The organism is Pyxidicoccus sp. MSG2 (assembly GCF_026626705.1).
Lineage (GTDB): Bacteria > Myxococcota > Myxococcia > Myxococcales > Myxococcaceae > Myxococcus.
Window position 1 is genome coordinate 1,257,469 of sequence record NZ_JAPNKC010000001.1, and the last position, 115,343, is coordinate 1,372,811.

95 protein-coding genes and 2 tRNA genes (2 of these 97 only partly in view) are annotated in these 115,343 nt (G+C 70.3%); 41 read left to right on the top strand and 56 right to left on the bottom strand.

Features of this window, described 5'->3' with window-relative positions; genetic code table 11:
* From purN to OV427_RS05200, 3 genes are all read left to right on the top strand, one after another.
* Positions 1-419: the 3' portion of a phosphoribosylglycinamide formyltransferase gene (purN, locus tag OV427_RS05190; RefSeq protein WP_267855001.1), read on the top strand. The gene continues 247 nt to the left of window position 1, outside the view; the window shows 419 of its 666 coding nt (coding positions 248-666); its start codon lies beyond the left edge, outside the window; the stop codon is at positions 417-419.
* The gene (locus OV427_RS05195; protein ID WP_267855002.1) at positions 416-910 is read left to right on the top strand and encodes a DUF523 domain-containing protein; all 495 of its coding nucleotides are present in this window, start codon (positions 416-418) and stop codon (positions 908-910) included. Before purN ends, OV427_RS05195 begins: the two co-directional genes overlap by 4 nt.
* Positions 911-1,141: 231 nt before the next feature.
* Positions 1,142-1,567 (top strand): hypothetical protein, encoded by a 426-nt coding sequence (locus OV427_RS05200; protein WP_267855003.1) that lies wholly within the window; start codon positions 1,142-1,144, stop codon positions 1,565-1,567.
* A gap of 13 nt (positions 1,568-1,580) precedes the next feature.
* On the opposite strand, the gene OV427_RS05205 is transcribed toward OV427_RS05200, so the two are convergent.
* Positions 1,581-2,651, bottom strand: coding sequence for an enoyl-CoA hydratase/isomerase family protein (locus OV427_RS05205; protein ID WP_267855004.1), 1,071 nt, complete (start codon positions 2,649-2,651; stop codon positions 1,581-1,583).
* 83 nt (positions 2,652-2,734) lie between these two features.
* On the opposite strand from OV427_RS05205, the gene OV427_RS05210 reads away from it, so the two are divergent.
* The 7 genes from OV427_RS05210 (at position 2,735) to OV427_RS05240 (ending at position 9,295) form a co-directional block, all read left to right on the top strand.
* Positions 2,735-3,421 carry an HAD family hydrolase gene (locus OV427_RS05210; RefSeq protein ID WP_267855005.1) on the top strand — a complete coding sequence of 229 codons (687 nt, stop codon included), beginning with the start codon at positions 2,735-2,737 and terminating at the stop codon, positions 3,419-3,421.
* A 67-nt stretch (positions 3,422-3,488) separates the two neighbouring features.
* Positions 3,489-4,028, top strand: coding sequence for a hypothetical protein (locus OV427_RS05215; protein ID WP_267855006.1), 540 nt, complete (start codon positions 3,489-3,491; stop codon positions 4,026-4,028).
* Between the two features lie 136 nt (positions 4,029-4,164).
* Positions 4,165-5,694 carry an NAD(P)-binding protein gene (locus OV427_RS05220; RefSeq protein ID WP_267855007.1) on the top strand — a complete coding sequence of 510 codons (1,530 nt, stop codon included), beginning with the start codon at positions 4,165-4,167 and terminating at the stop codon, positions 5,692-5,694.
* A gap of 104 nt (positions 5,695-5,798) precedes the next feature.
* A complete protein-coding gene (gene rpmB, locus OV427_RS05225) occupies positions 5,799-5,990 on the top strand; it encodes a 50S ribosomal protein L28 (RefSeq protein ID WP_163996957.1) in 192 nt (63 codons plus the stop codon).
* A 17-nt stretch (positions 5,991-6,007) separates the two neighbouring features.
* Positions 6,008-6,946: an N-acetylmuramic acid 6-phosphate etherase gene (gene murQ, locus OV427_RS05230; RefSeq protein ID WP_267855008.1), complete on the top strand. Its 939-nt coding sequence runs from the start codon at positions 6,008-6,010 to the stop codon at positions 6,944-6,946.
* Between the two features lie 10 nt (positions 6,947-6,956).
* Positions 6,957-8,138, top strand: a complete 1,182-nt coding sequence (locus OV427_RS05235) for an anhydro-N-acetylmuramic acid kinase (RefSeq protein WP_267855009.1) — start codon at positions 6,957-6,959, stop codon at positions 8,136-8,138.
* Positions 8,135-9,295, top strand: a complete 1,161-nt coding sequence (locus OV427_RS05240) for a GTP-binding protein (protein ID WP_267855010.1) — start codon at positions 8,135-8,137, stop codon at positions 9,293-9,295. The genes OV427_RS05235 and OV427_RS05240 overlap by 4 nt, the downstream gene beginning before the upstream one ends.
* Before the next feature lie 20 nt (positions 9,296-9,315).
* Here the strand turns inward: OV427_RS05240 and OV427_RS05245 are convergent, their stop codons facing one another.
* Positions 9,316-10,401, bottom strand: a complete 1,086-nt coding sequence (locus OV427_RS05245; RefSeq protein ID WP_267855011.1) for a DUF4388 domain-containing protein — start codon at positions 10,399-10,401, stop codon at positions 9,316-9,318.
* Positions 10,402-10,432: 31 nt separating this feature from the next.
* Here OV427_RS05245 and OV427_RS05250 point away from each other — a divergent pair, with 31 nt between their 5' ends.
* The 3 genes from OV427_RS05250 to OV427_RS05260 all read left to right on the top strand — a co-directional run bounded on the left by OV427_RS05250 (position 10,433) and on the right by OV427_RS05260 (position 14,286).
* The gene (locus OV427_RS05250; RefSeq protein ID WP_267855012.1) at positions 10,433-11,368 is read left to right on the top strand and encodes a metalloenzyme; all 936 of its coding nucleotides are present in this window, start codon (positions 10,433-10,435) and stop codon (positions 11,366-11,368) included.
* Between the two features lie 5 nt (positions 11,369-11,373).
* Positions 11,374-12,297, top strand: a complete 924-nt coding sequence (locus OV427_RS05255) for a hypothetical protein (RefSeq protein ID WP_267855013.1) — start codon at positions 11,374-11,376, stop codon at positions 12,295-12,297.
* A gap of 129 nt (positions 12,298-12,426) precedes the next feature.
* The gene (locus tag OV427_RS05260) at positions 12,427-14,286 is read left to right on the top strand and encodes an ATP-binding protein (RefSeq protein WP_267855014.1); all 1,860 of its coding nucleotides are present in this window, start codon (positions 12,427-12,429) and stop codon (positions 14,284-14,286) included.
* A 7-nt stretch (positions 14,287-14,293) separates the two neighbouring features.
* Here OV427_RS05260 and OV427_RS05265 read toward each other — a convergent pair whose 3' ends face one another.
* The 4 genes from OV427_RS05265 to OV427_RS05280 form a co-directional block, all read right to left on the bottom strand.
* Positions 14,294-15,205 (bottom strand): OmpA family protein, encoded by a 912-nt coding sequence (locus OV427_RS05265; protein WP_267855015.1) that lies wholly within the window; start codon positions 15,203-15,205, stop codon positions 14,294-14,296.
* A 171-nt stretch (positions 15,206-15,376) separates the two neighbouring features.
* The gene (locus OV427_RS05270; protein ID WP_267863364.1) at positions 15,377-17,056 is read right to left on the bottom strand and encodes a TldD/PmbA family protein; all 1,680 of its coding nucleotides are present in this window, start codon (positions 17,054-17,056) and stop codon (positions 15,377-15,379) included.
* A gap of 181 nt (positions 17,057-17,237) precedes the next feature.
* Positions 17,238-18,557: a nucleotide sugar dehydrogenase gene (locus OV427_RS05275; RefSeq protein ID WP_324290052.1), complete on the bottom strand. Its 1,320-nt coding sequence runs from the start codon at positions 18,555-18,557 to the stop codon at positions 17,238-17,240.
* A 68-nt stretch (positions 18,558-18,625) separates the two neighbouring features.
* Positions 18,626-20,701 carry an alginate lyase family protein gene (locus OV427_RS05280; RefSeq protein ID WP_267855016.1) on the bottom strand — a complete coding sequence of 692 codons (2,076 nt, stop codon included), beginning with the start codon at positions 20,699-20,701 and terminating at the stop codon, positions 18,626-18,628.
* 276 nt (positions 20,702-20,977) lie between these two features.
* Here OV427_RS05280 and OV427_RS05285 point away from each other — a divergent pair, with 276 nt between their 5' ends.
* Positions 20,978-21,937 carry a sensor histidine kinase gene (locus OV427_RS05285; protein ID WP_267855017.1) on the top strand — a complete coding sequence of 320 codons (960 nt, stop codon included), beginning with the start codon at positions 20,978-20,980 and terminating at the stop codon, positions 21,935-21,937.
* Positions 21,938-21,943: 6 nt separating this feature from the next.
* On the opposite strand, the gene OV427_RS05290 is transcribed toward OV427_RS05285, so the two are convergent.
* Genes OV427_RS05290 through OV427_RS05315 form a run of 6 tightly spaced genes read right to left on the bottom strand, consistent with a single transcriptional unit; the run spans position 21,944 to position 29,038 of the window.
* Positions 21,944-24,484, bottom strand: a complete 2,541-nt coding sequence (locus tag OV427_RS05290) for a hybrid sensor histidine kinase/response regulator (RefSeq protein WP_267855018.1) — start codon at positions 24,482-24,484, stop codon at positions 21,944-21,946.
* 9 nt (positions 24,485-24,493) lie between these two features.
* Positions 24,494-25,078 carry a chemotaxis protein CheW gene (locus tag OV427_RS05295; RefSeq protein ID WP_267855019.1) on the bottom strand — a complete coding sequence of 195 codons (585 nt, stop codon included), beginning with the start codon at positions 25,076-25,078 and terminating at the stop codon, positions 24,494-24,496.
* Between the two features lie 4 nt (positions 25,079-25,082).
* On the bottom strand, positions 25,083-25,460 hold the full coding sequence (locus OV427_RS05300; protein WP_163996947.1) for a response regulator: 378 nt from the start codon (positions 25,458-25,460) through the stop codon (positions 25,083-25,085).
* Positions 25,461-25,489: 29 nt separating this feature from the next.
* The gene (locus OV427_RS05305) at positions 25,490-27,103 is read right to left on the bottom strand and encodes a methyl-accepting chemotaxis protein (protein WP_267855020.1); all 1,614 of its coding nucleotides are present in this window, start codon (positions 27,101-27,103) and stop codon (positions 25,490-25,492) included.
* A gap of 34 nt (positions 27,104-27,137) precedes the next feature.
* Entirely contained in the window at positions 27,138-28,481 is a 1,344-nt protein-coding gene (locus OV427_RS05310; RefSeq protein ID WP_267855021.1) for a CheR family methyltransferase, read from the bottom strand.
* Positions 28,478-29,038, bottom strand: coding sequence for a chemotaxis protein CheW (locus tag OV427_RS05315; RefSeq protein ID WP_267855022.1), 561 nt, complete (start codon positions 29,036-29,038; stop codon positions 28,478-28,480). The genes OV427_RS05310 and OV427_RS05315 overlap by 4 nt, the downstream gene beginning before the upstream one ends.
* A gap of 248 nt (positions 29,039-29,286) precedes the next feature.
* Here OV427_RS05315 and OV427_RS05320 point away from each other — a divergent pair, with 248 nt between their 5' ends.
* Complete coding sequence (locus OV427_RS05320; RefSeq protein WP_267855023.1) at positions 29,287-31,335, top strand: TonB family protein; 2,049 nt, start codon at positions 29,287-29,289, stop codon at positions 31,333-31,335.
* A 54-nt stretch (positions 31,336-31,389) separates the two neighbouring features.
* Here the strand turns inward: OV427_RS05320 and OV427_RS05325 are convergent, their stop codons facing one another.
* From OV427_RS05325 to OV427_RS05340, 4 genes are read right to left on the bottom strand one after another with little or no spacing between them, the layout of a single operon-like run.
* Positions 31,390-32,106, bottom strand: a complete 717-nt coding sequence (locus OV427_RS05325) for an HAD family hydrolase (RefSeq protein WP_267855024.1) — start codon at positions 32,104-32,106, stop codon at positions 31,390-31,392.
* Positions 32,107-32,117: 11 nt separating this feature from the next.
* Positions 32,118-33,071: a myxosortase-dependent metalloprotease, MXAN_2677/MXAN_2678 family gene (locus OV427_RS05330; protein ID WP_267855025.1), complete on the bottom strand. Its 954-nt coding sequence runs from the start codon at positions 33,069-33,071 to the stop codon at positions 32,118-32,120.
* On the bottom strand, positions 33,068-33,955 hold the full coding sequence (locus OV427_RS05335; protein ID WP_267855026.1) for a myxosortase-dependent metalloprotease, MXAN_2677/MXAN_2678 family: 888 nt from the start codon (positions 33,953-33,955) through the stop codon (positions 33,068-33,070). The genes OV427_RS05330 and OV427_RS05335 overlap by 4 nt, the downstream gene beginning before the upstream one ends.
* The gene (locus OV427_RS05340) at positions 33,952-34,524 is read right to left on the bottom strand and encodes a hypothetical protein (protein ID WP_267855027.1); all 573 of its coding nucleotides are present in this window, start codon (positions 34,522-34,524) and stop codon (positions 33,952-33,954) included. Before OV427_RS05340 ends, OV427_RS05335 begins: the two co-directional genes overlap by 4 nt.
* Positions 34,525-34,635: 111 nt before the next feature.
* Here OV427_RS05340 and gltX point away from each other — a divergent pair, with 111 nt between their 5' ends.
* From gltX to OV427_RS05360, 4 genes are all read left to right on the top strand, one after another.
* Positions 34,636-36,075 (top strand): glutamate--tRNA ligase, encoded by a 1,440-nt coding sequence (gene gltX, locus OV427_RS05345; protein ID WP_267855028.1) that lies wholly within the window; start codon positions 34,636-34,638, stop codon positions 36,073-36,075.
* Positions 36,076-36,131: 56 nt separating this feature from the next.
* Entirely contained in the window at positions 36,132-36,542 is a 411-nt protein-coding gene (locus OV427_RS05350) for a hypothetical protein (protein ID WP_267855029.1), read from the top strand.
* Positions 36,543-36,627: 85 nt separating this feature from the next.
* Positions 36,628-36,698 (top strand) — tRNA-Gln (locus OV427_RS05355).
* Between the two features lie 110 nt (positions 36,699-36,808).
* Positions 36,809-36,880 (top strand) — tRNA-Glu (locus tag OV427_RS05360).
* A 124-nt stretch (positions 36,881-37,004) separates the two neighbouring features.
* Here OV427_RS05360 and OV427_RS05365 read toward each other — a convergent pair.
* The gene (locus OV427_RS05365; RefSeq protein ID WP_267855030.1) at positions 37,005-37,976 is read right to left on the bottom strand and encodes a response regulator; all 972 of its coding nucleotides are present in this window, start codon (positions 37,974-37,976) and stop codon (positions 37,005-37,007) included.
* Between the two features lie 69 nt (positions 37,977-38,045).
* Here OV427_RS05365 and OV427_RS05370 point away from each other — a divergent pair, with 69 nt between their 5' ends.
* Positions 38,046-38,633, top strand: coding sequence for a hypothetical protein (locus OV427_RS05370; RefSeq protein WP_267863366.1), 588 nt, complete (start codon positions 38,046-38,048; stop codon positions 38,631-38,633).
* Here OV427_RS05370 and OV427_RS05375 read toward each other — a convergent pair.
* Positions 38,605-39,762, bottom strand: a complete 1,158-nt coding sequence (locus tag OV427_RS05375; RefSeq protein WP_267855031.1) for a sensor histidine kinase — start codon at positions 39,760-39,762, stop codon at positions 38,605-38,607. The genes OV427_RS05370 and OV427_RS05375 overlap by 29 nt on opposite strands.
* A gap of 262 nt (positions 39,763-40,024) precedes the next feature.
* Entirely contained in the window at positions 40,025-40,321 is a 297-nt protein-coding gene (locus tag OV427_RS05380; protein ID WP_267855032.1) for a DUF2795 domain-containing protein, read from the bottom strand.
* 186 nt (positions 40,322-40,507) lie between these two features.
* Here OV427_RS05380 and OV427_RS05385 point away from each other — a divergent pair, with 186 nt between their 5' ends.
* Entirely contained in the window at positions 40,508-40,753 is a 246-nt protein-coding gene (locus tag OV427_RS05385; RefSeq protein WP_267855033.1) for a hypothetical protein, read from the top strand.
* A 66-nt stretch (positions 40,754-40,819) separates the two neighbouring features.
* On the opposite strand, the gene OV427_RS05390 is transcribed toward OV427_RS05385, so the two are convergent.
* The 7 genes from OV427_RS05390 to OV427_RS05420 form a co-directional block, all read right to left on the bottom strand.
* A complete protein-coding gene (locus OV427_RS05390; protein ID WP_267855034.1) occupies positions 40,820-42,442 on the bottom strand; it encodes a pyruvate dehydrogenase complex dihydrolipoamide acetyltransferase in 1,623 nt (540 codons plus the stop codon).
* Positions 42,443-42,448: 6 nt separating this feature from the next.
* Complete coding sequence (locus OV427_RS05395) at positions 42,449-43,441, bottom strand: pyruvate dehydrogenase complex E1 component subunit beta (protein WP_267863367.1); 993 nt, start codon at positions 43,439-43,441, stop codon at positions 42,449-42,451.
* Positions 43,442-43,488: 47 nt separating this feature from the next.
* A complete protein-coding gene (pdhA, locus tag OV427_RS05400; RefSeq protein WP_267863368.1) occupies positions 43,489-44,613 on the bottom strand; it encodes a pyruvate dehydrogenase (acetyl-transferring) E1 component subunit alpha in 1,125 nt (374 codons plus the stop codon).
* Between the two features lie 134 nt (positions 44,614-44,747).
* Positions 44,748-45,509 carry a hypothetical protein gene (locus OV427_RS05405; RefSeq protein WP_267855035.1) on the bottom strand — a complete coding sequence of 254 codons (762 nt, stop codon included), beginning with the start codon at positions 45,507-45,509 and terminating at the stop codon, positions 44,748-44,750.
* Between the two features lie 40 nt (positions 45,510-45,549).
* Positions 45,550-47,118, bottom strand: coding sequence for a hypothetical protein (locus OV427_RS05410; protein WP_267855036.1), 1,569 nt, complete (start codon positions 47,116-47,118; stop codon positions 45,550-45,552).
* A gap of 74 nt (positions 47,119-47,192) precedes the next feature.
* On the bottom strand, positions 47,193-48,665 hold the full coding sequence (locus OV427_RS05415) for an MFS transporter (RefSeq protein ID WP_267855037.1): 1,473 nt from the start codon (positions 48,663-48,665) through the stop codon (positions 47,193-47,195).
* A gap of 99 nt (positions 48,666-48,764) precedes the next feature.
* Entirely contained in the window at positions 48,765-49,484 is a 720-nt protein-coding gene (locus OV427_RS05420; protein ID WP_267855038.1) for an NUDIX hydrolase, read from the bottom strand.
* 144 nt (positions 49,485-49,628) lie between these two features.
* On the opposite strand from OV427_RS05420, the gene OV427_RS05425 reads away from it, so the two are divergent.
* The 3 genes from OV427_RS05425 (at position 49,629) to OV427_RS05435 (ending at position 55,745) form a co-directional block, all read left to right on the top strand.
* Positions 49,629-52,133, top strand: coding sequence for a bifunctional metallophosphatase/5'-nucleotidase (locus OV427_RS05425; protein ID WP_267855039.1), 2,505 nt, complete (start codon positions 49,629-49,631; stop codon positions 52,131-52,133).
* Positions 52,133-54,127 (top strand): hypothetical protein, encoded by a 1,995-nt coding sequence (locus OV427_RS05430; RefSeq protein ID WP_267855040.1) that lies wholly within the window; start codon positions 52,133-52,135, stop codon positions 54,125-54,127. The genes OV427_RS05425 and OV427_RS05430 overlap by 1 nt, the downstream gene beginning before the upstream one ends.
* An 82-nt stretch (positions 54,128-54,209) precedes the next feature.
* Positions 54,210-55,745: a hypothetical protein gene (locus OV427_RS05435; RefSeq protein WP_267855041.1), complete on the top strand. Its 1,536-nt coding sequence runs from the start codon at positions 54,210-54,212 to the stop codon at positions 55,743-55,745.
* 289 nt (positions 55,746-56,034) lie between these two features.
* Here the strand turns inward: OV427_RS05435 and OV427_RS05440 are convergent, their stop codons facing one another.
* From OV427_RS05440 to OV427_RS05480, 9 genes are all read right to left on the bottom strand, one after another.
* Positions 56,035-56,397, bottom strand: a complete 363-nt coding sequence (locus OV427_RS05440; protein ID WP_267855042.1) for a hypothetical protein — start codon at positions 56,395-56,397, stop codon at positions 56,035-56,037.
* Positions 56,394-63,473, bottom strand: a complete 7,080-nt coding sequence (locus tag OV427_RS05445; RefSeq protein WP_267855043.1) for an RHS repeat-associated core domain-containing protein — start codon at positions 63,471-63,473, stop codon at positions 56,394-56,396. The genes OV427_RS05440 and OV427_RS05445 overlap by 4 nt, the downstream gene beginning before the upstream one ends.
* A 132-nt stretch (positions 63,474-63,605) precedes the next feature.
* Entirely contained in the window at positions 63,606-64,436 is an 831-nt protein-coding gene (locus tag OV427_RS05450) for a hypothetical protein (protein ID WP_267855044.1), read from the bottom strand.
* 975 nt (positions 64,437-65,411) lie between these two features.
* Positions 65,412-67,250 (bottom strand): GspE/PulE family protein, encoded by a 1,839-nt coding sequence (locus tag OV427_RS05455; RefSeq protein WP_267855045.1) that lies wholly within the window; start codon positions 67,248-67,250, stop codon positions 65,412-65,414.
* A 72-nt stretch (positions 67,251-67,322) separates the two neighbouring features.
* Positions 67,323-68,054: a uroporphyrinogen-III synthase gene (locus OV427_RS05460; RefSeq protein ID WP_267863369.1), complete on the bottom strand. Its 732-nt coding sequence runs from the start codon at positions 68,052-68,054 to the stop codon at positions 67,323-67,325.
* A 42-nt stretch (positions 68,055-68,096) separates the two neighbouring features.
* Entirely contained in the window at positions 68,097-69,038 is a 942-nt protein-coding gene (hemC, locus tag OV427_RS05465) for a hydroxymethylbilane synthase (RefSeq protein ID WP_267855046.1), read from the bottom strand.
* Positions 69,035-70,360: a glutamyl-tRNA reductase gene (gene hemA, locus OV427_RS05470; RefSeq protein ID WP_267855047.1), complete on the bottom strand. Its 1,326-nt coding sequence runs from the start codon at positions 70,358-70,360 to the stop codon at positions 69,035-69,037. The genes hemC and hemA overlap by 4 nt, the downstream gene beginning before the upstream one ends.
* Before the next feature lie 2 nt (positions 70,361-70,362).
* Complete coding sequence (locus OV427_RS05475) at positions 70,363-71,184, bottom strand: cytochrome C assembly family protein (protein ID WP_267855048.1); 822 nt, start codon at positions 71,182-71,184, stop codon at positions 70,363-70,365.
* 69 nt (positions 71,185-71,253) lie between these two features.
* Positions 71,254-71,712 carry a hypothetical protein gene (locus OV427_RS05480; protein ID WP_324289930.1) on the bottom strand — a complete coding sequence of 153 codons (459 nt, stop codon included), beginning with the start codon at positions 71,710-71,712 and terminating at the stop codon, positions 71,254-71,256.
* Positions 71,713-71,815: 103 nt separating this feature from the next.
* On the opposite strand from OV427_RS05480, the gene trxA reads away from it, so the two are divergent.
* Positions 71,816-72,145 carry a thioredoxin gene (trxA, locus tag OV427_RS05485; RefSeq protein WP_267855050.1) on the top strand — a complete coding sequence of 110 codons (330 nt, stop codon included), beginning with the start codon at positions 71,816-71,818 and terminating at the stop codon, positions 72,143-72,145.
* Between the two features lie 57 nt (positions 72,146-72,202).
* On the opposite strand, the gene OV427_RS05490 is transcribed toward trxA, so the two are convergent.
* Positions 72,203-72,907 (bottom strand): polyphosphate kinase 2 family protein, encoded by a 705-nt coding sequence (locus OV427_RS05490; RefSeq protein WP_267855051.1) that lies wholly within the window; start codon positions 72,905-72,907, stop codon positions 72,203-72,205.
* Between the two features lie 177 nt (positions 72,908-73,084).
* On the opposite strand from OV427_RS05490, the gene OV427_RS05495 reads away from it, so the two are divergent.
* A complete protein-coding gene (locus OV427_RS05495; RefSeq protein ID WP_267855052.1) occupies positions 73,085-73,420 on the top strand; it encodes a hypothetical protein in 336 nt (111 codons plus the stop codon).
* 155 nt (positions 73,421-73,575) lie between these two features.
* On the opposite strand, the gene OV427_RS05500 is transcribed toward OV427_RS05495, so the two are convergent.
* The 5 genes from OV427_RS05500 to mreC form a co-directional block, all read right to left on the bottom strand.
* Entirely contained in the window at positions 73,576-74,205 is a 630-nt protein-coding gene (locus OV427_RS05500; protein ID WP_267855053.1) for a PilZ domain-containing protein, read from the bottom strand.
* 99 nt (positions 74,206-74,304) lie between these two features.
* Positions 74,305-75,432: a rod shape-determining protein RodA gene (gene rodA / locus OV427_RS05505; protein ID WP_267863370.1), complete on the bottom strand. Its 1,128-nt coding sequence runs from the start codon at positions 75,430-75,432 to the stop codon at positions 74,305-74,307.
* Positions 75,433-75,439: 7 nt separating this feature from the next.
* The gene (gene mrdA / locus OV427_RS05510) at positions 75,440-77,476 is read right to left on the bottom strand and encodes a penicillin-binding protein 2 (protein ID WP_267855054.1); all 2,037 of its coding nucleotides are present in this window, start codon (positions 77,474-77,476) and stop codon (positions 75,440-75,442) included.
* Positions 77,473-77,967, bottom strand: coding sequence for a hypothetical protein (locus tag OV427_RS05515; protein ID WP_267855055.1), 495 nt, complete (start codon positions 77,965-77,967; stop codon positions 77,473-77,475). The genes mrdA and OV427_RS05515 overlap by 4 nt, the downstream gene beginning before the upstream one ends.
* Complete coding sequence (mreC, locus tag OV427_RS05520; protein ID WP_267855056.1) at positions 77,964-78,824, bottom strand: rod shape-determining protein MreC; 861 nt, start codon at positions 78,822-78,824, stop codon at positions 77,964-77,966. Before mreC ends, OV427_RS05515 begins: the two co-directional genes overlap by 4 nt.
* Before the next feature lie 221 nt (positions 78,825-79,045).
* Here mreC and OV427_RS05525 point away from each other — a divergent pair, with 221 nt between their 5' ends.
* Positions 79,046-80,614 (top strand): peptidylprolyl isomerase, encoded by a 1,569-nt coding sequence (locus OV427_RS05525; RefSeq protein WP_267855057.1) that lies wholly within the window; start codon positions 79,046-79,048, stop codon positions 80,612-80,614.
* Positions 80,615-80,690: 76 nt separating this feature from the next.
* Here OV427_RS05525 and OV427_RS05530 read toward each other — a convergent pair whose 3' ends face one another.
* The gene (locus OV427_RS05530; RefSeq protein ID WP_267855058.1) at positions 80,691-81,779 is read right to left on the bottom strand and encodes a sensor domain-containing diguanylate cyclase; all 1,089 of its coding nucleotides are present in this window, start codon (positions 81,777-81,779) and stop codon (positions 80,691-80,693) included.
* 53 nt (positions 81,780-81,832) lie between these two features.
* Between OV427_RS05530 and OV427_RS05535 the strand changes: the two genes are divergently transcribed.
* Together OV427_RS05535 and OV427_RS05540 are read left to right on the top strand one after the other, a co-directional pair.
* Positions 81,833-82,432 (top strand): Maf family protein, encoded by a 600-nt coding sequence (locus tag OV427_RS05535; protein WP_267855059.1) that lies wholly within the window; start codon positions 81,833-81,835, stop codon positions 82,430-82,432.
* Complete coding sequence (locus OV427_RS05540) at positions 82,429-83,100, top strand: YggS family pyridoxal phosphate-dependent enzyme (protein ID WP_267855060.1); 672 nt, start codon at positions 82,429-82,431, stop codon at positions 83,098-83,100. The genes OV427_RS05535 and OV427_RS05540 overlap by 4 nt, the downstream gene beginning before the upstream one ends.
* Positions 83,101-83,119: 19 nt before the next feature.
* Here the strand turns inward: OV427_RS05540 and OV427_RS05545 are convergent, their stop codons facing one another.
* Positions 83,120-83,332, bottom strand: a complete 213-nt coding sequence (locus OV427_RS05545; protein ID WP_267855061.1) for a hypothetical protein — start codon at positions 83,330-83,332, stop codon at positions 83,120-83,122.
* A 316-nt stretch (positions 83,333-83,648) separates the two neighbouring features.
* Between OV427_RS05545 and OV427_RS05550 the strand changes: the two genes are divergently transcribed.
* The 7 genes from OV427_RS05550 to OV427_RS05580 all read left to right on the top strand — a co-directional run bounded on the left by OV427_RS05550 (position 83,649) and on the right by OV427_RS05580 (position 91,523).
* Positions 83,649-84,455 (top strand): DUF3108 domain-containing protein, encoded by an 807-nt coding sequence (locus tag OV427_RS05550; RefSeq protein ID WP_267855062.1) that lies wholly within the window; start codon positions 83,649-83,651, stop codon positions 84,453-84,455.
* 28 nt (positions 84,456-84,483) lie between these two features.
* On the top strand, positions 84,484-86,202 hold the full coding sequence (locus OV427_RS05555; RefSeq protein WP_267855063.1) for a DUF4091 domain-containing protein: 1,719 nt from the start codon (positions 84,484-84,486) through the stop codon (positions 86,200-86,202).
* A gap of 19 nt (positions 86,203-86,221) precedes the next feature.
* A complete protein-coding gene (locus OV427_RS05560) occupies positions 86,222-87,124 on the top strand; it encodes a DUF3108 domain-containing protein (protein ID WP_267855064.1) in 903 nt (300 codons plus the stop codon).
* Between the two features lie 134 nt (positions 87,125-87,258).
* The gene (locus tag OV427_RS05565) at positions 87,259-88,593 is read left to right on the top strand and encodes a hypothetical protein (protein WP_267855065.1); all 1,335 of its coding nucleotides are present in this window, start codon (positions 87,259-87,261) and stop codon (positions 88,591-88,593) included.
* Positions 88,594-88,616: 23 nt separating this feature from the next.
* Positions 88,617-89,714 carry an imelysin family protein gene (locus OV427_RS05570; protein WP_267855066.1) on the top strand — a complete coding sequence of 366 codons (1,098 nt, stop codon included), beginning with the start codon at positions 88,617-88,619 and terminating at the stop codon, positions 89,712-89,714.
* A gap of 37 nt (positions 89,715-89,751) precedes the next feature.
* Positions 89,752-91,089, top strand: coding sequence for a di-heme oxidoredictase family protein (locus tag OV427_RS05575; protein WP_267855067.1), 1,338 nt, complete (start codon positions 89,752-89,754; stop codon positions 91,087-91,089).
* Positions 91,090-91,151: 62 nt separating this feature from the next.
* A complete protein-coding gene (locus OV427_RS05580) occupies positions 91,152-91,523 on the top strand; it encodes a hypothetical protein (RefSeq protein ID WP_267855068.1) in 372 nt (123 codons plus the stop codon).
* A gap of 35 nt (positions 91,524-91,558) precedes the next feature.
* Here the strand turns inward: OV427_RS05580 and OV427_RS05585 are convergent, their stop codons facing one another.
* From OV427_RS05585 to cysS, 6 genes are all read right to left on the bottom strand, one after another.
* Positions 91,559-93,421, bottom strand: a complete 1,863-nt coding sequence (locus OV427_RS05585; protein WP_267855069.1) for a hypothetical protein — start codon at positions 93,419-93,421, stop codon at positions 91,559-91,561.
* Positions 93,422-93,488: 67 nt separating this feature from the next.
* A complete protein-coding gene (locus OV427_RS05590; RefSeq protein ID WP_163996900.1) occupies positions 93,489-94,007 on the bottom strand; it encodes a DUF507 family protein in 519 nt (172 codons plus the stop codon).
* A 138-nt stretch (positions 94,008-94,145) separates the two neighbouring features.
* The gene (uvrC, locus tag OV427_RS05595; protein WP_267855070.1) at positions 94,146-96,086 is read right to left on the bottom strand and encodes an excinuclease ABC subunit UvrC; all 1,941 of its coding nucleotides are present in this window, start codon (positions 96,084-96,086) and stop codon (positions 94,146-94,148) included.
* Positions 96,087-96,107: 21 nt separating this feature from the next.
* Complete coding sequence (gene uvrB / locus OV427_RS05600; RefSeq protein ID WP_267855071.1) at positions 96,108-98,231, bottom strand: excinuclease ABC subunit UvrB; 2,124 nt, start codon at positions 98,229-98,231, stop codon at positions 96,108-96,110.
* A 79-nt stretch (positions 98,232-98,310) separates the two neighbouring features.
* On the bottom strand, positions 98,311-99,987 hold the full coding sequence (locus tag OV427_RS05605; protein ID WP_267855072.1) for a M28 family metallopeptidase: 1,677 nt from the start codon (positions 99,985-99,987) through the stop codon (positions 98,311-98,313).
* A gap of 48 nt (positions 99,988-100,035) precedes the next feature.
* Positions 100,036-101,505, bottom strand: coding sequence for a cysteine--tRNA ligase (cysS, locus tag OV427_RS05610; RefSeq protein WP_267855073.1), 1,470 nt, complete (start codon positions 101,503-101,505; stop codon positions 100,036-100,038).
* A gap of 197 nt (positions 101,506-101,702) precedes the next feature.
* Between cysS and OV427_RS05615 the strand changes: the two genes are divergently transcribed.
* Positions 101,703-103,349, top strand: a complete 1,647-nt coding sequence (locus OV427_RS05615) for an FHA domain-containing protein (protein ID WP_267855074.1) — start codon at positions 101,703-101,705, stop codon at positions 103,347-103,349.
* On the opposite strand, the gene OV427_RS05620 is transcribed toward OV427_RS05615, so the two are convergent.
* Together OV427_RS05620 and OV427_RS05625 are read right to left on the bottom strand one after the other, a co-directional pair.
* On the bottom strand, positions 103,327-103,974 hold the full coding sequence (locus tag OV427_RS05620) for a hypothetical protein (RefSeq protein WP_267855075.1): 648 nt from the start codon (positions 103,972-103,974) through the stop codon (positions 103,327-103,329). The genes OV427_RS05615 and OV427_RS05620 overlap by 23 nt on opposite strands.
* A 91-nt stretch (positions 103,975-104,065) precedes the next feature.
* Positions 104,066-104,560, bottom strand: a complete 495-nt coding sequence (locus OV427_RS05625; protein WP_013939202.1) for a CarD family transcriptional regulator — start codon at positions 104,558-104,560, stop codon at positions 104,066-104,068.
* A 185-nt stretch (positions 104,561-104,745) separates the two neighbouring features.
* On the opposite strand from OV427_RS05625, the gene OV427_RS05630 reads away from it, so the two are divergent.
* Positions 104,746-107,280 carry a DNA internalization-related competence protein ComEC/Rec2 gene (locus tag OV427_RS05630; protein WP_267855076.1) on the top strand — a complete coding sequence of 845 codons (2,535 nt, stop codon included), beginning with the start codon at positions 104,746-104,748 and terminating at the stop codon, positions 107,278-107,280.
* Positions 107,213-107,467 (top strand): hypothetical protein, encoded by a 255-nt coding sequence (locus OV427_RS05635; protein WP_267855077.1) that lies wholly within the window; start codon positions 107,213-107,215, stop codon positions 107,465-107,467. Before OV427_RS05630 ends, OV427_RS05635 begins: the two co-directional genes overlap by 68 nt.
* A 15-nt stretch (positions 107,468-107,482) precedes the next feature.
* Here the strand turns inward: OV427_RS05635 and OV427_RS05640 are convergent, their stop codons facing one another.
* Positions 107,483-108,682: a carbohydrate-binding family 9-like protein gene (locus OV427_RS05640; protein ID WP_267855078.1), complete on the bottom strand. Its 1,200-nt coding sequence runs from the start codon at positions 108,680-108,682 to the stop codon at positions 107,483-107,485.
* Between the two features lie 154 nt (positions 108,683-108,836).
* Here OV427_RS05640 and OV427_RS05645 point away from each other — a divergent pair, with 154 nt between their 5' ends.
* Positions 108,837-109,607 carry a YqjF family protein gene (locus OV427_RS05645; RefSeq protein ID WP_267855079.1) on the top strand — a complete coding sequence of 257 codons (771 nt, stop codon included), beginning with the start codon at positions 108,837-108,839 and terminating at the stop codon, positions 109,605-109,607.
* A gap of 140 nt (positions 109,608-109,747) precedes the next feature.
* The gene (locus OV427_RS05650; RefSeq protein WP_267863371.1) at positions 109,748-110,644 is read left to right on the top strand and encodes an FHA domain-containing protein; all 897 of its coding nucleotides are present in this window, start codon (positions 109,748-109,750) and stop codon (positions 110,642-110,644) included.
* A 63-nt stretch (positions 110,645-110,707) separates the two neighbouring features.
* On the opposite strand, the gene OV427_RS05655 is transcribed toward OV427_RS05650, so the two are convergent.
* The 4 genes from OV427_RS05655 to OV427_RS05670 all read right to left on the bottom strand — a co-directional run.
* Positions 110,708-111,133: a PH domain-containing protein gene (locus tag OV427_RS05655; protein ID WP_267855080.1), complete on the bottom strand. Its 426-nt coding sequence runs from the start codon at positions 111,131-111,133 to the stop codon at positions 110,708-110,710.
* 63 nt (positions 111,134-111,196) lie between these two features.
* Positions 111,197-112,591 carry a tetratricopeptide repeat protein gene (locus OV427_RS05660; protein ID WP_267855081.1) on the bottom strand — a complete coding sequence of 465 codons (1,395 nt, stop codon included), beginning with the start codon at positions 112,589-112,591 and terminating at the stop codon, positions 111,197-111,199.
* Positions 112,592-112,720: 129 nt separating this feature from the next.
* Positions 112,721-114,031, bottom strand: a complete 1,311-nt coding sequence (locus OV427_RS05665) for an adenylosuccinate synthase (protein ID WP_267855082.1) — start codon at positions 114,029-114,031, stop codon at positions 112,721-112,723.
* 12 nt (positions 114,032-114,043) lie between these two features.
* On the bottom strand, positions 114,044-115,343 hold the 3' portion of the coding sequence (locus tag OV427_RS05670; protein ID WP_267855083.1) for a UvrD-helicase domain-containing protein. It continues 2,366 nt past the right edge of the window; only the last 1,300 of its 3,666 coding nucleotides appear in the window; the start codon falls outside the window, past its right edge — the gene reads right to left on this strand; it ends in the stop codon at positions 114,044-114,046.

A 115,343-nucleotide genomic window follows, 5' to 3' on the forward strand; every position in this document is an offset into this window, starting at 1 on the left:
CGGGCGTGGAGTGGGTGTGCCTGGCGGGGTTCATGCGCCTCTTGAGCGCGGACTTCCTGGGGCACTACGCGGGGCGGGTGCTGAACATCCACCCTTCCCTGCTCCCGTCCTTCCCCGGGCTGCATGCGCAGCGGCAGGCGCTGGAGCGCGGGGTGAAGGTCGCCGGCTGCACCGTGCACTTCGTGGACGCGGGCACGGACACGGGCCCCATCATCGCGCAGGCCGCGGTGCCGGTGCTTCCGGACGATGACGAGAAGAGCCTGAGCGCGCGCATCCTCACCGAGGAGCACCGGCTCTACCCGCTGGCCGTGCGGCTGGCGGTGACGGGCAAGGTGGCGCTGGACGGGGCGCGCACCCGCGTGGACGCCCAGGTCACGGTGGGTGAGTCGTCCCTGCGCAGCCCGGGAGCGTCACGGTGACAACGGAAGCGGTGTCGCGTGAGGAACGCGTCGCCGCGCTGCGCGAGGCCCGCGTGGTGCTGGTGAGCGCGTGCCTGATTGGCGAGGCGTGCCGCTTCGACGGCCGCTCCAAGCGCTCCGAGCGGGTGCTGGAGGCCCTGGAGGGCAAGGAAGTCGTCCCTGTGTGTCCGGAGGTGGGCGGAGGGATGCCGATACCACGTGCCCCCGTGGAATTGAGCGGCGGCACGGGCGTGGACGTCTGGGCGGGCCGGGCGCGGGCGCTGGAGCGCGAGGCCGGCGTGGACCGGACGGACGCCTTCCTGCGCGGCGCGCGGCTGGCGCTGGAGGCGGCACGGAAGTTCGGCGCGACGGTGGCCCTGCTGAAGGAGAAGAGCCCTTCGTGCGGAACCCAACGCGTGTACGAGGCCGGAGTGCTGCGGCCCGGTGAAGGCATCACCGCCGCGCTGCTGCGCGCTGAAGGAATGACCGTCCTCAGCGACGAGGACCTCTGATTCCCCACAACCCGCGCGGGCGGGTGTCGCGTTGACTCGCGGACGGCGACCCCGGCCTCGAGTCTATTGATAGACATCCTCCGGACGGCGGCGCTGCCAGGGACCGCTCGTTCTCACAATCCGAGACATTCCCAGACATCGTTCAACGGGGGCTTCTTGCTTCGCCCTTGAATCACAGACAGGCTTCAACACTACAGCCCGGCTCAATGAGGCTGCCGTGGGGAGTCGCGAATGATTGATTTCAGATACGACCTGGTGAACGACATCGTCATCGCGAATGTTCAATGGACGCTGTGTACCCGGGAGGACGTGCTCGCCTGGCACCAGGAGTGGAGACACGGGCTCAAGCAATACACACTGGAGCGAAAACCAGACGTCATCATCGTGCTCGATGACTTTCATGTCCGGGACGAAGCCCTGTCCCTCTGGGGTGAGTACCGGGCCGACCTCACCAATAAATACATGGGTATCAACTACCGCGTCCGGGGGGATACCGCCGTGCGCGTCACCATCATCACCAGCGGCGTGCGCTTCAATGCCTCGACGGCCGAGGCCAACAGCGTGGAAGAGGCCGTCGAGTGCATCAAGGCCATCCGCCGCCGCGCCCAACTCTCACAGCGACGCGTCATGGCCTCCCTGGGCCTGGGCCTGGGGTGAGGGCCCCACGGCGCTACGCGCGGGGCGTCCAGTCGTCCCCGGCCAGCGGAGCGAAGCACGCCTCCACGTCCACGTCGGACACCTCGGACAGGGTGGCCGGCTGCCAGCGCGGCTTGTTGTCCTTGTCCACCAGCACCGCGCGGATGCCCTCACGGAAGTCCGCGCGGGCCGTCATCGACTGGCTCAGCCGGTACTCCACCCTCACCATCTCGTCGTAGTCGCGCGTGCGGCCCATGCGCAGTTGGTGCAGCGTCACCTTGAGGCTCATGGGGCACATGCGCATCAGCGTGGCCCAGGTCTCCTGGGCCCACGGCGTGCCCTCCATCTCGAGCGCCTGCAGGATGTCGTCCACCCGCTCGGCCGCGAAGCACCGGTCGATGCCGGCGTGCTGCACCGCCAGCGCGGACGTCCCGGGGTCCGCGTGGAAGCCCGCGAGCACGCGCTCCACCACCGCGCTCGCGGGGCCGCTTCCCCACTCCGCGCCGACCAGCGCCTCCAGCACCGCGTCCAGCCGCGCGGACTCCACGTGGTGCGTCGCATAGCCGAGCCACAGGGCATCCGCCGCGCTGACCCGCGCGCCCGTGAGCCCCAGGTACGTGCCCGACTCGCCGGGGAAGCGCGGGAGGAACCAGCCTCCGCCCACGTCGGGGAACAGGCCAATCGCCGTCTCGGGCATGGCCAGCACCAGCTTCTCGGTGACGACGCGGTACGCGCCGTGGATGGACAGCCCCAGCCCGCCGCCCATGCAGATGCCATCCACCAGCGCGATGAACGGCTTGCCGAAGTGGTGGATGCGGTGGTTCAGCGCGTACTCGGCGCGGAAGAACTCCCGCGAGAGACGCTCCCCGCCCGTCGCGGTGCCCACCGAGGCGGCGACCGCGCGCACGTCGCCTCCCGCGCAGAAGGCCCGCCCTCCCGCGCCCCGGATGACCACCGCCTTCACCGCCGGGTCCGCCGCCCAGACATCGAGCCGGGGGTGCAGCGCACGACACATCCCCAGGTCCAGCGCGTTCAGGGCCTTCGGACGGTTCAGCGTCACCACGCCCACCGCCCCCCGCATCTCCAGGAGCACGTCATCACTCATGCTCGGAGGGGATATCAGGCAGACGCCCGCCGTGCGCGGATTCCGTGGCCCACCGCGCGGTCGGAAGCGCTATGGGGGACAGCATGACTTCCTCCATGGCTCCCCTGCGCGCGGTCGTCTTCGACATGGACGGCACGCTCGTCGACAACATGGTGTTCCACAACCAGGCCTGGGTGGCGCTCGCCCGGAAGCTCGGGCTGTCGCTGACGGCCGACGACTTCCAGACGCACTTCGCGGGCAAGAAGAACGAGGAGATCCTCCCCGCGCTGCTGGGCCGGCCCCTGGACTCCGAGGAACTGCACCGGCTCGCCGAGGAGAAGGAGAATCACTACCGCACCCTCTACCGGCCCCACCTGCGGCTGCACCGTGGCGCGGAGGCGTTCATCGCCCGCCTGCGCGAGGCCCGTATCGCCACCGCCATCGCCACCGCCGCGCCGCAGGGGAATCGCGAATTGGTGCTCGACGGGCTCGGCATCCGCCCCCTGTTCAACCGCGTGGTGGGCGCCGAGGAGGTGACGCGTGGCAAGCCTTCGCCCGACATCTTCCTCGCCGCCGCGAAGGCGCTGGGGGTGGAGCCCTCGGCGTGCCTCGCGTTCGAGGACGCGGTGCTCGGCGTCATGTCCGCGAGGGACGCGGGCATGACGGTGGTGGGTATCACCACCGCGGCCCCCGCCGACCAATTGCGCGAGGCCGGTGCCGGGTGGACCGTCCCGGACTTCATGATGCTGCCGCCCGAGGTGGAGGCGCGCCTCTTCGGCGTCCGCGGTTGAGACCGCGTAGGCTCACGGGCTCGGCAAGGCGCCCTCTCACGGACACCTCACGACAAGGCCCACCCGCATGAGCATCCTCCGACGGCTGCTGACCTCCCCGCCGAAGCCCATCCTGCTGGCCCTGACGGTGGCGGCGGGCCTCGGCGGCCTCCTCATCGGCGGGCAGATGTCGGTCCGGGGCGGTGACATCCTCGCCCTCGAGCTCGTCTGGACGCCCGAGCGGGCCCGGGCGCTGCTCGACTCCTGGGGCCCGGTGAAGAGCTCGGCCGCGTGGGACTCGGTGGTCCTCGACTTCGCGTTCATCCCGGCCTACGCGGCGCTGCTGATGGGGCTGGTGCTGCTCGTCGCGCGTGGGAGCAGCGCCCGGCTCCAGCGGCTGGGACTGGGGCTCGCGCTCTTGCCCTGGGTGGCGGGGCTGTTCGACGTCGTGGAGAACCTCTGCCTCCTGCGCATCCTCGACGTCCCCATCAGCCGGCTTCCCAGTGCGTCCCTGACCGTCACGGCGGGGGTGTGCGCCACGCTCAAGTTCGCCCTCCTCATCGCGTGCACGCTCTACGTGCTCTGGGGCGGGGCCGCCTGGGCCGTGGGGCGCATCCGGGGGAGATAGTCGCCGGCCCCTCGGGGGGCGCCCCGTGCGCCCTGGTAGGTACCGGGCACACGCGCCCGGGGTCCGACCGCACCGGTGCGGCTCCATGCGCCAAAAGGGCGCCAGCGGCGAGCGCGTTGTGTAGTGTTGCGCGCCCATGGCGACGTCCTCAGCCAAACTCAAGCTTCCTTCGGGCCCGTCCCGGCACGTGTATGACGTCATCGTGCTCGGCAGTCAGCTGGGCGGTGCGCTCGCGGCCGCGCTTCTCGCGAAGCGCAACCACCGCGTCCTGCTGGTGGAGCACGACGGCATGGGCCCCGGCTACGAGCACGAAGGCTACGTGCTCCCCTACGCCCCGTTCGTCGCGCCCCCGCTGAAGACGATGCCCGTGGTGGAGGAGGCCCTCACCGAGCTGGGCCTCACCGCCACCGTGCAGCGCTCCCTGCGGCCCCACGCCCCGGAGCTGCAGCTGCTCCTCCCGAAGAACCGCATGGACCTGCACGCCGACGCCGCCCGCCGCAAGGCGGAGGCCACGCGCGAGCTGGGCGAAGAGGGAGAGGCGCTCCTGGGCGCCCTGGCCGGCGCCGCCGCCCAGCACGAGTCCACCGACGCCTTCTTCAAGGAAGTGCCCGCCCTGCCCCCGGACGGCTTCTTCGAGAAGTGGGGCCTGAACAAGCTCATCAAGGCCCACCCCGGCCTGGACGCCCCGCCCCGTCTGGCCGGGGACTCCCCCGCGCAGAAGCTGGTGCGAGGGCTGCTGCCCTTCGTCAGCCACCTGGAGACCCCCGAGTCACCGCTGGCCCGCTCGCGCACCCTCTCCCAGGTGCTGTCGTCCCCCTCCACCTTCAACGGCGGCCGCGAGGGCATGCGCGAGCTGCTCACCCGGCGCGTCATGGAGCTGGGCGGCGACGTGCTCGGCCGCGACAGCCCGGCGGGCTTCATCGTCGAGGAGCTCACCTTCGACGGCAGCAAGTTCGCGGGCATGAAGCTGTTGCGCTCGGATACCGTGTACCGGGCCGCGTGCCTCGTGGCGGCCACGGACGCCGGCGCGCTGCGGCGGCTGGTGACGGACAAGAAGCACAACCGCGGCCTGCTGGAGCACCTGGACCAGTCCTCCACGAAGTCCCTCCTCTTCACCGTGAACTGGGTGGTACCGGAGGCGGCCCTGCCGCGCGGCCTGGGCGAGCTGGCCCTGGTGGACACCGGGGACCAGGAGCTGGGCCCGCTGCTGGTGCAGGTGCACCAGGCGCGCACCGCCCCGGGCCCCGGCGGCAAGGAGGGCAAGGAGGTGGAGGGGCTGCGCGTGGTGTGCGTGGGCGCCTTCGTCCCCGCCTCGTACCGCGACCTCGGCGAGGAGCACCTCCAGGGTGTCGCCAACCGCATCGACGAGCACCTGGACGCGCTGATGCCCTTCACCGCGCAGCACCGCCTGCTGCGCTCGGCGCCCTACCTGGATGCCGGAGGAGTGCGCGGCAGCCGGCTCATGCCCCATCCGCTCTACAGCTTCGAGTCGGAAGCCTTCCTGGGTGTCACGGGTTTGAGCCAGCGCACGCCGGCGAAGAACATCCTCCTCGCCGGGCGTGAGGTGCTCCCCGGCCTCGGACTGGAGGGCGAACTGCTCGCCGGAATCCGGTCGGCGCGGATGGTTCAGGACATGTTGAAGAAGAAGGATCCGCTCAAGGGCTGATCCTCCGGCGGTATGGGCTGGATTTCCTGCGCGGCTTCTGGCAGGTTCCGCCGCTCTTTTAATGGCAGGCGTCCGACGCCCCAGTTTTCAAGGAGTTAGAAGTCATGGCGTGGAAGTGTGACATCTGTGGGAAGCGTCCGCTGGTGGGTAACAACGTCAGCCACGCGAACAACAAGACCAAGAAGCGCACCCTCCCGAACCTCCAGAAGGTTCGCGCGAATGTCGAGGGGACCACCACGCGCGTGCTGGCGTGCACCCGCTGCATCAAGGCGGGCAAGGTGACCAAGGCCGCCTGAGGCCTGGGCGCTCGAGGGTGGGCACGTCACGCGCCTCACCGCCGTTACTGCCCCCCACCGAGCGGCTTCATCCCCGCGCGGACGACCTGGATCTGCTTTCCATCAGGTCGGTCGTCCGCCGGTTGCATGACGAAGACCTGACCGCCGTCCGTGCGGTTCGTGCCGCGCTTCCTGCCATCTCGGAAGCGGCGCGGGCCGTCGCGGATGCGTTGCGGACAGGAGGCCGGCTCCTCTACGTCGGGGCCGGTACCAGCGGGCGGCTCGGCGTGCTGGACGCGAGCGAGTGCCCACCCACCTTCGGAGTCCCTCCGTCCCAGGTCCGCGCCGCCATCGCCGGTGGCCGCCGGGCGCTGACACATGCCGTGGAGGGCGCCGAGGACGACCTCGCCGCCGGAGCCACCGCGGTGCGCGCCTTCCGGGCGGGCCCGAAGGACGTGGTGTGCGGCATCTCCGCCAGTGCCTCCACGCCGTACGTCCTGGGCGCGCTGCGCGAGGCGAAGCAGCGCGGCGCCCATACGGTGCTGGTGTGCTGCAACCCTCCCGGCCCCAGGGTCAACGCCGTGGACACGGTGGTGCTGGCGCGCACGGGGCCGGAGTTGGTGGCGGGCTCCACCCGGCTGAAGGCCGGCACCGCGACGAAGCTCATCCTCAACGCGGTGACGACGGCGGCCTTCGTCTCCCTGGGCAAGGTGTACCGGGGGCGCATGGTGGACGTGCGCCCGGCCAACGCAAAGCTGCGCACGCGCGCGGCGCGCATGGTGGCGGAGTTGACGGACCTGCCCGCGGCCCGGGCCTCGAAGCTGCTGCGAGCCGCCGGTGGCGAGGTGAAGCTGGCGCTGGCCATGCACTTCACGGGACTGGACGCCGGGGCGGCCCGGAAGCGGCTCCAAACGGAGGGCCTGCGTGCCCTGTCGCCGGGCGGGCGGAGGGGCTCGAAGCCCCGGAAGCCCCGGTGAGGAGCGGGGCGTGGCCCCCGGGGCTTACACTCCCGGTATGCGCCTGCACCCACCCCTCTCCGACGCGCGCCAGCCCCGCCTCTGCGTGGGCCTGCTGTCCGGCACCAGCGTGGACGCCGTGGAGGCGGCCCTGTGCGAGGTGACGGGGACGGGTGAGGACGTGCGGCTGAAGCTCCTGGCCCATGTGTCCGTGCCCTTCCCTCGCGAGTTGGTGACGCGGGTGCTGGGGCCGCAGGACGCGGGCTCGCTGAGCCGGCTCAACTTCGAACTGGCCGAGCACTTCGCGGACGCCGCCCGGCAGGTCATGGCGCGCGCCGGGGTGTCACCAGAGCAGGTGGCCGCCATCGGCTCGCACGGCCAGACGATGGCGCACGTGCCGCCGGGCGCGGACGGGACGCCCTCCACCCTGCAGATTGGCGAGCCCGCCGTCATCGCCGAGCGCACCGGCGTGCCCGTCATCAGCGACTTCCGCACGCGGGACGTGGCCGCCGGAGGCCATGGCGCGCCGCTGGTGCCCTACCTCGACTGGGCCGTCTTCCGCGGCCGCGGCGCCCCGCGCGCCCTCCTCAACCTCGGCGGCATCGGCAATGTCAGCGTCGTCGGCGCGCGGCTCGAGGACACCGTCGCCTTCGATACCGGCCCCGGCAACATGGTGCTGGACGGGCTGGCCCGGCATGTCACACAGGGGCGGCTGACCTGCGACCTGGACGGCACCCTGTCACGGCGGGGCCACGTGATTCCGGAGGTGCTCGCGGAACTGCTGGCGCACCCCTTCCTGGCCCTGCCCCCGCCCCGGAGCGCCGGTCGCGAGAGCTTCGGCGCGGTGCTGGTGGACCGGCTCTGGGCGCGGCACGCGCAGCGGCCCTACGACTTGATGGCCACGGCGCTGGAGCTCACCGTGGAGAGCATCGCCCGGGCCTGCGAGACGTGGCTCCTCCCGCGCTTCCCGGGGATGGAGGGGATGTATGCCTCGGGGGGAGGAACGCGGAATCCGGCGCTGATGGAGCGGCTTCGCGCCCGGCTGGCTCCCCTGCCCGTCCACATGCTGGAAGCTCTCGGTTTCCCGGAAGGGGCGAAGGAGGCAGCCCTCTTCGCCCTCCTGGCGGCCGAGCACCTGGTGGGGACGGCGGCGAATGTTCCGTCCGCAACTGGCGCGAGGCGTCGAGTCGTTCTAGGTAAGCTGACACCGTGAGCAGCGTGAACCTGATGGCCCGCGAGGTGGCCGCGAAGATTGTCTTCTACGGGCCTGGCCTGTCGGGGAAGACGACCACCTTGCGGAAGATCTACGAGACGGTCCGCCCCGCGCACCGTGGCGAGATGATGTCCATCGCCACGGAGGGAGACCGGACCCTCTTCTTCGACTTCCTCCCCGTGAAGGTGGAGCGCGTGGGCGACTGCTCCGTGCGGCTCGCGCTCTACACCGTGCCGGGCCAGGTCTTCTACAACGCCACCCGCAAGCTGGTGCTCCAGGGCGCCGACGGCGTGGTGTTCGTGGCGGACTCGCAGCCGGAGGCGATGGACGCCAACCGCGAGTCCCTCGCCAACCTGGAGGAGAACCTCTTCGAGCACGGCATCCGCCTGGACCGCTTCCCGCTGGTGATGCAGTGGAACAAGCGGGATTTGGAAGGCGTGCTGCCGGTGGAAGAGCTCCGCAAGGAGCTCAACCCGCGCGGCGTGCCCGAGTTCGAGACCGCCGCCGCCAACGGGCGCGGGGTGCTGGACACGCTGAAGGCGATTACGCGGCTGGTCATCAAGGACCTGCGCTCCAAGCGCATCGTTCCGCCGCCGCGCCCCGCGGCTCCGGCCGGAGGGCCGCAGCCCGCGGGCCTGGAGGCGCAGCTCACCCAGCACCTTCAAAACCGGCAGCAGCCGCAGCACCCCGGGCAGCCGCAGCACCCGTCCATGGCCTTCGGCGGAGGCCCCGCGCCCGCCCTGGCCCCGACGCCGGTGCCGCGCGTGGCGCCCGTGGCCGTGGCGGCGCCGCGAATCGAACCGGCCTCCGTCGTCGCGCCCCAGACGGGCCCGAAGCTCCTGGGCGCGGCGAGCGCACTGGCCTCGGGGGACATGTTCGACCATGCCCGCGCCGCCGAGGCCGCGTTCATGTCGGGCGACTACACGACGTGCGTCACCGCGTGCACGGACGCCATCCGTCGCGCGCTGGCCTACGCCGGTGAGGGCCCGCTGGCGCAGCAGGCGTTCCTGCTCCGCGTGGACGGGGCGGACCTGCTCCGGTTCCAGGGGATGGCCACGCAGCAGCACATCCGCGTGGATGATGCCGCCTTCGCCCTCTACGTGCTGATGCAGGTGTTCGTCCGGCTCAACGCCGTGGGGCTGCCGAACGCGGAGTAGCGCGCCTCCGCGCTGAAGTCTCAGCGCGGATACGTGAGCCGCAGCAGCCCCATCCGCAAGAGCTTCGCCAGCGTCTTGAGCGTCTCCAATTCGCGCGCGGGGCTCGCCAGTACGAGCGTGGACACGTCCCACGTCCCGCTCACGAGCCCGACAATCTGCCGCTCCTCCGGCTTGAGCATGGAGAAGCCCTGCGGGTCATGCATCAGCACCGGCACCACCAGCGGCGGCATGTCCGTATAGAGCGCCGCCACGTGCTCGCGCTGCACCAGCCGGGCGAACTCGCGCACGCGCCGGTCCGCGGGGTCGCTGGCCAGCAGGGACGCGCAGACGATGCCCGCCGCGTCGAACTGGCCCTCGCGCATCAGCACCGCGCCCTTCTCCAGCATCTCCGCCACCGGGTCCGCCTCCACCTGCGGCGCCCCGTCCACCTCCACCAGCTTCGCCCGCAGCAACTCGTACACCCGCCGCGTCGCCGACGAGCGCGACACGCCCATCGACAGACGCAGCCGCCCCAGGTTCTGCGGTGACGAGCACAGCCCCAGGATGAGCCGGTGCATCAGCGGCTGGCTCGCGCTCGGCGGCGCCAGCGCCTTCACGCTCAACGCATCAATCGGCAGCGCCTTGTCCACGTCCGGCTGCTCATCCACCCAGCGCAGCGACTCGAAGAGCAGCTCGCGGATGCTCATGTCCGACGGCACCCAGTCCTCGCCCGAGCGGTCCGCGTCCTCCGTCCAGTGGAACGTGCCCCGCGCGGCGATGGTCAGGTCCGTCATCGCCGCGAACAATTCCTCGCGGCCCAGGTCCCGAATCCACCGCGCCTGCAGGCCATGCGAGTCGAACGCCGCATCCACGTCCGGGTTGCGCGCCAGTTCGTCGAAGGCCGCCAGCACCTTCGTCCCCGACGCCAGCTTCCCCAGTGTGAGGAGCCTCGCCACCCTCCCCCGAAGTCCCTCGGAGGCCGTGGCACTGACCTGCCCGGAGAGCACGAAGAGCTTCCGCTCGCCGGCCTCCCAGGAGAGCTGGAGCGTTCCCGTCTTGCGGGAGCCGTCCAACCATTGAAGGAACTCGGGAAGCGGATAGCTGAAGAGGTCGCCGTGGAGGGCCATGCTGTCAGGTTCGAGGATACAGTCGACTTCAGTGCGCGTCGCGGTCCTGTTCATCGATGGCGTGGGCATCGGCCGGAAGGACCCGGCCATCAACCCGCTTGCCCACCGGGACCACCTGCTTTCCTGCTTCCAGGACGCCCCGGGCCCCTCGCTCCCCGAGGGCGGCCGTTACATCCCCGTGGACACCACCTTCGGCGTGGCCGGCCGGCCGCAGTCGGCCTCCAATCAGACGGCCATCCTCACCGGAGACCCCGCCCCCGCCCTGCTCGGCAGCCACGTCCTCGGCTACCCCAACGCCCCCCTGCGTGGGCTGATGGCGGACCGCTCCATCGTGAAGCGCCTGGGGGCCGCCGGCCGCACCGCCACCTTCGCCAACGCCTACCCCGCCCCGTACCTGGACGCGATGGGCGTGCCCCGCCGCGAGAGCACCTCGCCGCCCGAGTTCACCATCGCCCCCGAGGCCCGGCGCAAGGTGAAGCCCTCCGCCGCCAAGCTGGCCTTCACCGCCGGCGGCGTACTCCTGCGGACACTGGACGACGCGCGCGCCGGGGACGGCCTCACCCCCGACATCACCGGCGCCGCCGCCCGCGCCCACGGCCTGTCCGTGCCCGAGCGCACGCCCGAGGAGGCCGCCCACGTCTTCTGGCACGTCGCCTCCGGCGCGGACTTCACCTACTTCGAACACTATCTGGCGGATGAGGCCGGACATGCCCAGGACCTGACAGCCGCCCTGTCCGCGCTGGACACCTTCGACGCCTTCGCCCGGGCCGTGGTGGCCACCCGCCCGGCGGACGCTCGCGTGCTCGTCTGTAGTGACCACGGCAATGTGGAGGACCTCTCCACGCGAGGCCACACCCTCCACCTCGTGCCCGTGCTCTACTTCGGGCCTCCCGCGCCGGAGGTGGAGGCCTTCTCCACCGTGGCCGACGTGGGGCGCGCGGTGCTGCGCTGGCTCGGGGCGGAGTGAGACACGTGAAGCGGGGAAGGACGCAGCGCGGGTGGAGTCCCGGCCGGGTGGCGGCGCTGCTCGTCGCCGGCTGGCTCACGGGCTGCGCCAGCACCCGCAGCACCAGCGTGCCCGCCGAGGCCCCCTCCACCCAGGCTGACGGCAACGTGGCCATGAAGACGCCCACCGCCGGCGCCCGCATCGAAGTCGAGTACCGCGAGAAGGACACCACCGCCGCCAGCCAGGTGCGGCTCGCCGTGGAGCGCGCCCTCCCGAAGCTGGCCCGCTGGGGCACCTTCGACGACTCCGTCACCATCGTCGTCCACCCCAACCACGCCGCCCTCGAGCGCGCCGCCAACCGCTCCGGCTACGACTTCCTCCGCGCCTGGGCCCGCTACGAGCAGATAGAGCTCCAGAGCCCCAGCACCTGGACGCTGCTCGGCGCCAGCCAGTCCCAGGTGGACGAGCTGCTGCTGCACGAGCTCACCCACAGCCTCATGTACCAGGTGGCCTCCGACCGGATGGGTTGGACGCGCAAGGGCATCCCCCTCTGGTTCCGCGAGGGCATGGCCTCGTACACCGCCGAGCAGGGCTACCGCGTCCCCAGCCTGGATGATTTGGAGCGCTACTGGCGCACCCACCCCACCGCGGACCCGCTGTCCCAGGCGGACACGCTGTACCAGGGCGAGAGCGACATCGTGTACGCCGCCGCCCACCACGCCTTCACCTTCCTGGTGCGCCGCTACGGCGAGCCCACCGTGCGCGGCGTCCTCCACGCCATGAGCCGCGGCCCCGACTTCTCCACCGCCTTCGCCGAGGCCGTGGGCCTGAAGCCCGAACTCTTCCTCCAGGATTTCCGGAACTACGTCCGCTGGCGCGGCTTCAAGGGCGGCCGGAAGCTCGCCCCCCAGCGCCCGGCCCCCTCCGCCCCGCCTCCCACCGCCCCCTGAGTTTTCGGCCGCTTGCACTTTTTAAAAGTGCACACTGGATGCACCTAACAAGTTAATGACATTATTCTCGCCGCGTTGGAATCCGGGTGACACTTGGGGAAGTGCCGCCCGGACCCGAGGGGTGAGTTCATGGTCGAGCAGCCAGGCGCACGGCAGGACGCGTCCAGCGAGGTCTCTGAATCGCGGACACTGCTGGAGCGCCTCCAGCAGTCGGAGGCGGTTCTGGAGCGCCTGTGCGCGCCGGACGCCTCCGGCGTGGGTGAGGAGGCCCACCTCGCCCTGCGGCGGGAGGTGGACGCGCTCCGGCAGATGCGCGGCGAGCTGGGGCTGCTGCTGGAGCGCAGCGCGCTGATCGCCGACACCACCCACCGGCTGCTCAACCTTCCGCCCGAGGAGATGGAGTCGGGCATCCGCGCCGCGCTCGAGTTGCTCGGCCAGCACGTGCGCGCACAGCGCTGCTACGTGGGCCTGCTGTCCGAGGACGCGGCCCAGGTGACGGACGCGTACGAGTGGTGCGCGCCGGGCACGGAGCCCTTTGGCCTGGAGGGCTTCCGCGGCGGCTCCACCGCCGACCTCTCGTGGACGATGCAACAGTTCCAGGCGGGCCGGACGGTGACTGTCTCGGACCCGTCCATGCTCCCGCCCGAGGCCGCCGCCGACCGTGGCGCCTTCGCCGCGAGGCGCGTGCGCGCCTACGTCAACGCGCCCCTGTCGCTCGGGGGCCGGCTCGTCGGGTGGATGGGCTTCGACTCGGTGGGCGCGCCCCGCAACTGGACGCCGGAGGAGCTGCACCTGCTGGGGCTGACGGGCAGCGCGCTGGTGACGGCGCTGGAGCGCAAGCGGCGCGACGCGCTGCTGCTCCAGGAGAAGGAGGGGGAGCAGCGTGCCCGCTCGCTGGGCATCATCGCCGCGGGGCTCGCGCACGAAATCAACAACCCGCTCGCGTACACGACGGGCAACCTGGAGTTCCTGAAGCAGCAGCTGCCCTCTCCCCAGACGCCGGACGGCGTGGACGAGTGCCACCAGGTGCTGGACGAGGCGCTGGAGGGCGCGCGGCGCATCCGGCGCATCGTCGCGGACCTCGGGGCCTTCTCGCGCGGGGACACCGGCGAGGAAGAGGCGGTGGACCTCAAGGCCGTCGTCGAGAGCACCCTGCGCATGGCCGCCAACCAGCTCCGCCACCGCGCGCAGGTGGTGCGCGAGTACGACGCGGAGCTTCCCCGCGTGCGCGGCACCACGACGAAGCTGGGCCAGGTGGTGCTCAACCTCGTGCTCAACGCGGCGCAGGCCATCCCCGAGGGGCGCTACTCGGAGAACCGGCTCACCGTTTCGCTGCGCAGCTCGGTGGCGGGGGTGGTGCTCGCCATCACCGACACGGGCCGCGGCATTGCCCCGGAGGTGCTTCCCCGCATCTTCGACCCCTTCTTCACCACGCGCCGCATGGGTGGGGGCATGGGCCTGGGCCTGGCCATCTGCCGGGACATCGTCAACGCGCTGGGCGGCGGGATGATGGTGAGCAGCGAGCCCGGCCAGGGCACCACCGTGGAGGTGCGCCTGCCGCGCCTCGAGCTCGCCCCGACGAAGGACGCTGTCGAGGAGCGGGTGCCGCCGTCCAGCGGCCGGCGCGTGCTGGCGGTGGACGACGAGCCGCGTGTGCTGGACCTGCTGCGCCGGATGCTGCGCGGGCACGAGCTGGTCACCGCCGCCAATGGCCGCGAGGCCCTGGAGTGGCTGCGCACCGACCGCGCCTTCGACCTCATCCTCTGCGACTTGATGATGCCGGAGCTGACCGGCATCGACGTGTACAAGGCCGTCCGTGAGTCCTGGCCGGGCCTGCACGAGCGCATCGCCTTCATCACCGGCGGCGTCTTCACTCCCGACACGCAGCGCTTCGTCGAGCAGGTGGGAAACCCGCTGCTCACCAAGCCCTTCCAGCCCGCGCACGTCCACGGCCTGCTCGCCGCCTCTGGCGCGCGCTTCCAGAACTGAAGCCGCCTCAGGGGCCCGACGGCTCCGCGACCAGCTCCACGCGGCGGCTCTTCGCGAAGCACTCGGGCGAGTGCTCCGTGCACGGCGGCCGTGCATCTCCCTGCGACTCCAGCACCAGCCGCGCGCCCTCCACGCCAAGAGACAAGAGGTACGCGGCCACGGACTGCGCGCGGCCCTGGCCCAGCGACGCGTTGACGGACTCGAGCCCGCTCGCGTCGGCGTGCCCTTGCAGGCGCACGCGCAGCGCCGGCTGCTGGAGCAGGCACGCCGCCGAGCGCCGCAGCACGGCCTCCGCCTCGGGGCTGAGCCGCGAGTCGAAGTGACGGAAGAAGACGGGCTCGAGCGCGCACGAGGCGGACACCTCCGCGCGAGCCAGGGACTCGGGCACGCGGCGCCGGGCCTCGGCGAGCACCTCGTCCACCGCGCGCAGGGCGGCGGCCTCCGCGAGCGGCAGGTTCTCCACCGGCCCGTATTCGATTCCCACCACGGCCTCTCGCGGCAGGCCCGCGAGCACGAAGGCCGGGCGCTGCTGCCACTGCACCGTGACGCCCTCGCGCGCGAAGGAGGTGGAGGTGATTCGCACCACCTCGCCGGGGCGCGCGTCCAGCGTGACGCGGCCGCGCATCACGAAGCGGTAGCCGTCTACGTAGGAGAAGACCGGCGAGCGCCCCTCATACACCGCTCGCACGTCCAGCTCGTGCATGCCGGGCGCGAGCGGCGACCGCCCACCTTCCGCCTGCGCTGCCAGGGGCTGGCCATCCAGCACGTACTCCACCGAGCGCAGCTCGAAGCCCCCTTCCGTCCCCAACCGGTCCTCATGGCCCAGCTCCAGCGAGGCCGGCACGGAGGACGCGGGCTGGGCGACCGCGGCAGTGGCCACGGTGAGCACGAGCAGCGCGAGGAAGCGGACGGAGCGCATCGCCTTCATGAGACGCAAGTCACGGGGGCACAAGCAAGTGCCCCCGAGCGCAGGTACGGCCACACCACCCGCCAGGGCGGAGGACGCCCCCAAGCGCAGGTGCGGGCACACCGTGAGCCCGCTGGAGGACGACCCCTCCACCGGAGCCACGGCCACGCCCGCGCACGGAAACTACGGTGAGACCTTCTGCACCGCCGGCTCCTTCAGGGCCGCGGGGCTGGCGAGGATGGGCGGACGGTCCTTGCCCTCCATGGCCCGCTGCAGCTCCATCTCCTGGAGGAGAATCGCGGGCGCCACGGTGGACACCGGCACGTTGCCGCTCTCCGCGCCGCAGAAGCCGTTGAAGATGCCCTGCTTCTGCCCGGACGCGAGGATGCGGTTCACCGCCGACAGCGGCGTGCCGACGATTTCCACGCCGCGCACCAGCGACTCCTGGCCCGTCTTCACGTCCACCCGGTACACCATGCGCGGCACGCCCTTGAAGGCCTGGTAGCCGTAGTTGGACGTATTGGTGTTGCCCCCGGTGATGTCGCGGATGATGAGGCCATAGGGCTTGCCCTGCCGCTTCGCCTCGTTGATGAGCAGCTTCTTCAGCTCCGCGTCGCTCACCGCCTTCGTGCTGTCCACGATGAGGTTCGCCATGCGCGCCACGGGCTTCAGCGTGCCCTGGCTGCGCCCGTGCCCGTTGGACTGGAGGAACCCTTCCGCGGGCCGGCGTCCCAGCAGGTAATTGCGCAGCACGCCCTTCTCCACCAGCGTCACGCGCTGCCCCTTCACGCCTTCTTCGTCGAACTGGTAGTAGCCGTTGAGCGGCTCCCCGTTGAGCACCTTCAGCGACGGGTCGTCGTGGATGGAGAGGAACGTGGGCAGCACCGCCTTGCCCACCTGGCCCTTGAACGTCTTGCCCTCGTTGTCCCCGTCCTGCCTGTCGCCCTCCAGCCGGTGCCCCACCGCCTCGTGGAAGAGCACGCCGGAGGCCTCGGGCGCGAGGATGGCCGGGCCCGTGTACGGGTCGATGGCCGGCGCCGCGCGCAGCGCGAGCAGCTCCTCGATGACCTTCGCCGCCGCCTCGCGCACCTTCGCGTCGTCCGGCAGCCCCACCTCCGTGGGCGAGTAGAAGTCGCGCGAGTCGTCCAAGAGCTGCCCGTCCGGCGCCCGCGTCACCGCGGAGACGTGCAGGCCGTACAGCACCTCCTCGGAGATGATGCGGCTGCCCTCGGTGGACACGAACAGCCGCGTCACCTTGTCCGCGGTGACGCGCACCTCCGAGTCGAACAACTCCGGGTGGGCGTTGAACAGGCCGGACACCTCGCGCGACAGCTTCACCCAGCGCTCCCGGTTGAACGGGGCGGGCACGGCTGGCTGCACGAGGGTGCTCGGCTTCTCCTTCGTGAAGGACGGAGGCCGCTTCGGGTCCTCCACCGAGTAGACGTCCTCGCCCTTCTTCTTCAGGTACTGGAAGAGCGCCGACTTGTACTTCTCGTCGGTGATGAGCCACAGCGCGGTGCGCAGCGCCAGCGGCGAGTCATCCAGCGGCCCTTCCTTGCGCGAGATGTAGCTGGTGCCCTTGGTGGAGAAGCTGAACTCGAAGCCCTCCGGCACGGAGCTGTCGAAGTCGTAGCTGCCCACCCGCACGTCGACATACAGCTTCCGCTCACGGTAGCTGTCGTCCATGAAGATGGCGCCATAGCGCGCCGCGACAGCGGTCTGCTCGTAGTCCTTGAGCTGATAGCTCATGAAGTACGGCGGCTCATGGCTCTGCATCTTCAATTGCTGCTGGTTGCGCGCCAGCTCGCTCGCCATGGCGTCGAGCAGCGTCACGCGGGCATCCGGCGCGGGCGCCGCCGCCATCAGCACCGCCGAGGCCACCAGCAGGGGGAGTACGGGACGAAGGAAGGTTCGCACCTCCCCACTCTATCCAACCCCTGACACAACACGAGCAGGTCCTCGCCTCCAGACGCCCCTCCCGACGTCCGGCAGGCGAGGACCCTTGCCCGGAGGGTCGGTATCCGGGCAACTCCTCGTCAGAAGCTCAGGCCTTCGTCACCTTCTCGCGGCCCTTGCTGACGTTCTTCGTCGCGTTGCGGGTGTCGATGACGATGTTCGCGTTCGCCACCACCGCGCTGTAGTCGATGTTCGAGTGGTCCGTGAGGATGAGGACCGCGTCGTACTCGCCGAGCTTCTCGGTGTTCAGCGGCACCGACTTCATCTCCATGTTGAAGCCATGGCCCTTGTGGAGCTCGGGGACGTACGGGTCGTGGTACTCGAGCTCCGCGCCCTTCTCCTTGAGCAGGGTCATGATGCGCAGAGACGGACTCTCGCGCATGTCGTCGATGTCCTTCTTGTACGCCGCGCCGATGCAGAGGACCCTGGCGCCGTTGAGCGTCTTCTTGTTGTTGTTGAGCGCCTCCATGGTGCGCTGCACCACGTAGTAGGGCATCTGCCAGTTCACCTCGCCGGCCAGCTCGATGAACTTGGTGTGGAACTCGAACTCGCGCGCCTTCCACGTCAGGTAGAACGGGTCGATGGGGATGCAGTGCCCACCGAGGCCGGGGCCCGGGAAGAAGGGCATGAAGCCGAAGGGCTTGGTGCTGGCGGCCTGGATGACCTCCCACACGTCCACGTTCATGCGGTCGCAGAGCATCTTCATCTCGTTGACCATGGCGATGTTGACGCAGCGGAAGATGTTCTCCAGCAGCTTGGACAGCTCCGCCACGCGGGTGGAGGAGACCGGCACCACTTCCTTCAGCGCGCTGCCGTAGAGGGCGCAGGCCACCTCGGCGCACTCGGGAGAGTAGCCGCCGACGATCTTCGGAATCGTCTTGGTGTTGAAGTTCTTGTTGCCCGGATCTTCACGCTCGGGGCTGAAGGCCAGGTAGAAGTCCACGCCCGCCTTGAGGCCGTTCTTCTCGAGCAGGGGCTTGAGCACTTCCTCGGTCGTCCCAGGGTAGGTGGTGGACTCGAGGATGAAGAGCTGGCCGCGGCGCACGTACGGAGCCAGGGCCTCACCCGTCTGGATGATGTAGCTCATGTCCGGCTCGCGCGAGGCCGTGAGCGGCGTCGGGACGCAGATGATGACGCAGTCCATGTCCTTCGACTTCGCGAAGTCCGACGTCGCCTTCAGCTTGCCCGACTTGCTCAGCTCCGCCAGCGGCGCGCTGGGGATGTGCTTGATGTAGCTCTCGCCCTTTTCAATCTTGTCGATCTTCCGCTTGTCGATGTCGAGCCCCATCACCGGGAAGCCCGCCTCGGCGAAAGCCATGCCCAGCGGAAGACCGACGTAACCCAGACCCACGACCCCGACCTTCGCGTCCCGCGCCTTGATGCGATCCAGCAGCGGGCTGCCAACCATCACCCTCATCGTCCTCACCTCTCCTGATGCGACGTGCCGTCAATGACGGTCACGCCCCGACCCAACACTCACCTGAAGACAACCACCCATCTCAGCCACACCGGAGGAGTCACCTGCCCCCGGAACTCCACCGCCAGCGCCGACACCACCCGGCCATACCCTGGCGAATACCGCGACGGCGCCAGCTTCAGCGCCAGACCCTTCTCCACCACCACCCACGCGTGGGGAGCCCCTTGTGGGCCCAGCTCCACCGCGAGCGACTCGAACTCGACCGGCCCTTCCGCCACCCGGCACGCGCGGGCCAGCACTTGCACATCCGGCGCCACCATCCGCGCCTGCTCGTCCGGCAGGTGGAACCGGCCGACCACGTCGTGCCGGCCCATGCCAATGAACCTGTCGCGCCCCGACAACGCGCGCTCGAACCTGTCGAGCCGGAACGTGCGCTCGATGCCCACCGGCGCCGGCAGCATGCGGTAGCCGTCGTGGCGGACCAGCAGCCTGTCCACGGTGCCCCCGGGAAGGAAGGCCACCACGCGAGCCCGCGCCTCTTCCGGCAGCGCGAACAGCCGCGCCGGGTCGACGGTGGACTGCTCCGCGCCATCCACCTGCACCGTGTTGTGCGCCGAAGTGCCGCGGAACCAGTTCCGCGTGGCCGGGTCTCGCGTGTACGTGCCCGTGCCCGGATCCACGATGACGGGACGCCCGTCGAGGTGGAGCTCGAAAGAAAGTTTGTCGTTGTGGCTGTGGCCCCCGACTCCGCCCTGCCCCTGCTTGCCCGCGCAGACAGTGATAACGGCACCCGCGCCGCGCAAGATGTGAAAACCACCTTCCGGAAAACTCACCGACACCGGCGCGGGCGCGACGGGAAGCGCGCGGAAGCGCTCCACGCCCGCACGGCCCAGCAGCCACGCCGCCTCGTCCGGAAGCTCGCCACCGCCCAGGCCGGCGTCGCCGAAGAGCGCCGCGCCCAGTCCCACCAGGTAGCCGTGCGCGTTGTCCTCGCGCTCACACAGCGGGAAGACGCGGCCGGAGTCGTTGTCACCAATCTGCGGCGCCAGCCCCTGCTCCGAGCACCACGCGCGCATGGCGTGGAACATGCGGCGCAGCCGTGACTCGTACGCCGGCCCCAGCGGCACGCCCGCGCCTCGCGCCGCGAGGTACGCCAGGGCGAACAGCTCCACCGAGAGCCGGTGATAGGGAATGGAGCCCTCGAAGGACGTGCCCTCGAGGTGCACCTGCGCCACCATCTGCTCGCGCAGGCCCCCCACCGCGAGCGCCACCTGCTGCGGCGCGCCCGGCAGCTCCGGGAAGAGCAGCCCCACCACCAGCAGTCCCACGTAGTTCGAGACCAGGTGGTTGTTGGGCACCGCGCCCTTGTCCTCGAGGTGGGCCTCCACCCACGCGGTGTGCTCGGCGAGCGCGCCCAGCACCGGCACCAGGAACTCCGGCCGGCGCACCTGGGGCGCGTCGGAGAACATGGCCAGCGCCTGCGCGAGGTTCGCCGCGCGCAGGGCAATCTCCATGGCGCACGTCCAGTGGACGCCCATGCCCACGGGGTTGGCCTGCAGGAAGTCCAGCGTCTGCGCCACGAAGGCGGTGGCGAAGCGCGAGCGCTCCTCGCGCGTCGTCGAAATCCAATACCCCTGCGCCAGCGCCACCGCGCTGTCGAGCCGGCCCATCACCCACGGGTACTTCGGGTCCTTCCCCGTCGAGTGCAGCGGCATCCGCTCCACCGGCTCCACCGGATAGCGGTGGCCGCTGATGGGGTCCAGGGACCAGTCCACCGGACGGCCCTCACCAAAAGACAAACGCGTGCCGAAGAGGTCCCACTCCTGACGGAGCGCGGCGTGCGCGTGGGCCCGGGCGCGCTCGGTGGCACCAGGCAGCGCGGCGAGCGCCTCGAGCACCGAGGCCCGATGAGAGATTTCGCACCAGATGCGCGAGGAGCGCTGGCCCAGGGCCAGGTCCGCCAGCTCGTCGGCGCCCGTCGCGCCGAAGGCCTGGAGGAGCTGGACCTCGTCGGCGCGCTCTCGCCGGCGATACAGCGCCTGCCTGGCCACGCCTTGAACCCGCCGCACCGCGCTCCGCGCAAGCCCTGCCGGGGCCAGTCGTGCGATCGCCGCGTAGTAGTCGAGAGTCCCCATCCGTCCCTTCCGCCGCCCGTCGCGATGCCTGTTAGCAAACGCCCGGCCAGTGGGTACTTCCGAGGAGTTGAAGGGGTTTGCGCGATCACCCTGCCCCCAAGGGCAGTAAAAATTCGGGAGGAACAGGGTGCAGCGTGGGTAAAGGATTTCCGATCCACGCCCTTCCGCTTCTCAAGGTGGGCAGTGTTGCGTCCCGGCCGCACCATGCCCATACCTTGGCGCGTGCTGGCGGGTGCTTGGAGTGGGCGGCGCGTCGGGGACAACCCCGACGCAAGGGTGGAGAGGGTGCTCGCGGCGGTGGCCGAGCGGGCGCTGCGGTGTGGCACGCGCGCGGGGCTGGAGGCCCTGGTGCGCGAGGCACTGCGGCTGACCGGCGCGTCCGGGGCGGCTCTCTATGATGGGCGCACGTGTGTCGCGAGGGCCGGCCGTGCCGCCCCCGCGAGGGCGTGTGCCACGACGGCGCGGCGGCAGGCGCTGGTGGTGTGGCCCGAGCCTCTCGGTGCCACGGACCAGGAGGTGATTGCCCGGCTCGCGCGCTTCGGGGGCTCATTGATGGCCGCGTACGCGCGGGAGGTGGACGCGGGAGCGCGGCAGGCGCGGCTGCTGGAAGCCAAGCAGCGGCTGGAACGCGCGGTGTCCCAGGCGGAGCGGCGGCGCTCCCGGGCGTCGCACGATTTGCGCACGCCGCTGATGGTGATGAAGGGCTACGTGGAGATGATGGTGAAGGGCACCGCGGGCCCGCTGACGCCAGCCATGCAGCGCTACCTGGACCGGATGCAGCGCGTGGCGAACGACCAGGGCGCCCTCATCGAGCGGCGACTGGCGAAGGGGGTGGACGAGGGCGTGGACGACCTTCGTCCGCTCCTGCGCTCCGCCTTCCTCTCGTCGGCGCGCGGAGGCCGTGCGGCGGACGTGACGATGACGCTGCCGGACCGGCCCGTGGCGCTGAAGGGCCCGAGGACCTCGGTGGACCTGCTGGTGCGCACGCTGGCGCGGGCCGTGGCGGCGTCCGGCGCGGCGGTGACGGTACGCGTGGAGCCCGCGGAAGACCCGGACATGTGGCGGCTGCGCGTGGACGCGCGCGGAGGCAGGGCGCTGCCGGAGAAGACGGCGGCCGTGCTGCGGCACCTCGCACAGCGGCTGCGCGGTGGGCTGTCACTGCCCACCGTGGACGAAGACGGGCTCGTGGTGCACCTGCCCGCGGACGACACCGTGCCCGCGGCGCACGGTGGGTGAGCCACGTCAGGAGGCGGGCAGGAGCTGCCGCACCAACTCCAGCAGCTTCCCGCGTTCCACCTCGCGCTTGACGAGGTAGCCGTCCGCGCCCGCCTCCAGGCCCGCGGCCCGGTCCTCCGGGCTGTCGAGCGAGGTGACGAGGATGACGGGCGTGCGGTGCAGCGTCGGGTGCGCCTTGATGCGCCGGGCCAGCCCCACGCCGTCCAGCCGGGGCATCTGCCAGTCACTCACCACGAGCTGGCAGGGCGAGCGCTCCAGCACGCCCCACGCCTCCTCGCCATCCGCCGCCGTCACCACCGGATAGCCGGCGATTTCGAGCAGCGACTTCATGGCGAAGCGCGTGGTGAGCGCGTCGTCGCACACCAGGATGCGAGGCCGCGTGGCCTGCGTCCCCGGCGAGGAGCGCGTCTCCGGCCGGGCCGCCCGCACCAGCTCCGTCGCGTTGAGCACCGGCACCACGCGGCCGTCGTCCAGCACCGCCGCGCCCGCCAGGTGCCGCACGCCCTGCACGTGCCGCCCGAGCGAGCGGACGACGATTTCCTGCTGCCCCACCACCTCGTCGATGGCGAACAGCACCTTGTCGTCGCCCACGGACAGGAGCGCCGCCGTCTGCAGCTTCCCCGTGTCCAGCGCCATGGGCAGCCGCGGCAGGCCGATGGACTCCGCCAGCGGCAGGAAGGTGAGCTGCTCGCCATCCACGCGCGCCACCACGCGGCCCGCCACCGTGCCCACGTCCTGGGGCGACAGGCGCAGCACGCGCTTCACGCTGTCGGAGGGAATCGCGGACACCGTCGTGCCCGTGCGCACCAGCAGCCCCAGCGCCGCGGCCAGCGTCAGCGGCAGGTCCACCGTGAAGCGCGTCCCCTTCCCCGCCGTGAAGTCCACGTCCACCGAGCCCTGCAGCCGCTGTGCGGTGGCCTGCACCACGTCCAGCCCCACGCCTCGCCCGGAGGTGGCCGTCACCTGCTCGCGCGTGGAGAAGCCGGGCTGGAACACCAACCGCGCCGCCTGCGCATCCGTCAGCTTCTCAGCGGCCTCCGCGGTGAGCAGCCCCCGGCGCACCGCCGTGGACCGCACCCGCTCCGGAGACAGGCCCGCGCCGTCGTCCTCCACCACCACCGCGATGCGCGTGCCCCGGGGCTCCACCCGCACCCACAGCCGCCCCGTCTCCGACTTGCCCGCCGCGCGGCGATCCGCCGTGGACTCGAGCCCGTGGTCGATGGCGTTGCGCACCAGGTGCAGCAGCGGGTCCTTCAGCGCGTCGAGGATGCGCCGGTCCAACCGCACGTCCCCGCCCACCAGGTCCAGCGACACGTCCTTGTTCAGCCGCGCGGATACCTCGCGCACCGTGCGCCGCAGCGGCTCCAGCACCGTCGACGCCGGCACCATGCGCAAGTCCCGTAGGTCATCGCGCGCCACCTGCACCACCAGCGAGAGCTGCTCGCCGTCGCGGTGCGACTCCTTCGTCAGCTCCAGCAGGCGCTTCTGCAGCCCCCGCATCAGCGTCACGCCCGAGCGCAGCGGCTCCAGCGCCGGCCCGCCGCCCGCCATGGTGAGCTGCGACGACGCGCGCTCCAGGTGCAGCAGCACCTCGTGCATGCCGTCCATCAGCACGCGGTGCGCCTCGCCGCGCCGGGTCTGCTGCGCCCGGCCCGCCATCAGCAGCTCCACCTGCAGCGCGAGCGACTCCAGCGTCTTCACCGACACGCGCACCGTGCGGTCCGCCGCGCCGCCCACCGCCTGCGAGGCCCCGGCCGCCGCCTGCACGCCCGAGCCCTCCGCCGACGCGGGCGTCGGCACCGAGCGCAGCGCCTCCACGGCGCGCTCCACCGCGCCCGCGCCGCCCGAGGCCTCCAGCGCGGCCCGCAGGTCCACCAGCGTGCCCGCCACGTCGGACGCGGCCATGCCCGCGGCGTCGCCGCCGGGCTCCATGCGCGTGAAGGCCAGCGCCGCGGCCTCCGCCAGCGAGGCCACCTTCTCCGCCCCGGACTCCTCGGCCGTGCCCCTCAGCGCGCGCGCCCGCTCCACCGCCGTGCGCACCACCGCCGCGCGGTCCGGCACGTCCGGCGAGCACAGCGCGCCCAGCGCCGCCTCCAGCGACTCCAGCGCGTCCAGCCCCTTCGCCACGCCGCTCGCGCCACCCGCGGGCGCCGTCACCGCGCCCTCGCGTCCCAGTGCCGACAGCACCGCGCCCAGCCCGTCCACCACGGGCGCCTGGCCCGCGTCGCCGCGGCCCATGGCGGTCTCAATCGCGGACAGGCCGCGCAGCATGGACTCCACCGCGTCGCGCGGCAGCCGCTCCTCCGGCTTGAAGGTGGAGAGCCCGTCCTCGATGGCGTGCACCACCTGTTCGATGTCGTCCAACCCCAGGCTGGCCGCCGAGCCCTTGAGGCTGTGCACCAGGCGCTTGAGGGACGGCAGCAGGTCCGCCTCACGCTCCTGCGCGGGGCCCTCCAGGCCCAGCACCTTCGACCCGATGGCCTGGATCTGCTCGCGCGTCTCCGCGGAGAACACCGGCCAGATGCTGCGCAAGAGCTGTGCGTCCATGGCGCGCCTCTATTCCCCCTCTGGCAGCGCGCCCGAGGGCCCCCCGAGCTGCTCCAGGTCCAGCACCGTCAACCTGTCTTGCGTGAGGAACAGGAAGGGCCCCGGCGGCGGCTGCGACAGCTCCGTCCTCGGCAGCTCCTTGCGCCCCTCCACGCCTTCCGCGGCCAGCCCGAAGCACTCTTCGCCCAGTTCCACCACCACCACCTTGCCCAGGTCCGACATGCCGCCGCCCTCCAACCCCAGCAACTGGCGCAGGTCCAGCACCGGCACCACGCGCGAGCGGCTCACCAGCGCGCCCAGCACGTGCCCCGGCGCCCCCGGCAGGGCCGCGATTCCGCGCGCCTCCAGCACGTGGTCCACGTGCTCGATGCGTACCGCGTAGCGCTCGCCGCCCACCTGGAAGGCCAGCACCGAGAGCACCTCCTGGCGCTCCTCGTGGCGCGACTCGGCCAGCGCCCGGGCGCGCGCGCCGAGCACCTCGCGCCGCCGCTCCGGACTCACCTTCTGCGTGCCCTCGAGCAGGGCGTTCGCCTCGTCGAGCTGCCGCCGCAGCGCGGAATAGTCGATCTCCACCTTCGCGTCGTCGCCGGGCATGGGCCTAGTACCGGGTGGCGGGCAGCTTCAGGATGTCGCGCACCTTCGAGCGCAGGTCATCCACGGAGACCGGCTTGTTGAGGAACGCGCTCGCACCCACCAGCTTGCCCTTCTGCCGGCTCGCGTCGTCCTTCAGCGAGGTGAGCATCATGAAGGGCGTGCCGTGGAGGTTCGGGTCCGCCCGCACCGCCGCACAGAGGGCGAAGCCGTCCATCTCCGGCATCTGCACGTCGGAGATGATGAGGTCCGGCTTCAAGTCACGCGCCCGCGTGAGCCCCAGCGCGCCGTTGGGAGCGTCGAAGAACTCCAGGCCCCACCCCATCAGGTACACCTGGAGCAGGTTGGTGATGGTCTTCGTGTCCTCGACGATGAGCACCTTCATGGCTCGCCGTCCTGCCGCCACCGTATTGGTCATAACTGGTACCTACCCACCAGGTCCGAGAACCGCCTGGAAAGATTCGTCAGGTTGCCGGCCACCTGCTCGATGCGCCGGGTCTGCTCCACCGCGTCTCCCATGGCCGAGGTCAGCTCGCCCATGGCCGCGGAGATCTGCTCCACGCCGATGGTCTGCTGGCGCGTGTTGCCGGCAATCTGCCGCGCCGCGCCCGAGGACTCCCGGATGACCTCCGACAGGCCGAGGATGGTGTTGCCCGCGCCTCGCGCCAGTTCCATGGCCGCCTGCGCACGCCGGCTGCCCTCCTCGGTGGCGCTGACGGCCGCGCGAGTGCCCTTCTGCACCTCGTTGAGCAGGCCGCGCACCTGGTCCGCGGCGATGCGCGACTGCTCCGCCAGCGTGCGCATCTCCGTGGCCACCACCGCGAAGCCGCGGCCGTGCTCGCCCGCCTTGGCCGCCTCGATGGAGGCGTTGAGCGCCAGCAGGTTCGACTGCTCGGCCACGTCCTTCACCGTGCTGATGATGTCGCCAATCTGCAGCGTGCGCTCGCTCAGGTCCGTGATTGCCAGGGCAATGGCCTTCACCTGGTCGCCCAGCTTCTCCATGCCGGACACGCTCTCCGCGACGACCTTCTGGCCCTCCGCGCTGAGCGACTCCGACTTCTGCGTCTGGGAGATGACCGAGTCCGCATACGCGGTGGCCTGCTTGGACGTCTGGGCAATCTCCGCCACCGTGGTGCTGGTCTCGTTGATGGCGGAGGCCTGCTGGTGCGCCATGGCCGACTGCTGGGTGGAGGTGGCCAGCACGCCCGTGGCCTCGCGCTCCATCTCCGACGCGGCGCCGCGCAAATCCTGGAGCAGGTGCGCGAGCGCGTCCGCCATGACCGCGAAGCTGCGCGCCACGTCGCCAATCTCGTCCCGGCCCCGGGTGTCGACCTCCTGGCGCAGGTTGCCCGCGGCGATGCCGGCGGCCGCGTGCGCCAGCCGGTCCAGCGGCACGATGAGCAGCCCCGACATCAGCCAGGCCCCCAGGAGGCAGCCCGCGAGGATGAGCACACCGAGCAGCAGCGTGAAGCGCGTGGTGTCGCGCAACGCGTCGGCCAGCGCCTCCTCGTGGAGCGCCACCTGCACCGTGCCCACCCGCTGGGGCGCGGCGCCCGCCGTGGCGGATGGCGCGAGGATGGGTGTCGTGGACTCCACCACGTTCTGTCCGTTGACGCTCAGTCGGCGGTCCACCGGCTCGTCGCCCTCGGGCGCCGCCGTGTCCTCGCCCGCGAAGCGCTCGGCGGCGACCTCGGCCACCAGCTCTCCCCGCGCGTCGCGCACCAGCACGTAGGCCACGTCCGGCACGTGGCGCAGCACACCGTGCGCCGAGGCCTGGAGCTTCCCCGGGTCGGAGCTCGTCACCAGCATGGGCGTGAGCGTCTTCGCCAGCTCCGCGCTCACCATGTGGGAGCGGCGGGACAGGTCATCGCGCTGCGCGGCGCCCATCTGCAGCCAGAACGCCAGGATGAGGATGCCGGCCACCAGCAGCCCCGTCACCCCGGTGACGGCAAGGATTTTGACCCTCAGGCTGAGCCGTCCCACCGCGCCCTGTCCCGGCAGTGTCAGCTTCGTCCCTTTGACGTCCACGTTGCCTCCCACCTACACGCGGGCGCGAGCCACTTCAGCGCGCGCCCTGCCATCCGGTCTGCGTCCTCGGCACCAGGGCCTGCCGCAGGCCTCCGGCGGTCATCGTCTCCACCCCGCGCAGCGGCTGCTCGTCGTCCAGCCCGTCCAGCGCGCGCAGGGCGTTCTGCCTCGCCCGCTCGGCGTCCTCGCGCCGATCCATCCGCCCGTACAGTGCCACCAGCGTCGCGTGCCCGAGCGCCAGTTGCGGCTCCAGGTACAGCGCCTTGCGCACCGCCTCCACCGCCCCGTTCAGGTCTCCCCGCCCCTCCGCCACCATCGCCAGCAGCAGGTACGCCTCGGGCACCAGCCCCTTCGCCGCCTCGCGCGCCAGCGCCTCGGCCTCCTCGAAGCGGCCGGCGCGAGCGGCGTCCAGCGCGCGCGCCAGCGGATCCGGCGAGGCAGGCTCTTCCACGCGCGCGACGGGCGGCGCGGGCGCGGGCTCCGGCACGGGCAGCACGGAGATGATCCGCCGCGGCGGCGCGGACACGGGACGCGGGCGCTCCAGCCGGGCGACGGCCGCGGCGGCGGGGCGCGTCACCCCCGGCATCGGCACGCGCAGCGCCACGCTGCCCTCGGCGTCCACCGTCTCCAGGCCCAGGCCGTTGGTGAGGGGCACCTCGGCGGGCGACACGAAGAGCATCCCGCCCGGGGCGAGCGCCTCGATGAAGCGCACCAGCACGTCGCGCACCAGCTCCGGCGGGAAGTAGATGAGGACGTTGCGGCAGAAGATGGCGGCGAGCCCCTGCACGGGCGGCACGTCCACCGCGAGGTTGTGGCGCCGGAAGTCCACGGTGCGCCGCACCAGCGGCACCACGGAGAGCTGGTCGCCCCGAGCCACGAGGAAGCGCTTCTCCAATTCCGGCTCGATGCGGCGCAAGGACCACGTCCCGTAGGCGCCCTCGCGCGCTCGCTGCAGCGCCCGGCCGGACACGTCGGTGGCCAGCACGCGGAAGCGCCCCTCCGGCATGCCCGACGCCAGGAGCGCCATGGCGATGCTGTAGGGTTCCTCGCCGCTCGCGCAGCCCGCGCTCCACACGTGGAAGAAGGGGCCGGCATGAGCCTGCGCCAGCCGCGCCAGGGCGCGCAGTTGCTCCGGGTGACGGAAGAAGTACGTCTCGCCGATGACGGCGTGCTCGATGAAGCTCTCCACCGCCGCGGACTCGCGCAGCAGGAGGTTTCGCAGGAAGGCGTCCGGCTCCAACCCGCTCGCCTCGGAGGCCCGCGTCAGCGCCGTCTCCAGCGAGCGGCGCAGGCTGCGCGCCAGCGTCAGGCCACAGGCCGCCCGGAGCACCTCCTCGACGCGGACGAGCGTCGCATCGTCGAGCACCGCCTCGCTCACGAGCCCTCCGACCCCACCAGCACCGCCGAGGTGCGCAGCAACGGGCGCACCCCTTCCGGAGTGCGGCACAGCCCCGCCATCAGCCCCGTCGCATCCCAGGGCAGGGCTTCCGTCCCGTCGAGCGTCCCGTCCACCAGCACGGGCGACTCCACCAGGTCGCGCACCCGGTCCACCAGCACCGCCACCGTGCGCGCGCCCTTGCAGATGACCAGGTGCGCGTCCAGATCCGGCACGCGGCGCACGCCCATCAGCGCCGCCAGGTCCACCACCACCGCCGGGCTGCCCCGGTAGACGAACGTCCCCGCGATGTGCGGCGGCGCGCCCGGCAGCGGCTCCATCTCCACGAGCCGCACCACCTCCTGCACCGAGTCCGCGGCCAGCAGCGCGCTGGTGCTCGCCGCGTCGATGGTGAGGTACATGCCCGGCAGGCGCAGCTCGCCCGCGAGCGACACGAGTTCACGGCGCAGCCGGGCCTGCTCGGCCTCCAGCTCGCTCAGCCGCTCCTGGACCGAGAGCCGGCGCACCTGGGCGTTGGAATGGTTGGGGGTGTCGGACATCTGCGCTTCCGGCATGCTTCAGCCCTGAAGCGCCGGACGCATCACGCTAGTCCGGAGGGCAAAGAAGCGTCAAAGGGGGCCGCGCCCTCCATCCGCCCACACCCCCCTCCAGGGTTGGGCCGCCGCGGCAAGCAACCAGACGTGCTGAAGCAGACATCCCAGGGGTGCGTCTCGTCGGGAATTTGTGGTTTGATGCGGACTCGCCACACTCCTGGAGAATCCATGTTGCTTGCTGTCAGGGGCTACGAATGATCAAGGGCGACGCGTCGAACCCCGAGGCACCAGCTGGCACGGGCGCTGATCCGCTCATCGGACGGACCCTCAACGGACGCTTCAGCATCCTGGAGCCACTTGGCGTCGGAGGCATGGGCAAGGTGTACCGCGCCCTGCAGTCCCAGCTGGAGCGCGTGGTGGCGCTCAAGGTGCTCAACCCCAGCTTCCAGAGCAGCAAGGACCCGGGGTTCCAGAAGCGCTTCCTGCGCGAGGCCTCGCTCACCTCCAAGCTGCGCCACCCCAACACCGTCACCGTCATCGACTACGGGCAGACGGACGACGGCATCTACTACATCGCCATGGAGTACCTGGACGGCCGCACGCTGGCCCAGGTGCTCGGCCAGGCGGGGCCGCTGACATGGCAGCGCGCCATCTCCGTGGCGCAGCAGATCTGCCGCTCGCTGCGCGAGGCGCACAGCCTGGGCATCGTCCACCGTGACCTGAAGCCCGCCAACATCATGCTCCTGAACGAGTCGGATCAGGACCTGGTGAAGGTGCTGGACTTCGGCCTCGTGAAGTCGGTGGCCGCGCCGCAGGAGGGGCAGATCTCCCCGGAGATCACCCAGAACGGCACCTTCCTCGGCTCGCCGCAGTACATGGCGCCCGAGCAGGCGCGCAACGTCACCGACGCGCGCAGCGACGTGTACTCGCTGGGCATCGTCCTCTTCCAGATGCTGATGGGCCGCCCGCCGTTCATCGCGAGAGACCACATCGAGCTCATCTTCGCCCATTACAAGGAGGCCCCGCCCACCTTCCAGCAGGTGCGGCCGGACCTCAACGTGCCGCCGGAAATCGAGGCGGTGGTGCGCCGCTGCCTGGAGAAGGACCCGGCGAGGCGCTACCAGACGATGGACGAGGTGCTGGAGGGGCTGCGCGACGCCAGCATGGCCGCGGGCGGCAACAGCGGCATCTTCAAGCGCCCGGGTGGCGCGACGACGACGGGCCCCTACCCGTCTCCCGCGCTGTTCGCCAGCGCGGGCAACACGCAGGAGTCCTCCGGCGACACGCTGGCGGTGGACATCAGCGTGGAGGTGCCCCGCGAGGTGAAGCGTGCCCGGCAGCGCACGCTGCTGACCGGAGGCCTGGTCGGCATCGTGGTGGCGGGCCTCATCGCCGGTGGCGCGGTGCTCTTCATGATGAAGGGCAAGGCCGACGAGCCGAAGCCGGAGCCGGTGGCCCAGGCGCCCGCCGCCCCGGCCGCGCCCGTCGCCGCCGCCGCGCAGGAGCCGGCCGCGACGCCCGGCAACGGCAAGGTGCGCTTCAAGCTGATGAGCCAGCCGAGCGGCGCGCGCGTCTTCTACCGGGGCAAGGAGCGGGGCACCACGCCCTTCACCCTGGAGATTCCCCCGGGCCAGGACGGCTCCGTCACGGTGGAGCTCACCTTCGCGCTGGAGGGCTACCAGATGGAGACCGTCGTCGCGGGCGGCTCCGGCGAGGTGGTCCTCTCGCAGAAGCTGCAGAAGCGCCGTGGTGGTGGCCGCGGAGGCAACGTCGAGGTGGCCTCGGCCGCCTCCTCCGCCACGGACGAGGTGGAGGCCGCCGAGCCGGTGGCCACGCCCGGCGGCATGTCCGCCCCGGTGATGCTGGCCCCCTCGGCTCCGCCCCCTCCCGAGCCCCCGCCCGCCGCCGCGGTGGGCGCCACCGCGGCGGCCACGCCGGCCAAGGCGGTGTCCGGCGGGCTGGCGGTGCCGGTGCTGCCCACGGCGGCCCTGGCCTCCGCGCGCGGCGACGTGCTGCCCTACAACGACGACATGGCCCGCCCGGAGATGATCGACCAGACGAAGGACATCATCTACACGCGCGAGGCGATGGCCGCGAAGTCCCAGGGCGCGATGATCGTCCGCTGCACCATCACCCAGAAGGGCCGCGTGCAGAACTGCCGCATCCTCAAGGCAGTGAAGTACATGGAAACGGCGGTGGTGGAGGCCATCCAGTCGCGCACCTACAAGCCCATTCTCTACCAGGGCCACCCGGTGAACGTGGACTACACCTTCAGCATGCAGTTGGTGGCGCCCAGGCGCTGAAAGCGGTTCCCGCCGCCGGGCCTTCGACGCCCGGCGGCTTCTCCCCCGCTGACGTCAGGGCCCCGTGGAGGGGACCACCGGCGGCGCGGGCGGTGCGGCGGGGGTGCCGCCCGGGGGTACGCCCCAGCTCACCACTGGCCAGCCACGCCTTCGGGCCTCGCGCTTGAGCCGGTGGTCCGGGTGCACGGCCACCGGCCGCCCCACCACCTCCATCACCGGCAGGTCCGAGTACGAGTCCGTGTAGAAGGTGCACGTGGACAGCGCCACGCCGGCCTCGCGCGCGTAGGCCTCGGCGACGGTGCGCTTGCCCTCGCCGAAGCAGATGACGCCCAGCGGGCGGCCGGTGTGCCGCCCCTCGCCGTCCACCTCGAAGCGGTTGCACAGCACCGCGTCCAGCCCCAGCTCCCGCGCCACCAGTTCCGACAGGTAGCCCGAGGACGACGTGAGCAGCACCCGCCGGTCTCCCGCCTGGCGGTGCTCCTCCAGCGCCATCAGGCCGCCGGGCCGGTAGAGGGGGCGCACCTGCTCCTCGTAGAAGACGGCGGTGCGCTCGCGGATGGGCTCCGCCAGCGAGCCCGCGAGCTGGGCGATGGCGCGCGCCACCGCGTCCTGCATGGAAACGAAGCCCAGGTGGTAGCGCGCTATCCACAGACTGGCGCGCAGCGCCTGGAGCCGGGTGATGTGCCCCAACTCCAGCTCGCGGCGCACCCACAGCGACCCGGAGTTGGCCGCGATGAGCGTCTTGTCCAGGTCGAAGAAGGCGACGGCCACGCGGTGGACCTCTAACCCTGCCCGCGCGGGGCCGCGGCACCGTCCCGCGCCACCCTGCGCCGCGCCAGCACCAGGGCGGCGAGCACCGCGCCCAGCGCCAGCGGGCCGGGCGCCGCCGCACAGCCGGTGCCGCGGCCGTCGGCCTGCAGCGTGAGGCCCGCGCCCGGACGGACGAAGCACTGGTTGGGTGGCAGGCCGCGCGGGTAGATGGAGCAGAAGCCGGCGCCGGAGCCGGGGTCGATGACGCGCTTGCCCGTCTCCCCCGGCGGCGCGGTGGCCTCCATGGTGGAGCCCGTGGTGAAGACGTGGTCCAGCCCCACCACGTGGCCAATCTCGTGCGTCATCGTGTTCTGCAGGTCTATCGCCACGCAGTCCGTCGCGGGCTCGAAGTCGCACACCGGGGCGTCCACCGTGGTGAAGAGGAAGCCCACGCGGCCGCCGGGCCGCGAGCCGTTCAGCTCGATGTCCGCGTCCAGCACGCGCCCGTCACGGAAGCTGAAGGTGGAGGTGGTGAGGCCGATGGTGCCCTCGCCGTGCTCCCAGCACTTGTAGACGTTGCCGCACGTCTCCTCGGCCCAGCACGGGTCCTCCGAGGGGACCACGTCCGGGCACGCCGTCTCCCGGAAGGTGACGATGTTGTAGTTGTTATACGGTTGCTCCTGGTCGTAGCCCACCTTCACCGGCAGGCTCCAGTCCTCGCCTCGGCGGAAGCTGTACTCGCTGCACGTCTTCGACAGCGTGCGCCAGGACTCGAAGGAGGCTTCGATGGCGGCCACCTCGGTGTCGCCCGGCGTGCGCGCGCTGCCGGCCGCGTCCAGGTGGTAGACGTAGTCGCGCCCCGGCCACAGCAGGCACAGCGGCCGCCCCGGCACCACGGTGCGCCGGAAGGGCACGTCCTCGTCCTGCGCCAGCGCGGGAGCGGCCCCGAGCAGCGTGGCCGCGAGCACCAGGAGCGCCCTGCTCACCGGGACACCTCTTCGCGGCGGCGGCGCACCAGCCACAGCGCCCACGCGGCCAGCGCGGGCAGTAGAGCGCCCGGGCCGGTGGCGGCACAGCCGGTGCTCGCCTTGGGCCCCAGTTCCCGCTCGACGGCGGGGTGCAGGCACGCCTGGCTCGCCCGGCCCTTGGGGTACGCCGCGCAGACGAAGTCGTGCGAGCCGGTGTCGATGGTGCGCTTGGACACCTCGCCCGGAGGAGCGCTCGGGTTCATGGTGGAGCCCGTCGCGCGCGTGTGGTCCAGCCCGATGAAGTGGCCAATCTCGTGTGTGGCCGTGTTCTGCACGTCCGTGGCCACGCAGTTGGTCGTCACCGGCGGGAAGCAGGGGCTTCCGTCCGCGGTGGTGAACGCGAAGCGCGCCGCGTTGAAGGAGATGTCCGAGTCGTAGATGATGCCCGAACGCTCGTCGTACGTGGTGAGGGTGATGGCGATGGTGTTGTCGTCATCCTCCCAGCAGTCGAACTTGTTGGCGCAGGTGTCGTCGGCCCAGCACGCGTCCGTCGAGGACACCACCGCGTTGCAGTCCCTGTCGCGGAAGAGCACCAGGTTGCGGTTCTCCCCCTCCCGCTTGTAGCCGACCTCGCGGTCCGCGACGCGGGGGCCCTCTTCCAGGACCAGGTTGCCGCACTGGGAGAAGATGTCCTGCCAGCTCTGGAAGGAGCGGCGCATCGCATCGAACTCCGACTCACCTGGCGTGGCCGGATTGCCGTAGGTGCTCTGCTGCCAGGTGACGCGTGTGGCCGTCCAGAAGAGGCACTGGGTGTTCGTGTCGCCCGCGTCCACGCGGCTGCGCACGTACGGGTCCGTCTGGCCCAGCGCCAGGGCCAGCATCAGGGGAGCGAGCGAAATCACGGCGTCTGTCCCTTCGGCGCGGACTCCAGCGCGGCGCGGACGGCGGCCTTGAGCGCCTCCAGCGTCAGCGGCTGGAGCGCGCTCGCGGTGGGCTTGCGGGTGACGGGGTCCAGCAGCAGGGCCTCCGAGGGCTCCGGCACCGCGAGGGCCGTCTTCCCGTCGGCGTCTCGCTTCACCTGGTACTTGCCCTGGGCCATCGAGGACACGCGGAAGGCGCGCGCGCCGCGCTTCTCCAGGAACACCACCACCTCCTCGCCCGCGGCGAAGGAGGCCAGGCCGTGCACCACCTGCCCCACGTCGTCCACGCGGCCACCGGGCTGGGTGACGAGCACCGTGCCGCCCGGCTGCCCCTTGAGGGACTCCGTCACCTGGATTTCCACGTCGGTGACGATGCGCATCTTGTCCCCACTCCAGCGGCTCTCCACCCGCCGGACGACGCCATGGACGACGGCGTCCGCGCCGCGCGCGAGCTCGGACAGCCCCACCTTGAGCTGGGTGGTGGCGGTCGCCGGAACGGCGCCCAGGAAGGCCGCCAGCAGCAACGTGCGAAATACCTGACGAATCGACATACGTGTTCTCCCTGGCGCACGAGCTTACCCCAGCGGCCCCGGGCCGTATGGCTTCTGGAACGGCCGTGCGCGTTGACCCCCCAACCTCCACCTGCTAATCCGCGCGCCCGTATGCCCTCCGCCCCTCGCGTCCGCTTCGCTCCCTCGCCTACCGGCTACCTCCACATCGGCGGTGCCCGCACGGCGCTGATGAACTACCTCCAGGCCCGGCGCCAGGGCGGCACCTTCATCCTGCGCGTCGAGGACACGGACCAGGGCCGCTCCACGCCTGAGTCGGTGCAGGCCATCTTCGACGGCCTCAACTGGCTGGGCCTGGAGTGGGACGAGGGCCCGGGCAAGGAGGGCCCCTACGCGCCCTACTTCCAGATGCAGCGGCTGGACACCTACCGCGAGCACGCGGACAAGCTCATCGCCGACGGCAAGGCGTATCGCTGCTACTGCACCCGCGAGGAGCTGGACGTGCAGCGCCAGGCCGCGGAGAAGACGGGCGGCGCCTTCAAGTACCCGGGCACCTGCCGCGAGCTGAAGGCCCCGCCGGCGGGCAAGCGCGCGGAGGACGCGGTCCTCCGCTTCAAGATGCCGTCGGGCGAGGGCAGCGTCTCCTTCGACGACAAGGCGCTGGGCGTCATCACCAAGCCGTACTCGGACCTGGACGACTGGGTCATGATGCGCGCGGACGGCATCCCCCTCTACAACTACGGCTGCGTCATCGACGACCACCTGATGGACATCACCCTGGTGGCGCGCGGGCAGGAGCACGTCAACTCCACCTTCCCGCAGCTGATGCTCTACAAGGCGCTGGGCTGGCAGCCGCCGGACTTCGCCCACCTGCCGCTCATCCTCGGGCCGGACCGCGAGAAGCTGTCCAAGCGCAAGCATCCGGAAGCGGACGTGATGCTGCACAAGCGCAACGGCATCCTCCCGGAGGCGCTGCTCAACTTCGTCATCCGCCTGGGCTGGAGCCACGGCAACGACGAGGTCATCTCCCGCGAGCAGATGCTCCAGTGGTTCGACTTCTCCGACGTGGGCACCACCTCCGGCGTGTGGAACCCGGAGAAGCTGCTGTGGCTCAACCAGCAGTGGATGAAGCTGCTCCCGGAGTCCGTCATCGCCGAGCGGCTCCTGCCCTTCCTCGAGGCCAAGGGCGTCCATGTGAAGGGCGACGCGCGCCTGGAGCCGCTGGTGCGCGCCCTGCGCGAGCGCTCCAACACGCTCGAGGAGATGGCCACCACGGCGGCCAACGTCTACTTCCGCTCCGGCGTCACCCTGGACGAGAAGGCCGCGGCCAAGCACCTCGCCGGTGACTCGCTCAACCTGCTGCGCAAGGCGCGCGAGGCGCTCGCCGCCCTGCCCGAGTGGAAGGTGGAGGTGCTGGACGGCGTGGTGAAGACGGTGAGCGAGGCCGCGAGCGTGGGCATGGGGAAGATTGCGCAGCCCATCCGCGTGGCCGTCACCGGCAACACCACCAGCCCCGGCATCGGCGAGACGCTGCTCCTGGTGGGCCGCGACGAGGCCCTGCGGCGCATCGACGCGGCACTCGCTCGCGGCTGAACGTCAGGACCTGGAATCGGTGGACGTCTGCGGAAGCGAAACCTATCCTGGGCACCATGACGCGAGCGCTTGACAGCCTGAAACGCCATTTCTATAAGGCGCGCCCGCTCGGGACGGCGCTGTTCGCCCTCTGGGCAACCGTGGCGGGCGCCGACGTGGTCAGCGGCGCGCAGCTCCCGGACGGCTCGCAGAAGGTCGGCGAGAATCGCTACCGGGCGCCCAGGGATTTCGAGGCGACGGTCGACTACTACAAGTCGGTGTATTCGACCTCGAACTACCCTCGCCGGCAGATCGTCAACCAGCCGGGCGTGAAGGCGGTCCACATCGTCAATCCCTCGGGGAAGAACTTCGCGGGCTTGAACATTTACGAGGCGAACGACGAGGTTCGCATCTACATCGTCCCGACGCAGCAGGCGGCCAGGACGGTGAAGAAGCCGGAGAATCCGAAGCCGGCGAAGAAGAAGTAGCAGCAGGCAGGCAGCAGCAACCACCGCCTCTAAGTTGTTGCAGTCGAGAGGCGGTGTTGGTAGAGAAGCGCCGCAGTTGGGTCCTTGGGGAATCGTCTAACGGCAGGACAGCAGACTCTGACTCTGCTTATCTAGGTTCGAATCCTAGTTCCCCAGCTCGCAGCACCCGGCAGTCCGAAGCAACCAGCAGCACGAAGGAATGGTTGACGAGGGCGGACGGAAAATGTAGGAAGCAGCCGCAGTTAGCACCGGTTGAAACAGTGTCTGGCCCTGTCGTCTAGTGGTTAGGACGGAGCCCTCTCACGGCTCAAACTCGGGTTCGAATCCCGGCAGGGTCACTGAGACGCCCACCTTCTGAAAAGAAGGTGGGCGTTTTGCTTTGCGGGCCATGGCGATCCGGCGCCCCCCGCTTGGGAGCGCCAGCGCCGCCACGTCGTGAGCCCCGCTGCCCTGCCCCGGACTTCAGGCGGGCGGCGTGGGAATGCTCTGACGGAAGGCGGCGAGCGCGGAGGCGAGCCGGTCCTGCGCCCGCTCGACACCCCGGCGCAGGAGCAGCATCCGCACCTTCTCCGGTAGCGCGCTGGCGCCATGGGTGCTGCCGAAGCCCACCAGGTCCATGCGGAGCGTAATCGCCTCCAGCAGGTCTCCCAGGTCGGCCTGGGGGCTGGCCAGCAGCAGCACGTCCGGAGGCCGGCGCTGGAGCCGCTCGGCCAGGGTGCGCCACTGCGGGTCGCCCGTCTCCACCACGACGACGTCCACGCTCTGCAGCTCGGGTGCGTAGGGCGCCAGCTCCAGCGTCTCGAAGCCGTGCTCCCTCAGCACGGCCACCGCCTCGGCGCTGCCCACCACCGCCACCCGGCCGTTGAGGCCCACGCGCACGGACTCCTCGTAGTTGCGCAGCTCCTCCTCCAGCGCCTCGTGGGCGGGCTCGGGCGCGTCCTGCCCGGCGGCCAGCAGCACGGCGGCCTCGCGGGCCACCTCCCGCGACTGCTCGCGCACGCGCACGCCGGAGCTGCCGCGCTCCAGGGCCGCGCGCACCTTGGCGCGCAGCACGCGCAAATCATCGAAGGGCTTGAGGATGTAGTCGCTGGCGCCGGCCGCGAAGGCGGCGATGACGGACTCGGAGCTGGCGTAGGCGGTAATCATCAGCGCCTCCAGCGAGGGTTGCAGGCGCCGCGCCTCGGCGATGAGCTCCACCCCGCCCAGGCCGGGCAGGTTCTTGTCCGTCACCAGCACGTCGAAGCGCTGCTCCGCCAGCAGCGGCAGCGCCTCCTCGGCGCTCTGGGCCAGCGTCACCGCCAGGTCCGGCTCGCGCTCCAGCAGGCGCGCGCAGATGTCCAGGACGACGGGCTCGTCGTCCACCACCAACACCGTCGAGGCGAGTGTTCCCCCCTCGCCACCCTCGCCGTCCCCGGTCTCGAACGGGAGATCCATATGCGCGGAGATTCTCACAGCTCTGTTCCAACTTCGAGGCTCGCCTTCGAGGCCCGCTATGCTGCCTGCGTGGCGAGCTTCGAGGACGCGTTGCTGGACAACCGGGTGCCCGCCCTGCTGGGCGACGTGAGGCTGCGCTATGACGGCGGCCGCCTGGTGGGCGAGTCACTGCCTCCCCCGTGGGACAGGCGCATCCTGCCGGGACTGTGCGTGGGGGTGGCACTGGGGTGCACCGTTGGCGCCGCGGTACTCGTGGGGTTGGAGGGCGGCACGCTGCCGGCCGCGTCGCTGGCGCTGGCCGTCGCCGCCGCGGTGCTGGTGGGCCTGGCGCTGCGGCTGGAGTCGCGGCTGGGCCGGCGGCGCTTCGTGCTGCACTTCCGCTCGGAGTCCTTGCGCGTGGAGCATCTGGCGTGGACGCCCGGGGCCACGCGCGCGGAGCTGGTGCCCTTCGACGCGGTGAAGGCCGTGCACATGGTGGAGCGGCCCGGCCCGCGCTACGCGCTGGTGGTGGAGTACGTGCTGGAGGACGACGAGCAGCCGCGCCGCGCGGTGCTGGTGGAGGGCGTGCGTCCCGCCGAGGGCGAGACGCTGCACCGCGTGTGGCGCATGCTGAGCAACGCCTTCGGGCTCAGGGGTGCTGGGCTCGCCGGAGGGTGATTTCGATTTCCGTCCCCTCGCCCGGCGTGGAGGCCAGGCGCAGGTTGCCTCCGAACTGCGTCACCAGCTCCTTGCAGATGGACAGCCCCAGCCCGGTGCCGATGCCCACCGGCTTGGTGGTGAAGAGCGGCTGGAAGACGCGCTCCTGCAGCTCCAGGGGAATGCCGCAGCCGTTGTCCGCCACGGTGAGCACCACGTCCTCGGCGCGCGCCGCCCACCGCACCTCGATGCGGCCCTGCCGGCCCGTGCCCGTCATGGCCTGCGACGCGTTGACGATGAGGTTGAGCACCACCTGGCACAGCTTCACCGGCCCGAAGGTGACGCGCACCGGCTCGCCGTTGCTCGTCAGCCGCGCCTTGTCCCGCACCTCCGCGCGCGCCAGCTTCACCGCGAAGGACACGACTTCGGCCACGTCCGCCGTCGCCTCGTGGTCCTCGCCTCGCGCCTGCGCGCGCAGGCCCAGCGCCACCTGCCGCAGGTGCTCGGCGCCGTCCGCCAGGTCCTTGATGAGCGCGGGCAGATCCTCCACCGTCTCCGCCACCTGCGCGTTCGGGTCCGCCGGCAGGTGCCGCGACACGTACTGGATGACGCTCGCGAGATCTCTCTGCAGCGACACCACGTTCTGCGAGAGGTAGCCCACCGGGCCCATCAGCTCGTGGGCGATGCCCGCCGTCACCTGCCCCAGCGTGGCGAGGCGCTCGGACTTCAGCATCCGCCCCTCCACCTCGCGGATGCGCAGCTCCAGCCGGGCAATCTTCAGCGCGTCATCCAGCGCCGACTGCAGCTCCGCGCGGTCCCACGGCTTGACGAAGTAGCGCGTCACCTGGCCGCGGTTCACCGCGTCGATGACGGCCTGCATGTCCGCGTACGCCGTGACGAGCATGCGCTTGGCGTCGGGCGCAATCGTGCGCGCACGCTCCAGCAACTCCACGCCCGTCATGCCCGGCATCCGCTGGTCGGAGAGGATGACGCCAATCTCGCCCCGCCGCTGCTCCAGCAGCGCCAGCGCCTCGTTGGGCGAGGAGCTGCGGAAGATGCGGAAGCGCTGCCCGAAGTTCGCGTCGAAGACCCGCAGGTTCAGGGCGTCGTCATCGACGTACAGCACCGCGGGGAGTTCAGACGGGTTCATGACGCTCCTCCTGGCCGGGTGTCCCGAAGGGGGGCCAGGCTGGTAGGGCCTAGGATAGCGCCTCCTCCCGCTTGGGTTCTCCGGGTGCGGCGCGCACCAGGCAGCATACGAGGAGACCCTGACGCGTCACATCCCCCCAGGCCCTCTTCCCCCTCCAGGGGGTTCCCGAGGAAATCCTGCAGTGACAGTGAAGGCGGCGGCAATCGTGGGGATTGCGAGCCTGTCCGCATCACCTGGCGTGCCGCACGGTGGAGAGCGTGGCTCAGCGCGTGGGCGTGACGGGGGGCTGCGAGTCGGAGGCCTCGTCGCCGGACAACGCGCCCTCCAGCGACACCGCCACCGCGTCCGCGGAGGCGAAGTGGCCGCGAGGAAGACCGCCCAGCAGCGAGAGCACCACGGGTGGGGCCTCGTTCTCCCGGGCCACCAGGGACAGTTCCTCGGCGGTGAGAGGGAATACCGCGCCGAGGAGGGCCTCGTGCAGTGCTCGAGCAAGTGGCAGCGGCTGTCCCACGCGCGCCTCCAACTCCGACACACCCTGGGCAAGCCGTTCGCGTGTCATGTCGTCGTTCATTGAAGCGAAGTTAAGCAGCGAACGCGCCCGGCTGCCGGCCTTTTTTCCATGCCTGCCCAGCAGGCGGGGAAGCAAGCCATTCCGCCTGCTCGCGGGTGGTCAGCCCGCCTGGGGCGTCCCACCGTTACCGCCACGGAGCACCTCTGGGTCATTCCAACGAGGGAGGACAGCGAGATGGCGAAGAAGGACAAGTCGGACGAGAACAAGCGCAATGCGGGCGGCGAGAAGGGCTACGCCGAGCACATCGAACACGTGCAGGCCACGCGGCCGGAGCCCTGGCCCGGAATCGAGGGCCGCTCGCGGGGCGAGGAGCATGACCTGCCCACCGGCACCCCGCGCGAGCAGCAGGCGAGCGTGACGGACGCCCAGCGCAAGCTCGAAGAGGAGATGGAGGGCACGAAGGAGCCGACGCGCGAGTAGCGCGCCGGCCCAGCCCCGCCTCCGTGCGCCCTGGCGAGGGAGCACGGGGCGGGTACAGCCCGCGGGCTAGAAGAGCAGCCGCGTGGGGTGCTCCAGGAGGCCGCGCAGCTCGCGCAGGAACTCCGCGCCGATGGCGCCGTCGATGACGCGGTGGTCACACGACAGCGTGGCCGTCATCATCTTGCGCACCGCGAGCTGCCCGTTGATGACCACCGCCTTGTCGGCCACCGCGCCCACCGCGAGGATGGACGCCTGCGGCGGGTTGATGACGGCGACGAACTGGTCGATGCCGTACATGCCCAGGTTGCTGACGGTGATGGAGCCGCCGGTGTACTCGTCCGGCTTGAGGGCGCGCTTGCGGGCGCGCTCGGCCAGCTCCCGCACCTCGGTGGCAATGGCCTGCAGGCCCTTCTGGTCCGCGTCACGGAGGATGGGGGTAATCAGCCCCTCCTCCAGCGCCACGGCGATGCCCACGTCCACGGTGTTGAACTGGACCACCTGGTCGCCCTGGAGCGACACGTTGATCTTCGGGTAGCGGCGCACCGCCATGGCCACGGCCTTCACGATGAGGTCGTTGACGGAGACCTTGAGCTCCATCGCCTTCGCCTCTTCGCGGACCTTCACCGCGGCGTCCATGTCCACCTCGATGGTGAGGTAGAAGTGCGGGACGCCGGGCTTCACCTCCGACATCCGCTGCGCGATGACCTTGCGCATGGACGTGAGGGGCACCACGGTCGGCTCGGGCCGGACTCCCGCCGCCGGACGCACGCCGGGCGCCGGGGCCTTCTTCGCCGCGGCCGCCGGAGCCGCCACGCCCTTCGCCAGCGCCTCCTCGATGTCGCGCTTCACGATGCGACCCGAGGGACCGGAGCCCTGCACCTGGTGGATGTCCAGGCCGCGCTCGCGGGCAATCTTCTTCGCCAGGGGGCTGGCGCGCAGGCGCCGTCCACCGGCGGCCGGCTCCTCGCGGCGCGTCGCCTGGCCCCCGGCCGGAGCCTGGGGCGCGGCGGAGACCGGAGCCGAGGGAGCGGACGGAGCCGCGGCCGGCTTCGGGGCCGGAGCGGACGGGGCCGCCTTGGCGCCCTTGCCGGTGAGGTACGCGATGGGCGCGCCCACGGCGGCCGACTGGTTCTCACCGACGACGATTTCGGCCAGCGTGCCGTCGTCGTAGGCCTCGATTTCGAGGTTGGACTTGTCCGTCTCCAGCTCGGCGATGGCGTCGCCGGAGGAGACCTTGTCGCCCACCTTCTTCATCCACTTGACGATCTTCCCCTCCTTCATCGTCGGGGAAAGGCTCGGCATCACCACGGCAATGCGGTTCGCACCCCCACCACCGCTGGCGGCGGGCGGGGCGGCGGGAGGCGGGGCGGTGGGAGCCTTCGCGGCGGCCGGGGCCTCGGCGGGCTTCACGGCGGGCGCGGCGGCGGCCTTGCCGGCCTCCACCTTCTCGCCCCTGGCGCCGACGAAGGCGATGGGGGCGCCGACGGCGGCCGACTGGTTCTCGCCGACGACAATCTGCAGGAGGTAGCCGTCGTCGAAGGCTTCAATCTCGAGGTTGGACTTGTCCGTCTCCACCTCGGCGACAGCCTCGCCGGAGGAGACCTTGTCGCCCACCTTCTTGAGCCACTTGACGATCTTTCCCTCCTTCATGGTGGGGGAAAGGCTGGGCATCTGGATGGGAGTGGCCATACGCGTTCAGGCTCCCTCGCGGTACAGCACCTTCTTCACCGCGTCGATGATCTTGGTCGCGTCCGGCTGGGTCGCGTTCTCGAGATTCGCCGCGTAGGACATGTTCACGTCGAGACCCGTCACGCGCGCCACCGGCGCGTCCAGGTCGTCGAACGCCTTCGACTGGATGATGTCCACCACCGAGGCGCCCACGCCCGCCAGCGCCCAACCCTCCTCGACGATGACGACACGGTTCGTCTTCCGCACGCTGGCGAGGATGGCTTCCTCGTCCAGCGGCCGGAGCGTGCGCAGGTCCAGCACCTCCGCGGAGATGCCCTCCTTCGCCAGCTGCTCGGCCGCCTCCATGCAGAAGTAATACATGCGGCTCCAGGTGATGATGGTGACGTCCGAGCCCTCGCGCTTGACGTCCGCCTTGCCCAGCGGCACCACGTGCTCGCCCTCGGGCACCTCACCCTTGAGGGCGTACAGGCGCTCGCCCTCGAACATGATGACCGGGTTCTCGTCCCGGATGGCCGCCTTGAGCATGCCCTTGGCGTCGGCCGGGGTGGCCGGGGCAATCACCTTCAGGCCCGGGAAGTGCGCGTAGTTGGCCTCGAGCGCCTGGCTGTGCTGGCTGGACAGCCGGCCGCCGGCGCCACCGGGGCCGCGGAAGACAATCGGGCAGCGCAGCTGGCCGCCGGACATGTGCCGCAGCTTGGCCGCGTTGTTGACAATCTGGTCCATCGCGAGAATCGCGAAGTTCCAGGTCATCATCTCCACCACGGGGCGCAGGCCCACCATGGCGGCGCCCACGCTCATGCCGGTGAAGCCCAGCTCGGAGATGGGCGCGTCGATGATGCGCGCGCTCCCGAACTTGTCCAGCAGGCCCTGCGACACCTTGAAGGCGCCGTTGTAGCGGCCCACCTCCTCGCCAATCAGGAAGACGTTGGCGTCGCGCTCCATCTCCTCGGCGAGCGCCTGGTTCAGCGCCTCGCGGTACATCAACTCGGGCATCGTCAGCTCCGAAGGGAATCGAAAAAGGGTTGGGTGGAGGGGCTCTTGGCGCGCTAGCGGCTCAGGCCCGCCTTCTTGTCAGCCTGCTCGGCCTGCTCGCGGGGCTCGAGGTCCCACGTCACCTTCAACTCCTGGCCGCTCGGGTACTTCGGCCAGTTGGTCACCTTCACGCCCAGCACGCGCTCGCGGGGGCGCACGTCCTGCTCACCCTCGTCCACGATGGTGTCCCGCCACAGCTCGTCCAGGGCCGGCTCCGGGGACTCGTCCGCGAACTTCACCGCCGCGTCCACCTGCGACTTCACTTCCTCTTCGATGGCCTCGAAGTCGGAGTCCACCGCCAGCTTGTTCTTGATGGCGTAGTCACGCAGCTTGGGGATGGGGTCGTTCTTCCGCTCATCCTCCACCTCCTGCTTGGAGCGGTAGGTGGCGGGGTCCGCCACGGAGTGGCCACGGAAGCGGTAGGTGTTGGCCTCCAGCAGCACGGGGCCCTTGCCCGCGCGGCAGTACGCGGCGGCGTCCTTCACCGCCTCGTACATCTTCAGGCAGTCCATGCCGTCCACCGGCTCGCCGCGCATGCCGTAGGCCGCCGCGCGCTTGTAGATTTCAGGCACCGCGGACGTGCGGGCAATGGCCGTGCCCATGCCGTAGCGGTTGTTCTCGCAGATGTAGATGACCGGCAGCTTCCACTTGGACGCCATGTTGAGCGTCTCGTGGAACGCGCCCTGGTTGGCCGCCGCGTCGCCGAAGTAGCAGACCGTGACGCGGTCCTCGTTGCGGTAGCGGCTGGCGAAGGCCATGCCCGCCGCGAGCGGAATCTGCGCGCCGACGATGCCGTAGCCCCCGTAGAAGTGGTGCTCGATGTCGAAGATGTGCATCGAGCCGCCCTTGCCCTTGCTGTAGCCGGTGCCGCGGCCGAACAGCTCCGCCATCACCATGCCCGCGTCCGAGCCACGCGCCAGCGGCTGGCCGTGGTCGCGGTACGCGCTCAGCATGTAGTCGTCCGGACGGATGGCCTCGTTGGGACCCACCGCGACGGCTTCCTGGCCGATGTAGAGGTGGCAGAAGCCGGCGATCTTCCCCAGCGTGTACTGCTGACCCGTCCGCTCCTCGAAGCGACGGATGAGGTACATCTTCCGGTACATCGTCAACAGCTGTTCCTTCGAGTACGGGCTGGCCACCGCGGGTGCCTCCATGCAGGCCGTCCCTGACTCTTGCGGGACGGCGGACGCCGAGCGCCTCATAGCGCGCGGCAGGGGGACTTCAAAGCGCTACAAACCGTTCTGTGCCACGCCTGTCTTTCAGGCGCGGTGCGTCACGAATCGAGTGCGAAGTGCGGGACGGAGACGACGCCCTCCAGCAACTCCACGGGCCGGCCCGAGTGGTCCGTGGCCAGATGGATGACGGTGGCCTCGGGGAACTTGCGCCGGTAGTCATTGGCGTGGGTGGGCTCGTTGTCGAAGGCGGCCACCACGGTGCCCAGCCGGCCCAGCTTCGCGTGGGCCTCCCGCTTGAAGGCGTCGTCGTCCTCCTGGAGCGTGGGCTTCATGAAGAGCTGGACCTGCTGCTCGTCCGGAATGGCCAGCCCATGCTGGCGCATGCAGGAGACGGAGCCCTGGCGCATGCCCTCGTGCCGGCCGGTGACGTAGACGAGCAGCGCGCCCGTCGCCACCACGGCATGGGTGAAGGCGGCCGCGCCTTCAATGGCCACGTCGTCCGCGCAGTAGTCGCTGGTGAAGAAGCGCTCCACCCAGAAGCGGCGGGCCTCCGGGAAGTGGGCCTCCACCTGGGCGGCCTCCAGGCCGCAGGCCTTCATGGCCTCGCGCATGTCCCAGCCCGTCACCCAGTGGTGGGGCGCGCAGGCGGCCAGGGCGGAGAGCGAGCGCGTGGCACCGAACTCGCGGAGGATGCGGGCCTGCCGGGGCCGGTTGTCGAAGAGGGTGGAGTCCAGGTCGAACGCCAGCACCGCCCGGGGACCGAGCGAGCGGGCGCGCGTCAGGATGCCCCGCAGGGTGTCCCGCCAGTCGTCGCGGATGCGTTTCTTGAAGTCGTCGTAGGCCATGAGCGCGGGGGACATTACCCGCGCCAGCGCGATGGCGCCGCCGAAACCGTGCCGCTCAGGCGGCCGACTGCCAGGGCACGGTGCCGGAGGGCGTCCCGGGAGACGAGGGCTCCGGGAAGCGCTGCATGCGCTGGATTCCGTTGCGGTCCAGCACCAGCCGGACGAACTGCGTCGTCTCCTCGCGCCGGTCCGTCTCCTCCTCCTCCACGGTGAAGCGGAACACCACGTCCACCGGGTAGCGCTTGGCGCCGCGGATGTGACCCACGGACAGGTCCGCCAGGTCCACGTACTCCAGCGCCAGCTCCGGCTCGTCCATGTCGCGCAGGAAGCGCTCCACGTTGAGCCGGAGGATGTCGGTGACACCCGTCAGGCCCCGCTCCGTGCGCGGCATCAGGCGCGCGTCCAGGTCGATGTGCTTGCGGTAGCGGATGACCGTCTCGGACAGCTCGCCCTGGGACGCGGTGAGGAAGTCATCGCGGTGGCGCAGCGCGGACACGGCCGGCGGCACCTTCAGGGACGGACCGTAGTCCACCCGCTCCTCACACGTCCCAATCGAGCGCCCGGTGACGGGGTCCACCAGGTCCGCCGTCCGGTCCGCCAGGTGCGTGGCCGCCACGCGGCTGAGCATCTTGCGCAGGCCTTCCTTGATGCGGTCCTTCACCATGTAGCCGACGACGAGGATGAGGAAGAAGTTGAGGCTCGCCTGCGCGAAGCGCGCCTGCGCCCAGAAGGCCACCGCGGTGGCGAACGTCATCGCCACGCCCGCCGCCAGCGCGAAGAGCATCTCCTCGAAGCCCTGCCGCTTCTGCTTCCGCTTCGAGGACAGGAAGAGCACGTTCATGCAGAACTTCTTCAGGAAGCCCAGCCGCTGGATGTACTCCTCGTTGTCCCCGGTGGGGCTCAGCACGCTGCGCAGCCGGTGCTCCTTGCGGTACGCCTCCTCGCGCAGCACCGCCTCCATCAGCCCCTTGCGCAGCCCCACCCACGGCTCCGTGCGCGGCAGCGCCTTCATGTCCGCCACCGAGCGCCGGAAGCCGCCCTCCACGAGGAGGCTGACGTACTCGTCCACCAGCCGCAGCGCCGCCCGCGGGCGCTCCTGCAGCCGCAACTCCCCCGCCGAGCGCAGCCACGCGCGGAAGCGCTCCAGCACCCGCGTGACGCCGGACTGCATGGCGAGGATGTCCGCCTCCAGCACCGCGCAGGCGTCCTGGGGCAGCCCGCCCGTGCCCTCGCAGCGCGACTCCACGCCGATGGCGAAGCGGCGCAGCGCCCCGCGCAGCACGCACGACAGGAGCTTGGCCTGGTAGACGATGTCGCTCTCGGTGCCCATCCCCGTGCGCAGCCAGGCCTCCAGCCGCACCAGCGGCGAGGCGTCCGACGACAGCAGCTCCTCCACCGCCATCACCGGCGTCTTGAAGCGCACGTAGTTGTGGATGTCCGCGTAGAAGTCGGCGCGCGGGTACGTCTCCGCGTCGATGTTCAGGCTGCCGGGCAGGAAGAGGTACGCCTCCACGAGGTAGCGCGTCTCCTCCGTGCCGGTGGGCTGGTACTCGAGCTTTATCTCGAACTGCTTCCGGTCGTGGACCTCGAAGCGGCTTTGCAAGGGTGCGGGTGCCTGGGACACACCCGCACTCTACGTTACCTGTCTGTCACGCGGGAGTGACCCGGGCGTTACACGTCCGTTGAAGCACGAAGGAGTTACCCTCCGGTGCCTGTCCGGGAGGCCGGGGCGGCGTCGGAAGGCGACGGGACGGGCGCCGCGGTGGGCAGCGAGGCCCCCTTCGGCTGGGGCTTCGCGTTCCACACCCGGGTGGCCAGCACCAGGCCCAGGAACGACAGCGGGAGCATGGCCAGCGGCCAGTTGCCCCAGTTGCCCGGAGTCTTCGCCAGGTCGCCCGCGGGGAGGATGGAGCCCAGGAGAATCGACTGGAGGGCGGTGCCCGCGTACACGGCGCCGTCGATGATGCCCACGGCGAGGCCCGCGTTCTTCTTGCCGCCGAAGTCCATGCTGGCCGTGCCGGACAGCATGCCATGCACGCCGATGACGCACAGGGACATGAAGATGACCGTCCACCCCAGGGCCGCGCTGTCCAGGAGGAACAGGGTGGCCACCGCGCCCAGGGACATGCCCGCGTAGAGCACCGCGGAGACGGGGCCGCGGCGCGAGTCGAAGACGCGGTCGCTGATGACGCCGGCGAACATGCCGCCGGTGATGCCGGCCACGCACAGCAGCATGCCCCAGTTGGCCGCCACGAAGCCCTCACCGATGCCGGTGGACTTCGCGAACTTGGGGTACCACTGCATGATGGCGTTGCGCATGAAGCCGCTGCAGAACTCGATGCAGAGGATGACGATGATGGTGCGGTTGCTCATCATCCGCTTGAAGACGGGCCACACGCCCAGCTGAGGGCCGGTTTCCCCGGAGGACGCGTCCGCGGTGTCGAAGTCCGGGTGGCCCGTCTGGCCGGGCGTGTCGCGGATGACGAAGAAGTCCAGCACCAGGAAGGCCGCGAGGATGGCGGCGGGCACGAAGAACACCCAGTACACCGGCGCCGCCTGCACGACGAGCCGGCTCCAGTCGTAGGCGAAGTAGACGCCCAGCGAGATGAGGATGCCGAAGACGCCGCCCAACTGGCCGCGCTCCCTCACGTGGAACCAGGACGCGTTCACCTTGACGATGGAGACCGCGCCGAAGCTCTGGAAGTACATGTTGACGGCGTAGAGGAACGACAGCGTCGCGACGAGGCCGCCGGGCGGCTGCCAGTCCTGCGTCACCACCGCGTACACCACCGCGCCCATGGCGACGTTGGCCACCGCCGAGCCGGCCGCCGACATCAGGATGGTCTTCCGGCCCCCGAGCCGGTCCGTCAGCGGACCGTTGAGGAGGAAGGCGAAGCCGTAGACCAGCGTGCCCCAGAAGAAGATGGTGCCGAAGTCCGCGTTGGTGGTGCGGCTGCCCAGCGCGCTGGTGGCCACGTTGACGTTGTAGCGCCCCATGTAGAGGAACGCGTACGTCATGCCCAGCGGGAACCAGTTGTAGAAGCGGCGGCGCCGGAACGCGTCCGTGTGCCCCAGCTCCACCTTGGGCAGGCGTGCCAGGACGAGGGCGATGGCTCCCAGCAGGATGAGGATGGGCAGCAGCTGGGCCAGCCAGGGGGGCAGCGACGACATGCAGCGACCTCGGCAGTGGGAAACGGGACGGGGCGCACCCTACCCCGGTCCGCGGCCCGGCGGAACCCGGCGCCGCGTTTCGTCCCCCACCCCCGTGCCTCAGGCCTGGCGGGCAAGCAGCCGCGTCAGCGCCACCTCCGTCTTCGCATCCGGGATGTCGCCGCGACGGCACGCCTCCAGCACCTCCGCGAGGGGCCGCCAGTGCAGCTGCGTGCCCTCCTCCAGCGGCGTGCCGTCCCCCTCCGGGTCCACCGGCTCCAGGCCCGTCACGTCCACGGCCGCGGGGAACACCTTCTCCGAGAGGATGCCCGGCGCGAGGAAGAAGGAGCCGCCCAGCAACTGGATGTCCTCGGGCTTCACCGCGTAGCCCGCCTCCTCGCGCACCTCCTCCGCCGCGCGGCGCTTCAGGCCCTCCTCGCCCTTGTCTTCCGGCTCCAGCAGCCCCGCGACGATTTCCTCCACGCGCAGGTACCCCGCCGCCGGGTCCGGCACCGTCATGGCCCCCCGGTTGTCCTTCCGGAAGAAGGCCGCGGGCCGCAGGTTCATCCGCGTCAGCACCTCGATGGAACCGGGGGCACCCGGGGCATCAGAAGCCCCCGGAGCACCCGACGCGCCGCGTCGGAAGACGAGCACCGCGACGGCGTCCAGGCGGGGCCGGTCCACCACGTCCACCCGGTACACGGAAGACGACGAGCCGTCCGCGCGCCGGTTGCGGCAGCGCAGCCGCCGCACTCGCAAGAAGCCCTCGTCACAGCGCGCCGTGGACGAGAAATCCTCGATGATCTCGATGTCAGTCACACTGGAATGACCGGGCTTCATGTCTGCCTGCTCTCCTGGGGAGTAGGACCACGATGGTGATGGAGTAGGAATGTGATGCCTGCGTTGCTTGCCGGACAGAGCTTGATCCCGTACGGTGCGCCGGCTTTACCGTTGTCCTCCCCCTGAAACACGGAATCTCTCTTGATGCGTCGCGTCCTGCTCGGCCTCTCCTGTGCCCTGGCTACGGCTTCGTGTATGCCGGTGGTGGAAGGCCAGGATTACAACCTCGCGGGGCAGGAGGTGCGTCTCACGCTCCTGCATACCTCCGACATCCACTCGCGCCTCATCCCCTATGACTTCGCCCCGCTGAAGACGGACCAGGACCTGGGACTCATCCCGGAGGCCGGTCCCTTCGGTGGCGCGACGCGCATGGCGGCGCTCCTCAAGCGCGAGCGGGAGAAGGGGGACCGGGTCATCCACCTGGACTCGGGTGACTGCTTCCAGGGCGCGCCCATCTTCAACATCAACACCGGCGAGGTGGAGTTCAAGTTCCTCTCGCAGACCCGCCTGGACGCGGCGGTGGTGGGCAACCACGAGTTCGACGCGGGCGCGCTCAACTTCGTCCAGCGCGCGCGGGACAACGCGACCTTCCCGCTGCTGGCCGCCAACTACATGTGGAACGACTGGCGCCAGGTGGGCAGCAACCAGGCGGGGCTCGAGACCGAGCCGTACACCATCCGCAACATCAAGGGCGTGCGGGTGGGTGTCATCGGCATGGCCAACATCTCCTCGCTCAACTCCATCGTCGAGGGTGGCAACAGCCTGCAGGTCACCCCGATGGAGCAGAACGAGGTGGTGCGCGCCTACGTGGAGCTGCTGCGCCCGGTGACGGACCTCATCGTCATCGTCAGCCACCTGGGCCTCACCGAGGACCAGGACGTCATCCAGGGCTACGAGGCCTATTACGAGTACGGCCGCGCGAAGTCCTTCGTCCAGCGCGCCAAGAGCCCGTGGCAGGTGCTGGAGTGGTTCGGCCCCGAGGGTGACGAGAAGTCGGTGGTGCGCGTGCTCATCCCCGGCGTGTCCGGCGTGGACGTGGTGCTGGGCGGCCACCTGCACGTGGTGCTCAACCCGCCGCAGCTGCTCGTGGACCCCAGCGGCCGCAAGGTGGTGCTCGCGCACTCGGGCGCCTTCGCCAAGTACGTGGGCCGGCTGGAGCTGGTGGTGAAGATGCCGGAGGTCGCCGGCGAGGGCGAGGGCGCCGAGGTGCTCAGCCAGGACTACCGCGTCTTCCCGCTGGACGCGCTCTGGTGCAACGACGCCATGCGCCGCTACCGGTATGACTCGAGCATCTTCTGGACGGAGGGTCAGTTCATCCAGAACCCGGACGTGCGCGCCGCGATCAAGGCCTGCCGCGACCAGGAGGACCGGAACACGACGCAGCTGCTCCAGCCCTACATCCTGGGCATGGACTTCAAGCTGCAGCTGACCAACATCTTCTCCTACGCCCCGCGCGACGTGCAGCGCCGCAACAACTCCTCGGGTGGTGACTCGCCGCTGGGCAACGTGGCCGCGGACTCCATGCGCAAGCGCCGCCGCGTCGAGGCGGAGATGGCGCTCACCAACTCGCTGGGCATCCGCGACAACCTCTATGCCGGCGTGGTGACGCAGGAGTCGATGTTCAACGTGTTCCCCTTCGAGAACACCATCAACATCATGTACCTCTCCGGCAAGGAGATGCAGGAGATGTTCAACTTCGTGGCCGAGCGCTCCGCCGAGCGCGGCTGCGTCAGCCAGGCACAGATTTCCGGCGCGCGCTTCACCATGGACTGCGCCCAGGTGCAGCTGAACGACCTGCGCATCCCCTGCACGCGGGCGAACAACGCCACGGACTGCCCCACGGAGAACCGCGCGGGCCATGCCCCCTGGCAGTGCCTCGAGGATGAGTCTTCCGCCGCCGGAGAGGGCCGGTGCTACGCCAACCCGGGCACGGACATCCAGATCAACAGCAATGCGCTGGACCCCAACGGCACGTACAAGATCGCCGTCAACGACTACATCGCCAAGGGCGGCTCGGGCTTCAACGTGCTCAAGCGCAACACCACGCGCATCGAAACGGGCATCTCCCTGCGCGACTCGCTCATCGGCTACATGCAGGGCTTCTGCACCTGCCAGGACATCCTCGACGGCAACGCGACGTCCAAGTCCGGCACCCGCTGCGGCAGCCTCATCAACGGCAAGTGGACGGTGGCTGACCAGGTGGTGGGCTTCTGCCGCGCGGCGAAGGTCTTCAAGGACGAGCTCGCGGTGGAGGTGGGTGCCTGCAAGTGTGGCGATCTCCTCGGCCGGGGGTTCGACCCCACGGGCTGCAATGCGCAGGGCGTCACCACGCCCGAGCAGGCCCAACAGGCATGCATCGCCGGAAAGAAGGTCGGCGAGAAGTGCACCTGTGAGGCCCTCGCCGAGCGCGGCTACAACCCCGAGGGTTGCAATGCACCCGAGATTGACACGCCCGCCAAGGCGCAGGCCGCCTGTGCACCGGCCACCGGCCCCTACTCGGGCCGTTGCAGCTGCCGCGACGTGCTGGCGGGCGGCAACCCCATCTGCGGCACCGTGACGCCGGAGCTGCGCTCCTTCTGTGAGAACCCCACGTCCATGTCCGTCGCGGACGCGGTGGAAGACGGCCGGATCGGCCGGAGGGTGAAGTGATGAAGAGACTCATGCTCCTGTCGGCCTTCGCCCTGGCCGGCTGCTACACCGAGGACGCCGTGCAGCCCCAGGGCGTCGGCACCTTCGACGTGCAGGTCAAGGGCCTCTACGTCGCCAACACCACGCCTCGCGCGGCGCTGACGGTGGTGAACGACTGCGCCACCCGCTACGGCTCGCAGGCGCAGGTGCCCGCGGAGGTCCGTGGCACCGCGGACTGCCGCTACATCATCCCGCGCAGCGCGGTGGACATCGACCTGGACATCACCGCCATCGACGTGAAGGGCCAGCCGCTGGAGTCCTTCAACGGCCCGGTGTCCTTCCGCGTCGTCCCGGGCAACCTCACCGGCGCGTACACCTACCGCTGGTCGAACCTCACCAACGGCAAGGGCACCGGCACCGTGCGCGCCTCGCAGTTGTACGGCGAGCTGCACGTGTGGGTGGAGGACGAGCCGCCCGAGGTGGACTACTCCGAGGGCCAGGTGGCCGCGGGAGACCTGCCGCAGGAGCCGGCGACGCGCAGCTACGCCACGGGCCTGTCCAAGTCGCTCCTGTTCGAGGAGCCCACCCTGTCCACGGTGCAGACGCCGCAGAACGGCGACCAGCTCACCGCGTACAACGGCACGTACATGCGCATCGGCCGCGCCCCCGAGTCCGGGGCCGTGCTGCGCCAGAACTGCCCCGAGGTGAATGACCCGAACAACGGCCAGCCGGTGACGCTGCTGGTGACGGGCCTGGACCCGGGCGGCTTCTTCGTGACGGACCTGACGGCCTGCCGCGTGAAGGAAGGCACCATCCAGGGCGCCAACACCCAGACGGCCGAGCCGAGCGGCTACTTCCCGGGCCGCTTCAACTCGATGTACATCTACAACTACTCCTTCCCCGAGGGGCTGGACCCGGGCGACCTGCTCTGGACGGTCGCCGGCTCGGTGCAGGAGTTCACCGCCACCACGCAGCTCACCTTCCCTTCGTGGACGGTGCGCGAGCACGTCCGCCTGCTGCCGCAGAGCGAGTGGAACAAGTACCTGAACCTGGCCCCGCCGGTGGAGATCAACGGCCGGCTGTGCGGCTACAGCGCCTCGCTCTACATCACCGACCCGCTGTGTGGTTACAGCTACGGCAACTACAAGATGGAGGGCCTGGAGTCCTCGCTGGTGAAGGTCCGCCGCGTGCGCTTCCCCGAGGTCATCCACAGCTGCGACGCCAACGGCAATGGCACGGTGCCCTTCTTCTGCCCGGACACGCGCGCGGGCACCTGGGGCTCCTGCGGCGGCACGGACAACCCGGCGGATCCGGACCTGCCGGAGCGCCAGTGCAACATCAACTGCACCCTGGGCATGGGCCCGTTCGCCGGGAAGATCTGCAGCGAGAAGAACACGTACGACACGTTCGGCCAGTTCGTGGTGGAGATGAACCCCTCCGGCGCGCCCGAGGCGGGCCTGGACGGCTCCGTGCCGGGACGCATCGAGCGCGTCACCGCGCAGGTGGACGGCAATCCGGACACCACCACGTGGGCCAGCACCAAGGAGCTCACCCCGGGCCGCAAGGTCCACATCTGGTGTGACAAGGCCGCGTTCCTGCGCTTCGGCGGCAACAGCCTGCCCGAGAGCGACGACGTTCCGCTGGCGGCGCGCACCCTGCTCACGACGACGCTGTCGAACGCGCAGTTCATCATGTGGGCCAGCGCGCAGAACGAGGCCAACGGCGCCGTGACGTGCCAGGTGGGCACGAACGCGAACACCCGCATCAACCTGGTGACGAAGGACGCGGTTCCGGACCTCGTGGTGAACTGCCGCGAGGACGACCCGGACACGAGCCGCGCGCAGCAGTGCCGCTACCTGCACGCGGCCACCTTCGACATCGTCGGTCACCTGCGCCAGGTGAGCGCCGCGCGGCCGCGGTGGATGGTGCTGCCGCGCGACCAGGACGACCTCTGCTGCTACCCGGGCCCGGACATGGAATGCCCGAAGCCCATCAAGCCTTGCGCCAATCCGTAGTCGTTTGACGAAGTTCGCGCCCTGGTGAAAGCCGGGCGCGGGGAGGAGCGGCTCCCCCCGGGCCGCTTCGTGGAGAGGGACATTGAAAACGCTGCAGACGCTGGCCCTGACCGGGCTGCTATCCCTGAGTGTGCCCGCCTGGGCCGGTGATTTCGTTGACACGCGCCTGTCGTTCGTCTTCGCGGACGACAACGTGCTCGCGGGCTCGGGTGAAACGACGCCCAACAGCCCGAACGCACGCTTTGGCGCGGGCAACCAGAACACCCAGTTCTACGACAACTTCAACACCCGGTTCTCCGGCTTCGAGTCGTTGTCGAACGTGGTGCTCTACAAGCGCGCGCCCGCGTTCTTCGAGGGGCTCACCACGGAGGCGGCGCTGACGCTGCTGGTGTTGGAGCGCCCCGCGGGTGGCGTCGACATCCGCGACAACTCCAGCTACATCCGGCTCAACTACCAGCCGCCGGGTTGGAGCGAGAAGGAGGGCATCTCGCTCGTCGGCTTCCCGGTGTCCGCGGACCGCTTCCGCCTGGGCTACGCCTACCGCATCTCATGGGGTGGCAGCGGCGTGTTCACCACCCGCTCCGCGGCCAACGGCGTGCCGGGCGCCAAGCTCCAGATTACGCGCGACAACTGGTACGCGTACGTCGGCGGCAAGACGGCGCTCGTGCAGAACGAGCTCATCCTCGAGGAGGAGACGCTCTACGGCGCGATGGCCGGCGCGGGCTGGGACATCCTGGAGACGCTGCGCGTCGAGGCCGGCGTGGGCTACTTCCAGAAGGGCCTGGTGCCCGGCCTCGCGACGCTGGGTGTGGAGGCGCCGGTGAATGCCGCGGGCGTGTCCGGCCAGGTCGTCTACCACGTGGGCGTGCCGGTGGGCACGAGCGTGGACTTCCGGCTCTACAAGAACGACCCGGACATCTACCAGCGCTTCTTCGCGCCGGAGGCGTACCCGGGCGGCCTGTCCTACTCCGTGTCGCTCGAGGGCAGCTACCTCTCGCAGACGCTGGAGAAGCCGGACGAGTTCGGCGCCACGCAGCCCCAGGGCGCCACCGCGCTGGCGCTCCAGGCGCGCGCGAAGCTCGACTTCCTGCGCGTCAGCGTGCTGGGCCTGTACCGCAGCCTCTCGTACATCCAGTTCGACGTGCCGGGCTTCCCCCCGTTCCAGGACTTCCCCGAGGGCACGAAGCTGAACCCGGAGATCTTCCTGGCGGTGGGCGCGGACTACCACTTCCCCGCGCTGCACTTCACGCCGGGCTTCATCGTCGGCGTGCAGCAGCCGGCCTCGTTCCGCAGCCCCACCCCGCTGCTGGGCGGCAACAACCCGCCGGAGAACCTCATCAGCACGCGCACCGTGGTGGTGCGTGACGTGAATCAGCTGAGCATCCTCCCCGAGGTGTGCGGCCAGTCGAACTCCGTCTGCAAGGCGGAGCCCATCTACTCGGCCAAGGCCACCTTCCGGTGGGACCTCTCCGACTCCGTCGCCGCCGTGGGCGAGGTCTACTACACGTACGACAACAACCGGACCACGTTCCGGGACGACATCACCGGCGTGGCCCAGCCCACGTTCGAGGACCCGCACGCGCTGGGCTTCAACACCCTGCTGCAGGCGCGCTTCTAGGCCCCAGGCCAGCTCCCTGAAACACCGCGGCCCGGTTCCCTCTTACGGGGAGCCGGGCCGTCGTGTTTCAGGAGGGGCACCTGTCCCTCGTCCCGTCCGCCGCGGTAGGTCGGAACCCAGGGGGTGAGAAGGTTCCGTCCAGGCAGAGGGGGGCGGACGCGTCCGTCAAGGGAGCGGATTGGCGCGGGCGAGGAAGGCGCGCCGAGACTCGCGCTCGCCCTGCACTCCTGCACTTGAAACAGCACGGCCCGGCGCCCAGACACAGGGAGCCGGGCCGCGGTCCTCGGCACTACTCGACTACGAGGTCATCGAAGGTCTTGAAGAAGCTGTTTGCGGCGCCCTCGTACAAGACCACGCTGGAGCAGGAGAGCCGGAACCCATTGGCCCTGTCCAATATCCAGTAGCGCGGTTCCTGGGGCCCTCCCGCCTCGGTCTCGATGACTTCAATGGCCGACTGGCTCCAGTTGAAGGGCCCTTCCATGTGCGTGCAGCCCAATGCGAGGGCATAGACGGCCTGCTCCTCCTTCGGGTGGAACACCTTCAGGAGCAAGCGCTTGAATGTGACGTGGTAGAGCCAGATCTGCGCTTCCGCGCCAGCCTGCTGCCGCAGCCGGCCGTCCCATTCACTTCGTTCTATGGCGGTGAGCTTCACTTGATTCCGAACCCTGGGGTGGCCCAGTAGAGCTCCGTCTCGCCACGCCAGAAAGAGGCCTTCGGGAGCAGCCCGTTGTCGATGATGTAAATGAGCTCCCTCGAGGTCACGGACCTGCACTGCGCTCCATAGAAACCTGGAACGCTGAACCTCGTGACCTCGAAGCGAATGGCCGCGGCATTCTGGGCCGCCTCCTGGAAGGACCTCATGAAGGCCATCTCATCCATCGAGGCCTTGGCCCACGACACCCGGGTCAGTCCAGCTCGCTGCCATGCACCGTCCTTGTACGTGGTTGCGCCACTGAACCAGTGAGCGGCCAGGTCGTCTTCCACGCCCAATCCGATGACCGTTCCACCTGGCTTGAGGGGACCGCCGATGGACTGATTATGGACCCAGGCTGTCGCCTGCCCCACGAAGTACGTATGGGCCCGCTCGACCTCGAAGTTGTAGACCGTCTCGAAGCCAGCCCCCTGCTGGAGCGAGCGGACATGAAGCGCCCGGAAGGTCGCTGTTTCCAGCGCATCTCCAGGTTCGAGGTGCTGCGCCTGCGTCCAGCCCCGGCTCTTCACCCAGAACGGGTGCTCGGGCGTGACACGCAGCACTTCCTGCGTTCCGTCCGACGACGCCAGCTCGAGCTGCAACACCACCCGCCTGGGTTTGATGAAGGTACGTGAGACCTGATGCCACCCTGGCTCCCGGGTTTCTTCGTCCCATGCCCAGACCCAGTCGCCGACCGAGACCTGCTCGATGGGTTTCACACCGAGCCCCACCAGAACCGGAGTTCCCGCGACAAAGCACCCGCCGGAGGCAAGGCGCAATGCGGAAGCTCCTTCCGCGACTCCGAGCTTGAGTGCAGCGGCGCCATCGACGATGGCAGCCCTGACCCCCCAGCCTGCCGCCTTGAGCGTACCGCGTGTGGCCAGGTCGAACGCCACGAACTCCAGGCCTGCCACCAGCAGCTCCCCCGACATCTTCCGGAGCTCCTCCACCCGCGCCGACCACAGATCGTAGTCCGTGCCGAAATAGGTCGTCAGAGGGCGCCTCGGCTGCCGGCCCTCGCCGAACCTGCGCGTGTTCCCCTTCATCTGGATGATATCCGAGATGTGGCGATCCATCTTGGTCGCCTTGCCGTTCTGGTCCGCGGAGAGGATGAGCGACGTCCCATACAGCGCCACGGGAGAGGCGTCGACCGGCGGATCGCCGATGATTTCCATGACCTCCTCGAAAAAGCCCGGCTCACTCGGCGCGTCCGAGCCTTCCGTCTGGAAGCCCGTGGGGTCCGTCCACCTGAGGGGGTTGTTCAGGGCGTACGCGTAGCGGTTGTAGGACTGTCCGTCCTCGGGCATCTGCACGAACGGATCTGGCGTGAGGAAGCGCGCCGTCTCGGGGTCGTAGACACGCCCGCGCATGTTCACCAGGCCGAACTCGTCATCGGGTTCGTGGCCCGTGAAGCCCTTCTTGACCTGCGGCGAGGACACGGCAGCCGCCACGGGAAGCGCATACGGCAGCCTTCGCGCGCCGAAGGGCTCGAACTTCATCCGCTCCTGCCCCACGACGCCACCGAGCAGGTCGGTCACCGTCTCGGTGGAGCCCTGGTGGTCCACCAGCAGGTACAGCGGCTGCTCGGAGGTGATGCTCCCCGCGCTCTCCGCCCAGACGACCTGCGCCACCACGCGCTCGGCCCCGGAGATGTAGAAGACGTGCTGCGTCTGTCCGCCGGCCTGACGCTGTTCGTAGACGCCCCCCACGTAGATGGTCGTTCCGCCGAGGCTGCTGCTCTTGCGGAAGCGTGCCTGACGGGCGTCGTAGGTGAAGTTCACCTCGCGGCCCGCTCCGGCGATGCGCAGGGGCAGGTCGAACGCGGTGTAGCTCACCGCGCGCCCGGGACCGGACACCTGGTTGCCGCTCCCGTCGTAGCCGTAGCTGCCCGCCTGGGTCTGCTTCACCGCATGCGGTCCGCCGGGCGCGCCGGTATACACACTGTTCGTGGGCGAGCCGCTGCCCTCCAGCACCCGGCGCGCCAGCAGGTTGCCGATGTCGTCGTAGTCGTACTCCAGCACGGACCTGCGGCAGTTCTGGAACACCGTCCACTTCTTGAGTCGATCGAGTGGGTCGTACTCGAAGTCCTCCGTCGTCCGCGCCAGCACGTCGTTGCGGCTGAGGAGGTTGCCCTCCACGTCCCACTCGTAGGCCAGCTTCTGGAGTGACACGCCACTCCGACTGGAGTCGATGAAGCGGAGCCGGCCGCGCGAGTCATGGCGGTACTGCGTCTGGACACCGTTGCCCAGCAACTCCGAGGTCAGCTGGCCAAAGGCATTGCGCTCCTGCGCCGTCCAGAAGACGTGCTGCGTGACGTCGTCCCGCACCTCGCGCAGGTAGCCGTGGTCCGTATAGGCACGGCGCACCTTCATGCGCCGGCCCAGGGCCTCCGGATAGCTCATCGTCTCGAGCCGGCCGGCCCAGTCGTACGTCTGGCTGATGGTGTAGGACGTGTTCCCTTGACGCCAGGTGCTGTCGGAGAGCTGCGCCTTGTCGTTGTAGAGGAACTCCGTCGTGACGCCCTGCGGGCTGGTGGTCTGCCACAACGCTCCCCTCAGGTCGGTGTCCCAGACGAGCGTGGTGACACCGTCGGGGCCGGTCAGCTTCTCCTGCCGCCCCAGCGCGTCGTATTCGTACGTCGTGACGCGGTTGCCGCCGTCCGTCTCCTGCTTGAGCTCACCGAAGGCGTTGTAGACGGACGTCGTCACACCCGAGTCCGGATCCGACACCCGCGTCCTGCGCCCCAGCCGGTCGTGCTCGATGTCGACCACGTTGCCCTTCGAGTCCGTCACCCGCCGCAACAGGCCGAAGGGGCCATACGCGTAGGTCGTCCGAAGCTCCCGGCCTCCCGTGGTGTACTGGCTGCGGGCCACCACCTGGCTGAGCCCATCCACGTTCGTGCTGGTCTTGTTCGAGCGCTCGTCGAACTTCGTCGTGGTCAGCTTGTCGTAGCCGTACGAGGTGACGGTCCCCTCGGGCGTCGTGACCGTCAATACCCGGCCAAGCTTGTCGTACGTCATCGACGTGGACCGCGGAGGAGCATTGCCGGACGTCGGGCGCGACGCCGCCGTCTTCCGACCCAGGTTGTCATAGGTGGACGTCACGGAGACGATGCTCCCGTCAAAGCCGCGCAACTCCGAGCGCCGCTCGCGGCCGTAGTTGTCCAGGGTGACGGCCTCCTCCTGGCCGCCCACCTTCCGGGTGGTGACCTTCGCCTGACCCAGCGAGTCCGCGCCATACTCGAGGGTGGTGTCCTCGCCAGTCGGAGTGACGGTTGCGCGCTGGCGCGCCAGCCCGTCGTAACGGAACCGCGTCACCAGACCATTCGCGTCCTCCGCTACCGCCACCGTGCCAAACCCCGGGTGGTACGCGAAGCGGTTCCGATGCGCCCCTGCGTTCAGGGACTTCACCGGGAACTGGTGCTCGGTGTCGTCATACCAGGTGAACTCCGAGCGCACCGGTCCCTCCCCGGTGCGGTCCACTCGCTCGACCAGGCCATAGGAATTGCGTGTGAGCACCGTGGTCAGCTCGAAGTGGATTCCCGAGCCCGGCTCCACCACGGTCGTCCCCAGCAGGCCCGTCACGGGGTCGTACTCATGGGTCTGCACGCGTCTGGCAGTCAGCCCATCGAACGTCGTGCTCGAGTCCTCCAGCCGGAGCGGCAGGCCGATGAGCCAGGTGGCCTCCCGGTTGTCGAACTGAGGCACCTCCGTCCGGTTGCTCCAGACCCGCCCCGTCGTGGCCCCGTTCACGACCTCCAGGGACGCCTGCTCGCTGTTGTAGGTATTGCCGTACGTGTCCTGGAACTGTACGCGGTAGCCACTCCGCGTCAGCGTCAACGTGGCGCCCGTGCCTTCGTAGAAGGACTCCGTGACTGTCACAGCGTACAGGAAGGGGCGGCCCGTCGCGCTCGCGGTGTCGACGTAGTCGTAGTCCTTGACGTGACGGTGCGTCACACCGGAGGCCAGCGTCACCTCCGTCATCTCCTGGACCGGCGCCGAGGCGCGCAGGTAGAGCGTCCCGTTGCGCGCCTGGTTGTTGTAGGTGGTGACGACCGTGGCGCCCGTCTGCGTATCGTGGACGGTGCGCTTGCCGAAGCCGAGCCAGCCCCGGCCCTTCAGGTCCACGCGGCCCGCCTCGTACGAGTAGAAGGAGGTGTTGAAGTGGCTCGTGCCCGTGCCGTCGTCCACGCCGGACTCGACGACGACCCACTGCCCGCTCGCTACGCACTGCTGCGGGTAGCTGCACGTGCCCTGCGTGTAGATGCGGGGCTGCCCCGAGGCGGCGGGCGCCTCCTGGAGGTGCTGGTAGCGCACCGTCACGGCCTTGCCGTGCTTCCCGGCGAGGACGCCCGTGAGCACGTCTGGCTCGCGTCCCTTGCGCAGATACAGCCGCAGGACGCCGTGGTTCTCACGCTGGCTCACGGGAACCGAGGGGTCTTTCTCCACCTGGACGATGTCCGAGAGGCCATCGCCGTTGAAGTCGAATACCTGGGAGAAACGCTGCCCGTAGCCGTAGGGCTTGTCCGAGGAGGTCCCCCCCGTCCGCTGCCCCACCGGCACGGTCAGCTCGCGCGGCTCGAAATGGTCGTCGCGCGCCAGCAGCACCCACATCTTTTCCCGCAGCACGCCACGCCCGTTGCTGAGCCCCGAGTCCGTCAACAGCAGGTCCTGCCTGCCGTCGTGGTCGAAGTCCAGCACGCGCACGCCGGGGTCGAGGCCGCGGCTGGTGTCGCGGATCCACGAAGGACTCACCTCGTGGAGCGGGTCGAGGTTCTGGAACACGGGCGGCAGGAAGCCGTTGCCCGTGTTGATGGCAATCGAAAGGTCCCCGTAGCTCTTCCCCGCGTCCGTGTCCCGGTCCCGCCGCACGCTGACGGCGTCGGCCAGGCCATCCGCGTTGATGTCCAAGAACCACGTGCGAGCGTAGTGCTTGCGGGAGACGGAGGAGCCAATCGGCACCGCCGACAATGTCGTGGTCCAGTGGCGCTCCGCGCTCCCCGGCCCAACCCCCACCGCGATGTGCTGCGCGGAGGCATGGTCGATGGCCCCGGGCCCCGCACCCCGCACGAGGATTTCGGTGCTGCCATCGCCGTCCACGTCCACGGCGTAGCCCGAGTGGTCGATGGAGGACTGTAGCGGCAGTCCGACGTACTGGCCCAGGGTGAGCCCCCCCTGGTTCATCCGATAGCCCCAGTCGAACGTCGAGTCTTGCCGGATGGAGCGGAACAGCTCGGGCAGCCCGTCACCGTTCAGGTCGGAGATGTGCATCACCGGGAAACGGCCTGCCTCCCGAGACGACGCCGACGTGTCCCACCAGAAAACCTGGGGTTCGTGGTCCTGGATGTTGGCCGATACGAAAGACGTCCCGTTGAAGCGGTAGAGCTGGAAGTAGCCGGACTGCCCCGTCAGGGTGTCAGGCTCGATGAGCGCGACCACCTCGGAGGTGCCGTCACCGTCCATGTCGACGATGCGCAGGTCGTCGTCGCTGTTGCCGGTCTTGGACTTGGGGAGCCCCGCGAGGGTCGCCGGTCCGAACAGGCCGGGCGAGCCGGTGGCCAGGCGGAAGTACCAGATGCCCGGGCCCGCCTTGGGCTGCGCCGGCTCATTGGAGGGATAGACAATCCTCGCCTCGTCGTTCTTCCGATACAGCAGGTCATCCCGACCATCGCCGTTGATGTCCAGCGTGTGCAGGGTCCAGAAGTCCTGGATGCCGGGAATGGGTTCGCCATTCCAGCTGGCATCCGGCGGCCCCCACGACTGGACGTCGCGGATGGGCACGGGGTTCGAACCGCTGAGCTCCACGGCCGCCATGGACGTGAAGTCACTGGCCTGGACGACGGGGTCGCTGCAGTCATTGTCCGGGTTCGCGCTGCAGTCGAAGCCGGAGTCGTAGCTGAAATCCACCGAGTCCCGGCAGACGCCGGCCCCGTCACACTCGGACAGACTCTTGACGAGGCTTCGCCGGGTGATGGTGTCGTTCCGGTAGGTGAGCTCGTAGTAGCGCAGCCGGACGTCGTCGCGCGTGGTGGGCGTGGACGCCAGCCCCGGTCCGTACATCTCCAGCCGGTACAGGCGCTGCGTCGAGCGCAGCTTCAGTCCCGCGACGTAGCGGACCGAGCTGTCCTGGCGAAGCGGGCCCGTATAGACGAACCGGACGCTGCGACGGCGAAGCTCCCCGGACGTGTCACTGGTGTGTCCCGAGTAGTCGATGCGATCCGGAAGATGCTCGTAACCCGAGGTGTGGTCCCCCTCAAGGCGGTAGTGGATGCGCATGTCATTGCCCGCCCGGTCCCGGACCTCGGACAGTCCCCAGCTCAGCCGTACCGGTGCCGCCTCATGGCCCGGCTCCACCGCGCCAGTGGTGGCGTCCGCGACCGGCTTCGCCCGGAGTCCCTCCAGGCGAGAGTGGGTGTCCTCGTATCTGCCGTAGGAGAGGATGCGCCCGTCCTTGAGGTACGCCTCGAAGTAGTCGGGAACCCCAGCGTCATCGAGGTACGCAATCACCTTGGTGAAGGACTCCACCTCGGTCCGATACTCGATGGTGTCGGTGGCCGTGGCCACGACCACCAGGCGCTGGCCATCCATGCAGAACGCGTCGTCCTGGGTGAAGCGGATGGGAGCCGTCAGTCCGTCCTGGGCGAACGTCTTGCGGCAACGAGCGATTTGCGAAAGCCCGGAGACGTTCCAGCCCACCCCGAGCATTCCATTGCCGCCACGGCTGCGATAGCTGAGGGACAGCTTCGGCTGCATCCCCGCGCGTCCCGGCGGTACCCAGAGGGGAACGGTGTAGGTCGCCTCGCCATCCGCGGTCACGTTGAAGGCCGCGTCCACCTGGCCCGCCGCGGTGCCCGTGGACTTCTTCTCCGTGGCCAGCTCGGTGTCCGACGGAACCACGAGCGGCGCGTCGCTGAGCTCCCGCGCCTTGCCCTGCGCCAGCGAGGACTCGGGGCTCGGGCCGTCCGCGGAAGTACCGCAGCCCCCCATCCCAAAGAGGATGCAGAGCCCTGATATCGAGATCGGAATGAGGCGCTTCAAGGAATCTCCTCCACACACACCTGACTCACCAGACACGCACCGTTCCTGGACTCAACGCCAGGTGCGCAGGCTCCACGGTCGGAGAACCTGGCGCACGCATCGAAGACGACGTCGCGTCCCATGCCGCGGGCTTCACCTGTCATACGACTGCAGGCTTTCCCCGCTCCCGCACACGTTGCCCTCACAAGACTGACCACCGACACAAATGCCGCACTCGAGGGTGCCCCCGCAGCCATCCGGAATCGCGCCGCAGTTCTTCCCCTCCGCCGAGCACGTCGTTGGCATGCAGCCAGTCACGCAGACATTGTTGCTGCAGTACTGCTTGCTGAGGCACGTGCCGCAGCTCAGCGTGCCACCGCAGCCGTCGGAGATGCTGCCGCACGTCTTGCCCTGGGCCGCGCACGTCGTCGGCGTACAAACCGCGACGCACACGTTGCCGGTGCACTGCTGATTGGCACCGCACGTGCCGCAGCTCAACGTGCCACCGCAGCCGTCGGAGATGCTGCCGCACGTCTTGCCCTGGGCCGCGCACGTCGTCGGCGTACAGGCCGCGACGCACACGTTGCCGGTGCACTGCTGATTGGCACCGCACGTGCCGCAGCTCAGCGTGCCACCGCAGCCGTCGGAGATGCTGCCGCACGTCTTGCCCTGGGCCGCGCACGTCGTCGGCGTACAGGCCGCGACGCACACGTTGCCGGTGCACTGCTGATTGGCACCGCACGTGCCGCAGCTCAGCGTGCCACCACAGCCGTCGGAGATGCTGCCGCACGTCTTGCCCTGGGCCGCGCACGTCGTCGGCGTACAAACCGCGACGCACACGTTGCTGGTGCACTGCTGATTGGCACCGCACGTGCCGCAGCTCAGCGTGCCACCACAGCCGTCCGGCATGGTGCCGCACGTCTTGCCCTGGGCCGCGCACGTCGTCGGCGTACAGGTGCAGGCCAGGGAATCCGACCGGCACACACCGCTCTCATCGATGCTCCCGTCGCAGTTGTCGTCGAGCCCGTTGCACGCTTCCGGCGGTGCCGTGCATGTGCCGGACCAGTGACCGCCGGCACACGTCTCCGTGGAGCCAGGGCATACGCCCCCGCCGGGGCTCTGGCATGCGCGCGTGAGGGTGTTGGTTCCCTGATTCGGCGCGTCGTGACGACGCCGTCCCGATCGTCGTCGCAGTCGTTGCAGTCTTCAGGGGCGGGATCATCCCGCGTGCACACCCCTACCGTGCCGTCGGTGTTGCACCACCGCTTCGCGGAATACCCACCGCAATCATCGGCGCAGGCCAGATACCGCGTCTGGGGCGCGATGTAGCACTGGAATTGCCCGCCGATGCACTGAACCGTGCCGAGGCAGCCGTTCTGCAGCGGATCACACGCGCCCAGAGGGGCGACGTCCTCGTCAATCTGGCCATCACCGTCGTCGTCACACCCGTTGCAGATATCGTCCTTGGTCTTGTAGGCCGAGCACGAGCCGCCGACCACGTTCCCTTCCCCATCACAGGTCCGGTAGCCCGACCGGCCACACACCGAACAGGCGACCGTGGATTGGCCTGTCGGCTCGCATTCGCTCCAGTATTCGTTACAGGTCATCACTCCCTTGCAGGAGGGAGTGAACTGGCAGCTCTGAGTGCCACCTTGAGGAAAACAGGTCGCCTGGGCCCCGCTCGCGAGCAACACCAGCAGCATGGAGCAACCCATCACCAGGATGGTGCTCAAGGATTGAAGTCGTCTGTTCATCGGCTTTGGACTCGCAGGCTTCCTTGGATGGCCTCGGCGGGCGCACGGGCCGCAGGACAGCCGGGGCTCGGCGGCGCGGACGTGTAGCCCACCCGAAGCGAGAATGTCCATTGCTTGACAGACATGGCGGGCAACGACGCACCCCCGGTAAAACCAGGCCTCGGCGCGTCCTGCAACCAGCTGGCGGGCAGCGGCCCGCCACGGCTCAGACGGACGTCATCCGCACCACCTCGTCGAAGGCGGTGAGGCCCTGGGCCAGCTTGCGCACGGCGGCCTCGCGCAGGGTGCGCATGCCGGAGCGGCGGGCCGCCTCCACCAGCTTGTCGTAGGGCGCCTCGCGGGAGACGAGGTCCCTCAATTCACCGCCGCAGGTGACGATTTCGAAGACGCCGGTGCGGCCCACGAAGCCGGTGCCCCGGCAGCGCACGCAGCCGGCGCCCTTGAGCAGCCGCACCCCACCCGGCAGCAGCGGCAGCGGCGCCTGGAGCGCCAGCAATTCGTCCGGAGTGAGTGTCGACTCCTCCGCGCAGTGGCTGCACACCCGCCGCAGCAGGCGCTGGGCCATGACGCCCAGGAGGCTCTGCGCGAGGAGGAAGGACGGCACGCCCAAGTCGCGCATGCGCGCCACCGCGCCCAGCGCGTCGTTGGTGTGCAGCGTGGAGAGCACGAGGTGGCCGGTGAGCGCGGCTTGAATCGCGTTCTCCGCCGTCTCCGGGTCTCGAATCTCGCCCACCATGATGACGTCCGGGTCCTGGCGCAGGATGTGGCGCAGCGCCCCGGCGAAGTCGAGCCCCGCCTTGGGCTGCACCTGCACCTGGTTGAAGGCGTCCCACACCATTTCGATGGGGTCTTCAATCGTGACGACGTTGACGTCCGAGCCGGCCAGCGCCTTGAGCGCGGAGTACAGCGTCGTCGTCTTGCCGCTGCCCGTGGGGCCGGTGACGAGGATGAGGCCGTGCGGCCTGTCAATCCACGACTCGAAGGCGCCCTTCTCGTCCTGCTCGAAGCCGAGCTGGGCGATGTCCTGCACCAGCGTCTCCGGGTCGAAGATGCGGATGACCACCTTCTCGCCGAAGGCGGTGGGCAGCGTGGACACGCGAAGCTCCACCTCGCGGCCGTCGCGCTCCGTCTTGATGCGGCCGTCCTGCGGCTTGCGCTTCTCGGAGATGTCGATGCGCGCCAGCATCTTCACGCGCGAGACGATGGGCGCGTGCACCTGCGCCGGCAGCGTGTACACGGGGTGCAGCACACCGTCGATGCGCAGCCGCACCAGGCTGGTGGCGCGCTTGGGCTCCAGGTGGATGTCCGAGGCGCGGTTGTCGAAGGCGTAGCGCAAGAGGTAGTCCACCGCCTGCACCACGGGCTTGTCGGACGCCTCCAGCTCCTGCGTGCCGCTGAGCGACACGAGCTGCTCGAAGTTGGAGACCTGCGCCCCCACGGTGGCGCCGAAGTCGTCGGCGGCGCGCGCCAGCGTCTTGTTGAAGCCGTAGATGTGGGCAATGGACTTGAGGATGTCCGACTTGGCGCACAGCACCGGGTCCACCGGCATCCCGGTGAGGCGGTGGAGGTTCTCGAAGAGCTCGCGGTCGAACGGGTTGGCCACGGCCACCAGCAGCCGGCCCTGCTCGGTGCGCTCCAGCGGCAGCAGCACGTGCTTCTGCGCGTAGGGCCGGGACACGGTGCGCGTGGCCATGGCCATGTCCAGCTTCAGCGGGTCTATCTTCCGGTAGGCGATGCCCGCGGCGCGCGCGGCGACCTCGGTGACGCGGTCCTCGTCCAGCGTGCCGCGGCCGTTGGCCAGCGGCACCTGGAAGATGGCCACCACCTCCACCGGCGACACGTCGTAGCGCGCGGCCTCCTTGCCGTTGCCCCCCTGCGCCTTGAGGACGCGGGCGCGCGCGGCGGACTCGCGGGCGAGCACCTCCTGCGCCTGCTGGGGCGACAGCAGCCCCTGGGCCACCAGCGCCTCCAGCACGAAGAGCGTGGTGAAGTCATCGCGTCCCCTCGAGGGGATGCCGCCCGCGCCGCTCAGTGCCTGTGCCAAGCCCGTCTCCTTCTCCACCCGCGGCAGTACATCACCCCTTCCTTCTGGAGTGCGCACCGCGGGGAGAGCAGCCTAGCCGCGAACCGCCCGGACGGCGGCATCCACCAGCGCCTCCATCGTGGGGCGCTCCGCGACGGCGGCCGGGGGCACCCCCAGGCGCTCCAGGGCGGCGGCGGTGGTGGGGCCAATCGCCACCACGCGGGCGGCGCCCAGCTTGTCGCGGCCCACCTCCTCCAGGAACACCTCCGCGGTGCGCGGCGAGGCGAAGAGCGCCACGTCCAGCGGCGCCTCCTCCAGCAGCGCCAGGGCCTCGGGCGGCAGCGGCGCGGGCGTGGAGCGGTAGGCCGTCACGCGGGTGACGAGCACGCCCACCTCCCGCAGCCCGTCCTCCAGCTCGCGCCGGCCCTCCTCGGCGGCGGGCAGGAGCACCTCGTCGCCTGGCTGGAGCCCCTCCTTGATGGCCTGGAAGAGGGCCTCGCCGGTGCCCTCCTCCGGCTCCGCCGCCACGTCCAGGCCGAAGCCCTCACAGGTGCGCGCGGTGCGGGGCCCCACGGCGGCCACCTTCACGCGGCGCAGCCGGTCCATGGTGCCGGCCTCGCGCAGCGCCTCCATCAGCGCCTCCACCGCGGACGGGCTGGCGAACACCACCCAGCGGTAGCGTTGAATCTGCTCGGCCGCGGACGCCAGCGGGCGCGGGTCCTCCGGTGGCCGCAGCTCCAGCAGGGGCACGCTGAGCACGTCAGCGCCCTCGTCCTCGAGGAGGAAACACAGCTCCTCGGCCCGCTCACGCGGGCGCGTCACCAACACTCGGATGCCTTCCAGTCGCCGTTCCACGCGCGCGGCAGTCTAGGACTCCCGGGCCTCCGCGCGGCGAGCGAAATCACGCAGGATGTCCGCCGCGCCACGCGAGAGCAGGTCGTCCGCCAGGGACTCGCCCAGCTCCCCGGCGCGCTCCACCGGGCCGCGCACCTCGCCGCGCACCACGTGGGTGCCGTCCGGCCGGCCCACCAGCCCGCGCAGGTGCACGGTGCCGCCGGACACGGTGGCATGGCCGGCCAGCGGCACGGTGCAGCCCCCTTCCAGCTTCGCCAGCAGCGAGCGCTCGGCCGTCACCGCGATGCGCGTGGTGGCGTCCTCCAGCGGAGAGAGCAGCTCGCGCACGCGCGCGTCGTCGGTGCGGCACTGAATCGCGAGCACGCCCTGCCCCACCGCGGGCAGGCTCACCTCGGTGGGCAGCACCTGGGTGACGACGCCCTCCAGGCCCAGCCGCTTCAGCCCCGCGTACGCGAGCACCGCGCCGGAAAGCCCCAGCTCCTTCGTCTTCGCCAGGCGCGTCTGCACGTTGCCGCGCAGGCTGACGATGTCCAGATCCGGCCGCCCCGAGCGCAGGATGCAACTGCGGCGCAGCGAAGACGTGCCCACGCGCGCGCCCTGGGGCAGCGTGTCCAGTGTCAGCCCGCCCAGGCCACAGAAGGCATCACGCGGGTCCTCGCGCACCGGCACCGCCGCGAGCATCAGCCCGTCCGGCAGCACGGACGTCATGTCCTTCAGGCTGTGCACGGCCAGGTCGGCGCGGCCATCGAGCAGGGCCTGCTCGATTTCCTTCACGAACAGCCCCTTGCCGCCGACGGCGGACAGCGGCGCGCCCAGGAAGCGGTCGCCCTCGGTGGTCATCTCCACCAGGGACACCTCGAGCCCGGGGTGACGCGCCTTCAGGAGCGCGCCCACGTGGCGGGCCTGCCAGAGCGCCAGCGGACTCTGGCGGGTGGCGATGCGCACGGCCTTCATCGATTGGCCCCCGTGGCGGACTGGGCGGTGGGGAGCTCGGCGGGAGCGGCCGCGGCGGCGGGCTCCTCTCCCTCCAACAGTCCGAACAGCTCGGCGGCGGCGCCGGCCAGCCGGTTGCCCTCGCCCTCCGGGCCCACGGCGCGCAGGCGCGAGGTGGGCTCATGCAGCAGCTTGTTGACGATGGCGCGCCCCATGGCCTCGATGCTCTTGCGTTGCTTGTCGTTGAGTCCGTCGCCCAGCGCACCCAGCGTGCGCTCCACCTCGGCGCGGGCAATGGCCTCCGCGCGCTGGCGCAGGCGGGCCAGCACCGGCGTGCCCTCGCGCAGGGCGCGCTCCTTGACGAAGCGGGCCACCTCCTGTGCCACCAGCACGCCCGCCTTCTGCGCCTCCTCGGCGCGCGCCGCGGCGTTGTCCGCGACGAACTTCTGGATGTCGTCCACGTCGTACGCGTGCACCCAGTCCAGCTGGCCCACGGCCGGGTCGATGTCGCGCGGCACCGCCAGGTCCACCATGAACAGCGGCCGGCCCCTGCGCGCCCGGCCCACCGCGCCGACGTTCTCCTTCGTGAAGATGGGCACCGGCGACGCCGTGCTGCACACCACCACGTCCGCGGCGGCGAGCAGGGCGAACAGCTCCTCGAAGGGCCGCGCCGTGCCGCCCACCTCCACCGCCAGCGCTTCCGCGCGGGCCAGGGTGCGGTTGGTGATGAACAGCTTCGTGGCGCCCGCGCCCTTCAGGTGGCGCGCGGCCAGTTCGCCCATCTCCCCCGCGCCCACCACCAGCACCGTCTTGCCGACCAGGCCGTCGAACACCTTGCTCGCCAGCTGCACCGCCGCGGCCGCCATGGACGTGGACGCGCGGCCGATGGCCGTCTCCGTGCGCACGCGCTTGGCGCAGCTGAAGGCCGCCGCGCACGCGCGCGTCAGCTCGCCGCGCACTGCGCCCGCACCCTGGCCGCGCTCGAAGGAGTCCTTCACCTGGCCGAGGATCTGGGCCTCGCCCAGCACCATGGAGTCCAGGCTGCCGGCGACGCGGAACAGGTGCACCAGCGCGTTCTCCCCGCGGTGCTCGTACAGGTGCTCCAGCGCCTCCGGGCCGCCCAGCGACTGCAGCTCCGCCACCACGCGCTGGCGCGCGAGCACGGCGTCCGGCGCGGAGAGGTACACCTCCACGCGGTTGCAGGTGGACACCCAGAGCGCCTCCACGGGCGCCTGGGCCAGCCGTTGGACGACCTCCACCTGCCGGGACTCGGACAGGGCCAGCCGCTCACGGACCGTCAGGGGCGCCGTGCGGTGGGACAGGCCGATGCAGATGAGCTCCATACTCAGGGCAACCTCATGGCCGCGGCCGTCGGCACCGCCAGGTCATAGGAAGACAGGAAGGACACCAGCACGAGGCAGAAGCCGGCCATGGTGAGCAGCGCCACGCGGCGCCCGCGCCACCCCGCGAAGATGCGCGCATTCACCAGCGCGGCGAAGACGCCCCACGCCACCACCGTCGCAATCGACTTGCCGTCCCAGTGCCAGCCCAGGTCCGGCGTGGTGGTGACGAAGAAGGCCCCGGTGGCCAGCGTCACCGACAGCGCGATGAAACCCCACACCACGAGGCGCCGGTTGAGCGTGTCCAGGAACTCCAGCGAGGGCAGGCGCGAGAAGAGCAGCCCGAAGCGCTTCGCCTTCACCTGCCGCTCCATGAGGATGTACATGACGCCCACGCCCGCGGCCACGGCGAACGCTGCCAGCCCCAGCAGCGCGAGGGTGATGTGCAGCGGCAGCAGAGGCTGGCGGACGCCCGGCGGCAGCGGCGACTGGCCGCCCTGTATCAACAGACCCGGTATCAACACCGTCACCGCGAGGGGCGTGAGGAACGCGCCGATGACGGGCCGCTTGTAGCGCACGTCCAGCGCCAGGAAGATGGCGAGCAGCAGGAAGGCGAGCGCGGAGAAGCCCTGGGCCAGTCCCACCGGCCGGCCCTCCTGGACGCCGAGCAGTTCGAAGAGGGCCACGCCGTGCAGCGCCAGCCCGCCGCCCACCAGCACGCGGCCGAAGGTGGCCAGCACCTCGTTCTGGCGGACCAGGTAGGCGAGGTAGACCACCGCGGCGATGCCGTAGGCGTGGCAGGCGAGTGAGACGAGCGTATGGCTCATGGGCACAGGCTCTTAACCACCGAAGCCGGGCGATTCAGCCCGGCTTCTCGTGTCTGAAGACGGGCGGTATCAGCCCATCTTGTTGAGGATGAAGGCGGCCAACAGGTCCGCCTCGGAGTCGGGCTTCTTCGCCCCTCCTTCCGGACGGGGCGCCAAGGCCACCTCCGTGACATACCCCGGGACCACTTCGTAGGCGTTGTCCCCCACCAGCACCGAGTCGGCCATCTGCTCGGCCCCCAGGCGGGCGAGCTGCTCGTCGGTCTTCACCCTGGCCACCAGCCCCTGGCCGTCCTCGCCCGATACGAGCTGGACGAAGTGCACCGCGGGGGTGAGGGGGAAGGTCACACCTCCCTCCGCCATCACCACCAGCTTGCCCTCGCGCAGGTCTGCTTTGTCCGCCAGTGCCCACTCCTCGAGCTGGGTCTGGGGCAGGAAGAGCTTCGTCACGCCCGCCAGCTTACACCACCCTCCCCTGGCGCGGGGGGACGTTCGGGGAATTGGGTTGAAACGCCCCCGTTCCATCCGCATCTGTCCGGCCAGATGGGCTGATGCCCGGCCCGTTCTTGCAGGGCCACCGGACGCGTACTAGACGACGCGCCGAATGGCCGGAAGTGGGCCCGAAGGAGACATCATGGCTGGCGACAATGTGACGAACGTCGGGGACGGTGACTTCAACCAACAGGTGCTGGAATCCCAGCAGCCCGTGCTGGTGGACTTCTGGGCCACCTGGTGCGCGCCGTGCCGGGCCATTGCCCCGGCCATCGACGCCCTGGCGACCCAGTTCCAGGGCCAGGTGAAGTTCACCAAGCTCAACATCGACGAGAACCAGGACACCCCGCAGCAGTACGGCATCCGGTCCATCCCCACGCTGCTCATCTTCAAGGGCGGCAAGGTGGTGGAGCAGATTGTCGGCGCGGTGCCCAAGGCCCGCATCGAGGCGGCCCTCCAGAAGGCGCTGTAGTCGCCCGGGGCCCGTGCACGCGGGAGGGCCCCTGCCCGCCCGCGTGCCGCCCCAGCCTCAAGCCTCCAGCAACGCCACGCAGCGGCGCAGCACCTCCAGGCGCGCGTAGCGCTTGTCGTTGCCGGGCACCACGTGCCACGGCGCGTCCGGCCGGTGGGTCTGGTCCAGCATGTCCTGGATGGCGCCCTCGTACTTCCCCCACTTCGAGCGGTTGCGCCAGTCGTCCGGGCCCAGCTTGTAGCGCTTCGTGGGGTCATTCTCCCGCGCGCGGAAGCGCTTGAGCTGCGTCTGCTTGTCGATGTGGACGAAGAACTTCGCCATGCGCACGCCGTCGTCGGTGAGCATGCGCTCGAAGGCATTGATTTCAGCGTAGGCGCGCCGCCACTCGGCCGGCCGGGCGAGGCCCTCCACCCGCTCCACCAGCACCCGGCCGTACCAGCTCCGGTCGAACATGCAGACCTCGCCCGCCCCCGGCGTCCTCGCCCAGAAGCGCCACAGGTAGTGGTGCCGCTTCTCCTCCTCGGACGGCGCGCCAATGGGCCAGACCTTGTAGCCGCGCGGGTCCATCAGCGACGTCAGCCGGCGGATGGCGCCGCCCTTGCCCGAGGCGTCCCAGCCCTCGAAGACGAGCACCGCCCGCCGCTTCGCCAGGTACGTCTGGATCTGCAGCTGGAACGCGCGCTCCTGGAGCACCGCCAGCTCCTTCTCATACGACTCGTCGTCCTCCACGGAGACGCTCAGGTCCACCGCGCCCAGTGACACCGTCCCCGGAGGACTTACGGGAAATACGTATCCGTGTTCAGTCTTGTCATCAATTTTCTGAAAACGTTTACGAGTCACGACAGACCCTCCAAGGTTGTATTGACAGCGATGACTTCAACCGCCAAATAGGCACATAGCAGTGTTTGTCTTCATCAACTGTTTTCACATGGAGTATTCATGGCACGTCCTCGCAAAGAATTGTCCAACGTCCCGCTGACGCCAGCCATGGTGAACTGGGCGGAAGCTCTGGGAGACGCCATCGGACGGGGAATGCTGCGTGCGCTCAACACGGGCATGCCGTCACTGGGTGGCAATGGTGCAAGTCACAACACGATGACGGCGGGTCGCCGCCGCGGCCGTCCGCCCAAGATGCTGGCGGGCGGGAACACGGTGTCGGCGGACCGCCGCTGTACCGTGGATGGCTGCACGCGTGAGCAGCGCTCGAAGGGGCTCTGCTCGGCGCACTACCAGGCGGAGCGTCGCAAGCAGCTGTCGGGCGGCAAGTCGGCCTGATTCATGACGCACGCGGTTCACGCCCACGGCCCTGGGCGAGCCGCATGTGTCACGCCCCCGGCGCCCCCACACCCCTCTTGCGCGCCAGGGAATTCCAGACGACTGTGCCTGTATCACTGTCACTTTCCATGCTCACCGAAGTGATGAGCCTGGCCCTACCCGCCCTGCCAGGGATCTGCGGCGGAGGTGGTGGCCTTGAGCAATTCCCAGGCGGCCAGCACATCCACCACGCGTTCCAATTCATTGGGAAGTGAGCGGGCCCGCTGAGACTTCAGGTATTCCTCCGCGAAGGTGCGCAGGCGCATGCCCACGAAGAGGCGCGCCAGCGCCACCTCCGTCTGCCCGCTGAAGTCGATGAAACGGATGCCGAAACCGGTGCGGCCCTCGGGCCCGGTGGAGCGCTCCTCCCGGACGATTTCCGCGCGTGCCAGTACCGGCGCGGCCCCCGGCTCCAGCGAGAAGCGCACGCCCAGCACCGTGCCCATCGGCAGGTAGAAGGTGCTCTCCAGGAAGGCCCCGCTGACGCTGACGTTGACGGACGTGAAGCTCGCGGCGAAGCGCCGCCCGCCCTCACCGTCCACCCACACCTCGAAGCGCGTGGCCAACTGGGCGCGGGGGAACTGCCGGTGCTCGGCCTCTCCCTGGTTCATCTCGATGAGGGGCGCGGCCGGCTGGCGCGCCTCCAGGGCGCCTCCCGCGGGGCGCGTTTCCTTCACCACTGCCGGCGCCTCGGTCACCGGCGCGCGAACCGTCACACTGGCCTTCTGGGCAACCTTCCTCTGCATGCGCGACCTCCACCTGCCCCGGAAGCTACCGCCTTCCCGCCTGGAAGTTGAATTTCAGGCGGGCCGCACACCGGCCCCGGTGGGACGCAGCCGTAAGGCTCAGAACATGTGACGGCGCATGCTGATGTTCACCAGCAGGCCGATGCTGAGCATGACGGACAGCATGGAGGAACCGCCGTAGCTCATCAGCGGAAGGGTGATGCCCGTCACCGGGAGCATGCCAATCACCATGCCGATGTTCTCGAACACCTGCCAGAACAGCATGGCCACCACGCCCACCGCGACGAAGGCGCCGAACCTGTCCCGGGCACTGAAGCCCACCCCCAGGCCGAAGATGAAGATGGCGCCATAGAGTACCAGGAGCAACGCGCACATCACGAAGCCGTGCTCCTCCGCCCACACGGAGAAGATGAAGTCCGTGTGCTGCTCGGGCAGGAAGCGCAGGCCCGTCTGGGTGCCCTCGCGCCAGCCCTTGCCGGAGACGCCGCCAGAGCCCACCGCGATTTTCGACTGCGCCGCGTGATAGCCGCTGCCGCGCAGGTCCGCCTCCGGGTCCAACCACCCGGAGATGCGCTGGCTCTGGTGCTTCTTCAGGTAGTGCCGGACGATGGTGGGCCGCGGCTCCGGCACCTCGCGGATGTAGTCGTTCCAGATGATGATGGCGCCCGCGAGGATGCCCGCCACCAGCGTGGCCACGAGGTACCAGCGCACCTTCCCGAACAGGATGACGGTGAGCGAGGACAGGCCAATCATCAGCGCGGTGCCCAGGTCCGGCTGCACCAGCACCAGCACGAAGGGCACGCCCACGACGAGCAGCGGCTTCCACAGCCGCACCAGGCCATAGGACGGCTCGTTGGGCCGGAAGTCGTCGTGGTAGACCTTGGCCAGCATCAGCACGACGCCAATCTTCATGAACTCCGCCGGCTGCAGGCGGAACGGGCCGATGACGAACCAGCTCTCGGCGCCCTTGGCGGTGTGGCCGATGACGCGCAGGGCGAGCAGCGCCACGATGTTGGCGACGTAGATGGGCAGCGCCATGCGCTGAATCCACCGGTAGTCCACCAGGCACACCACCAGCACCGCCAGCAGGCCCACCCCCAGGTACAACGTCTGGCTGGACCAGACGGGCGCGAGCGGCGGACGCGAGGCCGAGGCCAGGTTCCAGATGCCCAGCAGGCACACCCCCAGCACGCAGATGATGAGGCCCCAGGGGATGTGGGGCACCATCCGCCGCTCAATCCGGAGTTGCACGTGTCACGTCCTCGTCGTCACCCGGCAGCTCGGCCGGCGGCAGTACGCCCCGCGTCAGCGCCGCCTCGTCCACGCTCGGCGCGCGCGACAGGGACGGCGTGTAGGGCTGGTTGGGACGCGGCGGCGGCGCCGTCGCGTCCTGCTTCTTCAAGTCGAAGTACTTCTGGATGACGGCCATGGCCGTGGGCGCCGCGTCCGCGCCGCCGTGGCCGCCGTGCTCGTTGAGGACGACAATGGCCAGCTCGGGCTTGTCCGCCGGGGCGAAGCCCGCGAACCAGGCGTGGTCTCGCTCGAAGAAGCTCATCTGCTGCGTCTTCACGCGCACCGTTCCCAGCCGGGCCACCTGCGCGGTGCCCGTCTTGGCCGCCACCTGCATGTCCTTGTCCTGGATGCCCGCCATGCGCGCGCGGTACGCGGTGCCGCCCGGCTCCTGCGCCACCTTCACGAGGCCTTCAATCACGGCCTTGCGGTGCGCGGCCGGGATGTCCACCCGGCGCACCACCTCCGGCTTGAACTCCTCGACGACTTCACCGTCCAGGTTCTCCAGCCGCTGCACCAGCTGCGGCTTGAACAGCGTGCCGCCGTTGGCGATGGCCGCGTACACGAGCGCGAGCTGCAGCGGTGTCACGTTGTCGTCGCCCTGGCCGATGGCGCTGTTGAGCGCCATGCCCTTGGTGTAGCCGCCGGGCGACGCCTTGTCGTGGTACGTGCTGGTCGGCATGATGCCCGGCACCTCGGCCACCACGTCGATGCCCGTGGGAGCGCCCAGGCCCAGCGACTTGCCCATCTCACCGATGGGGTCCAGGCCGATGGTGTCCGCCACCTTGTAGAACCAGGTGTCGCAGGACGTCTTCATCGCGTTGTAGCCGTCCATGTGCCCGTGGCCGCTGTCCTTGTGGCAGCGCCACACGCGCGCGCCCAGCCGGTAGCCGCCGGGGCACATCACCGACGTCTCCGGGCGGAACGCGCCGGACTTGTAGGCGGCCAGCTGGGTGACGACCTTGAAGGTGGAGCCCGGGCTGTAGTGCTCGGCGGCCACGCGGTTGATCATCGGCTCCAGCGGATCCCTGGACAGAAGGGCCATCTGCGCCGGCGTCACGCGGCCGGTGAGCAGGTTGGGGTCGAAGCCCGGGCGGGACACCAGCGCCTTGATGAAGCCGGTGTTGACGTCGATGGCCACCACCGCGCCCGTCACGCCCGGGAAGGCCCGCTCCGCCTCCTCCTGGAGACGCATGTCGATGGAGAGCACCAGGTTGCTGCCCGCGCGGGGCTGCACCACGGCGTTGTCGCCCAGCTTGATGTTGAGCTCTTCAATCGTCTGGCCGCGCGCGTTCACCACTTCCTTGCGCACGCCGTCCGTGCCGCGCAGCCGCTGCTCGAAGTAGCGCTCCAGGCCGCGCCGGCCGATGTAGTCGCCCAGGGCGTACTTCGCGCCGTCGGCGCTGAGCCGCTCCAGCTCCTCCTGGGTGATTTCATTCATGTAGCCCAGCACGTGCGACAGCACCGTGTTGGTCCGGTAGAAGCGGTGGGGCACGGGCGCCACTTCGACGCCGTCGAGGATGTCGCGGCGGGCGGCGAGCCGGTCGTACTCGTCACGCGTGAGGTCCACGCGCACCGGCACCGGCTGGAAGGGCGCGTTGCGCCGCCCCATGCGCACCGTGTCCTCCACCTTCTTGCGCTGGTCGGCGTCCCACTGGAGCAGCTCCGCGAGGCGCGGAATCACCTGCTCGAAACAGTCCGTGCAGAAGGCCGGCGTGACGAAGGCGTCGAAGGACGGACGGCTGTCCACGAGGATGGTGCCGCGCGCGTCCTTGATGACGCCGCGGTCGGCGCGCAGCCGCACCTCCTTCACGAAGTTGGCCACGCTCTTGGCGGAGTACTCCTCGCCCCGGGTGATTTGCAGCCGGTAGAGCTGGATGGACAGCATGACCAGGCCCAGCGACATGGCGAGGCCCAGCCACAGGAAGCGCCGCTTCAGCTCGCGGCCCGGCGTCGTATTGCCCAGCGTGGGAGGCGTCACCGCAGCAACCCCGTCTGACGTTCCTGATTCGCCTCGAAGCGGCGCAGCAGGGGGAAGAGCGCCAGCGCCGCGGCCCCCGTCAGCACCACCTGGAGCGGCAGTCCCGACAGGGACGCGCTGCCGTCCTTCACCGTCAGCCACGTGAAGAAGGTGGACAACAGCGAGTGCCCCACGTCCGCGCCCATGGCGAACAGGGCGAAGGACATGGCGCCGCGCACGTCCACGAAGGTGGCGACCAGCCGGCCCACCAGGAAGGTCAACACGGCGAGGAACGTGAAAAGGCCCGTGGGCTGGCCGCTCATGAGGTCCAGCAGGTAGCCCACCGCGAAGGCGGAGAAGGCCCCCTCCAGCAGCGTGGCGCGCAGGGCCAGGAACGCCACCAGCACCACGGTGACGTCAATGCGGCCGAGCACCAGGCCCGCCTGCTTCACCACCACCGACTCCAACGTGAGCAACGCCAGCGCGAGGCCCACCGTCACCAGGAACTTCATTTCGACGCGCCCTCCGCGGTGCTGCCCGGCGCCATGGCGCTGTAGGGACTGCCCACCACCAACACCTCTTCCAGCTTGCTCGTATCCACCGCCGGGACGATGTCCGCACCCTGGAACATGCCGTGCTCCTTCTTCTCCAGGTTCGTCACCCGACCCACCACCACGCCCGGCGGGTAGATGCCGTCGGTGCCCGCGGTGATGATGAGGTCGCCGTCCTCGACGTCCTCGGTGCGCAGCATGTTCTCCAGCTTGAGCGGACCCGCTCCCGTCCCCGCCGCCGTGCCGCGCGCCCGCGAGCGCTGCACCCGCACCGCCACCCGGCTCTGCGGGTCCGTCACCAGCGCCACGTCCGCGTAGCCGCCCGTGGCGCGGATGACCTGCCCCACGATTCCGTCCGGCGTCACCACGGACATGCCGCGGAACACGCCGTCCTTCTCACCACCGCTGATGCGCACCGACAGGAGCTTCGCCACCGGATTGACCCCCACCACCCGCGCCGGAATCTCCGGCCCGGACTCCGCCTCCGCGTAGCCGAGCAGCTTGCGCAGCCGCCCGTTCTCCGCGCGGGACTCGCCCAGCGACTGCACGGCCGCCCGCAACTGGAGGTTCTCCAACCGCAGCGCGTCATTCTCCTGCCGCACCCCGCGCAAGTCGAGGTACCCGCGCACCGCCGCCACCGAGCCCTCGATGGAGGTGGTGAGCAGCTGCTGCACGGGTGACGACAGGGCGATGACGGCCCTGTCGATGGGATTGGGGTCCCTGCCCTTCCGCCCGCTCAGCAGGAAGGCGAGGAGCGGGTAGAGCAGCAGGACGCCCACGATGAGGGGGCGGCGGTACCGCTTGAGGAGCGACAGCAAGGGGCAGTAATCCCTGGGTGCGAGGGTGGAGCTGGTGGGGTCGGGGGTGGGCTAAACTCTCTAAATCGCTTGCATTTTCCGGTGCGTTGTCCTAGGCAGTCAAGGCCTTGCGTCGGGGGTGATTGAAGCTCCACCACCCACCGGCCGGGCTACCAACAACACCGCGTCGCGAGTCCTTCCGCACGGCTTTTCTCGGCGCGTTTGCCCCTGAAGTGACGACAATGGACGGTCTGAATCCCCGGAAGGTCTTCTCCCTGGTGTTCATCATCGGCATCGCGGTGGTGTTCACGCTGTCGTTCGGGCCGGGCAGCAACGGCTTCGGCGGCACCGGCGCCGCGAGCACGGCCCCCGGCTCGGTGGCCACGGTGAACGGCAAGGAAATCCCCATGCGCGACTTCGCCACCGCATGGGCCCGGCAGATGAACTTCCTGCGCTCGCAAGGCAGCCCCATCCCGGAATCCGTCGCCCGCCAGTTCGGCATGCACACCCAGGTGCTCGACCGCCTGGTGAACACCGAGCTGCTCGCCCAGGCGGCCGAGCGCCACGGCATCACCGCCTCCGACGACGAGCTGCGCAAGCTCATCCATGAGAACCCGGACTTCCAGAAGGACGGCGTGTTCGACATGGAGCGCTACAAGCAGGTGCTGCGCGACTTCTACCGGAAGACGGCGCCGGACTTCGAGAGCGAGCTGCGCCGCCAGCTGGGCGCCCAGAAGATGCTCGACGTGGTGCGCGCCAACGCGGTGGTGTCGGACGACGAGGTCCGCGCCCGCTACGAGAAGCAGGGCAACCAGGCCAAGGTCGTCTTCGCGCGCTTTTTGCCCACCATGTTCGCCGAGAAGGTGCCCGCCCCCACGCCCGCCCAGCTGGCGGAGTGGAAGAAGGCGCACGAGAAGGAGATCAAGGACTACTTCGAGGCCAACCGCTTCGTGTACCAGCAGCCCGAGCGCATCCACGCCCGCCAGGTGCTGGTGAAGCTGGCCCCGGACGCCACCGCCGAGCAGAAGGCCCAGGCCAGGGCGAAGGCCGAGGCGCTGCGCAAGGAGATTGAGGGCGGCAAGGACTTCGCCGCGGTGGCGAAGGAGAGCAGCGAGGACCCGGGCAGCAAGGCGCGCGGTGGAGACCTCGGCTGGGTGGAGCGCAACAGCTGGGAGCCGGTGCTGGCGGACGCGGCCTTCGCGCTGAAGGCGGGCGAGGTGACGCAGCCGGTGGAGACGAAGTTCGGCGTGCACCTGGTCAAGGTGGAGGAGAAGCAGGCGGCCCAGGACAAGAAGCTCGAGGACGTCTCGGACGAGATTGCCACCACGCTCTACAAGCAGGAGCGCGCGAAGGAGCAGGCCCGCGCCGAGGCGGAGAAGGCGCTGGCCTCCATCAAGGGTGGCAAGACGCTGAAGGAGCTCTTCCCCTCGGAGAAGGAGCAGCCGGCCCTGCTGCGCTTCGAGACGGAGACGCGTCCGGAGGCGGTGGAGACGGACAGCTTCACGGCCGAGGGTGAGGCGGTGCCGCACCTGGGCCCCGCGCCCGAGCTGGTGAAGGCCGTGTTCGCGGCCAACGGCCCCGAGCCGCTGGGCCAGGTCTTCCCGGTGGGCGAGGGCTTCGTGGTCACGCAGGTGGTGGAGCGCCAGAAGCCGGATACCGCCGGCTTCGACAAGCGCAAGGACGAGCTGCGCGCCCAGGCCCAGCAGGCCAAGCAGATCGAGCTGACCGAGTCCTTCCTCAAGTCGCTGAAGAAGCAGGGCACGGTGGTGACGAACGCCGAGGCCATCGACTCGGTGGTGGGCGCGGGCTAGTTCCGCTTCCCCGTCACGTCGAAGCACCTGCGAGGGCCGGTTGGAGGGTGCTTCCCTCCCCGGCCCTCGGTCTTTTTCAGCGCGCGGGGAAGTCCGAGGAGCCGGTGTCCGGGGTGGTGGGCACGGCGATGCAGATGCCGTCGCGGCCACGGGCCTTGGCCGCGTACATGGCGAAGTCCGCGGCGCGGATGAGGTCCAGCGCGGACATGGAGTGGTCCGGGAAGGTGGCCACGCCGACGCTGGCGGTGAGGCGCGCGTCCAGGCCGTGCTCCTGGAGGAAGGGGCGCCCGCGGAAGGCCTCGCAGATGCGCTGGCCGATGAGGGTGGCCCCGTCCAGATCGGTCTCCACCAGCAGCATGGCGAACTCGTCGCCGCCGTAGCGGAAGACGGAGTCCACGTTCTGCCGGCCGAGGGAGATGAGCATGTCGCCCACCTCCTTGAGGGCGGCGCTGCCCATCAGGTGGCCGTGGCTGTCGTTGATGCTCTTGAAGTGGTCCAGGTCCAGGAAGACGAGCGACAGCGGATGGCGGAAGCGCGCGGCGCGCTTCACCTCGTGGTCCAGCAGCGCGCGCAGGTGCCGGGCGTTGTAGCAGCCGGTGTGCTCGTCGGTAATCGTCAGCTCCTGCACCCGCCGGAAGTTGCGCGCGTTCTCAATCGCGATGGCCGCGTAGTCGGCGATGGCGGTGAGGGTGGTGAGGTCCTCGTTGGTGAAGGGCGGGTCCGCGGGGCCGTTGACGAGCTCGATGATGCCCAGCACCCGGCCGCGGGCGAGCAGCGGCACCGCGAGGATGGAGCGGGTGTGGAAGGCGGAGGCCTCGTCGAAGCGGGGGGCGAAGCTGGGGTCTCCCCCCACGTCATGGACGAGCCGGGCGACGCCGGAGCTGAAGACGGCGCCGGCGATGCCCTCGCCGGGGTTGAGCTGGAGGCCCTTGAGGACCTCGGCGCCGTCGCCCACCGCGATTTCGAAGTAGAGCTTCCCGGTGCGCTCGTCCTGGAGGATGAGGGACCAGTTGCGAGGCAACAGCAGGCTGCTGACCTTCTGCATGACGAGCGCGAGCACCTCGCGCAGCTCCAGCGTAGAGGTCAGCGCCTTGGCCATCTCGTTGAACGCGGCCAGTTGCTCTACCGTCCGCTTCATGGCCGACAGGAGGTCTGCGGGCTTCATCCGTAGAGTCCACTCCGAGGCGCAAGTCTGGTAAGGCCGACCCGAGCCGTAACATGCACTCGAACGCGGAGCAAACGTTGCTAATCCTGGCCTCTGCCTCGCCCCGGCGCAGGGAGCTGCTGTCACAACTGAGCCTCAACTTCACCGTGTCGGCGGCGGACATCGACGAGACGCCCCGCCCCGGGGAGGCCCCGGAAGCCTACGTGCTGCGGCTGGCCCGGGAGAAGGCCGGGGCGGTGGCCACCCGCCACCCGGGCGCCTGGGTGCTGGCCGCGGACACCACCGTGGTGCTGGGCCCGGAGCTGCTGGGCAAGCCCCGGGACGCCGAGGAGGCGAAGGCCATGCTCGGCCGCCTCTCCGGCCGCACCCACGAGGTGCACACCGGCGTGGCACTGGCCGGCCGGCACGCGGAAGGACTCGTCGTGCGCACCCGCGTCACCTTCCGGGCCCTCACCCCGGGGGAGATTGCCTGGTACGCGGGCACCGGCGAGCCGCTGGACAAGGCGGGCGCCTACGCCGTCCAGGGCAAGGGCGGCTTCCTCGTCGCGGCAGTGGACGGAAGCCCCACCAACGTCATCGGCCTGCCGCTGGGCGAGACGCTGGCGCTGCTGGAGCGCGCCGGGGTGCCGCTGCCGTGGAGGGCCTCGCCGTGAGCGACGGCGTGGCGCAGCGGCTGGCGGCGGTGCGCGAGCGGGTGGCGGCGGCCTGCGCGCGCGCCGGGCGGCCGGTGGAGTCGGTGACGCTGGTGGCGGTGTCCAAGCTGAAGCCGGCGGCGCTCATCCGCGAGGCGTACGCGGCGGGCCAGCGCGACTTCGGGGAGAACTACGCGCAGGAGCTGCGGGACAAGGCCGCGGAGCTGGCGGACCTGGAGGGCCTGCGCTGGCACGCCATCGGCGCGCTGCAGACCAACAAGGTGAAGTACGTGGCGCGCGTGGCCGCTTCCTTCCACGCGCTGGACCGGCTGGAGGTGGCGCGCGAGCTGTCCAAGCGGCGCGAGGGCGCGCCTCCCCTGCCCTGCTACGTGGAGGTCAACGTGGGCGGCGAGGCCACCAAGAGCGGCCTCGAGCCCGCGGCGCTGGAGACCTTCCTCACGGAAGTGCGCGCCCTGCCCGGGCTCCAGCTGGTGGGGCTGATGTCACTGCCGCCCCCCACGGACGACGAGGCGCGGGCGCGCGGCTACTTCCAGGCGCTGCGCGAGCTGGCGCGGGCGCATGGCCTGCCCGGCCTGTCCATGGGCACCACGCACGACTTCGAGCTGGCCATCCAGGAGGGGGCCAGCGTGGTCCGCGTGGGCACGGCCATCTTCGGCGAGCGGGCGTGACGCCGGCGGAGAGCCGGCCTCACAGCTCCTTGAACTTCACCCGGCCCTCGCCGCTGACGGTGACGCGGAACTCGGTGCCGCAGTAGTTGCAGCGCACCTCGTCCTGATCGCCGAACGTGTCGTGCACGGGGTTGTTGGCGTTGCAGTCCGGACAGTCGAACTCCTTGAACTTGCCGCCGGCGGTCGCCTTCAGGTCCTTGTCGTCATCGTCGAAGTCGTAGGTGTTGGCCACGGTGCCTCCTGGCGCTCGGGCGCCGCGAGGGCGCCGCCTTGCGCGAAGGCTACCAGAGCGGTGTCGGCGGGTGGACACCGTAAGCCGCATGGAGGGCGACCGGGCTCGGGGGCGGAAGAGGCGTCCCGTGGGCCGGGCATGAGAGAGTGTGCGCCCCGTGACGTCTCCGCAGGCCCCCCTGTGGAGCGGGCAAGCACCCGTTGAATGCCTGGCCTCCAGGCACGTCAGTGGAAATGCGGCACGGCGGGGACGGTTGGGGGCGGGTCTGGCGGATAGGGTCCAGGCTACTTAACTTCCAAGCGAGGGAGCTCACTCGATGCGTGCGCAGTCCAGGTGGGGATTCGCGGCGGTGCTGGCGGGCCTGGTGTGGTCCGCGACGGCCATGGCCCAGGACACTTCCGCCAATCCGGCCTTCGGCCCCGGTGAGCAATCCCAGTATCGCGTGAAGTACCTCGGCGTGACGGCGGGCACCGCGCAGGTGACGGTGGGCGCGCCCATGAAGCAGTTCGGCGAGGAGGTGTGGCCCATCATCGCCCTGGCGCGCTCGCAGGACGTCATCGGCGTGTGGCCCATCAAGAACAAGTTCGTCTCGTACTGGCAGGCCGGCGGGCAGCGCGTGCTGGGCAGTGATTTGCACGCGGACGAGAACGGCAAGCGCCGCCGCCAGCGCATCAAGATGCAGGCGGACGGCAAGGGCGCCCTCGTCGTGAAGCAGAAGGAGGGCGAGCAGCCGCGCGAGTCCACGCGGGAGCTGGAGCAGGGCACGCTGGACGTGACGGGTGCCACCTTCGCGCTGCGCAACCGCGAGCTGGAGGTGGGCAGGGACTACTCCTACCCCGTCTTCACGGGCAGCAAGACGTTCACGATGCGCGCGAAGGTGGAAGCGCGCGAGATGATGAACACGGAGCTGGGACCCAGGGAGGTCTTCAAGCTGCGCGTGCAGGCGGAGTTCGGCGGCAGCCTGACGTCGAAGCGGGACATGTTCGTGTACCTCACCACCGACCCCAACCACGTGCCGGTGCGCGTGGAGGCGGAGTTCGCGCTGGGGACGATGGTGGCGGAAATCACCGACTACAAGCCGGGCCGCATCATGGAGTTGGCCCGGGCCGGGAACGACGGGTAGCACCCGACGGAAGCGGCGAAGGGGGCGGATGGGCGGGGCATGGGCGTGGGCGATGGTGGCGGCAATGGCCGCGACTCCGGTTGTTGCGGCGACAGCTGCGGCTCCAGGGCCGCGGGTGGTGTCGCCCCTGGTGAAGGTTCGTCCGGGTGAAGCGGTGCAGGGGCGCCGCGACGCCCGGCTCAGCGTGGCCCGCGGCGAGTGCGAGGCCACGCAGGTGGTGCTGCCCGCGCACGCGGCGCGCCCGAAGGTGGGGGCGCTGTCGCTCGCGGGGCCCGGCGCCGCGCTGAAGGTCTCCGTATGGCGCCAGGTCTTCGTGGACGTGAAGACGCCGTCCAACGGAGAGGGCCGCACGGGTCCGTGGCCGGACGCGCTGGTGCCCGTGGAAGCGCCGATTCAGTCCGCCGACGCGAAGCTGCCCACCGTCCTCTACGTGGAGGTGTGCGCGCCGGAGAAGCAGGCGCCGGGCACGTACAAGGGCGAGCTGCGCGTGAAGACGGAGGGCGAGGCCCCCGCGCCGGTGCCCTTCACGGTGGAGGTGCAGCCCTTCGCGCTGCCCGCCACGTCGTCCCTGCCCACCAGCTTCGGCGTGTCGCTGTACAGCATCGCCCGCGGGCACGGCGTGTCGCCGGAGTCTCCCGAGGCGAAGGAGTTGCTGCGCGCGTACGGCCGCGTCCTGCTGGAGCACCGGGTGAGCGCGCACGGCATGAGCATGTCGCCGCCGCCGGTGCGCTTCGACGGTGGCAGGCCGGTGGTGGACTGGCGCGCGTACGACGCGGAGATGGGGCCCTTCCTCGACGGCAGCCTGCTGCCCTCGGGCGCGCGCTTCACCACCGCCGAGGTGCGCGACAACAAGCAGGCCAGCACCGACGCGGAGAAGGCGGCGTACTACCGCGCCTTCGTCGAGCACTTCCGGAAGAAGGGCTGGCCGGCGCAGCTCTTCTTCTACGCCAAGGACGAGCCGAAGCCGGAGGACGTGCCGCTGGTGCACGCCCAGGCGAAGCGCGTGCGCGCCGCCGGAGGCATCCCCGTGCTCGTCACCAGCCCGCTGGATGACGCACTGCGCGGCGCAGCGGACATCCTCACGCCCACCCTCAACTGCTTCTACCCGCGCCCCGGGCCGCAGACGTGCCGCAACGTGGTGGCGGCGCGCACGCTGCGCGGCCGCCTGCCGAAGGGCGCGAAGGTGTGGTGGTACCAGAGCTGCAACTCGCACGGCTGCAACGGCGGCCCGCCCGAGGACGCGGCGGTGGACGCCGCCTACAGTGGCTGGGCCTCGTACATGGTGGACCACCCCGCCCCGCTCAACCGCGCCATGGGCGTGCTGGCCTTCTCCTCCGGGGTGGACGGCGAGCTCTATTTCGACACCGTCTTTGCCTACAACACGAAGAAAGACGTGTGGACGGACGTCTTCGAGTTCGGCGGCAACGGCGACGGCACCCTCTTCTACCCGGGCACGCCGGCCCGGCTCGGCACCCCGGGCCATCAGCCCGTCATCAGTTTGCGCCTCAAGCATCTGCGGGACGGGCTGGAGGACTACGAGTACCTCCGGCTGCTGACGGAGCTCGGGGAGGGTGACTTCGCGCAGGCGGCCGCGCGGAGGCTGGCCCGCTCGGGTTGGGACATCACCCGGGATGCGGGAGAATGGGAAGCGGTCCGTCAGGAAGTCACGGCACGGCTGCGCAAGCGGTGGGCCGGTTCCGAATATGCGAAGCGCTCGGGCCGTCAGACGCCCGACAGCACCCCGTAGTCCCTGTGGAAGGAAAAGGATGAGCTCCATGCGCACCCTCCTCGCGGCCTGGCTGACGCTGTCCACCGCCACCGCCTGGGCCCAGCTGCCGGACGCGGACGCCGACAAGCCCGAGGCCGACAAGGCCGAAGCGGCGGACAAGGACAAGAAGGTCCCCATCACCGTGGCGCCCTGCGCGCAGGCGCTGCCCGCGCTGCGCACGCCCATGGCCTTCATGCCCGGCGAGGTGCTCGAGTTCGATTTGGACGCCATGGGCGCCCAGGCCGGGAAGATGACGATGCGCGTCCAGAAGCAGAAGGACGGGCAGCTGCCGGTGGAGGTGGAGGCCAAGACGAACTCCTTCTTCTCCAAGGTGCGCCGGGTCCACGGCAACGCCATCACGTACCTCCACCCGCGCACGCTGCGTCCCAAGCGCTACATCGAAGACACCACGGAGAACGAGCAGCGCCGCAAGGTGGAGGTGGCCTTCGGCGCGAAGGACCGCTCCGTGAAGGTGGACTACCAGGTGGGCCAGCGCCCCAAGGGCCAGCTCAACTACACCTACGACAAGGACGGCCTGGACGTGGCCGGCTCCATCTACCTGCTGCGCCAGTTGCCACTGCAGGAGAACATGCAGGTGTGCTTCGACGTGTACGGCGTGCGCCGGCTGTGGCGCATGCAGGGCTCGGTGGTGAAGCGCGAGCAGGTGACGACGCCGCTGGGCCAGTTCCAGGCCTGGCACATGCAGGGCATGGCCATCCGCCTCGACAGGCCCTCGCAGAAGCGCGAGGTGCACGTGTGGATTTCCGACGACGCCCGCCGCCTGCCCCTGGCCGCCGTGGGCACCCTGGACCTGGGCGCCGTGCGCGCCACCCTCACCTCCGTCTCCCGCCCCGGCGAGAAGCGCCAGGAGGCCAGCGGCGAGGAGAACATGAAGTGGTGAGAGACTGACGCACACCGGTTGACTTCCTGCTGTGACTGAAGCCCGGGGTCCCCACGCCCCGGGCTTCTTCATTCCCGGGAATTGAAAACGGTTTGCAAAGTCAAAATCGTGGACGTACGGTGCGCGCCGCTCCGATGACTGCTCGTACACCCCGTTCGCTGTCGCTGCTGCTGTGCGCGCCCCTCCTCCTCTGCGCCGTGCCCGCCCGGGCCGACGAGGACGTTCCCGAGAAGGACAAGGAAGAGGAAGAGCGCCCCAGGCTGGAACTGGAGCCAGGCGGCTACGCCGACTTGCAGTTCGCGTACTTCAACTACGGAGAGAACCAGAACCGGGCGCGCGGCTCGCAGCGCGACTCGCGGCTGGCGTTCGACACCACGCGGCTGGTGCTGTCGCTGGAGGCGGGCCTGCCCGAGTACGGGCTGGAGGCCGAGGCGGAGGTGGAGTTCGAGCACGCGGGCACTGGCGCCGCGGTGGAGCTGGAGTACGAGGAGTTCGGCGAGTACGAGCTGGAGGTGGACAAGGGCGGCGAGGTGCTCATCGAAGAGCTGTACCTCTCCAAGAAGCTGGGCCGCCACGCGTCCGTCACCGTGGGCCGCTTCTACGTCGCGGTGGGCACGCTGAGTGAGTACTACCGCCCCACGGACTACCTGGCCACGGTGCGTGACGAGGCGGAGACGCTCATCATCCCCAACACCTGGGACGAGATGGGCGTGCAGGTCCAGTGGAAGGCGCCCTGGGGCCTGCGTCTCACCGGACAGTTGGTGAACGGGCTGGACTCCACGGGCTTCAGCTCGCAGCTGTGGGTGGTGGCCGGGCACCAGCGCCGCTTCGAGGTGGCGCGGGCCTCGGACCTGGCGCTGGTGGGCCGCGCGGACGTCGTCCGCTTCGAGGGCTTCAGCTTCGGCGCGTCCGGCTACTACGGCAACACCACGCGCAACCGTCCCAAGCCGGACCTCATCCAGCAGTGCGAGGGCGCGGACGAGAACACGGTGGCGCCGTGCGGCTACGTGTCCGCGCCGGTGCTCATCCTCGACGCGCACCTGTCCGTGCAGAAGGGCCGCTGGCGCGGGAAGGCGCTGGTGCTGTGGGGCCACCTGGACAACGCGGAGCAGGTGTCCCAGCGCAACTCGCGCCTGTCCAACCTGCTGGGCGTGCTGCGCACCCCGGTGTCCGACAACGCGCTGGCCGCCTGGGGCGAGCTGGGCTTCGACGTGGCGCCGTCGCTGGGCCTGGATGACGCGCACGAGCTCTTCCCCTTCGTCCGCGTGGACTACGCGGACACGGAGTTCCACCCGCGCGCCGAGCTGTTCGACAACCCGCGCTTCCGCCGCACCGTCTACACGGTGGGCGCGTCCTACATCCTCGAGGGCATTGCCTTCGCGAAGCTCGACTTCGCCCACCGCCGCCTCGGCTCCGCCACGTTCCGGCCGGAGAACACGCTGCGCTTCTCCACCGGCTTCTCCTACTGACACTCCCCGCAAGGAAGGACCCCATGCCCCGCTTCCCCCGCTCCCTTCGCCTCACCCTGCGCCCCGTGCTCGCGGCCGGCGCGCTGCTGCTCGGCGCCTGCTCCGACGACGGCGACTCCAACCCCACGCCGGAGACGGTGGACTCGGCCGTCATCAGCACCTTCGTGGACCAGGTGGTGGTGCCCACCTACCAGGAGCTCGCCACCCGCCTGACGGCGCTGGACACGGCCGCCCGGGCCCTGCAGGCCGACCCCTCCGCGACACGCCTGGAGACGGCGAGGAACGCGTGGTTCGCCGCGCGCGAGCCGTGGGAGGAGAGCGAGGCGTTCCTCTTCGGCCCGGTGGACAGCTACGGCTTCGACCCGGCGCTGGACAGCTGGCCGGTGAACCGCACGGACCTGGACGCGGTGCTCGCCAGCGGTGACGCGCTGACGCCCGAGTACGTCCGCAACCTGCAGGAGACGCAGAAGGGCTTCCACACGGTGGAGTACCTGCTCTTCGGCGAGGGCGGCGCGAAGAAGGCCACCGAGTTCAACGCACGCCAGTTCGAGTACCTCACCGCCATCACCGCGGAGATGAAGTCCATCTCCTCGTCGCTGTCGGACGCGTGGACGAAGGGCTACGACGGCAAGCCGGCGTACCGGAACACGCTGGCCAACGCGGGGCAGTCCGGCAACACGGCCTACCCGTCCACGCAGGCGGCGGCCCAGGAGATGGTGGGCGGCATCACCAACATCCTGGACGAGGTGGCCAACGGGAAGATTGCCGACCCGTACGACGCGAAGGACCCGAACCTCGTGGAGAGCCAGTTCGCGTACAACTCGCTGAGCGACTTCAGCAACAACATCGACAGCGTGCTGCACGCGTACCGCGGCTTCGCAAGCTCGACGGCGACGGCGGAGCACTCGCTGCGGACCGTCGTCGGGGTGGACTCGGCGCTGGACAAGCGCATCATCTCCGAGATTGACGCGGCCAAGGCGGCGCTCGCCGCGGTTCCCGAGCCCTTCCGCGACTCCATCAGGGACCCGGCGTCCTCGGGTAGAATCGAGGCCGCGCAGGCCGCCATCCGCAAGCTCCAGGCCACCTTCGAGACGGAAGTGCTGCCCCTGGTGACTCGCTGAAGCAGGGGCTGAGGGGTACTGGTAAAGGGGGGAAGCCATGCGACGTGCATTGACGGTGGGAGCGCTGCTGCTGTGGGCCACGGGCTGTGGGGAGGAGGCGCCGGGAGCGCCGTCCGAGCCGCCGCGCGCGGGAGGCGCGACCACCATCGATGACCGCACGTCGCTGGCCTTCGCCCAGCCCGCGCCCAACCTGCTGCCCGAGGACCAGGAGCGGCACCGGCTGGGCGACGCGGCCTTCGAGGCGGTGTTCGTGCCCGGCCCCGCCCCCGTCAACCCGGGGCTGGGGCCCACCTACAACAACACGTCCTGCAACGGCTGCCACCTGCGCAACGGGCGCGGCATGCCGGTGATGGGCTCCGGCCCGCAGCGCACGCAGTTGCTGGTGCGGGTGAGCCTGCCGGACGGCACGCCGGACCACCCCAACGGCGCCGTGCCGGTGCCGGGCTTCGGCTTCCAGGTACAGGACCAGTCCAACTACGGCGTGCAGCCCGAGGCCGCCGTCGCGCTGGAGTGGATGGAGACACCGGGGCGCTACGCGGATGGCACGTCGTACTCGCTGCGCGCGCCGCGGGTGAGCATCACCCCGAGGAACGGCTCCACGCTCCCCGAGCGCCTGCTGACGTCGCTGCGGCTGCCCCCGCCCGTGTTCGGCCTGGGACTGCTGGAGGCGGTGGACGTGTCCACGCTGCGGGCGCTGGAGGACGCGGATGACCGGAACGGGGACGGCGTCTCCGGCCGGCTGAACGAGGTCTGGGACGTGGCGGCCCGCGCGCTGGCGCCGGGGCGGTTCGGTTGGAAGGCGAACAGCCCGCACCTCGCGCAGCAGTCCGCGGAGGCGTACGTCAACGACATGGGGGTGACCAATCCCCTCTTCCCCGAGACGGACGGCACGCACGAGATTTCGCGCGACACGCTGGACGCGGCCGTCTTCTACGCGCAGTCGCTGGGGGTGCCAGCGCGCACGGCGCTGGACGACGCGGAGGTGCGGCGCGGCGAGGGGCTCTTCAAGACGCTGGGCTGCGAGCAGTGCCACCGCGAGACGCTGGAGACGGGCGCGCACGCGGTGACGGAACTGGAGCACCAGCGCATCCACCCGTACACGGACCTGCTGCTCCACGATATGGGCCCGGCGCTCGCGGACGGCCGGCCGGACGGCGCGGCCTCGGGTGCGGAGTGGCGCACGCCCGCGCTGTGGGGCCTGGGACTGACGCAGACCGTGTTGCCCTACGCGGCATTCCTGCACGACGGCCGGGCCCGCACGTTGGAGGAGGCCATCCTCTGGCACGGCGGCGAGGCGGAGACGTCGCGCGAGGGCTTCCGCGTGCTGTCCGCCGTCGACCGCGCGGCGCTGGTGGAGTTCCTCGGCTCGCTCTGACGAACGCGCGCGGGGGCATCCGGAAAATTGACGGAGTGCTACCGGCCTGTAGCGTCATGGGCATGCCCCCTCCGGCCCTCGCCCTCGCCGCCTCCGCGCAACCGCGCCGCGCCGACCCGGTCCGCGTGGCCATGGAGCGCCTGACCCATTCCCTCCCCGCCCGCACGGACGCGAAGGTCCTCGTGGACCTGCTGGAGGATGACCTGCGCGAGGGGCTCGACGCGCTCGGGGACGTGGGAGCCCACTTCACCGAGCTGCTGGACACGCTGCGCACCGAGGAGCTGTCCCCGGTGACGCTGCTGGACGCGGGCGAGGACCTCCGCGTCCTCCAGCGGGTGGAGTACCTGCACCACGTCATCGTCCAGCTCCGCAAGCGCCTGTCCCAGGCCGCGGGCATGCAGCGCCAGGGCTACGTCCCCACGCGCCTGCGCTGAAGCCGCCACGCGCGAGGGCACGGGCCCTCCTTCTGTCAGATGCTGGGCGGAACCCCTGTCCCGCCGGGAGAGGTCGCGGGTGCCGCAGGTGCCGCAGGTGCCGCGGTGCTGGTGCTCGCACCGGGTGTCACGTTGCCCGGCGAAGGCGTGGCCGGAAGCGGCGTGGCCGGGGCGGCGGTGAGCGGCGCGGGCGTCCCCAGCAGCGGCGGCGCCTGGCCCGCGGTGAGCGGCGCGGGCGAGCCCAGCAGCGCGGACGGAGGCGTCGCCGTGTCCGAGTTCAGCGGCGGCGGCGTCGCGATGATGCCCGTGCTCGACTGGGCCGTCCCGAGGAACGCGTCGAACGTACCCGGCGTCACCGCCTGCACCGAGAAGAAGCCCAGCGTGGACGCGCCGCCCGGTGCGGTGGCGAACGTGCTCGTCGCCGGCCCGAAGCCCGAGGCCGACCCCGGCGGCGCCGTCCCTGGCACCACCGCGCCTTCCGCGGCCGGCTGAGAGCCCGGCGCGGGCGTGCCCGGCAGGGAGCCCGAAATGTTCACCGGCGGATTCGGCGCCCCCGTGACGGGGAAGGTGCCGCTCGTCACGTCCGGCGTCACCGGAAGCCCCGGGACTTCGGAGCCCGGCAGCGACGGCCCCACCGTGGAGCCGGGCGGCGTCACCAGCGCGCCACCCGCCACGCCCGCCACCGACGGCTGCCCCGTCCCTCCCAGCGCCCCGGAGCCCTCCGCGGGCGCCGGAGTCGTCGCCGTCACTGGCCCGCCCACCACCCCGGTCTCCGCGGCCGGAAGGGGCGCCCCCGTCGTCGTCGTCCCACCGCCGGCCACGCTCGTCCCCAGGCCCGTCCCCGTGCCCGCGGCGCCACCTTCCGGCGTCGTCCCGGTGCCCGTCGTCCCCGAGCCTCCGGTACCGGTGGTGGCCCCGCCCACGGCCACGATGCCGCCGCCCTCGGTGGCGACGATGTCCCGGCCACCGCCCGCCACGCCCACGTCCGTCGCGGCCCCGGGCGTCGTCTCCGGGCTGCCGCCAGGCGCCGTGGCCAAGTCCGTCGAAGCGGTGCCGCTGCCGCCCATGCCCGTCGCGGGCACGGGCGCGGGCTCGGGCGAGCCGGTGAGCGGCGCGCCGAGAATGGTGGTGGGTGGCGTGGGCGTCAGCGTGCGGAAGTCCGCCGGCGGGTTCCCCGTGTTCTCCACCACGGCTCGCGAGGGCACCGACGTGCCGTCGACGGTGATGGCCACGTCCTCGAACACGAACTGGATGAAGCCGCGCGGCTCCATCGACGGGGGCAGGTTCCACAGCACCACCACGAGCTCCGTGTCCCCGAAGCGCGCCTGCCGCAGCAGCCGGTGCGTGTCGTCATCCGCGTACGTGCCCGCGGCCAGCGCGGCCGCGTGCACGAAGGCCGTGTCGGTGAGGAGCTGCCCGTTGCGCCACACGCTGCCCACGCCCCACACGGCCACCGCCGCATGCGTGCGCGTCATCGCCGCCCAGCCCAGCCCGCTGTCGCCGTAGAGCGGCACGTCCAGCAGCACCCCGCCGCCAATGGTGTGCGGAGGCGGGCGGGGAAGCGGGCCCGAGGCGGCCTGTCCCCTCACCTGCGGAGGCGGAAAGCCGGGCTGGGTCAGCTCCACCCGGTACTCCACCCCTCCCAGCCGGAAGGTGGCCGCTAGCTGCCCCTTGTCGCCGTACGTGGCGCCGGGCAGGGACACCCTGTCCTCCACGGACAGGGAAGCGCTACCCGTGCCGTCCTCGGCCAGGTCGGTGAAGGGCAGTGGGCCTTGGATGAAGAAGCCGTCCGGCTGCTCGGTCCTCGCGCTGGCCTCTCGGCCCTCGAACGTGAACCCGCCTGGCGTGGCAGCCAGGAAACCGGACAGTAGAAACGTGGAGAAAAAGGGTCCCGCCATCGACGCTGCCTCCTTGTCTCACAAGGTAGGCAGCGGAGCGGGGAACGGCAGTCCCCTCTCCTGAAGGCTAGATGAGACCCCGGGCGCGGCGGATCTGCTCGACCGTCTTGTTGTACTCGATGTCGAAGGCGCTGGTGCCCTCCTGCAGGTGCTTCAGCCGGGAGCGGGCCTCCTTGTCGATCTCGTCGTCCACGTCCAGGTGCCGCTTCATCACCGCGAAGATCTTCTGACGCAGCACGTTGTCGGCGGCGTATACCTCTTCGACGTTCCGGCTGATGAGCAGGAACTCAATCATCTGGTTGATGACGTACTCGATGCCCTCGTCGCCCATCTTGAAGCCGCGAACATCCGCCATCTCGCGCTTCACCTGGTTGAACTTCGAGTAGTCATATCCGCGACGCTCCAGCGCCTCACGCGTCGCCTGGTTCACACGTTCCTCGTTGGCGAGGTACTCGCGCATGATGGCGGACAGGTCCATCTCGGCGTCAGCCACGCGCATCGGCTCCACCTCGATGTCCCCGTCCTGCATGAGCTGCTGAATTCCCTCGCGCGAGATGATCGGGATCACCTTCGGATACAGCCTCATGTCGGTCCCTCGCCCTCTCTAAAACATGCTCGGAATCGTGAACCGCTATAAATCAGCGCCGAGCCCAGTCGCAATGAAAAACCCCGGGAACTTCGCGGTTCCAGCGCGCTTCCCCCTCGGTTCTGGAGCGGAAATTAATCACGCTGCACCGGGTGGCGACCCTCCCTGCGATTTTTCGTTCACCGGTTCGCTGGCGTCGTCCAGGGACGCCTGACGTACCGGGTCCTCCGCGTCCTCCTCCGGGTGGCCATGGAGTCCCGCATGGACCCGCTCGGCCACCGCGGGCCCCACCACCTCCGCCAATTCCTCGATGGAGGCGTCACCCACCCGTTTGAGCGAACCAAAGTGGCGCAGCAACATCTTCCGCCGCACCTCCCCCACCCCGGGAATGTCCTCCAGCGCCGAGCGCACCCGGCTCTTTCGCAGCACCTGCTTCTGGAAGGTGATCGCGAAGCGGTGCGCCTCGTCCCGCATTCGCGTGAGCATGAACATCTCCGCGGAGTTCTGCTGGAGGACGATGGGGTCTTTACGCCCCACCACGAAGACACGCTCGGGGCTCTTCGCGCTCTCCGCGTCCCGGTCGAAGACCTCCAGATCACGACTCTTGGCGAGGCCCACCACGTCCACGGTGTCCACGCCCAGGTCCTTCATGGCCGCGTGGGCGCTGGCGAGCTGGCCCTTGCCGCCGTCGATGACGAGCAGATCCGGCAGATCATTGTCCTCCAACCCCCGCTTGAGCCGGCGCGTCACCACTTCGTACATGCTGGCGAAGTCATCCTGCTTGTCCAGCGTCTTGATCTTGTACTTGCGGTAGCGCGACTTGTCCGTGTCGCCGTCCGTCACCGCCACCTGCGAAGCGACGATGGCGGAGCCCTGGAAGTGCGAGATGTCGAAGCACTCCATGCGGCGCGGAAAGTTGCGCAGGCCCAGCCGTTGCTGGAGGCGGGAGAGCACGCCGTCCGTCTCGTCCTTGGTGCGGCGGCGCTCGAGGAAGGCCTGCTCGGCGTTCTTCACCGCCATCAGCACCAGGTCGTGCTTCTCACCGCGCTTGGGCACCATCAGCCGGACACGCTCGCCCTTGCGCTCGCTGAGCAGCGCCTCCAGGCCTTCGGTGCCGTCGTCAGGCTCCAGCGGCAGGAGCACCTCCTCCGGCACGAAGCTGCCGTGGTCGTAGTAGAGGTTGACGAACGAGGAGAGCAGCTCCGCGTCCGGGAACTCCTGGCTGCCGAAGGGGAAGGCCTGCCCGCCGTTGAGTCGGCCCTGCCGCACCCAGAGGACGTAGAACAGGATGCGGTCCCCCTCGCGGTGGAGGGCGAACACGTCCTGGTCCTTGAAGTCGGTGGTGGCCACCTTCTGCCGCTCCAGGCTGCGTTCAATCGCGCTGAGCTGATCTCTCAGGCGCGCGGCCTCCTCGAACTTCAGTTCCTGGGACGCGCGCTTCATGCGCAGGCGCAGTCCCTCCACCAGCTCGCTGGCCTTGCCCTCGAGGAACATCGTCACCTCGTCCACGCTGCGGCGGTAGTCCTCCTCGGGGACGGGGTGCACGCACGGCGCGGGGCAGCGGCCAATCTGAAACAGCAGGCAGGGCCGTTTGCGATTGGCCAGCACGTGGTCCGTGCAGGTGCGCAGCCGGAAGTAGCGGTTGATGATGCGCAGCGTTTCGCGGATGGCGCCCGCGCTGGAGTACGGACCGAAGTAGCGCGCGCCGTCCTTCTCGTACTTGCGCACCACCTCCAGGCGCGGGTACGCCTGCGTCCTGTCGAGCCGCAAGGAGATGAATTGCTTGTCGTCCTTGAGCAGGACGTTGAAGCGCGGCTTGTGCTTCTTGATCAGCTCGTTCTCGAGGAGCAGCGCCTCCTTCTCGTTGTGGACGAGCACCGTCTCCAGGTCGCCCAGCAACTGATCCAACAGTGACACGAAGACGCGCGTGTCCCCGGTGCGCGTGAAGTACGAGCGCACGCGGTTGCGCAGGTTCACCGCCTTGCCCACGTAGATGATCTGCCCCCGGCGGTCCTTCATCAGGTACACGCCGGGCTCGGTGGGAAGGGCGTCCAGCTTCTCCTGGAGCTTCACGTCCATGTTCGCGCGGTCTCCCGACGACTACCGACGGCCCCGAGCCCGCGCCCCAGCACCACCGCCTCCGCGCCCCCGGCCCTTGCCGCGGCCTCGCGCCGGCTCGTCCTCCGCCTTCTTCGCGGGAGCCTTCAAGAGCGAGCGCGAGGCGGGCTTGAGCCCCAGGTCCATGTCCTTGAGCAACTGCACCCTGTCGCGGTACTCGGCGGCCTTCTCGAACTGCATCTCGTCCGCGGCGGCGAGCATGTCCTTGGTGAACTCCGCGATGAGCCGCTTGATCTCCTTGGGCTCGAGCAGGTCGTCCTCGCCCTCGGCGGCCATGGGCAGGGCGCCCGCGTCCCCCGCGTCGTAGGCACTGTGCTCGGACAGGTCGGTGATGTTGCTCTTCACGGAGCGCGGGGTGATGCCGTGCTCCTGGTTGTACGTCCGCTGGATGTCGCGGCGGCGCGTCGTCTCGTCCAGCGCCTTCTTCATGGAGTCGGTGATGCTGTCCGAGTACATGATGACGCGGCCGTGGAGGTTGCGCGCCGCGCGGCCGATGGTCTGGATGAGCGACACGTGGCTGCGCAGGAAGCCTTCCTTGTCCGCGTCGAGGATGGCCACCAGCGACACCTCGGGGATGTCCAGGCCCTCGCGCAGCAGGTTGATGCCCACCAGCACGTCGAACTCGCCCTTGCGCAGATCGCGGATGATGGCCATGCGCTCAATCGCGTCGATGTCCGAGTGCAGGTAGCGCACGCGCACGCCCACGTCGGCGTAGTACTCGGTGAGGTCCTCCGCCATGCGCTTGGTGAGCGTCGTCACCAGGACGCGCTCCTTGCGGGCCACGCGCAGGCGCACCTCTTCGAGCAGGTCGTCCACCTGGTTGCCCACCGGACGCGTCTCCACCTCCGGGTCCGTCAGGCCGGTGGGGCGGATGATCTGCTCCACCACCACGCCATGGGACTTCTGCAGCTCATACTCGGACGGCGTCGCGGAGACGAAGAGGACCTGGGGCACCAGTTCCTCGAACTCACCGAACTTCAGCGGGCGGTTGTCGAGTGCGCTGGGCATGCGGAAGCCGAAGCTGACCAGCGTCTCCTTGCGCGCGCGGTCTCCCCGGTACATGGCGCCAATCTGTGGCACCGTCTGGTGGCTTTCGTCGATGAAGACCATCAGGTTGCGCGGGAAGTAGTCGATGAGGCACGGGGGCGGCTCGCCCGGAGCGCGGCCTGAGAAGTGGCGCGAGTAGTTCTCGATGCCGCTGCAGTAGCCGACCTGCTCAATCATCTCGAGGTCGAACATGGTGCGCTGCTCCAGCCGCTGCGCCTCCAGCAGCTTGCCGTCACGCTTGAAGGCCTGGAGCTGCTCGGAGAGCTCGTCGCGAATGGTCGTCAGGGCGCGCTTGCGCACCTCCTCCCCGGCCACGTAGTGGCTCGCGGGGAAGATGACGATCTTGTCCAGCGCGCCCATCGTCACGCCGCGCAGCGGGTCGAACTCGGTGATCTTCTCCACCTCATCGCCGAAGAAGGAGACGCGCACGGCACGCTCCTCCTCGTACGCGGGGAACACCTCGACGGTGTCGCCGCGCGCGCGGAAGGTGCCGCGGTGGAAGTCGAGGTCATTGCGCTCGTACTGGGCCTCCACCAGCCGGCGCATGAAGGTGTCGCGGCCCATCTCCTCGCCCACGCCGGCGCGCACCGCCAGGTCCACGTAGCTGCGGGCCGCGCCGAGGCCGTAGATGCAGGACACCGAGGCGACGATGATGACGTCGTCGCGCGTGCGCAGCGAGTGGGTGGCCGAGTGGCGCATCCGCTCGATGTTGTCGTTGATGGACGAGTCCTTCTCGATGAAGGTGTCCGTCGAGGGGACGTAGGCCTCGGGCTGGTAGTAGTCGTAGTACGAGACGAAGTACTCGACGGCGTTGTTCGGGAAGAGCGTCTTGAACTCGCCGTAGAGCTGGGCGGCCAGCGTCTTGTTGTGCGCGATGACCAGCGACGGGCGCTTCACGTTGGCGATGACGTTCGCCATGGTGAAGGTCTTGCCCGAACCCGTGACGCCCAGGAGGGTCTGGTAGCGGTCGCCCCGCAGGACGCCCTCCGTGAGCTCTCCAATGGCCCTCGGCTGGTCGCCCTCGGGCTTGTGGTCACTGACGATCTGGAAGTCCGGCATATCCGTGGGATCTAACACTCCACGGAGGGGAAGGCCGCTGGTTCGTGCCTGCCCGTCGAACGGAGGACGGAGCGCGTGCCTACTTCGACGCGCCCCCCTTCAGCGCCTCCAGGGACTCCAGGCGGGCGGCCTCGAACTCGTCGCCCTTGTTCCAGCGCGGCATCTCCGGAGCCCGGGCGACATTCGCGCCCAGCAGGAAGAAGAGGCGCACGTCCTCCACCGCACCGGTGAGGTCCCACTCCGGACGCAGCTCGTCGGAGGGCTGGTGGTAGTGCTTCGCCTCCCACGCCTCGCGCTGCTGCTTGCCCCAGCCTTCCGGCCGCCCCACGAAGTCCATGCCGCTGCCGAAGTACGCGGCGGGGATACCCTGCTTGGCGAAGTTGAACTGGTCCGAGCGGTAGAAGAAGCCCCGGTCGGAGAGCTGGTCCGCCTTCACCACCCGGCCCTGCGTCTTCGCCAGGCCGGTGATGGTGGCATCCAGGCTGGACTTGCCCAGACCGATGACGGTGAGGTCCTTCGTACGGCCGTGGATGTTGGCGCCGTCGATGTTGATGTTGGCGGCGACGCGGCCGGCCGGCACGGGTGGGTGCTCGGCGAGGTACTGCGAGCCCAGCAGGCCCTGCTCCTCCGCGGCCACGGCGGCGAAGAGGATGGTGCGGCGCGGCGGCTGGGGCAGCTCGCGGAAGGCCTTCGCCACCGACAGCATCGCCGCCACGCCGGCCGCGTTGTCGAGCGCGCCGTTGTAGATGGTGTCCTCGCCCGGCTTCCCGCCCTGCTTCATGCCCAGGTGGTCGTGGTGCGCGCTGTAGAGCACCACCTGCTGGGAGAGCTTCGGGTCGCTGCCGGGCAGCATCGCCAGCACGTTGGCGGTGGGCCTGCGGCGCACCTCGCTGGTGAAGCGCGCGGACACCTTCACGCCGAGCGGCACCGGCTGGAAGTCCCGCTGCTGCGCGGCGGCCCGGAGCGCGTCCAGGTCCCTGCCGGCGAGCTCGAGCACACGGCGCGTGGCGGCCTCGGTGGTCCACGCCTTGACCTGCGTGCGCGGCCCCTCGGTGGCGGGCAGTTCGAACTGCTCCCCCGTCCACGACGTCTGCACCACCTGCCACGGGTAGCCCGCGCTGGGCGTGGTGTGGATGATGATGGCGCCCGCCGCGCCCACCTTCGCGGCCTGCTCGTACTTGTAATCCCAGCGGCCGTACCAGAGGCGCGTGCGGCCCGCGAAGAGCTTGGGGTCGTCCTCGGGGTCGTTGTTGAGGATGAGCAGCGTCTTGCCGCGCAGGTCCATCCCCTTGAAGTCGTCCCACTCGTACTCGGGGGCCTGGATGCCGTAACCCACGAAGACGAGCTCGGAGTCCTCCAGCTTCGCCTCGGGCGCCTGCACGCCGGAGACGGCGATGAAGTCCTCGTGGAACTTCAGCTCTACCGTGCCCTGCGGCGCGCGGAACGTGAGGCCCTTCGGGTGGCTGGTGATGCCCACCAGGTCGAACTGCTGGAAGTACGAGCCGTCCGTGCCCGCGGGCTTGAGGCCCAGCGCCTCGAACTGCGCGGCGATGTACGCCTGCGCCAGCGCGTCTCCACGGGTGCCGGGGCCCCGGCCCTCGAGCAAATCGTGGGCGAGGAAGCGCACGTGCGCACGCAGCACGTCCGGGACGATGACCGCGGACGCGGCCTTCTCCGCGGGCGTGACGAGCGGCGTGCGCTGCGCGAGCGCGGGGACGGCACAGAGGGCGAGGAGCAGGGGCACCAGATGCTTCATGGTGCCCGGAGCCCTAACACGAAGCTCCGGGCCCATGCAGCAGCCGCGTCAGCCCTGCGCCGGGGCCACCTTCCACGTCGTCCCAGCAGGCGTGTCCATGATTTCCACGCCCTTCTCCTTCAGCGCGCCACGCACCCGGTCCGCCGCGGCGAAGTCCTTCGCGGCCCGCGCGGCGGTCCGCTCGCCGAGCAGACGCTCGACCTCCGCCACGTCGATGCCCCGCTCACGCACCGCCCTGTCTCGACGGCGAAGGAGCCACGGGCCCGCGTCGTCCTCGAAGATGCCAAGGATGCCGGAGACCCGGCGCACGTCCTCGCGCAGGGCCTGGAGCGTGCGGCCCACCAGCGCCTTGTCCTTGACCGGCGGCTTGTCGACCAGCTCGTTCATCAGCACGAAGAGGCCGGACAGCGCGCCGAGCGCGCCCGCGCTGTTGAAGTCGTCGTCCATGGCGGACTCGAACTCGGCGAAGTAGCGGTGCGGCTCGCCGTGGAGCGGCCCCTTGCCGAAGTCCTTGCCCGCCACGCGGTCGTCCACCTTGCGCAGCGTCTCGTAGAAGTACTCCAGGCGCGCTTCCGCGTCCGCCAGCGCCTTGTCGGCGAAGTTCAGCGGGTGGCGGTAGTGCGTGGAGAGGAAGAAGAAGCGCAGGGCCTCCGCGTCCACCTTGGACAGGGCGTCGCGCAGGCGCACCACGTTGCCCAGCGACTTGGACATCTTCGCGCCTTCGAGGTCCAGGAAGCCGCAGTGCATCCAGTACTTCGCGAATGGCTTGCGGTTGGCGGACTCGCTCTGGGCAATCTCGTTCTCGTGGTGGGGGAAGATGAGGTCCAGCGCCCCGCCATGGATGTCGAACGTCTCGCCCAGGTACTTCGCGCTCATCGCCGAGCACTCGATGTGCCAGCCCGGCCGGCCCGGTCCCCAGGGACTTTCCCAGGCGGGCTCACCCGGCTTGGCGGCCTTCCACAGCGCGAAGTCCAGCGGCTCGCGCTTCTGCTCGCCCGGCTGGACGCGCTCGCCCACGCACAGTTCGTCCAGGTGGCGCTTGGAGAGCTTCGCGTAGTCCGGGTCGCTGCTCACGGAGAAGTACACGTCGCCCTGGGACGCGTACGCGTGGCCGTTGTCGACGAGCTTCTGGATGATGCCGATGATTTCGGGGATGTGCTCGCTCACCTTCGGCGAGACGTCCGGCTCCAGCAGGTGCAGCCCCCGCGCGTCCTCGCGGAAGATCTCCACGTAGCGGTTCGACAGCTCCACCGCCGTCTCGCCCGTCTCCGCGGCGGCCTTGATGATCTTGTCGTCCACGTCGGTGTAGTTGCGGACGTAGCGCACCTTGAACCCCCGGTGGCGGAGGTACCGCACCACCACGTCGAAGGAGGTGAAGGTGCGCGCGTTGCCGATGTGAATGTAGCTGTACGTAGTAGGACCACACACATAGACCCCGACCTCGCCAGGGGTGGCGGGCTCCAGCAGCTCCTTCTGCATGGTCATCGTGTTGAAGAGCCGGATGGCTGGCGGGGTCACGTGCGGCAATCCTCCTGTGTCCGTAGTCGTGGGTGTGGCCGTCACTCTAGGATCGCGGTCCCCACACAGGCCAGCATTCACCGGGGATTCGCGGGTTTTGGGCGGCGTTGCGCGGTAGCGTGCACTGCCGCTGGGAAACTTCGGATGCTTGGAACGGACAACGCTTCACGCCGCCCCCAATCAGGGAGAATGGCCGCATGGCTCCACCCAATCCCAAGCGCCCGCCCCGCCCTCCCCGCCCGCCGGGTACGCAGGCGCCGAAGGACTCCGACGTGGAGCTGCCCTTCGATGATGACGAAGTCGACCCCCTGAGGGCTGACGACCCGCGCCCGCAGCGCGTGCCCCAGTTCCCCGCCGGCTCGCGCCGCAGCCGCCGCCAGGGCAGCGGGCGCGAGAGCAATGACCGGGAGCTGGCCCCACGGTTCGACTGGGCGCACGAGTACTCGGACCCCGGCCATCCGCCCGCCTTCCTGTACGTCGAGCGGGGGCCCGGCGTCGGGCAGCTCGTGCCCGTGAAGCAGGGCCCGCTGGTGATGGGTCGCTCGTCCTCGTCGGAGCTGCGCCTGCAACACCCGTCCATCAGCCGGCGCCATGCGCAGCTCACCCGGCGGGCGGACCGCTTCTTCCTGAAGGACCTGAGCAGCCAGAACGGCACCTTCCTCAACCGGAACAGAGTCACCGCCGAGGCGGAAGTGATGCCGGGTGACGAGATTTCCATGGGCAACGCGCTGCTGCGGCTGCGCGGCCCGGGCGGCACGCCCGCCCTGGGCGTTCCCATCGTCACCGCCACCAACACCCTCCCGGACGGAGGGAAGAAGGGGCTCGGAACGCTCGGCATCGCGCTCATCGCGGCGGCCGTGGGCTCGGCCGTGGCGGCGCTCGTCACCGTCATCGCGGTGAACTTCGGAGGCAGCGACGCGGACATCCCCCCCGCGCCCGGAGGCCGCGCGAATCCCTCGACGTCCGTCACGCAACTGGCCTCCATGGAGGCACGGCCGGAGGCCACGGGCACGGAGTTCCAGGCGAAGCGCGGCTCGGACGCCCATGCCGGAGCCCCGATGGCGGGACCGTCCGTCGAGGCGTCCGGAGCGCAGGCTCCAGCGTCCGGCGAGGCACTCGGAAACGCCGCGGCCGAAGCCCTGGCGGCGCCCGGCGAGGCACCTCGAACCCCTGCGTCCGGGGCCGTGGAAGCGGCACCTGGCGAGGCACCTCGAACCACTGCGTCCGGGGAGGAGGAAGCGGCAGCGCATCCCGTGGCCGCCGACAGTCCGGCGAGCGCCGAGGCCCGGACGCCCGCGGTGCGCATCGAGGTGTCCCCCGGTCCCAGCGCCATGGACGTGGCGCGCGGGGTGGCGAAGCTGGAGCGCTCCGAGACGGGCCCCTCCGCCCACGACGTGGCGGCGGGAGACGCGAAGGGACGTGCTGGCACGGTCTCCCCGGCGGAAGCGGCCGTGCTGAAGCGCTACGCGGCCGGCGAGGTGTCCGCGGCGCGCGAGCGGGCCAGGGCGGCGAAGCTCAACGCCCTGTATTCCCAGCTCGCGCGCTTCGAGTACGCCGAGGCCGAGTCCCGCAAGGCGCAGCAGCAGCGGGATTTGTCGGGCGCCATCACCCATCTCACCACCGCGGTGACGGTGGACGAGGCGCTCACATCGGGCCGGAGCCGGCACGGCCCGCAGCTGCGCAAGCGGCTGGCGGACCTGCACGTGCAGTCGGGCACCGAGCATGGAAAAGCGGGCCGCGTGGACCAGGCGCGCGCCGCCTTCGAGCAGGCGCTGAAGTACGACGCCAACCACCGCGAGGCCCGCGAGTTGCTCGCGCGGCTCAGCGCCGCCGCAGACCCTTGACCAGCAGCACCGCGTTGAGGGCGATGAAGGCGACGAGCGCCAGGGACACGAGCACGAGCCCCCGGTCCGCTCCCGGCTGCTCCCCTTCAATGAGCAGCCACAGCCGGCCTTCGTGGGGTTGCAGCTCGCCCATGCTCCGCAGCAGGGTGAGCGCCTCGCGGTAGCGCGGAGCCTCCTCCTCCGACAAGAGCCGCCCGCGCACGGCGAAGGGCCGCTGGTCCGGCTGTGGCGGCGGCCGTCCCTGCGTCCACTGCTCCCCGTCCAGCGCGCCCCGGCGCACGACGAGGGGCGACTCGCGCAGCCCCACCAGCACGTAGAGGCCGCCGTCGGCGCGCTCGTAGGCGCCTCGCGCCGTGGGGATGCCGTGCACCTGCGCGTAGCGGTTGGAGACGAGCGCCTCGTACCGGTACGCGCCCTCCGTGCCCAACGTCAGCGGCGCCCGCGGGGAGAAGAAGTACGCCAGATCCCGGCGCTGCATGGCCAGCAGCGCCCCGGCCACGACGATGGCCAGCACCGCCGCCAGCGGCTTCACGCCCACGCGGCGGCGCGACAGCCGCGCCTCCAGCTCGGCGATGCGGCGGTCTCGCTCCTCCTGCTCCGTCGATGTGGACAGCGGCTCGCTCATGGCGTGGGCATGGCGTGACGTGAAAAGACGAAGCCCCGAGCTCCCATCAAGGGAACCCGGGGCGGGGAGTCTCGGGCGTGGGCCCGGCGACTCAGGCGAGGTTGAAGATCTTCTTCAGGTCCGACTCGATCTCTTCCTCGGAGCAGTCCTTGGCCAGCGACAGCTCCTTGATGAGCAGCGAGCGCGCCGTGTCGAGCATCTTCCGCTCGCCGAAGGACAGGTCCTTGTCACCCTTCAGGAGGTAGAGGTCGCGCAGCACTTCGGCGATCTCGAAGACGGAGCCCGTCTTGATCTTCTCCATGTACTCCCGGTAGCGACGGTTCCACGTCGTGGAGTCGACCGAGATGTCCTTCTCCTTGAGGATGGAGTAGACCTGCTTGACGTCCTCCTCGCTGATGATCTCCCGGAGGCCGACCGACCCGACCTTGTTGATCGGGATCATGATCCGCATCCCGTTCTCGAGGATGCGCAGCACGTAGAAGGACTGGCGCTGCCCGGCCACCTCGGTGTGCTCGATACCCATGACCTCACCGACGCCCTGGCCCGGATAAACCGCCTTGTCACCAGTCTTGAAGCTGGTCTGCACTAACTGCCTCCTTGAAAGACTCGATGCCGGCCTTTCAGCCGGGCACTACTACCACAAACCACATCCACGGGCAACGATAACGCCTTGACCACCCCTTACGCGTCCGACTAGGTTGTCGGTTTTCGTACGCGGTGTCGCCAGTTGTGCGAGCCCACGTGACGGCGGTGGCGGGTGGGGGTCGGGCGGTGGATCGTCATGCGTGGCGCGACCTGGGGACGCGTCCTCTCTTCTTTCCCGCGCTAAGCCTCACGCTCGGCGCCCTCTGCGCACCAGCAACACTGCTGGAGCCGCTGCCATTTCTGGTTTGCGCGGTTTTGCTGGGAGCGCTCGGACTGGCGCTCGCTCGGCTGCCTGGTGCCCACCTCGCGGTGCTCGGGGCACTGTGGGCCGCGGGAGCGGGCCTCGCCTGCTGGGAGGCGCGGGTGGAGGTGCCGGCGGGCCTCACGGCCGGAGGCCCGGTGGTGCTGGAGGGCGAGGCGGAGCGCGTGGAGCGCTTCGACGGAGCCAGCCGGGTGCGCCTGGCGGTGGCTCGCGCCGGGGCTCCCGACGGGCCGCTGGAGCCGACGCGCTTCCGGGTGAGCCTGTCGCTGCGCGGTGCGCCCGTGGCCCTGCTGCCGGGGCAGCGCGTGCGGGTGGAGACGCGGCTCGCGCCGGAGGTGCCGCCCGGCAATCCGGGGGAGAAGGACTTCGGCGTCGCGCGGCGGCGGCAGGGTGTGGCCTTCACCGGTGGGGCGGACGCGGGGCGCGTGCTGGTGCTGTCCCCTGCCCCGGGCTGGCGGAGCGCGCTGGAGGAGACTCGCGCGCGGCTGGCGGTGGCGGTGCATGCGGTGGCGCCGTCGAAGGACGCGGCGGCGCTGTTCCTCACGCTGGCTGCCGGACAGCGCGCGGAACTGGATGACGCGTGGGAGGAGGCGTTCTCCCGCGCGGGACTGGCGCACGTGCTGAGCGTCAGCGGGCTGCACGTGGCGGCGCTCGCGTTGATGACACTGGCGTTGCTGCGACGCGGGCTGGTGCGTGCCGGAGCCCGGTGGCGGAAGCTGGACGCGCGGCGGGTGGCGGCACCCGCCGCGGTGCCCTTCGTCTGGGCCTATGTGCTCTTCACCGGCAACCAGCCGCCCGCGGTGCGCTCCGCGGTGATGGCCACGGTGGTGCTGCTGGGGCTGGCCCTGTGGCGGCGCGCGGATGGGCTCAACGGGCTGGCCGCCGCGGCGGTGGTGCTGGTGGCGTGGGCGCCCTCCAGCGTGATGGATTTGTCGCTGCGACTCTCGTTCCTCGCGGTGCTGGGACTGGTGCTGCTGTCACCTCCGCTGCGCGAGGCCCTGCCCCTAGCCCCACCGGACCCGAAAGAGCCCCGCCGGGTGCGACGGTGGTGGGGGCAGGCGCGCGAGGCGGTGGCGCAGACCTTGAGCGCGAGCGCCGCCGCCACGCTGGCGGGACTGCCCGTGGTGGCCGCGGCCTTCGGGCGCGTGAGCCTGGCGGGGCTCGTGTCCAACATCGTCGCCCTGCCCCTCTGTGGGCTGCTCACGGGCCTGGCCGCGGGAGGGGCCGCGCTCTTCGTGGTGGCGCCCGTGCTCGCCACGCCGGTGCTGTGGGCCGGCGCATGGGCGTCCGAATTGCTGCTGGCCATCACCTGCCTCTTCGCCGCGGCGCCCCTGGCCACGGTGGAAGTGCCCGCGCTGGGCGGACTGGCGGCGACGCTGTACGCGGCGGGACTGCTGACGTGGTCGCTCGGCACGGGGCGGTGGCGGCTGGGCGGGTGGCTGGCGCCCGTGGCGCTCGCTGGGACGATGCTGGCACCGGGGCTGCTGCCGGAGCCGGGCCTGCGCGTCACCTTCCTCTCGGTGGGCCAGGGCGACGCGGTGGTGCTCAGCTCGCGGGGACACCATGCGCTGGTGGACGGAGGCGGCGTGCCCGGGGGCATGGACACCGGCGCGCGCTTCGTCGTGCCCTACCTCAAACAGGCGGGCATCTCCCGGTTGGACCTCGCGGTGCTGTCGCATCCGCACCCGGACCATGCGCTGGGCCTGGCCTCGGCGCTGACGCAGGTGCCCACCGAGAGGCTGTGGATGCCCGCGGGAGACGGAGACGGGCCGCTGTCGCGGCAGGTGGTGGCCGCGGCGCGCGATGCACGCGTCGAGGAGGTGGAGGCCGGCCACCCATCGCTGCGCCTGGGCGAGGCGACGGTGGAGGTGCTGGGGCCTCCCGGTCCCCTGGAGCGCGAGTTGCTGGAGGGCGTGAATGACCGGAGCGTGGTGCTGCGGGTGCGGCATGGTGCCGTCACCGTGCTGCTCGCGGGTGACGTGGAGGAGGACGGTGAGGCCGCACTGCTCGAGCAGGTCGGCGAGGTGACGGTGATGAAGGCACCGCACCATGGCTCGCGGACCTCGTCCACGAAGGCCCTGCTCGCGAAGGCGCGGCCCCGGCATGTCGTCTTCTGCGTGGGACGGCGAAACCGCTACGGCTTCCCCCACCCGGAGGTGGAGGCGCGCTACCAGGCCATGGGAAGTGAGTGCTGGCGGACAGACCTGGACGGAGCCGTCACCGTGGAGAGTGATGGGCAGGACGTCCGGCTGCTCTCCTATCTGCCGCGCGAGCCTCCGCCGGAGGAGGCCCGGGTTGCCGTCGGGGAGGAGCATCAACACCCTTCGAGCGATGATTTCAGAGGACCTGGATCTCCAGCAGCTGACCGCCGAGCTGAAGCAGACGCTCGGCCCCGGTGAGCCCGTCGGCTATCTGCGCGGCAAGGCGCTCATGAGGGACGTGCTCGTGCACATGAAGGGCTTCTCGGAGCTCGAGGCCGAGGAGCTCGTCGACACGTTGGAGCTTCGCGGCTTCCTGCGCTTCCTGGGCGACCCGTCCGAGCGCTCGGTGGCGGACGCCCACTGGGACATCACCCCGCACGCCTGAGCGCGGGCACCTTCGCTACTGGAAGGTCAGCCAGCCGAAGCGCGGCAGCGCGTGGAAGTCACCCACGTAGAGCGGTGAGAAGGCCTGCCCTTCCACCGTGCGCCGTCCGGGGTGCTCCAGCCGGTAGAGGTTGAAGCGCCAGCGGTCGCCCTTCTGCGGCGGCACATGGGGGACTTCCGCCAGGCGCGCGAAGGGAATCTGCATCTCCACCGACCAGCCCTGGTCCTTGTCGGACGGGTCATCCAGCGTGCCGCGCACCTTCACCGCCGTCTTCATGCCCGAGTCCCAGGTGCGGTCCATGCCCTGGCGGCGCGCGGGGAAGTAGGCGTCGAAGATGACGTTGTGCGGGGACACCTGCAGCTCGTTGTACGTGCGCCCGTCCGCGTTGGCGTCGAGGAAGATTTCCACCACCTCTTCCTCGTAGATGGAGTCATCACGGTTGCGCAGCGTGCCCCAGATGTCCGGGTCCTCGCTGTCGAAGGCCACGTACAGGTTGGCGTCGTCGTAGGCGAGGCGGGCCTCGGTGCGCAGCTGCACGGGACGCCCGTCGAAGCTGCCGCGCAGCACCACGGGCCGGGCGTTCTTCCACGCGGCGTCGTCGAGCACCCCGTCGATGACGGGGGCCTTCGTCACGCGGCCGACGGTGTACTCGGGCAGCTCGGGAGCGGCGCCGCCGAGCTGCGGGCCCAGCATCCGCTGGGCGCCGTCCTGGGCACGGGCGTCGTCCACGGGCAGGCGCTCGTCGTCGCGCCAGAAGCCGAGCATCACGCGCGCGGGCACGTTGGGCATGGGAATGGAGTGGACGTCCTCGATGACCTTGCCCACGGGCCACGACGCGAGCGGCGCGGCGCCGCCCTGCACCTCGTGGTCGGCGTTGAAGAGCATGCCCCCGCTGGCGGTGTCCACCACGTGGACGAAGAAGCCGAAGCCCTTCGGCGGCGGGCGCGTGGCCTGGAAGTAGTGGGCGAGGCGCACCTGCTCGCCGGGCGCGGCGTTCTCCGGCGTCACCTTCGAGCCCAGGTACACCACCGTGCCTCCGGCGAACGTCGCGCCGCTGCGGAAGGTGAGGTCCGACGGCGCGGTGTCCAGCGCACGCGCCTGGGTGGGCGCGGGCAGGCGCTGCGCGCGCTGGGGCGGACCGGCCTGCTCGTCGCGGCAGGCGGCGAGGCACGTGAGCGTCAGGAGCGGGACGAGGACTGTGGGCGAGAAGCGCATCGGGGCCAGGCATCCTAGCGGGCTTCACGGAGGTTGGGGCGGACCGCCGCGGGGCCAGGACGGAACAGCCCGGGCATTGCGTCCCATCAGCCCCGGACGCGGGTGCCTCCGGGCAGGTTGGACGGGCGGACGCGGCGCGCGCTACGACAGGTGCATGCGCCCCTTCCTGACGGCCACGTGGCGGTATCTCGTCATGCTCAACTACGAGGTGGACCCGGAGATGCTCCGGCCTCTCGTGCCTCATGGGACGGAGCTGGACACGTGGCAGGGCAAGGCCTTCGCCAGCATGGTGGGCTTCCGCTTCCTGGACACGCGCGTGCGCGGCCTGGCCGTGCCGTTCCACCAGAACTTCGACGAGGTCAACCTGCGCTACTACGTGCGCCACCGGGGCCCCGAGGGCTGGCGGCGCGGCGTGGCGTTCGTGAAGGAAATCGTCCCACGGCTCGCCATCGCCACGGTGGCACGCGTCCTCTACAACGAGCCGTACGTCGCGCTGCCCATGCGCCACACGGTGGAGATGCGGGACGCGGAGCAGGGCACGCCGGGCCGGCTGGAATACGCATGGAAGGCCGGTGGACGCTGGCAACACCTGTCGGCGCGGACGCGCGGCGCGCCCCAGGCCAGCGCGCCGGGCTCGGAGGAGGAGTTCATCACCGAGCACTACTGGGGCTACACGCCACAGCGGGACGGCGGCTGCGCCGAGTACCGCGTGGAGCACCCGCGCTGGTCCGTGTGGCAGGCGGACGGAACGGAGCTGGATTGCGACGTCCGCGGGCTGTACGGCGCGCGTTTCGAGCCGTTCCTGCGCGGGAAGCCGAGCTCGGCCTTCGTGGCGGATGGCTCGGAGGTATCCGTGTACCCGGGCACGCGGCTGCCGGCCGGAGCTCCGGGTGCGGTGGCCACCGGTGTCGACCACGCGGCGTGAGCCCTGCCTTCCCGGGTGACTCGGGCTGACGGCCATCCCGGGGCATGGACGGCCTTCGCCGGGCGTGGACGCCCCCGTCGGGCAACCGCGCGGAACCCGAGGGCCTCACGCCGGCCCGGCCGTTGCTCCAACGCCGGGCCATGCGCTTCGAATTCGAGCACCTGGGCACCACCACGCCGTTCGAGCTGTCCGAGGGACAGCACCTGCTGGGCGGCGGCTCCGAGGACCACATCCGGCTGGACGGACTGCCCCCGAGGCTGCTGACCCTGCGCATCGAAGCGCAGCGGCTCATGGTGGAGGCGGCGCGCACGTTCTCCGTGAATGGCGTCCTCGCCCCTCCCGGCGTTTCCCGGCTGGTGATGCCCGGAGAGGTGCTCGGCCTGCCGGAGGAGATGTGCCTGCGGGTTCTCCGGGAGAATGTGGCGGAGCGCGGCGTGGGCACCGTGGCCGTGCTCAAGGGCCTGCTCACCGGCGCGGAGGAACCGGGCCCTTCCCGCGCGGCCACCCTCACCTGCCTCACGGGCCTGGACGTGGGCCGCACGCATGCGCTCGCGGAGGCGCGCACGGAGCTGGGCCGGGGCAGCGAAGTGACGCTCCGCCTGCGCGACCGCGCCGTGTCCCGGACCCATGCGCGCATTCTTCACGGAGAGGTGGGCTTCACGCTGGAGGACCTGGACAGCCCCAACGGGGTCTTCATCAACGGCCAGCGCGTCCAGGGACGCGCCCCGCTGGCGGATGGAGACGTCATCGAGCTGGGTCGTTCGCTGCTGCGCTTCCAGGCGCCCGTGGAGGAGCCGCCGCCTCCACCGGCTCCACCGCCAGAGGCCGTCCCGGCCCCCGTGGAGCAGGCGCCTGGAGAAGCCCCGGCTCCAGCCACTGCAACGACTCCCGAGGTGCAAGCGCCCCCGGGTACGGATGGGGTTGCAGCAAGTCCACCGCCGAGGAAGGCCCGAGGCGAGTGGTGGCTCATCGGGCTCGGCGCCCTCGCGGCACTCGCCGGGCTCGTCGTCACCTACGCGCTGGCGGGCAGTGGCTGAGGAGCCGCGACACTCGCACGGCGCGCATCGTCACCTTCACGCCAACCCGAAGCGAGGAAGCGCTCACGTCGGCGCCAGGCCGGCGCGCTCCACGAGAATCCGGGCGAGCCGCTGGTGGTGCTGGAAGAAGCTGGTGAAGTGGACGAAGCCCCACTGGCCACGGATGGCGTAGACCGTCACCGGGCCGGGCAACACGTCCAGCTTGCGGATGTCCGAGAACGAGAAATGCCGGGTGCGAACCATGCCCCGGTAGGTGATGCCCCCCGAGTCCACGACGATGCGTGTGCGCGCGTAGTAGGTGAGCGAGACACCGAAGAAGAGGACGAAGAACCCCGCTGAGAGGAAGGTCTTCAGCGGTACCTCGTCGAAACGGAACAGGTACAGCAGCACCCCCACCCAGAGTAGCCCCGCCACGGCCATCGAGGCCGCCAGCACCCTGCGGGGTCTGAAGACCTGCCCTCGGTCCACATCCGCGTCGCGCCCGGTCATACCTCCAAATTAATGCTTGGAGCTGACACGGTCCACCTGCCCCCCTGCTCCCCTGGCGGGCGGTCAACGCAGCTTCGCGGCCTTCTGTCGGGATTCCTCCTGGAGCTGCGACCGCACGTCGGTTGCGGACGAGGCCGCATAACGCTCATAGAGGCCCCGCGCCTCCGCGTTGCGCCCCAGCGCCCGGTACGACTCGGCCAGCCCGTACAGCGGCGAGGCCGCGCCGGGCTCCAATTCCAACGCGTACTGGTAGTCCGCCGCCGCCTCCGCATAGCGCCGCAGACCGATGTTCGCGCTGCCGCGCGCGGTGTAGGCGACCGCCAGCATCGGCTCCAGTTGGATGGCCTGCGTGAGGCTGGTCAGCGCGCCGCCGTAGTCGCGAGTGCCGATGCGCTGCACGCCCTGCTCGTACGCGCGGCGGGCCTGCGCTCGCGTCGTGTCCGACACCGGCCCGGAGCCCGGGGGCTGACCGGCCGCCTGGGGTGAAGCCCCCGCTTGCGCCATCTTCGCCCGCGCCCGGACCACGTTGTCCTGCGCGCTCTGGCGGATGGCGGCGTCCTGGGTGAGCTTCGCCGCGCGCTCCCACTTCTCCACCGCCTGCCCGTAGTAGCCGAGCACCGCCATCGCATTGCCCAGCTTGAAGAGGGCCTCCACATGGCCGGCGTCCGCGTGCGTCGCGTCCACGAAGGCGAAGGCCGCCTCGCGGTAGCGGCGCTCCTTCATCAGCGCATCCCCGTCCCGGATGCGCGCGGCCGCGAGCGCCGGGTTCGGCGTGCGCTCCGGCGCGACCACCGGGGCGGCAGCACTGGCGGGCCGGGACTCCGGGAACGGCGCCGGCATCTCCACCGCTGGAGTCGCGGCAGCGGACTGCGTGGAGGTGGAGGCAGCGGCCGGTACCGCCGCGGCGGCGGGCACCGGCTCCGCGCCCATGGCCGCGAGGTACTCACGGGCCTTGCGCACCCAGACCTGCTCGCCCGGGCGCTTCTCCCGCGCGATGTACGCCTGGTACGCGGCAACCGCCTTGTCCTTCTGGCCGAGCTGCCGGTAGCTCTCGCCGAGCCCGTAGTAGCCGTCCGCGTCGTTCGGCTCGAGCTGCGTGTAGCGCTCGTACGCCTGGGCCGCGGTGGCGGCGTCGCCCGCCTTGCGCGCGGCATAGCCCAGGTTGAAGAACGCCATCTTGAGGCCGGGGTCCGCCTGCGTGGCCTCGCGGAAGCGGGCGATGGCGTCGGCCACCTGGCCCTTGCGGAAGAGCACGCTGCCCAGCCCGTTGAGCGCCGCGGCGTACCCGGGCGTGGCGGCCAGGGCCTCGCGGTAGGCCGCGCTCGCCTCGTCCATCCTGCCGGCCGACAGCGCCGCCTCACCGCGCTCGAACGCGGCGCGCGCCGGAGCGGAGGGCTCCGCGGCGCCCAGCAGCAACGTCGCGGACATGGCGATGACGAACCTGCGAACGACAACCATGACGGCCCCCTGGGGTGACGACCCGGATGCCGTAGCAGAAACCCCGGGCCCGTGTCAGCCCACCTCAGTCAGGAGACGGGCCCGTGCCAGCCCACCTCGGGCGGGGCCCGCCAGGACCCCGCCCCGAGGTCAGCTCCGGAACGGGTTCTGGAGGAGCACCGTCTCGCCGCGGTCGGCGCCCACGGAGACGCACACCACGGGGACGCCGCTGACCTCTTCCACCCGGCGCACGTAGCGCTTGGCGTTCTCCGGCAGCTCATCAAAGGTCCGCACGCCGGCAATCTTCTCGTCCCAGCCCGGCAGCGACTCGTAGATGGGCTTGACGCGGGCGAGGTCCTCGTAGTCGCCGGGCAGCTCGGTGATCTTCTGGCCGTCCAGCTCGTACGCGGTGCAGATGCTCAGCGTCTTGAGGCCACTGAGCACGTCCAGCTTGGTGAGGGCCATGCCCCACAGGCCGTTGACGCGCGCGGCGTACCGGAGCACCACGCCGTCCAGCCAGCCGCAGCGGCGGGGGCGGCCGGTGGTGGCGCCGTACTCGTCACCCACCTTGCGCAGCTGCTCACCCAGCGCGTCGTTCAGCTCGGTGGGGAAAGGGCCACCGCCCACGCGGGTGGTGTACGCCTTGCTGATGCCCATCACCTTGTCGATGGCCGTGGGCCCCAGGCCCGAGCCCACCGCGGCGTTGCCCGCCACGCAGTTGGACGAGGTGACGAAGGGATAGGTGCCGTGGTCCACGTCCAGCAGCGTGCCCTGCGCGCCCTCGAAGAGGATGCGCGCGCCGCGGCGCACCTGCTCGGAGAGGAAGAGCGAGGCGTCGTGCACGTAGGGCTTGAGCCGCTCGCCCAGGGCGGAGAACTCGGCCAGCACCTGCGGCACCTCGAGCTGCGGCACCGGGTCTCCGGCCTTCGCGCACAGCTCCCTCAGCTCTTCCAGTGCCTGCGGGAGACGCTCTTCAATCCGCTTGCGCAGCCGCTCCGCGTTGAGCAAATCACGCACGCGGATGCCGCGGCGGGCGACCTTGTCCTCGTAGGACGGACCGATGCCCCGGCCCGTGGTGCCGATGGCGCTGCCGCCGCGCGCCTTCTCGCGGAAGCTGTCCAGCAGCTTGTGCCACGGGAAGATGACGTGGGCATTGTCGGAGATGATGAGCTGCGAGTCCTCCTTGAGGAAGCCGCGCGCCTTGAGCGCGTCGATTTCCCCGACAAGGACCGCGGGGTCCACCACCACTCCGTTGCCAATGACACACGTCTTGCCCGGATGGAGGATGCCCGAGGGAATCAGGTGCAGCACCGTCTTCTGCCCACCCACCACGAGCGTATGGCCCGCGTTGTTGCCGCCCTGGAAACGGACGACCAACTGGGCATGCTCGGTAAGCAGGTCGACGACCTTGCCCTTACCCTCATCTCCCCACTGCGCTCCGATGACGACGACGTTCGGCATGGTGCCCGCCGCTTAGCACGCGCCGGGGGCCGGGTGACAGTGTTCCGAGAAGCCACAATGCAGGGCCTGGCAGGCCGCCCTCTCCCGCCCGGGCCAGTCGCCCCGGACCTCCCCCCGGGCCAGCGCCTGGACGGCCCCCGCCAGCCGCCTGGTGGCCGCCTCCAGCCCCTTCGCTCCGGACAGCCACTCCGGCTCCGGGCGCGGCTCCCCCAGGAAGACCACCCCCACCCGCACCGGCACCCCTTCACGCACCATCCGCCGGGCGACGAGGTCCAGCGCCGCCAGCTCATGCGTGTAGGCCGCCGCGCCCACCGGGTGTCGCCCGCCGGACTTGAGGGACAGCACCACCGCCTCGCCCTCGGGTGACTCCCAGAGGATGTCCAACTCACCCTCCAGGGCAGCCCCGCCCTCCAGCGCGAGGTGGAAGGGCAGGCTCCGGTGGACGGACTGCGCGGGTGACGCCGCCATGCGCCGGGCCAGGTCCGTGCCGAGGAAGCGCTCCACCGCGCCCAGCACACCCTCCATGCCCTCGTCGTGCGGGAGCGCGCCCGCATCCCGCAGCAGTGCTTCCAGGTGGGCACGCCGCTCGGCGGGCTCCGCGTCCGGTGCCGCGGCGAGCCGCAGGTCCACGCTTCGCAGCAGGCGCAGCGTCAGCCCCTCCGGGCTCTCGGCGGGCAGCCACCCGTCGGGCTCCACCAGCGGCGGAGCGCCCCGGGGAGCGACCTCCCAGGGCCAGGTCGCGCCGCGAAGGCCCAGCCGGTGCAGGTAGTGGAAGCGCCGGGGACAGGCGAGGAAGTCCTGCACCGCGCCCACGGAGGCCACCGCCGTGCTCGAGGACTCGCCGTCCTCCGCGAGCCCACCGCGCACCCGCAGCAGCGCGGCCTCCACGCGGGCCCCGGCGCGCGCCATCTCCTCCGGGCCCGGCGGCTCGGGGTCCGCGGGCGGCGGGAGCGAGTCGACGTTCAAATCGTCCACCAACCCGCGCAGCTCCGCATCGACGTCCAGGCGCGCGTCGATGAGATGCCACCACGAGTCCTTGCCTCCGCGCGGCTCCGCACCGCCCGACAGCACCAGCATGTCCCGGGCGCGGGTGAGGGCCACGTAGAGGAGGCGGCGGTACTCGGCGTCCTCGCGCGCCTTCAGCTCCGCCCGCACCGCGTCGAAGCGCGTGGAGGTGTAGTCGTCCAGCGAGTCCGGCACCCACGGGCGCAGGGAGATGCCGTGCGAGCGCTCGAAGTGCGCGCGGGCGCTGGTGGTGCGCCGCCGGCCGCCGAGCGCTGGCACCACGACGATGGGCCACTCCAGGCCCTTG

What these genes read in the sequence shown, in the direction of transcription:
- OV427_RS05200 (WP_267855003.1), top strand. Translation starts at nt 1,142, where the DNA reads ATGATTGATTTCAGATACGACCTGGTGAACGACATCGTCATCGCGAAT.
- OV427_RS05205 (WP_267855004.1), bottom strand. Translation starts at nt 2,651, where the DNA reads ATGAGTGATGACGTGCTCCTGGAGATGCGGGGGGCGGTGGGCGTGGTG.
- OV427_RS05210 (WP_267855005.1), top strand. Translation starts at nt 2,735, where the DNA reads ATGACTTCCTCCATGGCTCCCCTGCGCGCGGTCGTCTTCGACATGGAC.
- OV427_RS05215 (WP_267855006.1), top strand. Translation starts at nt 3,489, where the DNA reads ATGAGCATCCTCCGACGGCTGCTGACCTCCCCGCCGAAGCCCATCCTG.
- OV427_RS05220 (WP_267855007.1), top strand. Translation starts at nt 4,165, where the DNA reads ATGGCGACGTCCTCAGCCAAACTCAAGCTTCCTTCGGGCCCGTCCCGG.
- rpmB (WP_163996957.1), top strand. Translation starts at nt 5,799, where the DNA reads ATGGCGTGGAAGTGTGACATCTGTGGGAAGCGTCCGCTGGTGGGTAAC.
- OV427_RS05245 (WP_267855011.1), bottom strand. Translation starts at nt 10,401, where the DNA reads ATGGCCCTCCACGGCGACCTCTTCAGCTATCCGCTTCCCGAGTTCCTT.
- OV427_RS05260 (WP_267855014.1), top strand. Translation starts at nt 12,427, where the DNA reads ATGGTCGAGCAGCCAGGCGCACGGCAGGACGCGTCCAGCGAGGTCTCT.
- OV427_RS05265 (WP_267855015.1), bottom strand. Translation starts at nt 15,205, where the DNA reads ATGCGCTCCGTCCGCTTCCTCGCGCTGCTCGTGCTCACCGTGGCCACT.
- OV427_RS05270 (WP_267863364.1), bottom strand. Translation starts at nt 17,056, where the DNA reads ATGGCGGCGGCGCCCGCGCCGGATGCCCGCGTGACGCTGCTCGACGCC.
- OV427_RS05275 (WP_324290052.1), bottom strand. Translation starts at nt 18,557, where the DNA reads ATGGTTGGCAGCCCGCTGCTGGATCGCATCAAGGCGCGGGACGCGAAG.
- OV427_RS05280 (WP_267855016.1), bottom strand. Translation starts at nt 20,701, where the DNA reads ATGGGGACTCTCGACTACTACGCGGCGATCGCACGACTGGCCCCGGCA.
- OV427_RS05290 (WP_267855018.1), bottom strand. Translation starts at nt 24,484, where the DNA reads ATGGACGCACAGCTCTTGCGCAGCATCTGGCCGGTGTTCTCCGCGGAG.
- OV427_RS05295 (WP_267855019.1), bottom strand. Translation starts at nt 25,078, where the DNA reads ATGCCCGGCGACGACGCGAAGGTGGAGATCGACTATTCCGCGCTGCGG.
- OV427_RS05300 (WP_163996947.1), bottom strand. Translation starts at nt 25,460, where the DNA reads ATGAAGGTGCTCATCGTCGAGGACACGAAGACCATCACCAACCTGCTC.
- OV427_RS05315 (WP_267855022.1), bottom strand. Translation starts at nt 29,038, where the DNA reads ATGTCCGACACCCCCAACCATTCCAACGCCCAGGTGCGCCGGCTCTCG.
- OV427_RS05320 (WP_267855023.1), top strand. Translation starts at nt 29,287, where the DNA reads ATGATCAAGGGCGACGCGTCGAACCCCGAGGCACCAGCTGGCACGGGC.
- OV427_RS05340 (WP_267855027.1), bottom strand. Translation starts at nt 34,524, where the DNA reads ATGTCGATTCGTCAGGTATTTCGCACGTTGCTGCTGGCGGCCTTCCTG.
- gltX (WP_267855028.1), top strand. Translation starts at nt 34,636, where the DNA reads ATGCCCTCCGCCCCTCGCGTCCGCTTCGCTCCCTCGCCTACCGGCTAC.
- OV427_RS05350 (WP_267855029.1), top strand. Translation starts at nt 36,132, where the DNA reads ATGACGCGAGCGCTTGACAGCCTGAAACGCCATTTCTATAAGGCGCGC.
- OV427_RS05365 (WP_267855030.1), bottom strand. Translation starts at nt 37,976, where the DNA reads ATGGATCTCCCGTTCGAGACCGGGGACGGCGAGGGTGGCGAGGGGGGA.
- OV427_RS05375 (WP_267855031.1), bottom strand. Translation starts at nt 39,762, where the DNA reads ATGAACCCGTCTGAACTCCCCGCGGTGCTGTACGTCGATGACGACGCC.
- OV427_RS05380 (WP_267855032.1), bottom strand. Translation starts at nt 40,321, where the DNA reads ATGACACGCGAACGGCTTGCCCAGGGTGTGTCGGAGTTGGAGGCGCGC.
- OV427_RS05385 (WP_267855033.1), top strand. Translation starts at nt 40,508, where the DNA reads ATGGCGAAGAAGGACAAGTCGGACGAGAACAAGCGCAATGCGGGCGGC.
- OV427_RS05390 (WP_267855034.1), bottom strand. Translation starts at nt 42,442, where the DNA reads ATGGCCACTCCCATCCAGATGCCCAGCCTTTCCCCCACCATGAAGGAG.
- OV427_RS05405 (WP_267855035.1), bottom strand. Translation starts at nt 45,509, where the DNA reads ATGTCCCCCGCGCTCATGGCCTACGACGACTTCAAGAAACGCATCCGC.
- OV427_RS05415 (WP_267855037.1), bottom strand. Translation starts at nt 48,665, where the DNA reads ATGTCGTCGCTGCCCCCCTGGCTGGCCCAGCTGCTGCCCATCCTCATC.
- OV427_RS05420 (WP_267855038.1), bottom strand. Translation starts at nt 49,484, where the DNA reads ATGAAGCCCGGTCATTCCAGTGTGACTGACATCGAGATCATCGAGGAT.
- OV427_RS05425 (WP_267855039.1), top strand. Translation starts at nt 49,629, where the DNA reads ATGCGTCGCGTCCTGCTCGGCCTCTCCTGTGCCCTGGCTACGGCTTCG.
- OV427_RS05430 (WP_267855040.1), top strand. Translation starts at nt 52,133, where the DNA reads ATGAAGAGACTCATGCTCCTGTCGGCCTTCGCCCTGGCCGGCTGCTAC.
- hemC (WP_267855046.1), bottom strand. Translation starts at nt 69,038, where the DNA reads ATGAAGGCCGTGCGCATCGCCACCCGCCAGAGTCCGCTGGCGCTCTGG.
- hemA (WP_267855047.1), bottom strand. Translation starts at nt 70,360, where the DNA reads ATGGAGCTCATCTGCATCGGCCTGTCCCACCGCACGGCGCCCCTGACG.
- OV427_RS05475 (WP_267855048.1), bottom strand. Translation starts at nt 71,184, where the DNA reads ATGAGCCATACGCTCGTCTCACTCGCCTGCCACGCCTACGGCATCGCC.
- OV427_RS05480 (WP_324289930.1), bottom strand. Translation starts at nt 71,712, where the DNA reads ATGCGGATGGAACGGGGGCGTTTCAACCCAATTCCCCGAACGTCCCCC.
- trxA (WP_267855050.1), top strand. Translation starts at nt 71,816, where the DNA reads ATGGCTGGCGACAATGTGACGAACGTCGGGGACGGTGACTTCAACCAA.
- OV427_RS05495 (WP_267855052.1), top strand. Translation starts at nt 73,085, where the DNA reads ATGGCACGTCCTCGCAAAGAATTGTCCAACGTCCCGCTGACGCCAGCC.
- OV427_RS05500 (WP_267855053.1), bottom strand. Translation starts at nt 74,205, where the DNA reads ATGCAGAGGAAGGTTGCCCAGAAGGCCAGTGTGACGGTTCGCGCGCCG.
- rodA (WP_267863370.1), bottom strand. Translation starts at nt 75,432, where the DNA reads ATGGTGCCCCACATCCCCTGGGGCCTCATCATCTGCGTGCTGGGGGTG.
- OV427_RS05515 (WP_267855055.1), bottom strand. Translation starts at nt 77,967, where the DNA reads ATGAAGTTCCTGGTGACGGTGGGCCTCGCGCTGGCGTTGCTCACGTTG.
- OV427_RS05525 (WP_267855057.1), top strand. Translation starts at nt 79,046, where the DNA reads ATGGACGGTCTGAATCCCCGGAAGGTCTTCTCCCTGGTGTTCATCATC.
- OV427_RS05530 (WP_267855058.1), bottom strand. Translation starts at nt 81,779, where the DNA reads ATGAAGCCCGCAGACCTCCTGTCGGCCATGAAGCGGACGGTAGAGCAA.
- OV427_RS05535 (WP_267855059.1), top strand. Translation starts at nt 81,833, where the DNA reads ATGCACTCGAACGCGGAGCAAACGTTGCTAATCCTGGCCTCTGCCTCG.
- OV427_RS05550 (WP_267855062.1), top strand. Translation starts at nt 83,649, where the DNA reads ATGCGTGCGCAGTCCAGGTGGGGATTCGCGGCGGTGCTGGCGGGCCTG.
- OV427_RS05555 (WP_267855063.1), top strand. Translation starts at nt 84,484, where the DNA reads ATGGGCGGGGCATGGGCGTGGGCGATGGTGGCGGCAATGGCCGCGACT.
- OV427_RS05560 (WP_267855064.1), top strand. Translation starts at nt 86,222, where the DNA reads ATGAGCTCCATGCGCACCCTCCTCGCGGCCTGGCTGACGCTGTCCACC.
- OV427_RS05565 (WP_267855065.1), top strand. Translation starts at nt 87,259, where the DNA reads ATGACTGCTCGTACACCCCGTTCGCTGTCGCTGCTGCTGTGCGCGCCC.
- OV427_RS05570 (WP_267855066.1), top strand. Translation starts at nt 88,617, where the DNA reads ATGCCCCGCTTCCCCCGCTCCCTTCGCCTCACCCTGCGCCCCGTGCTC.
- OV427_RS05575 (WP_267855067.1), top strand. Translation starts at nt 89,752, where the DNA reads ATGCGACGTGCATTGACGGTGGGAGCGCTGCTGCTGTGGGCCACGGGC.
- OV427_RS05580 (WP_267855068.1), top strand. Translation starts at nt 91,152, where the DNA reads ATGCCCCCTCCGGCCCTCGCCCTCGCCGCCTCCGCGCAACCGCGCCGC.
- OV427_RS05585 (WP_267855069.1), bottom strand. Translation starts at nt 93,421, where the DNA reads ATGGCGGGACCCTTTTTCTCCACGTTTCTACTGTCCGGTTTCCTGGCT.
- OV427_RS05590 (WP_163996900.1), bottom strand. Translation starts at nt 94,007, where the DNA reads ATGAGGCTGTATCCGAAGGTGATCCCGATCATCTCGCGCGAGGGAATT.
- uvrC (WP_267855070.1), bottom strand. Translation starts at nt 96,086, where the DNA reads ATGGACGTGAAGCTCCAGGAGAAGCTGGACGCCCTTCCCACCGAGCCC.
- uvrB (WP_267855071.1), bottom strand. Translation starts at nt 98,231, where the DNA reads ATGCCGGACTTCCAGATCGTCAGTGACCACAAGCCCGAGGGCGACCAG.
- OV427_RS05605 (WP_267855072.1), bottom strand. Translation starts at nt 99,987, where the DNA reads ATGAAGCATCTGGTGCCCCTGCTCCTCGCCCTCTGTGCCGTCCCCGCG.
- OV427_RS05615 (WP_267855074.1), top strand. Translation starts at nt 101,703, where the DNA reads ATGGCTCCACCCAATCCCAAGCGCCCGCCCCGCCCTCCCCGCCCGCCG.
- OV427_RS05620 (WP_267855075.1), bottom strand. Translation starts at nt 103,974, where the DNA reads ATGAGCGAGCCGCTGTCCACATCGACGGAGCAGGAGGAGCGAGACCGC.
- OV427_RS05635 (WP_267855077.1), top strand. Translation starts at nt 107,213, where the DNA reads ATGATTTCAGAGGACCTGGATCTCCAGCAGCTGACCGCCGAGCTGAAG.
- OV427_RS05640 (WP_267855078.1), bottom strand. Translation starts at nt 108,682, where the DNA reads ATGCGCTTCTCGCCCACAGTCCTCGTCCCGCTCCTGACGCTCACGTGC.
- OV427_RS05645 (WP_267855079.1), top strand. Translation starts at nt 108,837, where the DNA reads ATGCGCCCCTTCCTGACGGCCACGTGGCGGTATCTCGTCATGCTCAAC.
- OV427_RS05650 (WP_267863371.1), top strand. Translation starts at nt 109,748, where the DNA reads ATGCGCTTCGAATTCGAGCACCTGGGCACCACCACGCCGTTCGAGCTG.
- OV427_RS05655 (WP_267855080.1), bottom strand. Translation starts at nt 111,133, where the DNA reads ATGACCGGGCGCGACGCGGATGTGGACCGAGGGCAGGTCTTCAGACCC.
- OV427_RS05660 (WP_267855081.1), bottom strand. Translation starts at nt 112,591, where the DNA reads ATGGTTGTCGTTCGCAGGTTCGTCATCGCCATGTCCGCGACGTTGCTG.
- OV427_RS05665 (WP_267855082.1), bottom strand. Translation starts at nt 114,031, where the DNA reads ATGCCGAACGTCGTCGTCATCGGAGCGCAGTGGGGAGATGAGGGTAAG.